Consider the following 115343-nt stretch of genomic DNA (forward strand, 5'->3'; position numbering starts at 1 on the left):
CGAGCCCCGTGGGCAAGGCGCCCGACACCACGTTGGCGATCCAGACCGTGGCAACCGCGCTGAGCCAGGCTGTGCTGCCCGGACTCTTCGGTGGTCCGCTGCGCTGGAGCCAGATCGGCGTCGGCGGCGTGGCGAACCCCACCGTTGCCATGTCCCTCTTCGCCTGCGTGGCGACCGCACTCATCGTGTGGACCTCTGTGGTCCGCCGCCGGCGCGCCGTGTTCGGCTGGGTCGTCGTGGCCGCCTACTGGCTCAGCAACGCCGTTCTCCTGGGGATCACGCGGGCGTCCTACGTCGGCCCGATCATCGGCGCCGAGTACCGGTACAGCACAGACGTGTGCATCGTGTTCGCGGTCTTCGGCGCGGCGGCCTTCCTGCCCATCGTGGGCACCTACGCCAAGGGCACTCCCCAGAGGCTGCTGCCTCGCGGCCCGGCCCGCCCGGCCTCCGCCGGCTCCCGGCCCCACCGGGCGGAACCCGCTGGGCTGAGCGTCGAGGGCACCGTCGCCGGCGCCCTCTGCTGCGCCGTCGTCATCACGTCACTGGTGTCGACCTTCCAGTACGACCGCTTCTGGCGGAGCAACGGGTCGGCGCCCTACTTCGCCAATGCCCGCGCCGACATCGCAGCCAGCAAGCGGCACATCACCCTGACCGAGATCAACCTCCCCGAACGGGTCCAGGCCGGCTTCCTCGGTGCCTTCGTCAAGACCTCCACCATGATGTCGGGCTTCGAGCCCAGGCCCCGGTTCCTCACACCGGGCGCCTCCGCGGCGGAGCTCTACATGCCTGATGACAGCGGGCACCTCCGCACCGTGGTCGTCGACGGCTTCTCCAACCGGAAAGGCCCCGAGAAGAACTGCGGCTGGAGGGTGGGGCCGGACACCGTCCGCATCCCGCTGGTCAAGGCAACGCTCCCCTGGGAGTGGACGGCCCGGATCGGGTACCTCGCCACCTCGGACGCCACGGCGACCGTGACCGTCGGGCAGACCACCTCCAAGGTGACCATCACCAAGGGTGCGGGCAGCCTGTACGTGCTGGGACAAGGCCAGGTGAGGGCGGTCACGATCCACGGCCTGTCTGCCGGCAGCCTGTGCACCAATGACGTGGCCGTGGGCTTCCCGCGGCCGCTGCCCGGCAGCCACCCCTGAGACCGGGCGGTCGTCCCGGGGTCTGCACCAAGCGGTGGGCGGTGAGCATCCTCCCCTGGAGTCCTGCTCGCGGAGGTGGCGCCGGCGGCTACGGCCGGTGAGCCCCCTGCTGCGGCGACCGGGCGAGGACCAGCCCGCCCACGGTGAGGATGAGCCCCAGGATGAGGGCGCCGAGCGGGAGGTAGAGCTCGATGGCCTTGATGGAGGAGAGCCCGTCGTTCGCGAGCTTCGCCTGGATCTTGTCCGCCCCCTCGGTGAAGGCGAGCGTGCCCTTGAGGGCCGTCTTGCCGGCCAGCGCGGGGTCGCGCATCTCTGCACCCGGCTCGGTGCTCGCGAGCCCCGTCAGGCGCTGGTCGATCTGCTCCTGGCCGTGGATGATGACGCCGGTGGTGGGCTCGACCCAGAGGGTGCGGACGTTGCTGTAGAGCGAGGGGAACACACCGGAGGTCATGGCCGGGGCGTCGGTGATGGTCTGCTCGAAGACGTAGACGTCGAGGCCCTGCTTCTTGGCGACCTGCTTGAACTTCATCGGCCACGCCTTCTTCGACACGGTGTCGAAGTAGAGGTAGTCCTTCTTCTGGGTGTGCATGGGGAACTTGTAGCCGAGGCCCTCGTGCGGGGTCGGCTCGCCGTCCACCGAGGCGTTGCACTCCTGGTTGCCCTCTGGGCCGCACTTCTTCCCCTGCACGGCGTAGCCGGTGACGCGGTCGAAGGCGATGCGGTCCTGGTAGTTCGCGATGATCCGCTTGTCGTTGCGCAAGCAGCCCGGGTGCTGGTTGTTGTCGTCGCGGGTGAGGCAGAGGGTCTCGTCGTAGACGGCGACGTCGCCGTTCCCGGCTGCCACGTCGCCGCGGATGTGGCGCGTGATGTCGACGGTGATCGGCACGACTCGCCCGGCTGCGGCGTCGAGGTACTGGAAGTTGTCGCCGGCCGCCTTGAGGGTCACGTTGATGTCCAGGGGCGCACGCACCAGCTTGGGGGCGGCCCAGAACTTCAGCACCGGCGCCATGACCAGAAGCAGGACGCCGAGACCAAACATCACCAAGCCGACCGAGCGCTTCACCACGCCGCCTTTCGAAAGGCCGCGGTCCCAGCATTCCGGGCTGCGGCGTCCACAGTTGGCGTCAACGTACCAGCAGGTAGCCTTGCCCGCCGTAACCTTGGCATTGATGTGTCACCAGCACGGGGCGACGACCCCGCGGCTGTCCCTGCGGCGATCCCGGAGCGAGGAGAATGATGGACCTGGAGCGCACGCGGGCGGACTGGACCGCGCTGGGCGCGCAGGACCCCTTGTGGGCGGTGCTCGTCACTCCTGAGGGCCGGCACGACGGGTGGGATCCCACGGCCTTCCTCGCCACGGGCCGGGACGAGGTCTCCGCGGTCCTCGGGCGGATCGCTGCGCTCGGGCTGCGGCCGGGCACGGGCTCCGCGTTGGACTTCGGTTGCGGCGCAGGGCGCCTCACCCAGGCGCTCCGAGACCATGTGGAACGCGCGGTGGGCATCGACTTCTCCGAGCCCATGCTGGAACGGGCCCGTTCCCTCGACGTGGACGGGCGCTGCGAGTTCGTCCACAGCGAGCGGCCGGACCTCTCGGTCTTCGGCGACGCCACGTTCGACATCGCCTACTCCTCGCTCGTGCTCCAGCACATACCGACCGCCGCGGCCCGCGGCTACCTCGCGGAGATGGTGCGGGTGGTGCGCCCGGGCGGAGTCGTGGCCGTCCAGGTGGCCACCCGCCCTGACCAGAGCCTCAAGGGCCGCGTGGCTGCGGTGCTGCCCCGGCGGGCGATGCGGTTCGCCCAGCGCCGCCTGCTCGGCTACCCGGCCCCGATGGACATGTACCCGCTCTCCCGAACCGATGTGGAGGCGGCGGTGAGCGCTCACGGGCGCATCGCGGCCGCCTGGGACGAACCGATGTACGGCGGGCACTGGGTCTACACCCGCTATGTCATCGAGCGCGCGTGACCACCCACGGCCGGGCGAGCGTCGGCACGCAGGACGCAGCCGTCTCGGCCGGCGCCTCCGGTGGCCGTCCCACAGAGGCACCGACGCCGGCTCCGCAGGGGCCCTCGGTGAACGGGCTCTCCTCGACGGGCGACCAACCACGGACCTCCGCCGTGGTCGCTGACAGCAGAGCACTGGGCATCTCCGCCGCCACGGTCCTCGCCATCGGACTCCTGCTGCGCGGATGGGTCGGCTGGCGCGGCTTCTTCTACCTCGACGACTTCGTCTTCACGGCACGGGCAGCGACCCACAGCGTCTTCGACGCGCACTACCTCCTCGAGCCCTACAACAGCCACTTCATGCCGGGCTCCTACGTCTGGGTGTGGGTGCTGACTCGGTTGCTGCCGTTCAACTACGGGGCGGTCGTCGTCACGTCGATGCTGCTCCAGGGTGTCCTGGGCGTCCTGTTCTACGTTCTCCTGCGCCGCCTCTTCGGCAGCCACCTGTTGATCCTCGTGCCCTTCACGATGTTCGTCCTCACCCCCATGACGCTGCCGGCCAACCTGTGGTGGGCGGCGGCGCTGAACCAGCTGCCCCAGCAGCTGGCCCTCGTCGGTGTCCTGCTCGCCCACGTCACCTATCTGCGAACCGGCCGCACGGCGCGCGGTCTGGTCGGTCCGTTCGTCCTCCTGGCCGGCCTCGCGTTCTCCGAGAAGACCCTGCTCGCCCTGCCGCTGCTGCTCGCCTTCACCGTGCTCTTCTTCGCGGCAGGTCGCCCCCTGCGCCGGACCCGCGACGCCCTCGTGCAGCACCGGATCATCTGGGCCGGCTACGCCGTGGTGACGGTGCCCTACATGCTGTTCTACGTCTCCACCGTCCCTTCACCGGCACGCCAGCCGGGCACCGGCGCCAGTGTGGTGCAGCTCGTGATGGAGTCGTTCGTGCGCGCCGTGGTCCCCGCGATACTGGGTGGCCCGTGGCACTGGGCCCAGATCGGGTATGCCGGTGCGCTGGCCGACCCCGGCCCGTTCGCCTGCGCGGTGGCACTGGTGGTTCTGGCGGGCGTCGTGGCGGGGAGCTGCCTGGCACGACGGGGTGCGTGGCGTGGCTGGGCGCTGGCGCTGGGCTACGCCGTGACCAACCTGGTGCTGCTCGTGGTCAGCCGAGCAGCGTTCATCGGCCCCGTGATCGCCGGCGAGTACCGCTACGTCACGGATGTCGCACTCGTGGCTGCCCTTGGCCTGGCCCTGGCCCTGGTCCCGCTGTCCGGCCAGTGGAGAGCCGGTCGCCCGGCGACGCTGGATGAACGGCCCGCGCTGCGGCGATGGTTGGACACCGACCCCGTTCGCGAGCTGCTGGACGAGCTGCCGCGGCCGCGTGCCGCGGCCTGGATCGCCGTCGCCGTGACGGCCCTGACGGTCAGCGCCGCCTGGAGCACCGTCTCCTACGACCAGTTCTGGCGCATCAACCCGGCCAGGCCGTGGGTCGAGACCGCGCGGTCAGAGCTGTCGGGCTACACCACGCCGCCGGTCCTGGCCGACGGCTACGTGCCGCAGGAGGTCGCCTGGGCGTTGCTCGGTGACTACGCCACCGTCAGCCACCTCCTCTCACCGCTGCCGACACCTCCTCGAACCTTGGCGGACGGGCCGACCAGTGACAGCCTGTACATGCTGGACGACCGGGGACGGGTGCGCAGGGCCGCGGTGAGTGGAGTGTCCGCCCTCCCGGGCCCCCGGAAGGGCTGCGGCTGGCGGATCGGCGCCCAGCCGGTGACGGTGCCCCTGCAGCGGAGCACCCTGCCGTTCAGCTGGACCGTGCGCATCGGGTACATCAGCAGTGGGACCACCAAGGGTGCGGTCACGATCGGTGGGACCCGCACACCCGTGGAGTTCCACGCCGGCCTGGGTGCCGTCTTCCTCCGCGCGAACGGTGCGTTCGACGAGGTGCGCCTGGAGACCGCTGGGGACGGCGCAGTGGTGTGCAGCGACGACATCACGGTAGGGGCCCCCGTTCCCGTTCAGGAGGCTCGATGACGGCGCCACACCCCCGCCCACCAGCGCTTGGGGCACCGCCGGTCGCGGCGCCCGTCAGCGTCGAACCCGTGACCGTGGCCCCACCACGCCACGGCCCCGACGCCGGAGCCGACCACTCCGCCTTCCCTGCCCTGGACGGGCTGCGGGCCGTGGCGGTCGCCGCGGTCCTGCTCACGCACGCCGCCTTCTGGACCGGCCGCTACGAGCGCGGCTTCGGTGCCACCTTCCTCGCGCGCATGGACAGCGGCGTGGCCGTGTTCTTCGTGATCTCCGGCTTCCTGCTCTTCCGCCCGTGGCTCCTCGCTGCACTCCCTGGTGCGAGGTCGCGGCAGTCGGTCCGCCGGTACGCGGTCCGGCGGGCCCTGCGGATCCTGCCCGCCTACTGGCTCGCCGTGGTGCTGGCCCTGACGGTGCTTCCCCAGAACCGTGACGCCTCGGGGGCCGACTGGCTTCGCCAAGGACTCCTGGTCCAGATCTACCGTTACGGGTGGTTCCGCGAAGGGCTGACCCAGACCTGGTCGCTGGCGACGGAGGTCAGCTTCTACGCGGTCCTGCCCGTGATCGGACTTGGTGCGGCCTGGTGGCTGCGCCGCCGTCCGTGGTCGGCCCGGACGGCCATGGCGGTCTGCGGCGCCCTCGCCCTCGTTCCGGTGGCCTGGCAGGTCTGGCTGCACTCGGGGCAGCGCCCGGTGATGGGTGGCTTCTGGCTTCCGGCGTACCTCGGCTGGTTCGCGGCCGGCATGGCGCTGGCGGTCGTCAAGGTCCACCTCGACACCCAGCAGCCACCGGCAAGGAGTGCGTGGTGGCACGCAGAGGAGCTGGGGCGGCACCCCTTCACCTGCTGGGCGGTCGGGGCTGCTGCCCTGCTGGCGGCCATGACGCCTCTCGCCGGGCCGCGGTCCCTCACCGCCGACACCGCAGGCCAGGCGATCTCGAAGAGCATCCTCTACGCGATCCTGGCGGTCAGCCTCGCGTGGCCGGCGGTCTTCGGACAGGGCAGGACCGTGCGGGTCCTCCTGGCCAATGCACCGATGCGCTACCTCGGCGACGTCTCGTACGGCGTGTTCCTCTACCACCTCGTCGTCCTCGACCTCGTGATGCGCCTGCTGGGAAACGCCGTGTTCCACGGCCAGGTCGTCCAGGTCTTCCCGCTGACGGTGCTCGGCTCCGTCGCCGTGGCAGCCGTCAGCTTCCGGTTCCTGGAACGACCGCTCATCCGCCTCGGGCACCGCAGGACACGCGGCTGATCCTGCGGGATTGCGGGATCAGGCCGGTCGCTGTGGCTCTCGACGGGAAGCGGCCCTGGACCGCGCCGCCGGCACCGCGAACGCGGCTGCCACCGCGAGCAGGCACAGCCACTGCGTGAGCCGAGACCCTGCGGCATACCCGGCATACCCCCACGGGTCCCACGAGAGGCGCACCACGGCTGCGAGGTAGAGCGCTCCTGCCAGCCATGGCAGGGCTCGGCGAAGTGGCGCCGCGGCACGGGCCCCGACCCAGAGCGCTGCACCGGCAGCCGCGGCGGCCGCACCCGCCCAGCCGCCGACCAGGAGGAGGACAGCGAGGCCGACCACGGGGAGGACACCGGCAGTGCTCGGACTGGTTCCGCACGGGGCGCCTGCCCTCGGCAGCTCAGCCGTTCGGCGCCGGCGCGACGGCTTCGTCAGGGCTCCGGCCACGAGCGCCAGGGCGGCCAGCATCCCGACCCCCAGTCCCGCCCGCATCCACCGGTCAGGGGTGTAGACGAGGTCCACCCGGGCTCGCGGGCCGGCGGGAACGACGTAGCCCTGCTGCCAACCGTCCACGGTGACCTTCCGCAGGACGCGACCACCGGAGGTCGCGCGCCAGCCCGGGTTGGCGTTCTCGTGGACCGTGACCACGGTGTCCTCGCTCCGTTCCCCCACCACCAGCGACCGGTGTGTCGCCTCCCAGCGACCGACATCCACGGCGACGGGCGCCGAGGTGACCGTCGTCGTGCCCGGAGCCGTGAAGGTGACCGCCGTGGCGGACCAGAGGCTGTTGGGCGCCACGCGAGCACGGTGGGTCCCCGAACCGAGGACGAGGTCGTCCACTCCCCCGCAGACTCGAAGGCGGATCGGGACCATGCGCCGGAGGTCGTCGACGGTGGCGGAGAAGGCGGTTCGCACCTGGCGGCCGTCGAGGTCCACCGTCGGCCCCGTGCCGCAGGACCCGTGCACCCGCCGGGCCCGCGCGGCAGCGAGGTCCGCAGCCTTCGCGACGTGGTGCACCCCCGGGATGAGCACCTCGCTGACACCCATACCGAGGTGGTCGAGCCGGGCCGCGGCCGGGTCGAAGCTCGACGCCAGCGAGGGCGCCCGCAGGTGCAGGGTCACCCTGTCCGTCTTCAAACGAGCGAACTCGACCCGTCCGTCCGGGGCCACCGACACGAGTCGGTTCCCGTGCGGCGTGACGATGGCGACCTCGGTCGGCGGGGTGGCCGCCGCAGCGCCGTCCAGCCGCAGGGTCAGTGAGGTGAGCGTGCGCCGACCCGACCACCGGACCGTGAGCGACGGGTCGGAGTCCAGCGGGTCGGCGATCCACGTCGTGCCGAGATCACCGTCGACGGCCGACGCCGCACTGCCGGCAGGATCCGGTACCGCTGTCGAGGAGGCGGTCGCCGTCGTGGGGTTGCCGACTCTCTCGGCGATGGCGCGGTCGAGGGCCGGGCCGGGCACGGCCGCTGCAGTGACACCAAGGGTGTACGCCTGACGATGCGCCAGCGAGAACGTGCGGTCCAGGCCCGCGGCGTCCTCGCCCGGCGTGGACTGCCCGGTGACGCACCGGGAGGGACCGCCGTCGAAGGCGCACGCGTCACGTCGCCCCGACGTCGTGAAGGCGATGGCGCTCGGCGCGCTGTCGGACGCAGAGGGTGGCACCACGAGGGTTCGGGTGACCCGCACCCCCGGCACCGTCAGCTCGGCGATCCCGACGGGCCTGCTCTCCGGAGCCCCCGAGACCCGTGCGCCGAGCTCGACCCGCAGCTTCGTCGCCGCGGCCACCGGGGAGCGCAACGCGGTCTCGTCGAGCCCCTTCAGCTGAGTGGTGGCCCGCCTGCCTCCTGCGATGACGGTGACCTGGCGCAGGCCCGAGCCGGGCGTCAGCGTGATCCGCAAGCCGTCCACCGGGACCCGTCGACCGAAGTCGATGTCCAGCCACTGCCCACGGGGGCCACGACCCGGCGCAGGACGCCATGCAGTGCCGACGGTCCCATCGACCGCGGAGAAGGGCATCGCCGCCTGGTCGACGCCCGAGGTGTTGTCGGCGTCGGCCGCGGAGGATGACGCCGTCACGGATCGGATGCCGCGCAGCTCGGCCACGACCTCCCTGCTGCCCGCCCCTGCGTCGTAGTCGCGCTGGGGCTTCGACAGACGTAGGGGGTCGGCTGCGGTGAGCGTCGCCGAGGAGGGAGTTGGCCCGCCCGCGAAGTTGGTCTCCCGGCGGCGCGGCGAGTCGGTGAGGATCCCACCGTCAGCGTCTCCGCCGGTGATGCTGGCCGCGTCCGGGGCCAAGCCCACCGTGCCGAGAGCCAGAAGTGACTCGGCACCGCCCTGGATGGTCATGACGCTCGACTGCGGCGTCGCGGAGACCACGTCGCCCGCGTCGTGGACCTCGAAGATCTCGACCGCCGGGTAGCCGACCTTCAGGAACTGGTCGTAGGCGAGTGTCACGCTGCCGCGCGAGCCCACGGTGGGGCCGAAGGTGGCGACTCTCGAGACCTCGGCTGTCGACGCGAGGCTCTGGTGCACCCGCACCGGGTTGGTCGCGCCGACCGACCCGTAGTCGAGGTCGTTGCGGACCACGAGGTAACGGACACCGCCACGCCGCAGCGCCTCAGCGAGGCCCGGGCCACCGCGACCAGCCGCCACCTCCCGCTCGATGCTGTCGAGCCAGCGGGTGTGCCCGGTGCCGGTCAGCGGAATGGCGTTGCGGACGTCCCACGGGGTGCGCGCCAGGGCTTGGAGCGGCTCGTCGTTGGTCGTGCCCCAGTCGTAGACCCCGAACCGGGACCCGGGCAGGAGGAGCGCCCGCCCCGTGCCGTTCGCCCGGGCCAGCCACTGCGCGGTCTGCTCCCAGTAGCCGGGCAGCGCGGTGAAGGACCGCGGAGGGGCGACGTTCATCGTCACCATCGGGGCAGCCGAGCCGATCACGGCGAAGGCGGCGGCCGCCACGACCAGGACCCGGTTGGCCCGTGCCTCGACCCGGTTGCGTCCCGTGCCCAGCTGCTCGGTGAGGAACGCCAGCCCGAGCACCAGGGGCAGGCGCACGACCACGTCGAACTTGTGGACGTTGCGCAGGGGCGCGAGCGGGCCGTCGAGCGCCGCGCGCAGGGCCTCGGACCCGAAACCGTCCACGGCCGCCACGTGACCCAGCGTGAGCATCACGGTCCCGACACCGAGGGTGACCAGGAGCCAGGTCCGCTCCGGCATGCCGCGACGCGCCAGGCCGACCAGCCCCAGGGCCGCCAACAGCCCGGTCAGCACGACCAGCACGCCGGACGTCAGCAGCAGGAGCCCCGCGGTGGAACCCGACGCCGACAGGTAGGCGATCCAGTCATGGGTCCCGCGCAGCACCTCGACCAGGCTCGTGGTGCTGGTGGTGATGGAGGCCGACTCGATGTAGTCGAGGAAGGGAGGGCTGTACCTCCCCAGCAGGAACAGCGGCACCAGCCACCAGAGACAGGCCAGCACGAGCCCCAACCCCCACCAGGCGGCGAGGCGCAGGAGACCACGGTCCCAGCGCCGCGTCAGGAACCACACCACCGCCGGCAGGAGGGCAGCGGCGTCCAGCGCCGCGTTGACACCGCCCATCGCCAGCACGGCCAGGGCGGACCGCAGTGCCGCGTGGCGCGGCGAGTACCCGGGGTCACCCGTCCGCACGAGGGGCACCAGCACCCACGCCGACAAGGCCATCGGCCAGGCCTCGGCCGACACCGGCCCCAGCACCGTCAGGACGTGCGGTGAGAGCGCGAACGCGAGACCGGCCAAGAGCTGTGAGGGACCTGAGCCCACCCCGAGACGTCGAGCCAGTGCCACGACGCCGGTGTAGGCGGTGCACAGCACCAGAGCCCACCACAACCTCTGGACCACCCACTCGGGGACGTCCAGGGCGCGGCCGGCGACGAAGAAGGGCCCCATCGGGAACAGGTATCCGTAGGCCTGGTTCTGCAGCTGGCCGGAGGCGCCGAGCGGGTCCCAGAGATGCAGCCCGCGCGCCAGGAAACGCAGTGGGTCGACGACCAGGTCGAGCTTGGTGTCGGAGACGACCGAGCCGGCGGACTGGCTGAGGGCGAACGCCGTGAGCAGTGCGCACACCACGGCATGGCGCACCCGCCACACGAAGGACATCGGCTCGAGTCCGGGGGCAGCGTCGTCTCGGGGCCCGGTGCCCCGGGAGTCGGGTGCGCCGACCGGCGCCGCGGCCGTCCGCTCGTCCACGGAGATCACGTCAACGGACCCGCAGCACGAGGACCATGTTCCACACCGCGCACTCGCGCAGCCCGGGGACCCGGGCGACCCAGTGGGCCCACCGCGGGTGGTAGCGCGGGAACGCGGCGACCAGGTCCACCCGGGGCGTCGCGCGGACCCAGCCGAGCATGGGTCCGGCGTGGGTGGCGAACAGTGACCGGCCGAAGTCGTTCTTGGGCCGGCGCCCGGTGCGCCGCGTGTAGCGCTCGGCGGCCCAGGTGCCTCCGAGGAAGTGCCAGGGCGACGTCTCGTGGCCACCCCAGGGCGAGAACCAGGTCGTCCACGACAGGAACACGATGCCGCCGCTGCGGGTGATCCGGACCATCTCCTCCGCCATGGCGACGGGGTCGGGAACGTGCTCGAGGACGTTGCTGGAGTAGGCGATGTCCACCGCGTCGTCGACAAAGGGGAGCTGCAGACCACTCCCCATCACGGTGTTGGATCCCGGGCTCCCCGCTGCGCTGAGCTCACCGGCATCGGCGTCCAGTGCGGCATACCGGGCCCCCGCCGCGGCAAAGGCGTCGGCGAAGTAGCCCGGTCCCCCGCCCACGTCCAGGACCGAGGCGCCGCCGAGGTCCGTGAACCGGGCGAGCTCGCGCACCGAGTCACGTGCCAGCAGGCCGTAGAAGACGTCCGGCCGGGTCTGCTCGAGGCGGAAGGCCCGGAAGAGCTGGACCGAGCGTCGCAGTGAGCCCGAGGGAGCCAGGCGGGCCGATGCCGCCAGGGATGCGTTCACTGCGTGGTCTTCTTCTCCGTTGACGAGCGTCGTGCTACCGGCAGGTACGATAACCGACGCCGCCATGACGAAGGGGTCACTACAGGGTGAGACACCGCACCACACCGGCACGTCCGCACGTGCTGCTCCTGAACTGGCGCGACACCGGCCACCCCGATGGGGGTGGGTCGGAGGTCTACCTCGAACACGTCGCCGACGGCTTGGCCGCGCTCGGTCGCGACGTCACCCTCCTGACGGCCCGGTATGCCGGGTCGGCGGCCCACGAGGTGCGGCCCAGTGGCGTGCGCGTGGTCCGGGTGGGTGGACGCCTCGGCGTCTACCCGCTGGCTGCCCTGACGGTGCTGCTGCGACGGATCCCCCGGCCCGACGTCGTCATCGAGACCCAGAACGGGATGCCCTACCTCGCCGCCCTCTGGGCCCGCAGGACGCCGCACGCCGTGCTGGTCCACCACGTGCACCGGGAGCAGTGGCCCGTCGTCTTCCCTCCCCGCGTGGCCAGGGCGGGCTGGTGGATCGAGTCGCGGTTGGCGCCCAGCGTGAACCGTCACCGGCCCTACGTCACCGTCTCCGAGCTCAGCAGGGCGGAGCTGGTCGACCTCGGGGTCCGGGCCGACCAGATCAGAGTGGTCCACAACGGGGTGCTTCCCCCGCCGGCACAGGACGTCGGGCGCACGCTCCATCCCCAGCTGCTGGTCCTCGGCCGGCTGGTCCCGCACAAGCGGGTCGAGATCGCCCTGTCCGTGGTCGAGCGGCTGCGACCGGAGTTCCCCGGCCTGCGCCTGGTCGTCGCCGGCCGCGGCTGGTGGGAGGACGAGCTGCGACGCGAGGTCGACGAGCGCGGGCTGGCCGAGGCCGTCGACCTGCGGGGCTTCGTCTCGGACGAGGAGCGCCACCGCCTGTACGCCAGCAGCTGGGTGTCGCTCGTGCCCTCCCTCAAGGAGGGCTGGGGACTGGTCGTCGTCGAGGCCGGGCTCCACGAGACGCCCAGCGTGGCGTTCGACGGTGCGGGCGGGGTCACCGAGTCGATCATCGACGGCACCACCGGGCTGCTGGCTCGCCGTGACGACGTCGACCACTTCGTGGCGCTGACGCGAGAGCTTCTCCTCGACGAGGGCAGGCGCACGGACATGGGGCTCAAGGCGGCAGCCTTCGCCAGCCAGTTCACCTGGCCCGAAACGGTGGCGGGCTTCGACGCCCTCGTGACCGAGCTGCTGGCACAACCCCGTGCAGGACGCGGACGGAGCCGCTGACACAGCGACGAGGAAACGGGTTCCGCGACCGGTGCCCGGGCCGTCAGCACTCGCCGCGGCCCTCACCCCGGGTGGGTCAGGGGTTGCTGCCGTAGTCGTACAGCGGAGCCTGGCTCTGGCGAACGGGGGGCTGGGCAGCCTGGTACACGCCATAGCTGGCGCCGAGACCGAGCAGCGCCGAGACGATGGCCGTGACAGCGATGCGCATGCTGCTCGTGTACCTCCATGGACGCGGGTGACCGGGCCCCGCCTGGGGCCCCATCCGATGCTACTGCACGGTATCAGCGTTGCATCGGCTGTCGGGACGCTTTGGCGCGCCCCCGGTCGCCCGCCCCCAGTCCCCCGCCACGAGGACCACGACCACGACCACGGCGAGCAGGTCGCCCCACAGCACCACGAGCCATGGTGGCTGCCAGCGTCGGGCGGGGTCGGCGGCAGCGACGGGATCGACCACGGGCACCTCGTACAGGCGAAGCCGGGACCCGGCATACCGTTCGACGGTGCCGGCGGGCGGCGCCGCCCCGTCGACGTCCACGACGACCCAGCGCACGCCGAGCTGCCCGAGGCGGGACGTCGGCGAACCACTCCGGAGCGCGGCGGCGACCTCCGTCGCCAAGCGGTCCTCGCCGGGGACCCGCACGACCGCCCCGCTCGGCTGGCGCACCACGAGGTCGGAGGACGACACGGTCACGGCACTGAGGAAGCGGGGCAGCGGCTGCAGGCTCGACCGATGGCCGTTCCACGGAAAGCGCCGGTACGCCTCGAACGGCAGCACCGCCACGGCGCCGTCAGCAGCATCCACCATGCGAGCCACGGCGGCATAGTCGGCGGGGTACTGCGTGGGGACGAGCCGCCCTGACACCCCCCAGCCGGCGGCCGGAAGGGCAGCCACCGGCAGGAGGCCCACCAGCACCACCAGGACGCGCCCGGGGCGGGCGACGGTCGACGCCAGGGCCTCGATCGCCAGACCGAGCCCGACACTCGTCGCCAGCACCCACGGCGCCACCTGCCGGGAACCGTCGCGAAGCAGGCCTCCGCCGGGCAGACCGGCCATGGCGTCGGCCACCAGCGGCACAGCCGTGGCGGTCGCCACGAGCAGGCCGAGTCCCCCCACGACGGTGACGGCGGCGGCACCCGGTGTCCTTCGCCGCAGGCCCAGCACCAGCCCTGCCAGTGAGATCAGCAACAGCGCAGCGGCCATCAGCGAACCCACGACCGTGAGTCGACCGGGGGGCACGACCTGCCCGTTCCAGACGCCTCCGCCGGTCAGGAGGCTGAACAGCACGCCGAAGGCCGTGTCCGCGTGGGGGGTGAAGACGGTCGCCCCCAGGGGATCCCCCACCGTGCCGCCCGGTCGAGCCACGGCGGGGACGGCCCACGGCAGCGCCGTCGCCACCAGGAGCAGGGCGAGCAGGACGGCGCGACGGCCGAGGGCGCGCGCCCGCCCGCCGGAACCCGCTTCTTCTGCCGCACCGGTCCGGGACACCGCACCGGTCACGTACGCCGGCACCGCTCCGAGCACCACCAGCAGCCATGCGGGCGCTCCACCGAGCGACCCGAGCACGATGGCTGCGCTCGCGGCGCGACCGCTCGACGTGGGCTGGAGGCCGAGCCGCCAGCACCCCCGGACGACCCACGGGAGCGCGGCGTAGCCGGCCAGCACCGCCCACTGCCCGATGGCCAGTCGCTCGGCCACGAATGGGTTCCAGACGTAGGCCAGCGCCACGGCGGCGGCTGCGAGCGGCCGCAGGGGCACCACCCGCGCGGCGCCGGCACCGGCCGCCACGAGCAGGGCCAGCAGGACCAGCTTCTGGACGAGCTGGCCGGGGAGCACACTGCCGGCCAGGGCCACCACGAGGTCGCTGGGCACCGCGCGGGGCGCAGCCGCCCCGATGCCGAGCAGCGACGCGTTCAGGGGCAGCTTGGGGACGAACACCATGTCGCCGACCAGCACGAACCCCGGCAGCAGTGCTGGACCGAGGACGACCACAGCGGCGACGAGCGACGTGCCCCACGTCGGCAGCGCTCGCACCAGCGCGCTCCGGCTCCGGCGCGCCGGTTGTCCATTCATCGATCGGACCCTAGACCAGACCGCTAGTCTGACGCCGTGATTCGGGGCGTGCTCTCTCTGCTGCGCCCAAAACAGTGGGTGAAGAACGTCCTCGTCGCGGCGGCCCCGCTCGCGGCGGGAACGCTGTTGCATGCCGATGTCGCCCTCGACACCCTCCGCGCCTTCGTCGTCTTCTGCCTCGCCAGCAGCGCGACGTACTGCTTCAACGACGTGCTCGACGCCGAGGCCGACGCGCGGCACCCCACCAAGTGCCGCCGCCCGGTGGCGTCCGGGGTGGTGAGCCGCCCCGTGGCCCTGGGGCTGTCGGTGGTGCTCGCAGGTGGTGCCCTCGCGCTCGCGGGACCGCTGTCGTTCGCCCTCGTGGTGGCGGGCTACCTGGTCGTCAACATCGCCTACAGCGCCTGGCTCAAGCACCGGCCCGTCATCGAGCTGGGCCTCGTCTCGAGCGGGTTCCTGTTGCGCGCCGTGGGCGGCGGCCTCGCCACGAACCTGCCGCTCTCGCAGTGGTTCCTCATCGTCACCGCGTTCGGCTCGCTGTTCATGGTCACGGGCAAGCGGCTGTCCGAGCTGACCGCCGCCGAGCACGCCGGGTCGGTCGTCCGGCGCAGCCTCACGTACTACCCGCTCTCGTACCTCCGGATGATCCTGGGCATCACCGCGGGCGTCGCCATCACCGCCTACTGCCTGTGGGCCTTCGAGGTGGGTGCGGCCCATCCGCGGGGCGTCTGGACGGCGATCAGCATCGCGCCCTTCGTGCTGGCCATCATGCGCTACGCCCTCGACACCGACCTCGGTCGTGTCGAGGAGCCCGAGCAGGTCCTCCTGCGCGACCCCACGCTCCAGGTCCTCGGTGTGCTGTGGCTCGTGACCTTCGCTGTGGGCGTGACGCCGTGACCGGGGTGGAGTCGACGCTGCTGACCGGTTGGGGACGCGCCACCGCGTCGTTGGCGGAGGTCAGCCACGAGGCATCCGTCGAGGAGATCGCCGAGACCGTTCGCTCCGCCCGCGGCACGCCTCGGGGCCGAGGGGTCCTGTCGCGCGGGCTCGGGCGCAGCTACGGGGACGCCGCGCAGAACGGTGGCGGGCGGGTCATCCGCACCGACGCCCTGACGGGCATCGGTGTCATCGACGCCTCGGGGCAGGTCGACGTCGGAGCCGGCGCCAGCATCGGCGACGTGTTGGCGTATGCCGTGCCTCGAGGCTGGTTCGTGCCGGTCACCCCGGGCACCCGGCACGTCACCCTCGGCGGGGCCGTGGCGGCCGACGTCCACGGGAAGAACCACCACCGCGACGGGAGCATCGGCTCCCACGTCGTGGAACTCGACCTGGTCGACGGCAGGGGGCAGCTGCAGACGCTGCGCCCGACGTCCCCGGGCTTCGGCGCCGTGGTCGGTGGCATGGGCCTGTCCGGTGTCGTCACCCGGGTCCGCCTGCGTCTGCGGCCGATCGAGACCGCGAGCCTGACCGTGCACACCCGCCGCACCGCGGACCTCGACGAGACCATGGCCGCCCTGGTCGCTGCCGACCAGGAGCACCGGTACACCGTGGCGTGGCTGGACACCCTCTCCTCCGGGGCCTCGTTCGGTCGCGGGGTGCTCACCAGCGGCGACCACAGCACCGTCGGCTCCAGCCCGGGGGGCGAGCCCACTCCCCTGCACGACTTCACCACGGGGCGGGTGCTGCCCGGACCGCCGTGGGCGCCTCCGGCGCTGCTCACCCGGCGCAGGATGCGGATGTTCAACGAGGCCTACTACCGGGCGGCTCCCTCGCGCGCCACGCTCTCCCAGGAGTCCGTCGCCGCGTTCTTCCACCCCCTCGACGTCATCTCGGGGTGGAACCGGATCTACGGCAGGACGGGGTTCCTGCAGTACCAGTTCGCGGTCGCCGACGACTCGTGCGTGCGCCACGTCATCGAGATGTTCCAGCGAGCGGGGGTGCCCGGCTTCCTCGCCGTCCTGAAGCGGTTCGGCCCCGGCACCGAGGGCGCTCCGCTGTCGTTCCCCCGCCCGGGCTGGACGCTCGCCCTGGACATGCCCGCCCTGCCGGGCGTGCGCGACGTCCTCGACGCAGCCGATGACTACCTCGTCGCGCGCGGCGGCCGCCTCTACCTCGCCAAGGACTCTCGGGTGAAGCCGGAGCTCATCCCCGCGATGTACCCCGACCTCGACCGCTGGCGCGAGCTGCGCGACCAGCTCGACCCCGACCACGTGTTCGCATCCGACCTCGCCAGGAGACTGACCCTTTGCTAGACGCCCTCGGTTCCCCGCAGTCCCTCCTCGTCCTCGGGGCGAGCTCCGACATAGCCCAGGCAACGGTCGCCGCAGTGGCGGCGCGAGGGCGGCTCAACAGGGTGGTGCTCGCAGGGCGCCCGGGTGAGCGCAGGGACGCAGCCGAAGCGTCCGCTCGCGCGCTCCCCGGCATGTCGGGTGCCGCCATCACCGCCGTCGACTTCGAGGCGAGCGACAGCACCTCCCACAGCTCCTTCGTCGACGCCGTCTTCGACGCCGGCGAGGTCGACGTCGCCCTGGTGGCGTTCGGAGTCCTGCCCGACGCCGCCACCGTTGCCGATCCCTCCGCTGCGGCGAACGTCGTCACCGCCAACTTCACGGGGGCCGTGTCTGCGCTGACCGCCATCAGCGCCCGCATGCGGGGACAGGGACACGGCGTGATCGTGGTGCTCTCGTCGGTGGCCGGCGAGCGTCCGCGACGGTCCAACTACCTCTACGGTGCCACCAAGGCCGGCCTCGACGCCTTCGCGACCGGTCTGGGGGACAGCCTCCACGGCTCGGGTGTGAGCGTCGTGGTCGTCCGCCCGGGGTTCGTGCGCACGAAGATGACGCACGGCATGGACGCGGCCCCGCTGGCCGTCGGCCCCGACGAGGTGGCGCAGGCCATCGTCACCAGCCTGCGCGGGCCCAGCCGCACGGTGTGGGTGCCGCGCCCGATGCGGCCCGTGATGTCGCTGCTGCGCCACCTTCCCCGAACCGTCTTCCGGCGGCTGCCGATCTGATCGCGCCTCTCCCCTGCGGGGAGGAGGGCTGACGGGTTCGGGGAGACGAGAGCCGAACCCGTCAGCGCACGACCTTGGCACTCAGGACACGAGAGCCGGACCCGTCAGCGCACGACCTTGGCACTGGGGTTCGGCCATGCCGGGGCCAGCAGGCTCGGTGAGTACCCGGTCGTGGCGGTGCCGTCCGCGATCGACTTGGGGGTGTTCATGTTGGGCAGCGTCGAGTCGGTGCTGAAGTTGAGCTCCGACGCGATGGCTCCGGCAGCCGGGTAAGCGCCGGTGCGCACCCACTGGTCGAGCAGGTCGACGGCCGCGAGCGCCTCTTCCTCCGTGAAGTTGCAGTGCCCTGCGCCGTACGGCGCCTGGGAGTACTTCACCGGGGGCTCGGTCAGGAAGCCCTGCAGCTCGCCGCTGGAGTGCGAGGCGTCGACGCGTCGGGCGTAGACGTTCTCGTTGGCTGCCAGCACGAGGGGGTCGTCGATCGTGTGGACCGTGAGTGTGGGGGCCTTGATCCTGCCGCTCGGGTTCGCCAGCGCGTCGGCCTTGCTGCGGGCCGCCGCGTCGGCACTCACCCGCTCGCCGGCGGCCAGCTTGGCGAGCACCTTGTCGAGCTGCCCGGGTGCAGCGGCCTCGATGAGCGCCCGGTCGGCGTCGGTGATCCGCTGTGAGTAGTCCGCGCTCGTGTTGTCCGAGGGGTTGCCCCCCACACGCTGCTCCAGCTCGTAGCGGCCGAAGGTGGCGTAGCCCAAGGCGTTGAGCGCGCTCTCCACGATGGCGGCACCGGTGGAGGTGGTGGTGCTGCCGTCCTGGGTCTTCGTCTTGTCGGGGGCGCCGGCAATCGCCTTGATGGTCAGCAGACCGGCAATGGCTTGGGGCTTGCCACCCTTCGCCGCAGCCACCAGCGCCGCCGCCGCGTGCTCCCAGTTCTTGACCGCCTCCTCGTGCGACGAGAACCCGCTCAGCTTCAGGCTCGGGTCGAAGAGCGTCTTGATGCTGTACGCCACGTCGAGCGCGAGGTCGAGGTTGAGGTTCGTGCCCGCCAACGGCGCGCACAGGGGCGCAGAACCGGACAACCAGGAGGGGTCCTTCTCAGCCAGGACCTGCGTGGAGAGCCCTCCCAGGGAAGCCCCCCACAGGTAGACGCGGTTGGGCGTCCCGAAGGTGCTCTTGAAGTAGTTGTACAGGTCCTCGTTGGCGGCGACCGAGTCCTGCACGGCCCAGCCGTTGCTCTTGTTCGCCGACCCTGCGAGGGCATATCCCTTCTCGAGCAGCTGGGTGGCGACCTGCTCGGCGGGGGCCACCTCGGCCTGGCGGTTCGGCTGCTCCATGCCACTCTTCGGCGTCGTCGGGTCCGCGGGGATGGCGTCAGCCGCCCGGTAGCCGTGGGACCAGACGAGCAGGGTGCCGTTCCACTTCGACGGCAGGCGGATCTCGAAGGGCGCCCCGCCCCGCTCTCCCTTGCAGCTCGAGGCATCGCACTGCTTCTTCAGGGTTGCGGGAGCGGCGTCGCGCTCGCTGCTGGCCTTGGCACTGACGCCGGTGTCGGCGGAACAGGCGGCAACACCGGAGAGGACGGCGCACAGGCCAGCGGTCACAAGGGCACGCTGGCGCGCGCTGGAGGTCAGCATGCCCGCACTATGGCACACCGGTTGCGAGCCGGGTGCCCGGATCAGGGGAAAGCCCACCGGTGTGGCGCAACACAACTCGCGCCGCCCGCCCAGCCCTCGGGGCAGAGGACCCTCCGGGGTCCTCTGCCCCGAGGGCTGGGCGGGTCAGTGGGCGGCGTCGTGCCAGGAGTGGCCCACGCCCACGCTCACCTCGAGCGGCACGTCCAGGGCGATCGCCTCCCCCATCTCCTTGCGCACCAGTGCCTCGACGTCGTCGCGCTCCCCCGGGGCCACCTCGATCACGAGCTCGTCGTGCACCTGGAGCAGCTGGCGCGACTTCGCACCCGCCTTGGTCAGGCCGTCCTCGACGCGGAGCATGGCGAGCTTGATGATGTCGGCGGCCGAGCCCTGGATGGGGGCGTTGAGGGCCATCCGCTCCGCCCCCTCGCGGCGCTGGCGGTTGTCACTGGTCAGGTCGGGCAGGTAGCGGCGCCGGCCGAGCATCGTCGCGGTGTAGCCCGTGGCTCGGGCCTCGGCGACCACGTCGCGCAGGTAGTCCCGCACCCCACCGAACCGGGCGAAGTACTCGTCCATGAGGCCTTGGGCCTCGCCGGTCGAGATGGTCAGCTGCTTGGACAGGCCGAAGGCCGACAGCCCGTAGGCCAGGCCGTACGACATCGCCTTGACCTTGCTGCGCATGGCCGGTGTGACGTCCTCCGGCTCGACGCCGAACACCCGCGAGCCGACGAACCGGTGCAGGTCCTCCCCGGTGCGGAACGCCTCGATGAGCCCCTCGTCACCGGAGAGGTGCGCCATGATGCGCATCTCGATCTGGCTGTAGTCGGCCGACATCAGCGACTCGTAGCCCTCGCCGACCACGAAGGCTGCTCGGATGCGGCGGCCCTCCTCGGTGCGGATCGGGATGTTCTGCAGGTTGGGGTCGGTCGAGCTCAGCCGGCCGGTCGCCGCGACGGTCTGCTGGTACGTCGTGTGGATCCGTCCGTCGTCGGCCACCGACTTCAGCAGCCCCTCGACGGTCACCCTCAGCCGGGTGGCGTCGCGGTGGCGCAGCAGGGCCTCGAGGAACGGGTGCTCGGTCTTGGTGTAGAGGTCGTTCAGCGCGTCGGCGTCGGTGGTCCAGCCGGTCTTGGTCTTCTTCGTCTTCGGCATGCCGAGCGTGTCGAAGAGCACGACCTGCAGCTGCTTGGGCGAACCGAGGTTGATCTGCTCGCCGCCGATGGCGTCGTAGCAGTCCTCCTGCGCCTCGCGGACCTTCGTGGCGAAGTCCGACTCGAGCCGCTGCATCTGGTCGCAGTCGACCGCGATGCCGGTGCGCTCCATCCGGGCGAGCACATAGGCGAGCGGGAGCTCGACGTCGCGCTGCAGCTCGGTGCCACCGGTGGCCTCCAGCTGCTCGCCGAGCGCGCCGGCGAGGTCGAGCACCGCACGCGCCCGCACCATGGCGTCCTGCGCCTCGGTGTCGCCGTCGGCGCTGAAGTCGAGCAGGCCCTGTCCGCCCGCCTCGGTCTCGGCCCGCAGCTCGCGGCCGAGGTTGCGCAGCACGAGGTCGGCGAGGTCGTAGGAGCGCTGGTCGGGGCGCACGAGGTAGGCCGCCAGGGCGGTGTCGGTGGCGATGCCCTGCAGGTCCCAGCCCCGGGCGACGACGGCCTGCATCGGCCCCTTGGCGTCGTGCAGCACCTTCGGCCTGCCGGCGTCGGCGAGCCACGCCGCCACGGCCTTCTCGGCGTCCTCGTCGAGCGAGGCGACGTCGATGTAGGCCGCCGGGCCGGCTGCCGTGGCCACCGCCAGGGCCTGCACGTCGCCGGTGCCCCGCGCCCAGGTGCCGGCCACGTGCAGTCCCACAGCCGCGCCGGGGCCGGCGTGGTCGTCGAGCCAGCCGGGCACGTCGGCCGGGGCCAGGGTGACGCCCTCGACCTCGAACCCGGACTCGGCCTCCAGCTCCGGCGCCTCGATGGTGGAGAAGAGCCGATCGCGCAGGACGCGGAACTCGAGGCCGTCGAAGACGGTGTGGACCTTCTCGCGGTCCCAGTTGTGGCGCTCGAGCTCCTTGACGCCGACCGGCAGCGGCATGTCGCGGATGAGGGCGTTGAGCCGGCGGTTGCGCAGCACCCCGTCGAGGTGCTCGCGCAGCGAGTCGCCGGCCTTGCCCTTGACCTGGTCGACGTGCGCCACGACGCCGGCCAGGTCGCCGTACTGCGCCAGCCACTTCGCTGCGGTCTTCGGGCCGACCCCGGGCACGCCGGGCAGGTTGTCGGACGACTCGCCGACGAGTGCGGCGAGGTCGGAGTACCGGTCGGGTCCCACGCCGTACTTGGTCTCGACAGCCTCCGGGGTCATCCGGGCGAGGTCGGAGACGCCCTTGACCGGGTAGAGCACGGTGACCTTGTCGGAGACCAGCTGAAGGGTGTCGCGGTCACCCGAGCAGATCAGCACCTCCATGCCCTCGCCGACCGCCTCGGTGGTCAGCGTGGCGATGACGTCGTCGGCCTCGTAGCCCTCGACCTCGACGTGCCGGATGCTGAGCGCGTCGAGCACCTCGTGCAGCAGGGAGACCTGGCCGTTGAACTCGTTCGGGGTCGCCGAGCGGCCCGCCTTGTACTCGGCGTACTCCTCCGTGCGGAAGGTCTGGCGGGAGACGTCGAACGCCACGCCCACGTGGGTCGGCTGCTCGTCGCGCAGCACGTTGATGAGCATGGACGTGAACCCGTAGACGGCGTTGGTGTGCTGGCCGGTGCTGGTCGAGAAGTTCTCGACCGGCAGCGCGAAGAAGGCGCGGTAGGCGAGCGAATGGCCGTCAAGCAGGAGAAGTCGACTCACGCATGGCAGCCTAGGGCCCGGCACCCACAGCCACACCCACCCACCCCGGGCCACTCCCACCCACCACCCACAGCAGGAGCACGACCACCCCATGAGTGACGCCGCCGACACCTCCCCCGCCGCCTCCGACGACCAGACCGGGCACGACCAGACCGGGCACGACCACGAGGCCTTCATGGAGGCCGTGATGTCGATGAACCCGAACTCGCTGGTGCACCGCATGCAGATCGAGGTGGTCGAGAGCAGCCCGCAGCGCCTGGTGGCCCGGATGCCCGTGGAGGGCAACACCCAGCCCTACGGCCTGCTGCACGGCGGTGCGTCCGTCGTGCTCGCCGAGACGCTCGGCTCGCTCGGCTCCGCCCTGCACGCCGGGCCCGACCGGGTCGCGGTGGGCCTCGACATCAACGCCACCCACCACCGGGCCGTGCGCTCCGGCTGGGTCACCGGCATCGCCACCGCCCTGAGCCTGGGCAACACGCTCGCGAGCTACGAGGTGGTCATCACCGACGAGGACGACCGCCGCGTGTGCACCTGCCGCATCACCTGCCTGCTGCGCGACAAGGCACCCGCCGGCTCTTGACCGGCCCGGTGACGTTCGTCAGGGTCGGTGGGAGGCGGACCTGACCCCGGTCCGCCCCACCGGCAGGGACCAGGGAGGGACCCATGGCTCACGGCGACATCACGCACATCGACATCCCGGTCAGCGACATGGACCGGGCCAAGGACTTCTACAGCGCGCTCTTCGGCTGGCAGATCGCCGAGCTGCCCGGCTTCGAGGGCTACCCGATGTGGCAGGCCCCCAACAAGATCTCCGGAGGCGGCCTCGCCCCGCGCTCCGACGGCTTCACCCAGCCCCGCTCGTACGTCGAGGTCGACTCCATCGACGACACGCTCGCCAAGGCGACCGAGCGCGGCGCCACGGTGGTGATGGAGAAGCAGCCGATCAGCGAGACCAGCTGGTGGGCGGTCCTCCAGGACCCCGACGGCAACACCGTGGGCCTCTACGAGGGCACCACCGCCACCTGAGACGCGTCACCGGGGCCACCGGGTCCGGGACACGAGCGAGGGGTATGCCGCGTGGTGACCACCCGGCATACCCCTCGGTTGTCGTCGGTGCGGCTGCTCAGCCGGCGAGGCGGCTGGCGCCCGCGCTGGCCCGGGCCCGCAGCGAGCGGCGCTTGTGCAGGATCTGGTCGAGGCTGATGCGCGGCTCGTCGGCGCCGAGGCGGCGCCGCAGCGCGCTGGTGCTGGTGACCCGGCGCACGACCTGGGAGCTGAAGCCGAGGCGGGCGAAGAACCGGTTCGCGTCCCGCTGCTGGCTCGGCACGTTGCAGCCGATCTGCTCGCAGCCCTGCTTCTCGGCATACGCCGTGACCGCCGCGAGCAGGTGGCGGGCCACCCCGTGGCGGCGGGCCTTGGGCGCGACGTAGAGCTGGTCGATGGCGACGGCAGGGCACTCGGTGAGCCCCGAGAACGGGCTGTGGGTGGCGACCACGAAGCCGACCGGCTGGTCACCGTCGGTGACCGCGAGGAAGGCCCGCACCTCCTCGCGCTGCAGGGCCGCGCGAACCTTGCCCTCGGACGCGGCGCGGGCGGCCACCTCCGGGCTCGTCCCGCCCTCCACACGTGAGGACATCCACAGCTCGGTGAACGACCGCTCCAGGTCGGCAGACACCCGTTTGACGCTGACTCCCGGTCGGGTCACAGGTACTCCTCCATCGTCGTGGCACACACTGCAGTGGTTGCATGCGGCGTCCCCCGGCGTCGCCGGAGCCTCCCGCAGGAGGCGTCCGAGGGCAGACTCTATTCCTACTGCGCCGTAAGGGTGAAGGGGTTCCCCCAGATATGGGGTGAACGGCTGCATAAGGTGTGCCCGTGAGCCTCGACTTCCCCGGCCTCGGCACGGTCATCAACGTCATCACCGTGGTCGTCGGGGCCCTGCTCGGCATGGCGGTGGGCCACCGCCTGCCGAACCACACCCGCTCCGTCGTCACCGACGCCCTCGGCCTCACCACCCTGCTCATGGCCGGGCTGTCGGCCGTCAGCGTGGTCGACCCCGCCCTGAAGGCGGCCACCGGCACCGGCGCCCCGGTGCTCATCGTGCTCGGGTCACTGCTCCTCGGCGGCATCGGTGGGTCGCTGCTGCGCATCGAGGAGCGGCTGGAGAGCCTGGCAGGGGTGGTCCAGTACCGGCTCGCCCGCCGTCCCGCCCTCGTCGGCGCCGGCGAGTCCGGCGTCGACCACGCCGCCCGCGAACGGTTCATCGAGGGCTGGATGAGCGCCTCGCTGCTGTTCTGCGTGGGGCCACTGACCATCCTCGGGTCCCTGTCCGACGGGCTGGGGCGCGGCATCGAGCAGCTGACGCTGAAGTCGGTGCTCGACGGCTTCGCGGCCATGGCGTTCGCCTCGTCGTTCGGCGTCGGCGTGCTCTTCTCGGCCGTGTCGGTGGCCGTCGTGCAGGGCCTGCTCACCCTGCTCGGGGTGCTGCTCGGCTCACTGCTGCCCGACGCACACATCGCCGCGCTCACCGCGACCGGTGGCCTGATGCTCGTCGGCATCAGCTTCCGGCTGCTCGGCATCAAGCAGGTGCCGGTGGGAGACATCCTCCCGGCGCTCATCGTGGCGCCGCTGCTGACCCAGCTCGTCGTCGCCCTGCGCTGACGGCCCGCGCGCGAGTCCGCGCCGACAGGTCCGTCGACGACGCCTCACCCGGGGGAGCGGCTCAGCTGTGGCGCCCGAACGTTCTCTGCCACTCCCGGCGCCAGTCCTCGTCCCACTCCGCGTTCCCCCACCAGGGGTGTGCGTTCGGGTTGCGGGGCACCGCGCGCGGGATGTTGGCCGAGTCACGGGCGCTCCACGCCAGCAGGGTCACCCACATCAGCAGGAACCCCACCAGGATCGCCCCGATCACCAGAGGACTCATCTGTGTTGCCATCGCCAGCCTCCGGTCACAAGGATAGTCCTCCGGCGGCCCCGTGCAGCCCCTCATCTGGGTGACGTCGCGACAGGCCTACTTCATCCCCGAGATGACGGCGTCGGCGACCTCACGCATGCCGAGGCGGCGGTCCATGGCGGTCTTCTGGATCCACCGGAACGCCTCCTGCTCGGTGATCTTGAGCTTCTTCATGAGGATGCCCTTGGCGCGGTCGACCTGCTTGCGCGTCTCGAGCCGCTCGCCGAGGTCGGCGATCTCGCTCTCGAGCGCCTTCATCTCGGTCCAGCGCGAGCGGGCGATGTCGATGGCGGGTGCGAGGTCGGCCGCCGTGAACGGCTTGACGATGTAGGCCATCACCCCGGCGTCGCGGGCCCGCTCGACGAGCTCGGTCTGGCTGAAGGCCGTCAGCATCACCACCGGGCAGATCTTCGCGGCGCCGATCTCCTCGGCCGCGGTGATGCCGTCCATCACGGGCATCTTGACGTCCATGATCACCAGGTCGGGGGTGAGCTCGCGGGCCATCTCGACGGCCTGCTCGCCGTTGCTGGCCTGGCCGACCACCTCGTAGCCGGCCTCGCCGAGCATCTCGGCGAGGTCGATGCGGATCAGCGCCTCGTCCTCCGCGACGAGGATCCGGGTGGGCCTCGGACCGGACGGGGCCGGCTCGACCGGCGCGGCGTCCGGCGCGGTGTCCGGGGCGCCGGTGGCAGCGTCCGCGGTGGGGTCCGTGGCAGGGTCCGTGGCAGGGGCGGCGTCGGGCTGGGTGTCGCTCACCGGGGCAGCCTATTGGATGGGACCTGCGCGGCCACCCGCCGCCCGCAGTGCGGTCCCCCCACAGGCGCACTAGCGTCGGACGCACCCCGACGGAAGGAGATCCGCATGCAGGTCAGCCGCGAGACGATCCTCGACATGATCCGTGCCCGTGCCGACGAGCAGGGCGCGCTCGAGCGGGCCGAGCAGGTGCTGCCCGAGTCGTTCGACACCAAGGACTACCTCGGGGAGCTCGAGAAGCTCGGCATCAGACGTGAGGACGTCGAGGTGCCCGGCCTGGTGGACCCGCCAGCGCCGACGACCTGATCCAGACGCTGACCGCCTGATCCAGACGCTGGCCCCCTGAGTCAGGTGAGGTCGGCCGTCAGTGCCCGGTGGTCGGAGATGGGCAGCGCCATGGCCTCCCCGCCCGAGGCGACCAGGCCTCCCCCGACCAGGATGTGGTCGAGCTGCTCGGTCGGCTCGTGCACGGGGAACGTCAGGGCCGATGCCGCCGGCTGCAGGCCGGTCAGCCGCACGGCCTGCTCCGGACCCATGTTCAGGTCGCCCATGAGCACCACCGGCCCGGAGCGCTCCACCAGGCTGGCGACCACCCGGCGCAGCTGGCGCCCGTTCCACCAGCGGAGGAACGACAGGTGCGTGTTGACCACCGTGACCACGCCGCATGGCGTCTCGATGGTGGCGACCACCGCCACGCGGGGCTCGTCGCGCACCAGGTAGGGCCGCAGGCGGCCGCCGAAGCGCATCGGCACCGGCAGCGGCACCGGCGGCAGGCGCACGACCTGCCAGCCGTGCACCGGCCAGCGCGACAGCAGGGCGATGCCGTAGGCCGCGGCATCCGGGTGCTCCTCCCCCGTGGCGGCCACCCACGTGGCGCCGGTGGCCCCGTGGCTGCCCGACAGCGCGGCCACGAAGCGGTGCTCCACCGCCCCCATCGCCTCGGCGGCGATCGCCGTGAGGTCGGCGTTCTCCGACCGGTGCTGGTTGTGGTCCACCTCCTGCAGCGCCAGCACGTCGGCGTCGAGCCGCTTGACCGACTCGGTGAGCCCGTCGAGCGTGACGTGCTGGTCGGTGGGCACCCGGCCGTTGAGGATGTTGAAGGTGGCGAACCGCATGCTCCCGTCCTACCGGGCGGCCTCCCGCCTCGCGACCCGGAACCGGGGCCCGCGCGCTTGGGCAGTGGTTGGGCTCCGCGGACCGGGGGTAGGTCAGTGACATGACGGACGAGGACCAGCAGAACCTGCGCGAGGCGCTCAAGGCGGTGGCCGTCGCGCTCAAGGAGTCTCGGGTCCCCTTCGCCCTCATCGGCGGGTATGCCGCGTGGGCGCGCGGCGGGCCGGAGCCCGACCACGATGTCGACTTCCTCATCGCCGAGGAGGACGCCGACGAGGTGGAGAGCGTGCTGGCCGGCAAGGGCTTCGAGATCGTCCACCCGCCGGAGGACTGGCTCTTCAAGGTCTTCGTCGACGACTCGATGATCGACATCATCCACCGGGCCTGCGGCAGCCCTGCGCAGCGCTCCGACGCCGAACGGGCCAGCCTGCTGGAGGTGCTGTCGGTGCAGATGCCGGTGCTCGAGGCCACCGACCTGGTGGTGCAGAAGCTGTGCGCCCTCGACGAGCACTACTGCGACTTCGCCGCCCTCCTCCCCGTCGCCCGGGCCCTGCGGGAGCAGGTGGACTGGGACGAGGTCCGGCGGGCCACGGCGGAGAACGACTTCGCCGCGGCGATGCTCTTCCTGCTGCAGCGGCTCGGCGTCATCGACGGGAGCGACTGCACGGACCATTGACCCTGTCCCGGCCGCGGGAGGGCACCGACCCTGATGGATGCGGGGCGGGGAACGCACACGAGCGGGAAACGGGCGGGGGGGAACGGAGGCGGGATGAGGACGCTGGTGGAGGGCATCGACCACGTCTTCATCCCGATGGTCGGGGCGGCGGAGGCGTTCGGGGTGCTGGTCGACGACCTCGGCCTGCCGGTCCTGTGGCCGTTCCGGAGCTTCGGGGGCTTCGCCAGCGGGGGCGTGAGCGTCGGTTCCATCAAGCTGGAGCTCCTGGAGGCGACGTCAACGGCGCCGTTCTCGACGGCCCACGACCCGCCGGAGATCCAGGGCATTGCCTTCCGTCCCTCCGCCAGCCTCGACCGGGCCTACCTCGCCGAGCTCGACGCGCGGTCGATCTCCCGCTCGGAGCCCGCCCCGTTCGTGGTCGACGGGGAGCTCCGCTGGACCAACGTCTACCTACCCGGGCTCATCAGCGAGAGCACCGGGCCGTTCCTCTGCCACTACCACGTCCCGGGCCCACGCGACCTGGCACTGCGGCGGCGCGTGCTCGAGGAGTGTGGGGGCGGTCGTCTCGGTGTGGTGGACGCCCTGGAGCTCGTCGTCGTCAGCCGTGACGCCGGCCTCGCCCAGGAGCGGTGGGAACGGCTGCTCGGCCCGCCCACCAGCGACCTCACGTGGCGCCCTGCGGTCGGTCCAGCCATCCGGCTGGTCGAGGGCCCTGTGGAGCGCGTCGACCACCTGACCCTCGGCGTGCGCCGACTCGAAGCTGCCCAGCAGGTGTGGAGCGAGTCGAGTCGCGGTCCGTTGCGAGGGTTACCGCTCGAGCTCGCAGAGCTTCCGGCCGGGGACGACAGAGGTGCCGAGGACCAGAGGGGTACCGGGGACGGGAGGGGTGCCGAAGGCGGGACTTGAACCCGCACGCCCTTGCGGGCAGAGCATTTTGAGTGCCCCGTGTCTGCCATTCCACCACTTCGGCCAGCAGCCCCGGGGATTCCACGGACGTCATGGCGACCACCGGCGCGACTGCGGCGGCCAGCATACCCGGCACCGCGGCATACCCACGGATGCCCCGGCGTGCCCCGGCCTGCGAGCCGGACCGCCCACGTGCCGGCTCAGGACGCGGCGGTGATCTCCTCGTCGTCGATGTCCTCGTAGGCCGGCGCCACGCGGTTGGCGGCGTCGCCCATGCGGTGCACCCGAAGGGCGTTCGTCGAGCCGGGGATCCCGGGGGGCGAGCCGGCCACGATGACCACGAGATCGCCCTCCTGGAGGCGCCCCTCCTTGAGGAGGACGTTGTCGACCTCCATGGCGTAGTGGTCGGTGTGGCGCGGCTTGGGGCCGAGGTAGGTCTCGATGCCCCACGACAGCGCCAGCTGCGACCGCACCGCCGGCTCGGGGGTGAAGGCGAGCGTCGGGATCTGGGTGCGCATGCGCGACAGGCGTTTGGCGGTGTCGCCGGACTGCGTGAAGGTGATGAGGTACTTCGCGCCGACCACGGTGCCGATCTCGACGGCGGCCGCGGCCACCGCGCCGCCGATGGTGCTCGGGCGGGTGCCGAGCGGGCGGATCCGGTCGAGGCCGTGCTCCTCGGTGCTGGCGATGATGCGCGCCATGGTCTCCACCGCCTCGACGGGGTAGGAGCCGACGCTGGTCTCCCCCGACAGCATCAGCGCGTCGGCTCCGTCGAGCACCGCGTTGGCGGCGTCGCTGGCCTCGGCGCGCGTGGGACGCGGGCTGTCGATCATCGACTCGAGCACCTGGGTCGCCACGATGACCGGCTTGGCGTTGCGGCGGGAGAGCTCGACCGCCCGCTTCTGCACCAGCGGCACCTCCTCGAGCGGCAGCTCGACGCCGAGGTCACCGCGCGCCACCATGACGCCGTCGAAGGCGCGGATGATCTCGACGAGGTTCTCGACCGCCTGCGGCTTCTCGATCTTCGCGATCACGGGGAGGCGCACACCGACCTCGTCCATGATCCGGTGGACGTCCTTGATGTCGTCGGCGGAGCGCACGAACGACAGCGCGATCATGTCGGCCCGCAGGCCGAGCGCCCAGCGCAGGTCCTCCTTGTCCTTCTCGGACATGGCCGGCACGCTCACGGCCACGCCGGGGAGGTTGATGCCCTTGTTGTTGGAGCAGGTGCCGCCGACCACGACCGTGGTGCGCACGTCGGTGTCGGTGACCTCGACCGCCTCGAGGACGACCTTGCCGTCGTCGATCAGCAGCCGGTCACCGGGCTTCACGTCGCCCGGCAGCCCCTTGTAGGTGGTGCCGACCTCGGTCTCGGAGCCCTCGACGTCGCGCGTGGTGATGGTGAACTCGGCGCCCACCGGGAGGTCGACCGGACCGCCCGCGAACCGGCCGGTGCGGATCTTCGGGCCCTGCAGGTCGACGAGCACGCCGACCGCGCGGCCGCTCTCGTCACTGGCCCTGCGGACCTCCTGGTAGACCTGCTCGTGGTCGGCGTAGGAGCCGTGCGAGAGGTTCAGCCGGGCGACGTCCATGCCGGCGTCGACGAGTGCGCGGAGCTTCTCCGGGGAGGAGCAGGCAGGACCGAGAGTGCAGACGATCTTGGCGCGGCGCATGGCCGAAACCCTATCGCTCCGGACCCTTCGGACGTGATGGAGGTCACCTGTCGGGACGGTGTCCGGACGTGGTATGCCGCGTGGCCGGCAGGGCCCGAACCCCACCCGACTTCTGGCCACCGGCTCGGCATCCGCGCCCCGCGGAGGGGGCGGCATACCGGCTCTGTGGCCAGAAGTCGGGGTGAGGCGGAGGTCAGACGGTGAGTGGCCGGTCGGTCGGGTTGATCGGCCTCGGCAGGGCGGTCGTGCCGGTCAGGAACCGGTCGACGCCGGCGGCCGCGGCACGACCTTCGGCGATCGCCCACACGATGAGCGACTGGCCGCGGCCGGCATCACCGGCGACGAACACGCCGGGCACCGACGTCATGTAGTCGTGGTCGCGCCTGATGTTGGAGCGCTCGTCGAGCTCCACCTCGAGCTGCTCGACCACGCCGGGGCCCTCCGGCCCGAGGAAGCCCATGGCCAGCAGCACCAGCTGCGCCGGCAGCTCGCGCTCGCTGCCCTCGACCTCCTGGAAGCGACCATCGACCATCTCGACCTGCACGAGCCGGATGCCGCGCACGCGGCCCTGCTCGTCGCCGAGGATCTCCTTGGTGCTCATGGAGTAGAGCCGCTCGCCGCCCTCCTCGTGGGCGGAGGCGACGCGGAAGATCATCGGGTAGGTGGGCCAGGGCTGTCCCGCGGCGCGGTCCTCCCCCGGCTGCGGCATGATCTCGAGGCTGGTGACCGACTTCGCGCCCTGGCGGATCGACGTGCCGAGGCAGTCGGCACCGGTGTCGCCGCCGCCGATGATGATGACGTCCTTGCCCTCGGCGGTCACCTGGCCCTCGACGGTCTCCCCCAGCGCCACCCGGTTGGCGGGCGGCAGGAAGTCCATGGCCTGCATGACGCCGTCGAGCTCGCGGCCGGGCACCGGCAGGTCGCGGGGCACCGTCGAGCCGATCGCGAGCACCACCGCGTCGTAGCGGGAGCGCAGCTGCTGTCCGGTGATGTCCTCGCCGACCCTGACGCTGTTGCGGAAGCGGGTGCCCTCGGCCTCCATCTGGGCCAGCCGACGGTCGAGGACCGACTTCTCCATCTTGAACTCGGGGATGCCGTAGCGGAGCAGCCCGCCGGGGCGGTCGGCGCGCTCGAAGACGGCGACGGTGTGGCCCGCGCGGGTCAGCTGCTGGGCGGCGGCGAGGCCGGCCGGGCCCGAGCCGACGACGGCGACCGTCTTGCCCGAGAGTCGCTCGGGCGCCTGCGGGCGGACGTAGCCCGCGTCGAAGGCCTCCTCGATCACGGTGACCTCGACCTGCTTGATGGTCACCGCAGGCTGGTTGATGCCGAGCACGCACGCGGTCTCACACGGCGCCGGGCACAGCCGGCCGGTGAACTCCGGGAAGTTGTTCGTGGCGTGGAGGCGCTCGATGGCCTGGCGCCAGTCGCCCTTCCACGACAGGTCGTTCCACTCCGGGATGAGGTTGCCCAGCGGACAACCGCTGTGGCAGAACGGGATCCCGCAGTCCATGCAGCGGCCGGCCTGGCGCTGGAGGGTGCCGAGCTTCTGCTCCTCGTAGACCTCCTTCCAGTCGCGGATGCGCACCGGCACGGGTCGCCGCGTCGGCAGCTCCCGCTCACGGGTCTTGAGAAAGCCCTGGGGGTCAGCCACGAGATGCCTCCATGATCCGCTCCCACACCTCGGAGCCGTTGACGTCGAGGCCCTCGGCCTCGGCTGCCGCACGCACGTCGAGCACGCGCTGGTAGTCGCGCGGCAGGACCAGGGTGAAGCGCTGGCGCGCCGACTCCCAGTCCTCGAGCAGCCGCGCCGCAACGGACGACTCCGTCCACTGCTGGTGCCGGCCGAGCAGCTCGCGCACGACGGTCTCGTCGTCGGGCCGCAGCGGTGATAGGTCCACGAGCTCGGCGTTGACCCGCAGTGGGTCGAGGTCGAGGACGTAGGCCACGCCGCCGGACATGCCCGCGGCGAAGTTGCGGCCGGTCGGCCCGAGCACGAGCACGGTGCCGCCGGTCATGTACTCGCACCCGTGGTCGCCGACACCCTCGACGACTGCCGTGGCGCCGGAGTTGCGGACGCAGAACCGCTCGCCGACCTGGCCGCGCAGGAAGAGCTCACCGGAGGTGGCGCCGTAGCCGATGACGTTGCCGGCGATGACGTTCTGCTCCGCCTGCAGCGGCGCCGCACGGTCGGGGCGCACGACGACCCGGCCGCCGGAGAGGCCCTTGCCGACGTAGTCGTTGGCGTCGCCGACCAGGCGCAGGGTCACCCCCTGGGGCAGGAACGCGCCGAGCGACTGGCCGGCCGACCCCACGAGCGTGAGGTCGATGGTGTTGTCGGGCAGGCCCTCCGGGTGGGCCTTGGTCACCTCGTGGCCGAGCAGGGTGCCGACGGTGCGGTTGACGTTGCGCACGGCCACCTCTCCGGTGACCGGCGTGCCGTCGGTGATCGCCTCGCGGGCGAGGTCGATCAGGCTGTGGTCCAGCGCCTTCTCGAGGCCGTGGTCCTGGCCCGTGGTGTTGCGCCGCGGCGCGCCGTCCGGGCTCTGCACGTCGGCGAAGATCGGCGACAGGTCGAGGCCGGACGCCTTCCAGTGCTGGATGGCCCGCGTGGCGTCGAGAGCCGACACCTGGCCGATGGCCTCCTCGATCGAGCGGAAGCCCAGCGCTGCGAGGTGCTCGCGCACCTCCTCGGCGATGTACTCGAAGAAGGTCTCCACGAACTCGGGCTTGCCGGAGAAGCGGGCCCGCAGCTCGGGGTTCTGGGTCGCGATGCCGACCGGACAGGTGTCGAGGTGGCAGACGCGCATCATGACGCAGCCACTGACGACCAGCGGCGCGGTGGCGAAGCCGAACTCCTCGGCGCCGAGCAGCGCCGCCACGACGACGTCGCGGCCGGTCTTGATCTGCCCGTCGACCTGCACCACGATCCGGTCGCGGAGGTTGTTGAGCACCAGGGTCTGCTGGGTCTCGGCCAGGCCGATCTCCCACGGTCCGCCCGCGTGCTTCAGCGAGGTCAGCGGCGAGGCACCGGTGCCGCCGTCGTGGCCCGAGATGAGGACGACGTCGGCGTGCGCCTTGGAGACGCCCGCGGCGACCGTGCCGACACCGACCTCGGACACCAGCTTGACGTGGATCCGCGCCTCGGGGTTGGCGTTCTTGAGGTCGTGGATCAGCTGCGCCAGGTCCTCGATCGAGTAGATGTCGTGGTGCGGCGGCGGGCTGATCAGGCCGACGCCCGGCGTGGAGTGCCGCGTCTTGGCCACCCACGGGTAGACCTTGTGGCCGGGCAGCTGGCCGCCCTCGCCGGGCTTGGCGCCCTGGGCCATCTTGATCTGGATGTCGCCGGCCTTGGTCAGGTACAGCGAGGTCACGCCGAACCGGCCGGAGGCCACCTGCTTGATGGTCGAGCGGCGCTCGTCGTCCATGAGCCGCTCGACGTCCTCGCCGCCCTCGCCCGTGTTGGAGCGGCCGCCGAGGCGGTTCATGGCGATGGCGAGGGTCTCGTGGGCCTCCTGGCTGATCGAGCCGTAGCTCATCGCGCCGGTGTTGAACCGCTTGACGATCTCGCTGACCGGCTCGACCTCCTCGATCGGCACCGGGGTCCGCGGGGTGGCGCCGCCGAGCTCGAAGAGGCCGCGCAGCGTCATCAGCCGCTCCGACTGCTCGTCGACGCGCTGGGTGTACTGCTTGAAGACGTCGTAGCGGCGCGCACGCGTGGAGTGCTGGAGCCGGAAGACCGTGTCGGGGTCGAACAGGTGCGGCTCACCCTCGCGGCGCCACTGGTACTCGCCGCCGACGGCGAGCTTGCGGTGCGGCAGCCGGACGCCGTCCGGCGGGTATGCCGCGGCGTGCCGGGCCGCGGTCTCCGCCGCGATCACGTCGAGGCCCACACCGTCGAGCTGCGAGACGGTGCCGGTGAAGTAGCGGTCGACGAGCTCCTGCGACAGGCCGTGGGCCTCGAAGACCTGGGCGCCGCGGTAGGAGGCGACGGTGGAGATGCCCATCTTCGACATCACCTTGAGCACGCCCTTGCCGAGCGCCTTGATGAGGTTGCGGACGGCCTGCTCGGCGGTCACACCGGTGATGGCGCCGGAGCGCACGAGGTCCTCGACGGACTCCATCGCCAGGTAGGGGTTGACGGCGGCGGCACCGTAGCCGACGAGCAGCGCCACGTGGTGCACCTCGCGGACGTCACCGGCCTCGACCAGCAGGCCGACCTGGGTGCGGGTCTTCTCGCGGATCAGGTGGTGGTGCACCGCGGAGGTCAGCAGCAGCGACGGGATCGGCGCGAGGTCGCGGCCGGAGTCGCGGTCCGAGAGCACGATGAAGCGGGTGCCCTGGCTGATGGCCTCCGAGACCTCGGCGAAGATCTCCTCGAGCCGAGCCTGCATGGCGGCGGCCCCACCGGTGACGTCGTAGAGGCCGCGCACGACGTGGGTGGCGTAGCCGGGCAGGTCGCCGTCGGCGTTGATGTGCACGATCTTGGCGAGGTCGTCGTTGTCAATGACCGGGAACGGCAGGACCACCTGGCGCGCGTGCGCCGGGGTGGCGCTCAGCGCGTTGCCCTCGGGCCCGATCGTCGTGCCGAGGGAGGTCACCAGCTCCTCGCGGATCGCGTCGAGCGGCGGGTTGGTCACCTGCGCGAAGAGCTGCGTGAAGTAGTCGAAGATGAGCCGGGGGCGCGACGACAGCACCGCGATGGGGGTGTCGGTGCCCATCGAGCCGAGGGCCTCGCCACCGGTCCTCGCCATCGGCGAGAGCAGGATGCGCAGCTCCTCCTCGGTATAGCCGAACGTCTGCTGGCGACGCGCGACCGAGGCCGCGGTGTGCACGATGTGCTCGCGCTCCGGGAGCTCGGCGAGGTGCATGAGCCCGGCGTGCAGCCACTCCTCGTAGGGGTGCTGGGCGGCGAGGCCGGCCTTGACCTCGTCGTCGGGGACGATGCGGCCGTGCTCGGTGTCGACGAGGAACATCCGGCCCGGCTGCAGGCGGCCCTTCTTGACCACGCGCGAGGGGTCGAGCTCGAGCACACCGGCCTCGGAGGCCAGCACCACCAGGCCGTCGTCGGTGACCGAGTATCGCGCGGGCCGCAGGCCGTTGCGGTCGAGCACGGCGCCGATGAGCGAGCCGTCGGTGAAGGTGACGCACGCGGGGCCGTCCCAGGGCTCCATGAAGGTGGAGTGGAACTCGTAGAACGCCCGGCGGGCGGGGTCCATCTCCTCGTGGTTCTCCCACGCCTCGGGGATCATCATGAGCACCGAGTGCGGCAGCGACCGGCCACCGAGGTGCAGCAGCTCGAGCACCTCGTCGAAGGACGCGGAGTCCGAGGCGTCCGGGGTGCAGATCGGGAACAGGCGCTCGAGGTCACCGGGGATCAGCTCCGAGGCCAGCTGGCTCTCCCGCGCCCGCATCCAGTTGCGGTTGCCCTTGACGGTGTTGATCTCACCGTTGTGGGCGATCATCCGGTACGGGTGCGCCAGCGGCCACGACGGGAAGGTGTTGGTCGAGAAGCGCGAGTGCACCAGGGCGAGCTGGGTGGCGAACCGGCGGTCGGACAGGTCCGGGAAGAACGGCTCGAGCTGGCCGGTGGTGAGCATGCCCTTGTAGACCAGGGTCCGCGAGGACAGCGAGGGGAAGTACACCTCGGCCTCGCGCTCGGCGCGCTTGCGCAGGCAGAAGGCGAGCCGGTCGAGGCCCATGCCGACGATCCGGCCCCCCGAGGCGGAGACGATCAGCTGGCGGAAGACCGGCATGCAGTCGCGGGCGACCTGGCCGACGAGCTCGGGGTCCGTGGGCACGTCGCGCCAGCCGAGGACGCGCAGCCCCTCCTCCGCGGCGATGGCCTCGACCGTCTCGGTGGCGTGGGCCCGCTCGGCCTCGTCGGCGGGCAGGAAGGCGATGCCCACGGCATACGCGCCGGCGACCGGCAGGTCGAAGTCGACGACCGCGCGCAGGAACGCGTCCGGGATCTGGGTGAGGATGCCGGCGCCGTCACCCACGAGCGGGTCGGCGCCGGTGGCGCCGCGGTGCTCGAGGTTGCGCAGAGCGGTCAGGGCGTGGTCGACGATGTCGTGTCCAGCGCTGCCCCGCATGGTGGCGACCATGGCCACGCCGCAGGCGTCGTGCTCGAACTCGCTGCGGTACAGCCCCGTGTTGGCGGGCTGGGCGGAGAAGCGCGCAGAGGACACTCAGGTCACCGTCCTAGGGGTACAGATGCGGGGTGTGCCCACCAGGGGCACCCCGAGGTGGACCCGGGATGGACACCGGAACTGCGCGTGGACGGCGTTGGCCACGGCTTGCGAGGACGATAGCCCAGCCGTCCGGATCCGTCCTAGTATGTGAGCGGCCTTATCCCGGATGATGAGACGTTTCGAGCGTGGCCTCCGCCACTCTCGCGCGCTTGGCGAAGAGGGCGAAAAGACCCACGCCGAGCAGGAAGACGAGGATCGAGGTCCACACGTTGACGCGCACGTTGAAGATCTTGTTCGCGGTGTCGCTGCGCATCAGCTCGAAGACGATCCGCCCCACCGGGTAGCCCGCGATGTAGAGCGCGAAGACCTGCCCGCGGCGGAGGGAGAACCGGCGGTCGGCCAGCACCAGCAGCAGGGCGAGCACGAGGCACCACAGCGACTCGTACAGGAAGGTCGGGTGGAAGGTGCCCAGCACGATCGGGTTCCCGGCGGCGTCGCGCACCGCCTGGCCCTTGGACTGGTCCCACTCGTGGATGGTCAGCGCCCACGGCACGTCGGTGTGGCGGCCGTAGAGCTCGTTGTTGAACCAGTTGCCCCAGCGGCCCAGCGCCTGGGCCACCGCGACACCGGGCGCCGCGCTGTCGGCGAAGTCGAGGAACCGGACGCCGTTGCGTCGGCAGCCGATCCAGGCCCCCAGCGCACCGAGCGCGACGGCTCCCCAGATGCCGAGGCCGCCCTGCCAGATGAACAGCGCCCTGACCGGCTGCCCGCCCTCGCCGAAGTACGGCTGGGGCGTGGTGATCACGTGGTAGAGCCGGCCGCCGACGATGCCGAAGGGCACCGCCCACGCCGCGACGTCGAGGGCCTGCTCCGCGGTGCCGCCCCGGTCCACCAGCCGGCGCCCGGTGATCCAGACCGCCACGACGATGCCGGCGAGGATGCACAGGGCGTAGGCGCGCAGGGTCAGCGGACCGAGGTGCCAGGCGGCGACGACCGGGCTCGGGATCGCGGTCGTCAACTGGGTCGTCAGGTGAGTCGACAGGTGGGTCTCGATCGTCACTGGGTGGCGGCCTTGACCTGCGCGGCGAAGGTCTGCGGCGTCAGGCCCTGGAGCTGCAGCGGCTTGCCGTTGAGCTTGATCGTGGGCGTGCTGTTGACCCCGTCCTTGGCCGACTGGGTCTGCACCGACTCGACGTACTGGTTGTGGTCACGCGCGTCGTAGCACTTCTGCCACCGGTCCACGCCGGCGCCGTTGATGCCGGAGGCCTCGGCGACCTGCCGCAGCTGGGCGTCGGTGTAGCCCTTCCCTTCCTGCGCGGGCTGGATGGCGTAGAGGCCGCGGAAGTACGGCAGGAAGGCGTCCTGGTCGGCCGCACAGAAGGCGGCGTTGGCGGAGCGGTTCGACGAGTCGTTGTTGAGGTTCTTGTCGAGGAACGACAGCATGTGCACGCGCAGCCTGAGCTGGTTGTTCTGCGCCATCTCGTTGACCTGGTTGCCGAAGGCGTCCTCGAACTGCTTGCAGGCCGGGCACTGGAAGTCGGCCCAGATGTCCAGCGTCGGCACGTTCGCGGGGGCCGAGGGGTTGGCCACCAGCCCGACGCCCATCGCGGACGCCCCCACCGGCAGCGAGCTGCCGCCCTTGGAGAGGTCGGACTTCTTGTTCTGGTCGGCGATGATGACGCCGGCCACGATGGCGGCGATGGCCAGGACGGCGACGACGGTCGCCACCACGATCCGGTTGGCGCCGCCCCGGCTCTTCGGGGTGGCCGCCTCGATCTTGGCCCGGCGGTCCGAGGTCTTGCTGGCCATGGTGCTGGTTACCTTCCGTTACGCGAACAGGGTGCGTTCGAGGCTGTATGCCGTGCGCGGCCGGGTCACGAGCCACGCAGCGCAGAGGACAAGCCCGACATCACGGAGTATTTCCTCCAGGTAGCGGGTCTGGGAGGGGTCGATGGTCCCGCCCTGTCCGAAGCAGCCGCAGTCGATGCTGATCCCGCGGGCCCAAGCCGAGGCGATGCCGATGATGAAGGCCACCAGCAGCACACCGGCGATGGCGGCCGCGGTGCGGGTGAACAGCCCCAGCACCAGCAGAGCGCCCAGCAGCACCTCGAGGATGGGCAGGCCGTAGCCGACGTAGGTGGCCAGGTCGAACGGGAGGATCTGGTAGGCCTGCACCGCCCGGGCCGAGACCTCGGGCTTGGCGACCTTGAGCAGGCCGGCGACCAGCATGACCCCGCCGAGCAGCAGTCGCGCGACCAGCCCCACGAGGTCGAGGGTGCGCGGGCGGCGCAGCAGGCCGGGCTCCCCCGCCTGCGACCGCTCCGAGACCAGGTTCATGCCGCGCTCATGCCCGGGTGCCCTCACGCACCCCGGCGGCGAGCTCGGCGACGACGTCGCGCAGCCGGGCGATCCCGGAGTCCAGGTCGTCGGCCTCGGTGAGGCAGCGGACCAGGGCCGAACCCACGATGACGCCGTCGGCGAAGCTCGCCACCTCGGCGGCCTGCGCACGGGTGGAGACGCCCAGTCCCACGCAGACGGGCTTGTCGGTGACCGCCTTGGTGCGGCCCACGATGACCGAGGCGGCGTCGCCGAGGTCGGCCCGGGCGCCGGTGACGCCCATGTGGGAGGCGGCGTAGACGAAGCCGCGGCAGGCGCTGGTGACCGACACCAGCCGCTGCTCGGTCGAGCTCGGCGCCACGAGGAAGACCCGGTCGAGCCCGGTCTCGTCGGTGGCCTCGATCCACGCCGCCGCCTCGTCGGGCACGAGGTCCGGGGTGATCATCCCGGCCCCACCGGCGGCAGCGAGGTCACGGGCGAAGGCCATCGGCCCGTAGTGCAGCATCAGGTTCCAGTAGGTCATGCCCAGGGGCGGGGCGCCCGCGTCGCGGATGGCCCGCGTGGCGGTGAAGAGGTCGTGCACCCGTGCCCCGCGCTTGAGGGCCTGGTCCGCGGCATACGCGATGACCGGCCCGTCCATCAGGGGGTCGCTGTAGGGCACGCCGACCTCGACGATGTCGACGCCGGCCTCGACCATGGCCACCATGGCGCGGACCGACCCGGGCACGTCGGGGAAGCCGACGGGCAGGTAGCCGACCAGGGCGGCGCGACCCTCCTCGCGACAGCGCTGGAGGACCCCGCCGACGCCGAGGCCGGCCTCGGGGCCGGCCGCGGCGGCAGTGCCGGTGGGCGCGGCCGCCTGCGTGGAGCCGGCCGTGCTGGTGGGGCTGGCTGCACTCACTGGGCGTTGCCCTCCTCGTCGATGAGCCCGAACCAGTGGGCTGCGGTGTGGACGTCCTTGTCGCCACGTCCGGACAGGTTCACCAGCAGCAACGCGTCAGGACCCAGCTCGGTGCCCACCTCCATCGCGCCGGCCAGTGCGTGGGCCGACTCGATGGCCGGGATGATGCCCTCGGTCTTGCACAGGAGCTCGAAGGCGCGCATGGCCTGCTCGTCGGTGGCGTAGCGGTACTCCGCCCGGCCGGAGTCGCGCAGGAAGGCGTGCTCGGGCCCCACGCTGGGGTAGTCGAGCCCGGCGGAGATCGAGTGGGACTCGATGGTCTGGCCGTCCTCGTTCTGCATGAGGTAGCTGAACGTGCCGTGCAGCACCCCGGGCTCGCTCGCGGCGAAACGGGCCGCGTGCCGGCCGCTCTCGATGCCCTCTCCCCCGGCCTCGACGCCGACGAGCCGCACGTCGGCGTCATCGATGAAGCGGTGGAAGATGCCCATCGCGTTGGAGCCGCCACCGACGCAGGCGATGACGGCGTCGGGCAGCCGGCCGGCGAGGTCGAGCACCTGGGCCCGGGCCTCCACGCCGATGATCCGGTGGAAGTCGCGCACCATCTCGGGGAACGGCGCGGGGCCGGTCACGGTGCCGAGCAGGTAGTGGGTGTTGTGGACGTTGGTCACCCAGTCGCGCAGCGCCTCGTTGATGGCGTCCTTGAGGGTGGCCGACCCGGTGGGCACCGCGACGACCTCGGCGCCGAGCATGCGCATCCGGGCGACGTTGAGCGCCTGGCGCTCGGTGTCGACCTTGCCCATGTAGATGCGGCACTCCAGCCCCATGAGCGCGGCCGCGGTCGCCGTGGCGACACCGTGCTGGCCCGCGCCGGTCTCGGCGATGACGCGGGTCTTGCCCATCCGCTTGGTCAGCAGGGCCTGGGCCAGCACGTTGTTGATCTTGTGCGAACCCGTGTGGTTGAGGTCCTCGCGCTTGAGGATGACCCGGGCACCACCGCAGTGCTGCGCGAACCGCGGCACCTCCGTGACGAGGCTGGGTCGGCCGGTGTAGGTGCGGTGGAGGTGCTCGAGCTCACCGAGGAAGCCGGGGTCGAGCATCGCCTTGCGGCGTGCCTCGTCGAGCTCCTCGAGCGCGGGGATGAGGGCCTCGGGGACGTACCGGCCGCCGAACTGGCCGAACCGGCCGGGGCGCGGGACGTCGACGGGGGCGTGCTCGTGCTGCTGGGTCATGAGGGTGCTCCCGCGGTGATGAGGTCGTGTGCGGCGGTCTGCGGGTCGCCCCCGATGACGAGGGCCTCCCCGACCAGGACGGCGTCGGCACCCTGGGCCGCGTAGGCCGCGGCATCCTGGGGCCCACGGACACCGGACTCGGCGACGCGGACACAGGTGTCGGGGACGAGCGGCGCCAGCCGGGCGAAGGTGTCGGGGTCGACGTCGAGGGTCTTGAGGTTGCGCGCGTTGACGCCGATCACGCTGGCGCCTGCGTCGAGGGCCCGGCGGGTCTCCTCCTCGTCGTGCACCTCCACGAGGGCGGTCATCCCGAGGGAGCGCACGAGGTCCTGGAGCGCGACGAGCTGGTCCTGCTCGAGGGCAGCAACGATGAGCAGCACGATGTCGGCGCCGTGGGCCCGGGCCTCCCACACCTGGTAGTCGGTCACCACGAAGTCCTTGCGCAGCACGGGGATGCGCACGGACGCCCGCACCGCGTCGAGGTCGGCCAGGCTGCCGCGGAACCGGCGCTCCTCCGTGAGCACGCTGACCGCGGTCGCTCCCCCGGCCTCGTAGGCGGCCGCGAGCGAGGCGGGGTCGGCGATCGAGGCCAGGTCACCCTTGCTGGGGCTGGCCCGCTTCACCTCGGCGATGAGCGACAGGCCCGGGCGGCGCAGCGCGCCCTCGGCGTCGAGGGCGCGAGGGGCCTGCTCGGCGAGGCGGCGCACCTCCTCGAGCGGGACGGCGGCTTCGCGCGTGGCGAGGTCCTCGCGCACGCCGGCGATGATCTCGTCGAGGACAGTGGGCATGCCGCAAGGCTAACTGGCACGTCCCCCGTGCCCGGGTCAGGGTCGGAGTGCGGACAAGCCGGGCAGCAGCCGCACCAGGCCGAAGACCACCAGACCCACGAACCAGGCGACCAGCAGCGTCGTCGAGTGGCGACGCAGCGGCACCGGCCGGGCGGAGGCCGCGGCCACGGTCCACACCGCGAAGGCGAGCACGGCCAGCCCCGCCGTGCCCACGGCATACAGGTTGGAGTGCACCGCGCCGGCGAGCTGGCCGTGGAGCAGGTCGTTCGTGGCCCGCAGGCCTCCGCACGCCGGGCACGGCACACCGGTGAGCAGGAGGAAGGGGCAGCGCCCCCAGGACCCTCCGACATGCGGGTCGCGCACCACGAGGGCTGCTGCCAGCGCGGCGCCGGCCAGCGCGACCACCGCGGGTGCGCGCAGGCGGGAGGTGAGCCCGGTGGTCACCGCTCGCCCGTCACGCGTCGGGCCCCCGGGTCAGCGGATGCCGGAGTGCTGCTCGGTCTGGCGCGGCTCGGGCACGTCCTTGGCGCCGTAGCCGGCCATGCCGAGGACCTTGCCGGCGACGGCACCGAGCAGGGCGATCACGATGCCCACCCAGAAGAGGATGGGGGTGGCGACGAGGACACCCCAGGAGGCGACCACGCAGCCGGCGAGGATGATCGCCACGGCCGTCCAGGCGGCGACGCTGTGGCCGTGGTCTTCGTGCTGCTCGTGCTCAGCCATGGTGGCGACAACTCCTGTGGTGCGAGTGTGGTGCGAGTGCGGTCAGTCTGCCCGCCATTGTGTCAGGTGCCGGGACGCTCGTCGCGTGTGGCCGGGTCCCCTGGCCCCGCTGAGCCATCCGCGCCGGTCGAGGTGGGGTCCTCGCCGGCGTCGAGGCGGTCCCAGTCGCTGGCCACCCGCTGGCCACGGGCGCCCGCCCGGTCGGTGGGCGTCTCGTAGCGGGCACCAAGGCCCTGCCAGCGGCGCGAGCCGACCCACCCGCCGACGGCGCACGCCACGAGCAGCACCACGCCGACGAGCGCGAGCCAAAGCCATGCCGTCACTGCGGCCCGGGTCTCGATGGTGCCGGTGCGGCCGGTGCTCGCCGCCGCGACGGAGCCGAGCACGCCTGACGGGTCGAGGAGCACCCGACCGACGAAGAACGCCTCGGCGACGGCCACCAGGAGCAGCAGCACCAGCGTCACCCGGCGCACCCCGCGGCCCGAGGTCGTGCTCGCGATGGCCGCGGCGAGGGCGGCCAGGGCCAGGGCCACCACGCCGGAGGCCACCTGCGTGCCGGTGCCGGTGATGCGGCTGGCGCCGAGCACGGCGTCGTCCACGGTGCCGGTGACCCAGGTGCGCGAGCCGCTGACCAGCAGCAGCCCCGCTCCGACGAGGGCCAGCAGCACCACGCCGCTCTTGGTCGTGGGGTCGAGCCGCCTCATCGCACGGCCGCCCGGGTGTTCTCGGCGGCCGCGGCGGCCGTGGCCGCGGGCGGGGTCGCGGCCACGGTCCGCAGGGCGCCCGCCGCGGCGACGGCTCGCAGCGCGGCCGCCGCCTTGTTGACGGTCTCCTGGTACTCCGACTGCGGCACGGAGTCGGCCACGATGCCCGCGCCGGCCTGCACGTGGGCGACGCCGTCCTTGACGACGGCCGTGCGGATCGCGATGGCCATGTCGAGGTCGCCGTGGAAGTCGAGGTAGCCGACGACGCCCCCGTAGACGCCGCGCCGGCTGGGCTCCCACTGCTCGATCAGCTGGAGCGCGCGCGGCTTCGGGGCGCCGCTGAGGGTGCCGGCCGGGAACGTCGCGGCCAGCACGTCGTAGGCCGTGCGGTCGTCGCTGATCTCGCCGACGACCGTCGACTCGAGGTGGGTGACGTGGCTGTAGCGGCGCACGGTCATGAACTCGACCACGTCGACGGTGCCGGGCTTGCAGACGCGTTGCAGGTCGTTGCGCCCGAGGTCGACGAGCATGACGTGCTCGGAGCGCTCCTTGGGGTCGGCCAGCAGGTCCTCGGCGAGCACCCGGTCCTCCTCCGGCGTCGCGCCACGTGGTCGCGAGCCGGCGATGGGGTGGGTGATGGCCCGCCGGCCAGTCACCTTCACCAGGGCCTCCGGGGACGAGCCCACGACGTCGTATGCCGTGCCGTCGGGCGCAGGCAGGCGCAGCAGGTACATGTATGGGCTGGGGTTCGAGGCGCGCAGCACGCGGTAGACGTCGAGCGCGTCGGTGGGGCAGGGGGTCGAGAACCGCTGCGAGACGACGACCTGGAAGACCTCACCGGCGCGGATCGCCTCCTTGGCGTCCTCGACCATCTGCTCGAAGGCGGCCTCGGTGAAGTTGCTCCCCACCTCGTCCAGGGCGTGGTTCAGCGCGTCGGAGTCGACGACCGCGACGGTGCTCTCGGCCGGCTCGGCGAGGTCGGCGGTCATCCGGTCGAGCCGGTCGACCGCGTCGGCCCACGCCGCCTCCACCCGCTCGTCGGTGGCGTCGTAGTTGACGGCGTTGGCGACGAGGAGCAGCGACCCGTCGGCGTGGTCGAGCACGGCGAGGTCGGTCGCCAGCATCATGGCGAGCTCGGGGATGCCGAGGACGTCCGGGGCCGTCGACGGGATGCGCTCCCACCGGCGCACCGCGTCATAGCCCACCATGCCGACCATCCCGCCGGTCAGGGGCGGCAGGCCCTCGACCGGTTCCGTGGCCAGTGCCGCGACGGTGTCGCGCAGGGCCTCGAGGGGGTTGCCGGAGGTGGGCACGCCCACCGGGGGCTCGCCGACCCAGCAGGCCTGGCCGTCCTTCTCGGTGAGCGTCGCGCGGCTGGCGGCGCCGACGATGGAGTAGCGCGACCACACGCCGCCGTGCTCGGCGGACTCGAGCAGGAACGTGCCCGGCTGGTCCTTGGCCAGCTTGCGGTAGACGCCGACCGGGGTCTCGGCGTCAGCCATCAGGCGGCGCACGACGGGGATGACGCGGCGGTCACGGGCGAGTTCCTGGAACTCCTCGAGCGCGGGCCACGTGGTGCCGAACGACAGCTGCGGGCGGGGTGCGGAGCCGTCAGCCACGCGCGTCACCCTCCAGTGCGGCCGGGTCGCCGTCTGTGGTGACCGACTGGTCCGTGACGATCGGCAGGTCGCGACCGTCGAAGCAGGTGCGCGAGCCGGTGTGGCAGGCCGCGCCCACCTGGTCTACCTGCACCAGAAGGGCGTCGCCGTCGCAGTCCAGGGCCACGCCCTTGACGTGCTGGACGTTCCCGGAGGTGTCGCCCTTGCGCCAGTACTCGCCCCGCGAGCGGGACCAGAAGGTGACCCGCCCCTCGGTCAGGGTGCGGCGCAGGGCCTCGTCGTCCATCCAGCCGAGCATGAGCACCTCGCGGGTGTCGTGCTGCTGGATGATCGCGGCGACCAGGCCGTTGCCGTCGCGCTTGAGGCGGTCGGCGACGGCCGGGTCGAGGGCCGGTGTGGCGTCAGAGGTCACCCCGCCATTGTGCCGGGTCCACTCCGCAGCACCCGAGGCGCACCGGTCAGGTGGACGGTGGGCAGGGGCGGCCAGGACGGCCTGGGCGGTCAGGTGGACGGTGGGCAGGGGCGGCCAGGACGGCCTGGGCGGTCAGGACGGTCAGGGGCGACGACCTGGGTGGTCTGGGCGGTCAGGGGGCGAGGACGCAGAGCTCGTTGCCGTCGGGGTCGGCAAGGACCACGCTGCCCCGACGGTGCGGGGCGGCGCCGAGCGGCGCGTCGAGGCGGGTCGCACCGAGCGACAGCAGCCAGTCCACCGCAGCCTGCTGGTCGCCGCCGTCGGGGACGACGTCGAGGTGCTGGCGGTTCCGGCCCACCTTGGGCGACACCGGCGGGCCGCCCCACGAGATGTTGGTGCTGCCCCCGGACGCACGGATCGAGGTCTCCTCGTCCTGGTCCCAGACGAGCGGCCAGCCCAGCGCCTCGCTCCAGAACCGCCCGACCGCACGGGAGCCGTCGCAGGTGACCTCGGCGAGGAAGCCGCACTCGGCGAGGAACCGGTTGCCGGGCCCGAGGACGCAGAACTCGTTGTCCCCGGGGTCCGCGAGCACGACGTGGCCCTCCTCGGGCTGCTGCCCGACGTCGATGTGCCGCGCCTCCAGCTCCAGGGCCCGCGCCACCGTCGCCCGCTGGTCCTCTGGAGACTGGCTGGTGAGGTGGAGGTGCAGCCGGTTCGGCGCGACCCTGGGTGTCGTCACCGGAAGGAACCGCAACCGGAAGCCCACGTCCTGACCCGGCAGCAGCTCGACCTCGCCAGCGGCGCCGTCACTGCTCTCCCGGCCGAGGATGGCTGCCCAGAACCGCGCGACGGCGGCGGGGTCGTCGGCGTCGAAGCACAGGGCGTCGAGGTGGCAGGTCATGGTCGAGCTCCGTTCCGTCGGCTGCTCGGGACGCTACGAACCGGGACCTCGCCACCGCAACGCAAATACCAGCGCGCTGGAGGTATGCCGCGGGGCCGGGTCAGCTTCGCTGCTGCGCCGCCCAGGAGGCGTGCAGCGCGGCATACACGCCGTCGCCGCGCACCAGCTCGTGGTGCGGGCCGCGCTCGACGATGCGCCCGGCGTCGACCACCACGACCTCGTCGGCCGCCTCCGCCGTGGACAGCCGGTGCGCGATGGCGATGGAGGTCCGCCCGCGGGTGAGCCCCTCCAGCGCCCGCTGGAGGCGCACCTCGGTCGACGGGTCCACGGCAGAGGTCGCCTCGTCCAGCACGAGGAGGTCGGGGTCGGCGAGGTAGGCCCGGGCCAGCGCCACGAGCTGCCGCTCCCCCGCCGACAGCGACTCGCCCCGCTGCCCCACGTCGGTCGCCAGGCCACGAGGGAGGCCTTCGAGCCAGCCGTCGAGGCCGAGCTCGGTGAGGGCCAGGCGCACGTCCTCGTCGGTGGCGTCGGGGCGGCCGAAGCGGATGTTGTCGAGCAGCGAGGCGTCGAAGAGGAAGCCCTCCTGCGGCACCAGCACCACCCGCTCGCGCAGCGACGAGAACCGCACCTGCCGCACGTCGACCCCGTCGAGGCGCACCTGACCCTCCGTCGGGTCCATGAGCCGGGTCAGCAGCTTCGCGAGGGTCGACTTGCCGGAGCCCGTCTCGCCCACGATCGCGACCCGCGACCGCGGTGCGATGTGCAGGTTGACGTCGTGCAGCACGGCCCCGCTGCCGGGGTAGGCGAAGGAGACGCCGTCGAAGTCGACCGTGATCGGGCCGCGGGGCAGCACCTGGCCCTCGTCACCGGGGTCGGAGACGTCGGCGGGGGTGTCGACGACGCCGATGACCCGCCGCCACCCGGCGACGGCGTTCTGCAGCTCGTTGAGCACCTCGGTGGCCTGCATCACCGGCTGGGTGAACAGGTTGACCAGGAACAGGAACGCCAGCAGCTCACCGAGGGTCATGGCGTCGTTGGTGGCGAGCACCGTGCCGACGACCAGCACCACGGCCAGGGTGAGGCCGGCGACGAGCTGCCCCGACGAGAAGGCGACGACCGACCGCACCTGCGCACCGACGGCCGCCTTGCGGTGGGCCTCGACGGCCTCGTCGATGCGGGCGGCGGTTCGCTCCTCGACGCCGTAGGCACGGATGGTCGCCGCGCCCACCACCGACTCGGAGATGGCGGCCAGCATGTCGCCGACCCGCTCGCGCACGGCGGTGTAGGCCCGCCCGACGGCGGCCTGGAAGCGCCGGATCACCAGCAGCAGCGGCAGGAAGCACAGCCACACCACCGCGGTCAGCGGCGGGCTGTAGACCAGCATCAACACGGTGGCGATGAGGATCTGGCCGAGGCTGAGGATCAGCATGATGCCGCCGAACTGCACGAACATCGAGATGGTGTCGACGTCCGTCGTGACGCGCGCGGTCATCGAGCCGCGCCGCTCGGTGTTCTGGGTCAGCATCGACAGGTCGTGCATGTGGCGGAAAGCCCTGAGCCGCAACGTCGCCAGCCCCGACTCCGACGCGCGGAAGAGGCGGACGTTCACGGCATACGCGCAGAAGGCGGTGACCACCACGGCGATGGCGGAGAGGCCGACGTAGCGCCACACGAGCGCGGTGTCCGGGCCGCCCTCGGCGAGCAGCCCGTGGTCGGTCACCTGCTGCACCGCCAGCGGCACCACCACGCGACCGGCGGTGGTGAGGGCGGCCAGCAGGAGGGTGACGGCCAGCCCGCGGCGCAGCTCGGGCGAGAGCTCCAGCCCGCGGCGCAGGGTGTCTCGGGTGCCGAGGTGCGACGTCGAGCTGATCGTGGTGCTCACTGGGCCGCCTCCTCGTCGGCCGCGACGGCGGCGCGTTCCGCAGCCTCACGGGCGTATGCCGTGACGAGGCGCTCGTAGCCCTCGCACCGGTCGAGCAGCTCGGCGTGGGTGCCGTGGTCGATGACGTGTCCCCGCTCGAGGTAGATCACGTCGTCGGCCAGGACGATGGTCGACATGCGGTAGGCCACGACGAGCACCGTGGTGCCGGCGCTGGTGGAGCGCAGCGCGGAGAGGATGGACAGCTCCACGGAGGGATCCACGGCGCTGGTGGCGTCGTCGAGCACCAGCAGCTGCGGCCGACGAATGACCGCGCGGGCCAGGGCGACTCGCTGGCGCTGGCCGCCTGACAGGCTCGCGCCCCGCTCGCCGACCCGGGTGTCCAGGCCGTGCTCGAGGTGCTGGACGAAGCCGGTGGCCTGCGCGACCTCGAGTGCCTCCCAGACCTGCTCGTCGGTGAAGTCGCCGCCGAGGGTGACGTTGCCGCGCACCGTGTCGTCGAACATGAAGGTCTGCTGCGGCACGAGCACCCCGACCGACGGGACGCCGCCGCGGGTGACCTCCCGGACGTCGACGTCGTCGATGGTGACCGACCCGCGGTGGGGGTCGACCAGGCGGAGGGTGAGGTTCGTCAGCGTCGACTTGCCGGAGCCGGTCGGGCCGACCAGCGCGGTGGTGGAGCCGGCCGGCACCTCGATCGTCACCCCGTGGATGGCCTGGTGCTGCGAGAGGCCACCCTCCTCGTCGACCACGTCGTAGAGGTAGTCGACGCCGCTGAGGTGGGCGCCGGACGCGCCCTGCTCCGGGATGTCTCGCTCGCCGTAGGTCATCTCGCCGGTCGCGCGCAGCACAGCGTCGACCCGCTCCCAGCCGACCACGGTGCGCGGCAGCTCGCCGAGCACCCAGCCGAGCGCGCGCACCGGGAAGGCGAGGATCGAGATGAGGTAGGCCATCTGGACCACCTCGGAGGGGGTGATCGCCCCGGAGGCGACGCGGCCGGTGCCGACCGCCAGCACGAGCAGCGTGCCGATGGTGGGGATCGCCTCGATGACCGGGTCGAAGGTGCCGCGGGTGCGCCCGACGGCGATGTTGGCGTCCTTGAGCTTGTTCGCGACGACGGCGAAGCGCTCGGTCTCCTCCGCCTCGCGGCCCATCGCCTTGACGACCAGCCCCGCCTCGAAGCTCTCGTGGGCCACCTCCGACACGTCGGCGCGCAGCTGCTGGGCGCGGGTGACCCGGGGCGACATGTGGCGCTGGAAGACCATGTTGGCGACGAACAGGGCCGGGAAGACGGTGAGCCCGATGAGCGCCATCACCTGGTCGACGGCGAGCATCTGCACCACGCCGGCGACGAGCATGATGACCACGCCGAGGGCCATCGGCAGCGGCGCGAAGACGTTCCAGGTGGCCTCGACGTCGGCGTTGGCGTTGGAGAGCAGCTGGCCCGAGGGGTGCCTGTGGTGCCACGACAGGGGCAGGCGGAGGTACTGCCGGGTGACCTGCCTGCGGAAGTCCGCGCCGACGTTGTACATCGTGACTCCCGCCGCGACACGGCGGATGACGACGCCGATGACGTTGAGCAGCACCACGCCCACCATCCAGCCCGCGATCGCGAGGAGCTGGCTCGTGGTGACCTCGCCGGCCTCGACGGCGGGCGTGACGTACTCGCGCGTGACGCGGCCGATGACCCAGGCGGTGCCCACGGTCATCACGCCGTAGAGGGCGCTCCCGGCGACGGCGAGGGCGAACCACCAGGGCTGTCGGCGCACGCCGATGCGGATGATGCCGAAGCTCCGACGCAGCGTCGGCACAGCGGCAGTGGACACACGCAGCTCCTGGGAAGGAAGAAGGAGGGGGCGATCTGCAAGCCTCTCACGCGGCAGGCATGATGGCGCGCATGACCCACCACGCCCAGGCCGAGCGCGCAGCCCTCTGCGACACCTTCGAAGCGGTCGGGCCCCACGCGCCGACCCTCTGCGACCCCTGGGACACCGCCGAGCTCGCGGCGCACCTGGTGATCCGGGAGCGGCGGCCGGACCTCGCCGTGGGCATCGTGGTGCCGAACCTGCGCGCCCGCACCGAGCGGGCGCAGCGGTCGTATGCCGCGAAGCCATGGCCCGAGCTCGTCGACCTCGTGCGCACCGGTCCCCCGGTGTGGTCGCCGACCCGGCTCGGCCCGGTGGACGAAGCGGTCAACATGCTGGAGTTCTTCGTCCACCACGAGGACGTCCTGCGGGCCCGGGCCTCCGGCCCCCAGCGCGAGGTGGGCGAGGACCTGCAGGCCGCGCTGTGGTCGTCCCTCGGCCGCCTTGGCAAGCTGCTCTTCCGGCGCGCCCGCACCGGCGTGGTGCTCCTCGCGCCCGGCCACGGCCGCCTGGTCGCGCACGGCCCGACCGGACTGGGCACCGTGATCCTGCAGGGTGAGCCGACCGAGCTGGTGCTCACCGGGTTCGGGCGCCCGCAGGCGGCCGCGATCGAGCCGCAGGGCTCCGCCGACGCGGTCCAGGCGCTGCTCGCCAGCCCGCTCGGGCTCGGCTGACGGGCCAGCCCGCTCGGGCTCAGCTGACGGGCCGGTCAGCGCCGGCTCGGCCGATCGCGCAGCCGGTGGGTGGACCGAGCGCTCCGAACCGGCTCAGCGGACGCAGATGCCCTCGGCGCGCAGGGCGGCCTTGACGTCACCGACGGTGAGCTCGCCGAAGTGGAAGACGCTGGCGGCCAGCACCGCGTCGGCGCCCGCCTTGACGGCCGGGGCGAAGTGCTCGACCGCGCCGGCGCCGCCGCTGGCGATGATCGGGATGTGGACCTGGCTGCGCACCTCACGGATCAGCTCGAGGTCGTAGCCGTCCTTGGTGCCGTCGGCGTCCATGGAGTTGAGGAGGATCTCGCCGGCCCCGAGCTCCGCGGTCCGAACGCACCACTCGACGGCGTCGATGCCGGTGCCGGTGCGGCCGCCGTGGGTGGTCACCTCGAACCCGCCGAGCAGGCTGCCGTCATCACCCCGGCGGCGACGGACGTCGGCTGAGAGCACCAGCACCTGGGAGCCGAACCGGGCCGCGATCTCGCTGATGAGCTCCGGGCGCGCGATGGCAGCCGTGTTGACCCCGACCTTGTCGGCTCCGGCTCGCAGCAGCCGGTCGACGTCGTCGACGGTGCGCACTCCCCCGCCGACGGTCAGCGGTATGAAGACCTGCTCGGCAGTGCGCCGCACCACGTCGTAGGTCGTCTCCCGGTTGCCGCTGCTGGCGGTGACGTCGAGGAAGGTGAGCTCGTCCGCACCCTGCCGGTCGTAGGCCTTGGCCAGCTCCACCGGGTCGCCCGCGTCGCGCAGGTTCTGGAACCGCACGCCCTTGACGACACGGCCGGCGTCGACGTCGAGACAGGGGATGACACGGGTGGCGACGCTCACCGGCACAGGGTATCCGTCTACGCTGGCGGCCATGTCCGGTGACCTCATGGCGGAACGCGTGGCCGTCGTGGTCGCCCACGTCGACTCCAGCGAACCCCGTTGCGGCACAACGCGGCTGGTGGTGGTCGACGGCCCCAGCGGCGCGGGCAAGACCACGCTCGCGCGCCGGGTCGCCGACGAGCTGTCCGCCCCCACCGTGCACATGGACGACCTCTACCCCGGCTGGGACGGGCTGCACGACGGTGTCCTGAGGGCTCACGAGTGGGTCGCCGAGCCGCTCAGCCGCGGACTCCCCGCCCGCTACCGGCGGTGGGACTGGGCCCTGGACCGGTACGCCGAGTGGGTGCAGGTGCCGGCGTCCGACGTCGTGGTGCTCGAGGGCTGCGGGTCGGCCGTGCGGCCGGTCGGCGACGCTGCCTCGACGGTCGTGTGGGTGGAGGCCGACGAGCCGGTCCGGCACGCGCGCGGAATGGCGCGCGACGCGGCATACGAACCGTTCTGGGACCGGTGGGCCGCCCAGGAGAAGGACCTGTATGCCGTCGACGGCACCCGGGCGCGCGCCGACCTCCTCTTCGACACCACCGGCGACGGTTACGTGCCGCTGCGGTGACCTGCCGCTGGTCCGTTCTCGGGACCATGGACCCGCCGACCTCGTCCTTCTGCACCTGTTGGCGCAGCCGGTGGCGACCTAGCCTGCGAACGTGGGCCAGCTCGGCCAGCGGGAGCGAGTCACCCTGTCGACGGGAGTGACCGTCCCGGTCACGCAGCAGGGGGACCCATCGGGTCCTGCCCTGGTGCTGATCCACGCCTGGGCAGAGGCCACCGGCAGCTTCGACCGGCTGGTGCCCCGGTTCCCGCGGTGGCTGCGGATCGTCGCCTTCGACCTGCGCGGCCACGGCGGTGCGTCCCGGCCGCCCGACGGGTACCGCCTCATGGACTTCGCGGCCGACGTGGTGGCGGTCCTCGACCACCTCAGGATCGACAGGGCCACGCTGGTCGGCTCGTCGAGCGGGGGCTACATCGCCCAGCAGGTCGCGCGTGTGCACCCCACGCGCGTCGCGGGCCTGGTGCTCGTCGGGTCCCCGCACAGCATGCGCGTCCGGCCGCCCTTCGCCGACGAGGTGGAGCGGCTGCGCGACCCGGTGGACGCCGACTGGGTGCGGGCGTCGCTGAGCTGGTTCCCCCTCTACGCGCGGGTGCCCGAGTGGTACCTGCGGGACCGTGTGCAGGACGGCCTGAACACCCCGGCGCTCGTGTGGCGCAAGACGCTGCAGGGGTTCCTGGAGGCCGAGCCACCGACCTTGCGCCAGCGCCTGCCCGGGCCCGCGCTGGTGGTCTGGGGCGCGCACGACCGGGTGCTGTCGCGGGCGAGCCAGGAGGCGCTCGTGCGCTCGATCGAGGACTCGAGCCTGCTCGTCTACGAGGACACCGGCCACCTCGTGCTGTGGGAGCAGCCCGTCCGGGTTGCCAACGACGCGACCCGGTTCGTGGAGACCATGGTCGCCACCAGTTGATCGCCTCCACGGACCAGAGCGGCGCCGGGGACAAGAGCTGAGCTGGCTACAAGAGCTGGGCGAGCCGCTTCTTCTTCCGGTTCTCCCGCACGACCCACGCGACGTCGGCGTCGCCTTCGGCCTCCTCGGTCAGCGCGGTGAACAGGGGCAGGCCTCGCTCGGGGTCGGCGGCGACGGCCACGCTCCAGCAGTAGCCCAGCCCCTGGCGCAGCACCCGCAGGTGCGGGTCGCGCCGCTGGTCCGGTGGCGTGGCGGCCAGGCGCTCGGTCGACACTCGGCACGCCTCCAGTGCTGCTGCGACCGCCTCCTCGCTCCTGAGCAGGCGCGGTTCACAGATGCCCGCCACCGCTGCGCGCTGGACGAGCGGGTCGGGGTCACGCGCCCAGGCATGAACGACGAGGAGCAGTCTCGGCAGGTCGGCGTCCCCCACCCGCTGGATTGCCATGGCCACCGCCTCACGCACCCGCCACCGCTCGTCGGAGGCGTAGACCCAGAGCCGCGCCTCCAGGTCCGGGGACGGGTTCTCGGCCAGCTTTTGGCCGAGAGCGACGACCCCCGCGAAGGTCAGGTACTCGTCGCCGGTCGCGAGAAGGTCCTCGACGACCTCCGGGTTCGCCTGGTCAGCGAAGGCCTGCGCCAGCTCAATGTTGCCGCGCGGCCCCGGGAGGTTGGAGTGGTCGGTGAGGTAGCTCCGCCACTCGCTGCTCGGGAGCTCGCGCAGAGCCGTCCGGTACTCCTCGACCCGGGTCACGTCTCCAGCGTAGGACCGTTGGTCCACAGGCTGCTGTATGCCGCCACACCATCCACAGGTGACGCCTTGTCGCTTGCGCGAGGCGACTCGGTATGCCGCCAAAGTGCCTGTGCCACAGACCTTTCCGTTCGCTCACGGTCAAAGTGGGTTGTCGGCGGTCGCCCCTAGTGTTGTGGTCATGGAGGGGACACCAGCGACGCAGCTGAGCCTGGCCGAGTGCCGGGAGCTGATCGCTGCCACCACGGAGGCGCTCCGAATGGTGGGCGACATGACGTGGCAGGCCCCGTCCGGTGGTGGTCCCGACGGTCTGTCCGGGCTGATGGGCGAGGTCGACGCCCTGGTGATGGCCGGCGAGGCCGGCAGGGTGGCGGTGCTGCGGGAGGCGATGAACCGCGGCGAGTCCGACGGCGGGTCGGCGGCGCTGACCACCGCGCAGTGGGTCCGTCGCCACGCCCCGTCGACCATCGCCGGTGGGGCGGCGGCCATCGTGTCGGTGGCCACCGCGTTCGGCAAGCGCGCCAACGGCCCGGTGAAGGAGGCGGTCGAGTCCGGCCGGCTGCCGGTGCGGTCCGCGGCGGTGGTGGTGTCCGAGGCCGACAAGCTGCGACCGCTGCTGGCGGACGGTGCCGAGCCGCACGTGCTCGAGGGGCTGATCGGGATGGCCGAGCAGCACGGCCCGTCCGGGTGCCGGCTGCTGCGCGACGGGCTGATCGCCAAGTACGGGCGCCAGGACGTGCTCCAGGACCAGCAGAACATGGGCAAGTCCTTCATCCGGCTCTCCCAGCCCCAGGACACCGGCGCAGAGACCTTCGAGTACCGGCTCACCCTCGACGTGGAGGGCAAGGCCGTCCTCGAGGCCGCGCTCGGGCCGTTGTCGGCGCCGAGACCGGTCGACGGGGAGCGCGACCTGCGCAGCAGCGACCGGCGCCGTGGTGACGCCCTCATCTCCCTGGTGCGCCGGGCGGTCGGAGCCGGGGACGAGGTCGGCAAGACCAACAAGACCACCCTGCTGCTGACGATGAGCTACGACGACCTCAAGGACCGGCTCGGGGCGGCCACCACCCTCGGGGGCCTGGACGCGGGCACCCACCTGGCCCCCGAGACGGTGCGGCGGCTGTGCTGCGACGGGTCCGTCATCCCCATCGTCCTGGGAAGCGGCGGCGAGGTCATGGACTGGGGTCTGGAGAAGCGGTTCTTCACCGACGCCCAGACCAAACGGCTCTGGCTGCGCGACGGCGGCTGCACCTACCCCGGGTGCGGGGCGCCCCCGCAGTGGACCGACGCCCACCACCTCGTGCACTGGGCCGACCTCGGACCCTCCGACCTGGCCAACGGGGCGCTGCTCTGCGAGCGGCACCACACCATCGTCCACACCCGCCGCCTGGCTGGTCGCGTCGTGCAGGGGTCGTTCGGGGAACGGGTCGAGTGGGACCTCACCCGCGGCTCATACGACGACCTCCTCGCCCGCCGCGCCGCGCAGGAACCAGCGTGACCCCGCCCCACACCCCGCCAGCCGCCGGCGGGGCCATCGGCATGTCCGGGTCGACGTCGGTGACGCACTGAGCACGCACAGCGCGGCGGGGGGACGTCACCGCCATAATCGCCGCATGGAACCGGCAGACATGATGGCCGCCGTCACCGCCTCACTGAAGGAGCGGACCGGTCGCACCCTCGAGGACTGGGTGGAGGAGGTGCACAAGGCAGGTCTCGACCCGCTGGACCAGAAGTCGGTGCGCAGGTGGCTCAAGGACGAGCACGGGGTGCCCCAGAACTCGCAGTGGGCCATCGCCGACGCCGCCGCCCGCAATGCCGGCTGGGTCCGCCCGGATACTGACAGCTACACCGACACCCTCTACTCCGGCGCCAAGGCCCACCTGCGACCGGTGCACGACGCCGTCATCGCGCTCGCTGAGGGGCTGGGCGACGACACCCACCGCGAGGGCCGCAGCACCTACATCCCCGTGGTGCGCGCGACCCAGTTCGTGGCCGTGGGCCCCGGACCCCGCGACACGGTGCGGGTCGGCTTCCGGTACCGCGAGGACGTACCCGACGACGAGCGCCTCTCGCCTGCCAAGGGGTTCGCCCAGGCGACGCACTGGCTGCACCTGTCGGCTGACGCCGACGAGGACGACCTGCGCTCACTCGAGCCCCTGCTCGAGGCTGCCTACGAGCAGAACGCCTGAGCGTGACCGCTTCTGACCGTTTCTTCCCCCGCCCCGCCGAGCTGGCGCCGCGGGCTGCCCGACGGTCACGGTCCGAGGTGCGGGCCCGCCTCCTGCGCCTGCGCCAGCGCTCGCTCTTCATCCTCCAGTGCGGGGTCGGCGCGAGCATCGCCTGGTGGGTCGCCAAGGACCTGCTGCACCACCCCCAGCCCTTCTTCGCCCCGGTGACAGCCGTCGTCTCGCTGGGCCTGTCCTACGGCCAGCGCGTGCGCCGCGTCGCCGACGTCATGATCGGCGTGGCCATCGGCGTCTTCATCGGCGACCTGTTCGTGCACTACTTCGGCTCCGGGGTCTGGCAGATCGCCCTGGTCGCCATCGTGGCGATGAGCCTCGCCACGCTCATGGGCGCGCGGCAGCTCCTCATGACCCAGGCGGGCCTCCAGGCCGTCATCGTCACCACCCTCATCGCGCAACCCGGCCAGGCGTTGTCCCGGTGGGTCGACGCCGTCGTCGGAGGCGTCGTCGCCCTGGCCATCACGCTGGTGGCACCGACCGCACCGGTGCGCCGGCCCCGCCAGCGGGCCGCCGCCGTCGTGCGCGAGCTCTCGGCGATGCTGCGCGACACCGCGACGTCCCTGCGCGAGGGCGACTACGACCTGGCGTCGCGGACCCTGGCCCGCGCCCGGGCGTCCGAGTCGATGCTCACCGACCTCCGAGAGGCGTCGGCGGAGGGTCTGGCCGTCGTGCGCCTCTCCCCCATCCGGCGGCGGGACCTGCCCTCGGTGCAGGTGATCGCCAGCCTCCTCGAGCCGCTCGACCGGGCCATCCGCAACCTGCGGGTCCTGGTGCGGCGCGCCTCCATCGCCACGTGGCGCCGGGAGCCGGTGCCCACGGCATACCTGTCGCTGCTCACCAGCCTCGCGGAGGTGACCGACGAGATCGCCGGCGAGCTCGCGGAGCGACGCCTCCCGGAGGCGTCCCGGCGCGGTCTCGCCGCCATCGCCGAGCTCAGCGCCGTCATCGACCCCAGTGCCGGTCTGTCGAGCGAGGTCATGCGGGCGCAGATCCGCTCCATGGTCGTCGACCTGCTGATGCTCACGGGGCTGCCCTACGAGGAGGCGCGCGAGTACGTGCCCGAGTCGATGGGCGGCGAAGGCCCCGACGACCCCGATGAGGAGCTGAGCAGCCACTGAGGCAGACTGCGCCAGTGAGCTCGCAGGAGAACGTCGGACGTCGCCACCTGCCACCGCTGTGGGTCATGGCCCTCGGCCTGGTGGCCGTGGCCGCCAACCTGCGCACCGTGATGGCCAGTGTCCCGCCGCTGGTGCAGACGATCTCCAGTGACCTCGGGCTGTCGAACGCCGCCATGGGCGCCCTGACCACGCTGCCCGTGCTCTGCATGGGTGTCTTCGCGCCCACCGCACAGCGGCTGGCCGGCCGCATCGGCGCCGCCGCTGCGGTGGAGGCGGCCGCCGCCTGCCTGGCCGTCGGCACCGCGCTGCGCTTCTTCGGGGGTCAGGTGTGGCCCCTGTATGCCGGCACGTTCGTCGCCGGCGTCGGCATCGCCATCGGTGGCACGCTCCTCCCCGGCCTGGTGAAGGAGCTCTTCCCCCCGCAGCGGTCGGGGCTGGTCACCGGTCTCTACATGTTCGCCATGATGGGCGGCGCCACCGCGTCGTCGGCCATGGCCGTGCCCCTGCGCGACTGGCTCGGCAGCTGGGAGGGCTCGCTGGCGTCGTGGTCACTGCTCGGGGTGGTCGGCCTGCTGGCGTGGCTCCCGGTCACGCGGGGCGCGAGCCGGCACCGCGCCGCCAACCCGCCCGTCGCGGTCGACCACCGCCTCCCCTGGCGGCACACCACGGCGTGGCTCGTCGCGGCCTACCTGTCGGTGCAGTCGTGGCAGTTCTACTCGTCCCTCGCCTGGCTCGCGCCGACGTACGTCGCCGAGGGATGGGACCCGACGCACGCGGGGTACCTGCTGTCGTCCTTCTCCTTCGCGCAGCTCGTCTCCGGGCTCGTCGGCCCGACCCTGAGCGACCGGGTGCACGAGCACCGGCTGCTGCTCTTCGGCGCCGGTGCCTTCGGCCTCGTCGGGCTGCTGGGCCTGTGGCTCGCGCCCGAGGCCGCCCCGTGGGTCTGGGCCGTCGTGCTCGGCCTCGGCCAGGGTGCGGCGTTCTCCCTGGCCCTGGTGCTGATCGTCGACTACGGCGCCACGCCGGCCGGCAGCGGCCGGCTCGCCGGCATGGCCTTCCTCATCAGCTACACGATCGCCTCGCTGGGACCGACCACCATGGGAGCGGTCCGCGACGCCACCGGTGGCTTCGACGCGGTCTGGCTCTCGCTGATGCTCGTGATGGTCGTGCAGCTCGCGCTGGTGCGACAGCTGCGGCCCGGCCTCCGGCAGGTCCCCTGACCCGTGCCAGTCGCGGGCGCCGCGTCACTCCGCGGTGACGTCCGGGCTCGCCGCGCTCGGGCCGAGAGCCTGCACGAGCGCGGCCAGCCGGCTCGCCTCGGCGCGGGCGTAGTCGCCGTCGGCCTTCTGCACCGCCATCACCGCGATGGTCTCGGTGTCGTCGAGCTCGAGCGTCACCCACGGGTCGCCGCCTGCGAACCGCAGGTCGACCACGCTCTGCCACGGCACCGTCCGGGTCGTGAGCAGGTTGCGCACGGTCAGCGCCTCACGGGTCGGGGTCGCCCGGATCGTCGCGTAGCGCCCCAGCAGGGCCGCGATGGCGAGGCCGACCGCCGCCAGGAAGACGCGGTCACCGAGCCGCCACTGGCCGCCCTGATCGGGACCCGGGAGCAGCACGGCGATGAGCCCGAACACGATCACCGACAGGGCGGCGAACCCTGACGACACCACGCGACCGCGGCGGGGCCGGAACGTCGCGAAGGCGCCCGTCTCCTGCTCAGACACGCCGGCCCTCAGAGCCGGCAGGCGGCGATGTCGGTGACGAGGATGGCACGGGCCCCGAGGTCGTAGAGCTCGTCCATGATCGCGTTGGTGCGGTTGCGCGGCACCATCGCCCGCACGGCCGCCCACTCCTTGTTCTGCAGCGGGGAGACCGTCGGCGACTCGAGACCCGGGGTGATCGCGCAGGCCTGCTCGACGAGCCCGGCCGGCACGTCGTAGTCGAGCATCACGTAGTGGCGAGCGGTGATGACACCGGTGAGCCGGCGGCGCAGCACCTCGACGGCCGCCGTCTCGTGACTGCCCTCGCGCCGGATGAGGACCGCCTCGCTGCGCAGGATCGGGTCGCCGAAGACCTCGAGCCCCTGGCTGCGCAGGGTCGCACCGGTCTCGACGACGTCGGCGATCACGTCGGCGACGCCCAGGGTGATGGCCGTCTCGACCGCGCCGTCGAGCCGCACCACCTGGGCGCTCACGCCGTGGTCGGCCAGGTGCTTCTCGACCAGCCCGGCGTAGCTCGTGGCGACGCGGCGCCCGGCGATGTCGGCGACCTCGGCGCACTCCCCCGGCCGGCCGGCATACCGGAACGTCGAGGCACCGAAGCCGAGCGCCATGACCTCGATCGCGGCGCTGCCGGAGTCGAGGAGCAGGTCACGGCCGGTGATGCCGCAGTCGACCGTGCCGGAGCCGACGTAGACGGCGATGTCGCGCGGGCGCAGGTAGAAGAACTCGACCTCGTTGTCGGGGTCGACGAGCACGAGCTCCTTGGAGTCGCGGCGGACGCGGTAGCCCGCCTCGCGCAGCATCCCGGCGGAGGCCTCGGCCAGAGAGCCCTTGTTGGGCACGGCAATTCGCAGCATGGGTGGTGGTTCCTAGAGGTGCGTGTAGACGTCGTCGAGGGTGATGTCGCAGGCCTGCATCAGCACCTGCAGGTGGTAGAGCAGCTGGCTGATCTCCTCGGCCGTGCGCTCCTTGCCCTCGTGCTCGGCGGCCATCCAGACCTCAGCGGCCTCCTCGACGATCTTCTTGCCGATGGCATGGACGCCGGCGTCCACGGCTGCGACGGTGCCCGAGCCCTCCGGCCGGGTCGCCACCTTGTCCGTCAGCTCGGCGTACAGGTCGTCGAAGGTCTTCACGCGTCAAGGGTACGGGGCGCCAACGAGGCCAGGGTCACCGCCGTCGCCACCGCGGCCATGGCGGCCTCGTGCCCCTTGTCCTCCGACGAGCCCGGCAGGCCCGCGCGGTCGAGTGCCTGGGCCTCGTCGTCACAGGTGAGCACGCCGAAGCCGACCGGCACGCCGGTGCGGGTGCTGACGTCGGTGAGGCCGTGCGTCACGCCGGAGCACACGTAGTCGAAGTGCGGTGTGCCACCACGGATCACGACACCGAGCGCCACGAGTGCGTCGTGGGTCGGAGCGAGGCGTGCGCACGCCACGCTCAGCTCCACCGTGCCCGGCACCCGCACGAGGGGCGCATCGGCGACGCCGGCCTCCTTCAGCGCACGCTGGGCGCCGGCGACCAGGCCGTCCATGACCTCGGTGTGCCACGACGCGGCGACGATCGCGACCTTCAGCCCCTGGCCGTCCGCTGTGACGACCGGGGCTCCCTTGCCGCTCACGCGGTCGCCCCGGAGTCGTGCGCGCCGAGGATGAGGTCGTGCCCCATCCGGTCGCGCTTGGTGCGCAGGTAGGCCGCATTGGCGGCGACCGGGGCGATGCTGATGCGCTCGACCGCGGTCACCTCGATCCCGTGCTCGCGCATGGCGTTGACCTTCATCGGGTTGTTGGTGAGGAGGCGCACCGCGTGCACGCCAAGCTCGGTGAGGATGGCGGCGCCGGCGGCATACTCGCGGGCGTCGATCGGCAGGCCGAGCTCGACCTGGGCGTCGACGGTGTCGAGGCCCTGGTCCTGGAGCGCGTAGGCCTGCAGCTTGGCGAGCAGGCCCACGCCGCGGCCCTCGTGGCCGCGCAGGTAGACCACGACGCCGCCCTCGGCGGCCACCCGCTGCAGCGACCGCTGCAGCTGCGGTCCACAGTCGCAGCGCTGCGAGCCGAGCACGTCACCGGTGAGGCACTCGGAGTGCAGCCGCACCAGCGGGGTCGGGCCGCCCAACCCCCGAGGGCTCACCAGCGCGAGGTGCTCGTCGCCCGTGATGACGTCACGGAAGCCGGCGACCCGGAAGGTGCCGTGCTCGGTCGGCAGCACCGTCTCCGCGAGCCGCTCCACCCGGTCGTACCGCTGGCGCCAGGCGGCCAGCGCGGCGATGGTGATGACGGGCAGGTCGTGCTCGGCCCCGAGGGCGAGCACCTCGGGCAGCCGCATCATCGTGCCGTCGTCGTTGACCAGCTCGCCGATGGCGCCCACCGGGGCGAGCCCGGCCAGGCGGCACAGGTCGACGGTGGCCTCGGTGTGGCCGGGGCGCTGCAGCACGCCGCCCGCCTTGGCGCGCAGCGGCACGACGTGGCCGGGACGGATCAGGCTGTCGGCCGTGGCATCCGGGTCGGCGAGGGTGCGCACGGTGTGGGCGCGGTCGGCCGCGGAGATGCCGGTGGTGATGCCCTCGGCGGCGTCGACGGTGACCGTGTAGGCCGTGCGCAGCGGGTCGCGGTTGTCCGGCACCATCAGCGGCAGGCTCAGCCGGTCGGCCACCTCGTCGGGCATCGGGGCGCAGATGTAGCCGGAGCTGTGCCGGATCGTCCACGCCATCCACTCCGGGGTCAGCGTCTCGGCGGCGAGCACGACGTCGCCCTCGTTCTCGCGGTCCTCGTCGTCGGTGACCAGCACCGGCCGCCCGGCGCGCAGTGCGGCCAGGGCCTCCTCGACCGTCGCCAGCCTGCTCATGCGCGTGCCTCCTCGAGCTCTGGAGCGGGGACGGCCTCCTCGCGGGAGGCCCGCAGCCACACCACGAACCCGTAGACCACGAGGGCGCCGTAGACGATGAAGAGGATCGCCGTCGGGTAGTACCCGGAGTGCCACAGGAGCGGCACACCGACGAGGTCGACCGCGATCCAGGCGAGCCAGAACTCGTTCCAGCCGCGGGCCATCGCGAAGGTCGCCAGCATCGAGCCGACGAAGATCCACGCGTCGCACCAGTAGTACCAGCGGGGCGCCGGCCAGCCGGCCCCGATCACCGCGAAGACCCACTGCATCACGAGCACGCCCGCGACAGTTGCCAAGAGGTATGCCGTGCGCTCCCGGGCCGTGGCCCAGCGCGGCGTGATCGCGTGCTCGCTGCCGTCATGGCGCGACTTGCGGTGCTCGTTCCAGCGCCACCAGCCGTAGACGCTGGTGATGATGAAGAACACCTGCCGCCCGGCCTGCCCGAACAGCGGCTGCTGGGCCTGGGCGTCGAACGTCGCGGCGATGAAGACGCTGAACAGCAGCACGTTGCCGACGATGCCGACCGGCCACGCCCAGACGCGGCGCCGCAGCCCACCGATGGCGGAGGCGAACCCGAAGCCGTTGCCGATGATCTCGCGCCAGGTGATGGCGTGGCCGGCGATGGTGACGTGGGCGTCGTAGAGCCAGGTGAGGAGGTTCATGCGCGGTCCTTCGTGGTGGGGGACACGGTGGCGGGCACTGCGGTGGGGGGCACGGCTGTGGCGGGCACGGCGGCGGGCGCGGCCATCAGGCGCTCGACGTACTTCGCCAGCACGTCGACCTCGAGGTTGACCAAGTGGCCAACCGCCTTGTGGCCCAGCGTGGTCAGGCCGAGCGTGGTGGGGATGAGCGAGACGGTGAAGCTGTCGTCGTCGACCGAGGCGACCGTGAGGCTCACGCCGTCGACGGTGATCGAGCCCTTCTCGACGACGTAGCGGGCGAGGTCGGCCGGCAGGCTGAACCGCACGACCTCCCAGCGGTCGCCCGGCACCCGCTCGAGGATCGTGGCGGTGCCGTCGACATGCCCCTGCACGACGTGCCCGCCGAACCGGCCGCCCGCCGCCATGGCCCGCTCGAGGTTGACGCGGTCGCCGGGTCGGAGGGCGCTGAGGCTGGAGCGGTTCAGCGTCTCGGCCATGACGTCGACGGTGAACGCGCCGTCGGCGTGCTCGACGACCGTCAGGCAGACGCCGTTGACCGCGATGGACGCACCGTGCACGGCGTCACTCGTCACGAGCGGTCCGTGCAGGGTGAGCCGGGCCGAGTCGGCGCCCTGCTCCAGGGCGACCACGTCGCCCAGCTCCTCGACGATGCCGGTGAACATCAGTGCTCCTCAGGGGTGTTCGTGGGGTCGGTGGTGGGCGTTCTCATGGGGGCGCCGGCAGCCTCGAGCGCCTCGAGCGCCTCGAGCGCCTCGTGCCCCTCGTGCAGGTCGGCGGTGATGCGCACGTCGTCGCCGATCAGCGTGATGTCGGTCGGCCGCAGGCGCAGGGCCGCGTCGATCGTGGTGATGCCGAGGTCGGTGACGGCCTGGCGGCCCCGGCCGAGCAGTACCGGCGCGACGTAGGCGACGACCTCGTCGACGAGCCCGGCGCTGAGGAAGGCGGCGGCCACGGTCGGCCCTCCCTCGAGCCACAGGCGGTGCACCTCGGCGTCGGCGAGTGCCTGCAGCACGGCCTTGGGGTCGCGGGTGCGCAGGTGCCAGGTTGGTGCCGCGTCGTCGAGGACCTTGGCGGTCGCCGGCAGGTCACGCTCACCCATGACGACGCGGATCGGCTGGCGCGGGTAGAGGGTGCCGTCGGGCCGGCGGGCGGTCAGCTGCGGGTCGTCGACGAGGGCCGTACCCGTGCCGACGAGGATGGCCCCGCACTCCGCCCGCAGGCGGTGCACGTCGGCGCGCGCCGCCTCGCCGGTGATCCACTGGCTGGTGCCGTCGGCTGCGGCGCTGCGGCCGTCGAGGGTCGCGGCCAGCTTCCAGGTGACCCAGGGGCGCCCCGTGGTGACGAGGTGGGTCCAGCTGCGGTTGAGGGCCTGCGCCTCGTCGGCCAGCAGTCCCCCGGTGACCTCGACACCCTTGCCCCTCAGCACCTCGGCGCCTCCGGCTGCACGGGGGTTGGGGTCGGACTGGGCGTGGACCACGCGAGCCAGCCCCGCGGCATACAGGGCGTCACTGCACGGCTGGGTGCGCCCGGTGTGGTTGCACGGCTCGAGGGTGACGTAGGCGGTGCCCCCACGGGCACGGTCCCCGGCCTGGCGCAGCGCGTCGACCTCGGCGTGCGCGGTTCCGGCACCGCGGTGCCAGCCCTCCCCCACCACCTCGCCGGCGGCGTCGGTGACGATGCTGCCGACCCTGGGGTTGGGGTCAGCGACCGGGCCCTGCGCGGCCAGCTCGAGGGCACGCCGCAGGTGGGCGACGTCGGTCGCCTGCTGGTCGGTGGTCCGCTGCTGCACTGTCCTGCCCTTGTCGCTCCAGACGATGTGGTCGTCGAGCTCCGGGGGAACGTGCAGGAGTGCTGCCCTGTGACAGAAGGGTGGTGTGTCACGCCCGACGGACGTCGAGCCGCGGACCCACCGGTCCCGCTGTCAGCGCGTGCTGCCTCCCATCCGGACTTTCACCGTCGGTCCTGGAGTTCCACCAGGTCAACCGGCCGCTGGCTGCGGCCGGGTCGCGGACTGTCACCGCCGGTTCGGAATTGCACCGACCCCGGAGCACGTGAGGACAGTATGGCACCGGACACAGGGGACGTCGCCTCAGTGTCCGGGTGATGGTCCTCACGCGGGTGGGAGCGCACAGCCGCGGGTGTCGCGCACACCCGAGGCGGGCCGCAGCGGGTGGCGGCTCAGTGGTGGTGCTTCTCCGCCAGCCGGCGCAGCTCGTCGACCGCCGCTGCCGCGTCGTCGGCGCCGTAGACCGCAGAGCCGGCGACGAAGACGTCGGCCCCCGCCTCGGCACACTGCTCGATCGTCGATGCCGAGACCCCGCCGTCGACCTGCACCCAGATCTCGCCACCGTGCCGGCGCACCGCCTCACGGACCTGCGCCACCTTCGGCATCTGGTCGGCCATGAACGACTGCCCGCCGAATCCGGGCTCGACCGTCATGACGAGCACCATGTCGAGGTCGGGCAGCAGGTCCTCGTAGGGCGCGAACGGGGTCCTCGGCTTGACCGCCATGCCCGCGCGGGCACCCGCGGCGCGCAGGTCCCGGGCGATGGCGCGGGGGTCGGCCGCGGCCTCCACGTGGAAGGTGACCGACGAGCCGCCCGCCTCGGCGTACTGCGGTGCCCAGCGGTCGGGGTCCTCGATCATGAGGTGGCAGTCGAGCGGGATGGGGCTCACCTTGGCGAGCGCCTCCACGACCGGAAGCCCGAGGGTCAGGTTCGGCACGAAGTGGCCGTCCATCACGTCGACGTGAGCCCAGTCGGCGTTGCTGATCCGCCGCAGCTCCGACTCGAGGTTGGCGAAGTCGGCGGACAGGATGCTCGGGGAGATCTGCACGTGCTCACCCTAACGGCTGGTTTTGCGCCGATTCACCCTCGCCAGAGTGGTTGTGTCATGCACCATTTCGCCGTGCTGTGGGTCATGTGGACGGTGGTGGCGGTCGGCCTCGTCGGGCACGCCGTCGTCTCCACCACACGGGACCGTCGCATCCTCCGCTCGGTCGTGGACCTGGCGGTGGAGGGCAGGAACGCCGAGGCCCTCGACCACCCCCTGCCGTCGCGGCGGACCCGTCCCCTCGTGCGCCTGGTCCAGGCGGGGTGCGCTGTGCGCACCGGCCGGTATGCCGTGGCCCTGGCCCTGCTGCGCCCGTACGGCTCGCACGTGCGCGGCATCGACCCGGGCGATCCCGATGTCGTGCGGGGCTCCGCCCTGGTGGCACTCGGTCGCTACCCCGAGGTCGCGAGCCTGATCGGCGACCAGCCCACCATGCCCGCGCTGCGTCGCGTCCGGGCCGCCGCGGCGACGGAGGTCGGCGACGACGCCCTGGCCGAAGAGCTCCTCGCGGCGCCGGACGACGATGAGCTCGACGAGGCGGGCCGGCTGCGCCTGCTGGCCGACCTGCGGCTGCGACGTGGCCGACTGGGCGAAGCGCGGGAGCTCGCCGAGCGGGCACGTGCCCTGTACGCCCGGGTGCAGCACCCCGGAGTGGACGTCGACGAGGCCTGGTGCTCCGTGCTGCTCAGCAAGGTGGCGCTGGCCGAGGACCGTGCCCAGGAGGCCCTGGCTCTCGCCGAACAGGGCCTGTCCGGCCTGCGGCGCCGGCCGGACAACGCTCCGGGCCTCGCCGAGGCGCACGGCGTCGCCGCCGAGGTGGCTGCCGCGGTGGGGCGGCCGGCCGCGGCGCAGGACCACCTGCGGCAGGCCCACGCCCAGGCGGTGCGCTGCGCCTCCCCGGCCCTGGACGCCGAGCTGGCCCGAGCCGCCGCACAGGTCTCGCTGCGCCTGGGCCACCCGGCAGAGGCGCGCCGGTGGCTGCTGGACGCCGCCCGCCGCCACGAAGACCTCGGCGCGCGACCCGCCGCTGAGTCGCTGCGTCGGCAGCTGGCGTCGCTCGACGCGTGACAAGGCTCGACGGGTGGCTCAGCCGAGCGCCTGCGCGAGGTCGGCCTGCAGGTCGGCGACGTCCTCGAGGCCGATCGAGAGGCGAAGGATGTTGGTCGCGGGCCGAGCCTCCGGCGGAACGGGCCGATGGGTCAGCGCGGCCGGGTGCTGGATGAGCGAGTCGACTCCGCCCAGGGAGACCGCGTGGGTGAACAGGCGCACCCGCTCGGCGACCTGGGCCGCCTGCGCGTAGCCGCCGGCCAGCTCGATGGCCAGCATCGCGCCCGGCCCCCGCATCTGGCGGCCCACGAGGCCCGTCGGGTCGCCCTCCGGAGTGCCCGGGTAGTGGACCCGCCGCACCCCGGGATGGGCCGAGAGCCAGGCCGACATCTTCTCGGCCGAGGCCTGCTGAGCACGCACCCGCACGCCGAGCGTGGGCAGCCCGCGGTGCAGCAGGTAGGCCGCCATCGGGTGCAGGAGGCCGCCGGTGACGGCGCGCACCCGGCGAAGCGCCCCGGCCCAGGACGCGTCGGCGGCGACGACCCCGCCCACCGCGTCGCCGTGGCCGCCGAGGTACTTGGTCGCGCTGTGCAGCACCAGGGCGGCGCCGATGTCGGCCGGGTTCTGCAGCACCGGTGTGGCGAAGGTGTTGTCCACCAGCACCGGCCGGCCCTGGGCGGCCTCGACGACGGCGGCGATGTCGACCAGCTCGAGCGTCGGGTTCGCGGGCGTCTCCACCACCACCAGGCAGGTCTCGGGGCGCACGGCGGCGGCGACCCCGAAGGGTCCGCAGAACGTCGCGTCCACACCCAGCAGGCCGGAGACGAGCAGGTGGTCGGTGCCGCCGTAGAGCGGACGCACCGCGACGACGTGCCCCACTCCCCCTCCGCGCTCCTCCCGGTGGCGCAGCTGGGCAGCGAGCACCGCTGCCGTGACCGCCGCCATCCCGGAGGCGAAGGCGACCGCCTCCTCGGTGTGTTCCACCGCAGCCAGGGCCGACTCGAACCGGGCGACGGTGGGGTTCCACAGGCGGGCATACACGTTGCCGCCTGCCGTGGGGTGGCCTCCGGTGGCCATGGCCTCGTAGGACTCGCCCCCCGCCTCGACCCCGGGCAGCGGGTTGGTCGACGACAGGTCCAGCGGCGGGGCGTGGACCCCGAGGGCCGTGAGGTCCTCACGCCCGGCGTGCACCGCGAGGGAGTCGGAGCCGGAGTAGCAGGGGGCGCCGTTGCCCTGGTTGCTGGTCATGGCGGCAGGTTCGCGGCTTCCACGTCGGAGCTCAAGGTGCACCGAAGAACCCGCGGACTCGATCCGCGAACTCATCGTTTCCTGCACAATCAGTAGGTGGCCCCACCGTCGTCGCCGAAGAAACCGCGCCCCGCGCTCGACCGCACCGACCTGCAGATCCTCGCGGAGCTGGAGGAGAACGGCCGGCTCACCAACGCCGCGCTCGCCGCCAGGGTGGGGGTGGCCGAGTCGACGTGCATCCAGCGCGTCCGGGGCCTGCGCGACGCCGGGGTCATCACCCGGTTCCGGGCCGACATCGACCCGGCCAGCCTCGGCCTGGGCATCCAGGCCGTCATCAAGGTGCGCCTCGGCAGCCACAACCGCGACCACGTGATGAGCTTCCACGCCACGCTCGCCGACATCCCCGGCGCCCTGACGATCTTCCACGTCGCCGGTGAGGACGACTACCTCGTGCACGTGGCCGTGGAGTCGGCTGCTGCCCTGCGCGACCTGGTCCTCGAGCACATCACCGTGCACCCGGCTGTCCGGCATACCGAGACCCAGCTCGTCTTCGAGGTCGTCCCGGGAGCGGGGGTGCTCCCCCGGCCGTCGTGACCGGCCGCCTACAGGCAACCCCGTCCGGTCATCCGGAAGACGCTCGGGTCGCCCACGGGCAGGAAGTTCAGCACCGTGCCGGTGTCGTCGGTGTAGCGCGCGCGCTCGGCGGACAGCCGCACCATGACCCCCGTTCCCTCCCAGCGCAGCGGCACACCGCCACCGGTGCCGAACTGGTCGGCGTCGGTGAGGCCCCACGTCTGCCCGTCGAAGACGACGTCCTCGACCCAGCAGTGGCCGACCTCGATCCTCACGCGTGCCGTCACCGGCTTCGGTGGCTGGGTGGCGGTGCTCGAGGCAGCCGGCCCCGACGACGTGGTGGAGCCCGCGGAGGCGGGGCGCAGTGCCTTCGGGCCAAGGTCGCCCACGGTGGCGGCGCCGACCGCCAGGACCCCGATCGCGGCGGCGAGCGCGGTCGTGGCAAGGGCCGCCCGGCGCCGGTGGCGTCGCCGCCCTCCGTCGAGCACGGCGTGCGGATCCACACGCATGGACGGCGCCTCGGCGCGCTCCAGCAGGGTCCTCAGGTCGTCAGGCACGGCAGCTCTCCTCCTCGGCATCTCCTGGTGCGTCCGCGACGGCGTGGGCCTCGCGCAGCCGGGCCAGCCCGCGGGAGCCGCAGCTCTTGACGGTGCCCACGCTGACACCCAGCACCTCGGCCACCTCGGCCTCGGACAGGTCGGCGTAGTGGCGCATCACCACCACCTGCCGTTCCCGGGTCGGCAGGGTCCGCAGGAGCGCCACGACCTCGTCCACCGACAACGGGTCGACTCCTGGGGCGGCCCGGTCCGGCAGCTCGTCGGTCAGCACCTCGCGGCGCGTCCTCCGGCCCTCGTCGACCTGCTGGGTGAACAGGCACCGTCGCGCGTAGGCGAGCGGCTCGTCATCGCGCAGCCGGTTCCAGCGCAGGTAGACCTTCTCCAGCGCCACCTGCACGAGGTCCTCGGCCCGGTGCGGGTCGCCGCAGAGAAACCAGGCCGCCTTCAGGAGCCGGGGTGAGGCGGCCTCGACGAACCTGACGAAGTCCTCCTCGTCACGACTGCGCATCCCCTGCCCCGTCTCGATCGACCCCCGATGTCACCCCTCAAACGCAGCCGGGGCCCAAAAGGTTGAGTCGCCGCGAGAACGAGGCCCGCCGTGAAGGGTCAGCCTCGCTTGCGGAGCAGAGCGAGGAACATCCCGTCGGTGCCGTGCAGGTGCGGCCACAGCTGCACGGTCGGCCCGTCGCCGAGGTCGCCGACCGGCTCCCCGGAGGTGTCGCGCAGGAACGGCCTCGCGTCCAGCACCTCGACGTCGTCACGCCGCTTCGTGGTGTCGGACACGACGAACTGCGTCTCGGCCAGGTGCGGGCTGCAGGTCGCGTAGGCCACGACGCCACCCGGAGCGGTGGCGTCGATGGCGGCCGCGAGCAGCTCGCGCTGCAGGCGTCCGAGGTCGGCGAGGTCCCCCGGCTGGCGGCGCCACCTCGCCTCGGGACGGCGGCGCAACGCACCCAGTCCGGTGCACGGGGCGTCGACCAGCACCCGCTGGTAGCGGCCCGGCTCGTCCTCCCCCACGGTCCGCCCGTCGCCGGTGCGCACCTCGAGCGATCGTCCCTGCTCGGCCGCTCGTTCGGCGGCGGGCCGCAAGGTCTGGCGCACCAGGTCGGCCCGGTGCCGGCTCACCTCGTTGGCGGTCAGGTCGGCTCCCGCCTGCAGGGCCAGGGCCGCGAGCAGGCCCGCCTTGCCACCGGGTCCGGCGCACAGGTCGAGCCACTGCTCCGCACCGGCCCGGTCGTCCGACTCCACCGGCACGGCCGCGAGGGCCAGGGCTACCAGCTGCGAGCCCTCGTCCTGCACCGCGGCACGTCCTTCGCGCACCGCCGGTATGCCGCCCGGGTCGCCTCCTGCGAGCACCGCGCCGACGGGTGACAACGGCGACCGCTCGGCGCCGGCCTCCACCAGCTCCTCGACGTCGGCGAGGCCGGGCCGCGCGACGAGCGACACCTTGGGGGCGGCGTTGTCGGCCTCGAGGAGCCGCTCGAGGTCGGTGTCGACCGAGTCCGGCGTGGAGGCCCGGTGACCGAGCAGGGCGGCTCGCATCGCCTTGACCACCCACTCGGGGTGCGACTGCTCCACGGCCAGCCTGGCGGACGTGGCGGTCCCCTCAGGGACCACGATCCGCAGCCACTCGTCGAGCGGGCGCTCGCTGACCCGCCGCATCACGGCGTTGACGAAGCCCGCCGCCCCGGCGCCGTTGACACGCCGGGCCAGTCCGACCGTCTCGTCGGCGGCGGCGTGTGCGGGCACGCGCATGCCGAGCAGCTGGTGCGCGCCCAGGCGCAGGGTGTCGAGCACGTTCGCGTCGATCTTCGACAGCGGCCGCCCCGCGGCAGACGCGATGATCGGGTCGTAGAGGCCCTGCAGCCGGATCGCGCCGTAGACCAGCTCGGTGGTGAAGGCCGCGTCGCGGCCGTGGATCCGCTTCTCCCGCAGCACCTTCGGCAGCTCGAGGTTGGCGTACGCACCCTCCGCCACTGCCCGCATCACGGTGTAGGCCGCCAGCCGCTGCGGGTCGCTCGTGCGTGACCGCTCGCTGGGCCGCTGGGCGGAGTACTCCTGGCGCCGACCGCCCTGCTGGCGTCGGCCGCCCCGCTGGCCGTCTCGGCCTCCGCGCTGTCCGCCGCCGCGCTGTCCACCGCTGCGGCCGCCACGCTCCGGCCCCGACTGCTCACTCATCCTCGAACCTCTCGTCGGCCTCGATGCGCACCCCGCGGGCCCAGTCCGCAGCCGGCATGGCCTTCTTGCCGTGCGGACGCACCTCTCCCAGCACGACGGCGCCCGAGGCCGTGCCGACGGCGACCGCACGCTTCGTGACGTGCAGCTGACCCGGGCCCAGGTAGGGCACGGTGGCGAGTGCTCCGGCGGTGTCGGCCGGGGCCTCACCGGAGACCTCCGTGGTCAGGGGGGTCACCGGGCCCAGCTTGACCCGCTCGCCGCGGAAGACCGTCCAGGCCCCGGGAGCCGGGGTGCAGCCACGGACCTGCCGGTCGACCGCGAGGGCCGGCCGCGCCCAGCGGACCCGGGCGTCCTCGACCTCGATCTTCGGGGCGAGGGAGACGCCATCGGAGGGCTGCGGTTGCGGTTGCAGGCTGCCGTCCTCGATGCCGTCGAGGGTGGCCACGAGCAGTCCGGCCCCGGCCTGCGCCAGGCGGCCCAGCAGCTCTCCGGCGGTGTCCCGCGGGCGGATCCTCTCGGTCATCACGCCGAAGACCGGACCGGTGTCGAGGCCCTTCTCGAGGCGGAAGGTCGTGGCACCGGTGACCTCGTCACCGGCCATCACCGCGTGCTGCACCGGGGCGGCCCCCCGCCATGCGGGCAGCAGCGAGAAGTGCAGGTTCACCCAGCCGTGCCGCGGGATCTCGAGGGCCGACGGCGGCACCAGCGCGCCGTAGGCCACGACGGGGCAGGCCTCGGGCGCCAGCTCGCCCAACCGCTCCTGGAACGCCGGGTCGGAGGGCTTGACGGGCGTCAGCACCTCCAGGCCGGCCTCCTCGGCCCGCTGCCGCACCGGCGAGGGCACCAGCGTGCGGCCCCGGCCCGCGCGGGCGTCGGGACGGGTGACGACGGCGACGACCTCGTGGCGGGAGGCGAGCAGGGCGTCGAGGGAGGGCAGGGCCACCTCGGGGGTGCCGGCGAAGACCAGCCGCATGTCACATGCCCCGGCCGAAGGTGCTGTGCGGGCTGACCTTGACCGTGGGGGCCGGCTGCCCAGCCCACTCGGCCTCGCGCACCGCCTTCATGGCGAGCTTGCGCTGCTCGCGGTCGAGGCGGTCGATGAAGAGGATGCCGTCGAGGTGGTCGGTCTCGTGCTGGATGGCGCGCGCGAGCAGCTCGGAGCCCTCGATGAGGACCGGCTCACCGAACTGGTTGAAGCCCTTGGCCACGACCCGCAGCGCGCGCGGGGTGTCGAACTGCAGTCCCGGGAACGAGAGGCAACCTTCGGGGCCATCCTGCAGCTCGCTGGAGAGGTCGAGGTCGGGGTTGACCAGGTGGCCCAGCTCGCCGTCCACCCAGTACGTGAAGACCCGCAGCCCCACGCCGATCTGCGGGGCCGCGAGCCCGGCGCCGGGGGCGTCGACCATGGTGTCGGTCAGGTCGCGGACGAGCTGGCGCAGCTCCTTGTCGAAGTCGACGACCGGCTCGGCGGGGGTTCGCAGCACAGGGTCGCCGAAGAGGCGGATGTTCTGGATCGACACGCGGGCCAGTCTAGGTGCGCCGAGGGTCTGCTCCTGCCCGGCCGGCAGGTGCCCAAGGCGAGCGCGAGCACCCGGGCTGTCACGACCTAGGCCACGTGGGGGAAGTTCCGCACCGGCGACCGGTCCACGATGGGAGTTGGGGAGCTGGGCGACTACACCGGACCACACCGAGGAGTGACCATGTCCGTGGACACGACCAGGAAAACCATCAACGCCTACATCGACAGCCTGCTGCACGGTGGGGACTTCGCGTCGTTCTTCAGCGACGACGTGCTGTGGACCACGATGGAGACCGGTGAGCAGGTGCGCGGCCGTGACGCCGTGCGCGACTACATCGTGGCCCTGCACACCCAGGCGTTCACCGCGTCGCCGGAGGTGAAGCGGTTCGTCGCCGCGGACGACGTCGCGGTCCTCGAGGCGGTGTTCGTGGGCACCCACGTTGCCGAGTTCGCGGGCGTCCCCGCGACGGGCAAGCAGGTGCGACTGCCGTATGCCGTGGTCTACGACCTCAGCGGCGACACCATCACGGCGCTGAACGCCTACTTCCCGGTCAACGCCCTGGCGAACCAGCTGCGGTCGGCCGCACCGACCGGCTGACCACTGCCCCCGCTGTCAGGTCCCGACGTCGGAGGGGTCGACGCGGATGGTCACGGTCGCCGACTCCTTGTGGGCGCTGCGCACCCCGCGCAGCGCCGCCAGCGCGGAGGCCATGGCCGGCCCGTCGTCGAGCGGCACGCGCACCAGGTGGCGCAGCGCCTCCTCACCCGCGGGCAGGGGGCCGAGCACCTCTGCGGTGTCCGGCAGTCCCTGCGACTGCAGCGTCTGGAGCGCCTCCTCCAGGGGACGGCGTGGTGCGGTCAGGGCGGCCATCCGCACCGTCGGGGGCAGCCGCAGCTCGCGCCGCTCGTCGAGCTCACGCTCGGCGAACCAGGCCGGGTCCCAGCGGACCAGGGCCTCCACCGGGGGCAGCGTCGTGTGCGTGGGCGCCCCGCAGAGCACCGCCACTCCCCCGTCGGCAGCGCCACGACCGAGCGCCGCTGCGCCGAGCCAGCGGCGCACCGCCTCCTCGCCGGCTGTCAGGGCGGGGCGGTCGAGCGAGGCCCAGGCATCCAGGAGCAGCACCGCGGCGTAGCCACCGTCAGCGACCGGCTCGGCACCGGGTGTGGCGATGACCAGGCTGGGCGTGGCCGCAACCTTCTCGAGCACCTCACCCGAACCAGAGGTGTGGACGGGCACGCCCGGGAAGGCACGCCCGAGCTCCTCGGCCGTGCGTCGTGCCCCGACCACCGACGAGCGCAGCGTGTGCCCGCCGCACCGGGAGCACTCGAAACCGGCGACTCCACGGCCACACCACCGGCACGCCGGCGGCGCCCCGAAAGCAGGCAGGGCGATCGGCCCGTGGCACTGCTGGCAGCGGGCCGGTGCCCGGCAGGTCTGGCACGACATCGACGGCAGGTACCCGCGTCGGGGCACCTGCACGAGCACCGGGCCGCGGGCCAGGGCCTCCTTGGCGGTGCGCCAGGCCAAGGACGGCAGGTGCGCGCTGGCAGCGGCCGGGTCGCGCTCCAGCTCGACGCCCTCACCGGCCACCCGCACCCGCGGGACGGCTTGGCGCACGGTCGCGGTCGGTGCCTCGATGGGCTTGACCACCCCGGTCTGGAGCCACGCCTGGACCGCGGTCGTGCGGGAGAAGCCGGCCGACAGCAACGCGGCACCCGCGAGGCGGGCCCGCTCCGCCAGCACCGCGCGCACGTGCGGGTAGGGCGCGCGCGGCTCCTCGTGCAGGTCGTCTCCGTCGTCCCACCAGGCCACCAGGCCGAGGTCGCGCACCGGCGCGAAGGCCGCCGCCCGTGTGCCGACGACCACCTGCACGTGTCCGCGCAGCACCTTCAGCCACGCGGTGTAGCGCGCCTGCGGCCCCTGGTCGGCGGTCAGCCGCACGTGCCGCCCGGGGCCGAGCGCCGCGGTCAGCGCCGCGTCGACCCGGCGCACGTCCCGGTGGTCGGGCACCACGACGACCGTGCCACGGCCGCCGGCCAGCGTCGCCCGTGCCGCCTCGGCGAGCGCGGCCGGCCAGTCGGACGCAGGGTCGCCTCCGCTCGGGAGCGCGAGCCACGAGGCGGCAGGGGCCCCACCGCTCTCCAGGTGCGTGAGGTAGTGGCGCCCCGCCGGGTAGCGGGACCACGCCGAGCGCTCGGCGGCGTCCGGGAGGGCACCCACCTCCGGGGCCTCGGTGGCCAGCGCGCGCTCCGCCGCGGCGTGCCGCGGCGGGATGGCGAGACGCAGCACGTCACCCAGCGTGCCGGCATACCGCTCGGCGGTGGCGCGGGCGGCGGACAGGACCTCGGGGACGAGGACGGGCTCGGGTGAGACGACCTTGCGCAGGGGCGTGAGGCGGCCCTCGTGCTCGGCGGCGTCCTTGCGCTCGAGCACGAACCCGTCGAGGTCCTGCCCGGCGAAGCGCACCTTGACGCGCACGCCGGGCTGGGCCGCCTCATCGAGGGACTCGGGGACGGTGTACTCGAACGGCCGGTCGAGGTGCGCCAGCCCGGTGTCGACGAGCACCGCCGCCACCGGCAGGTGCGCTGCGGTCGCCTCGGTGGAGGCGGCGCGGCGAGGCTTGCGGGGCAGCGCTGAGCGGATCAGCTCGAGCTGGCCGCTCGCCTCCTGCCCACCGACGTCACCCATGCCGCGAACCTAGCGGGGCACCCTGACGAGACCCCCGACGGGCGCTGACGGGCACTGCCGGTGGTCAGTCCTTGACCGCGCGCTGCAGCTGCTCCACGCGGTTGGTGCGCTCCCAGGTGAAGGCGTTGTTGATGCCGTCGGCGTGGGTGCGGCCGAAGTGGCCGTAGGCGGCGGTCGGCTTGTAGATCGGGCGGAGCAGGTCCAGGTCCTCCACGATCGCCAGCGGCCTCAGGTCGAAGACGGTCGAGATCGCCTTCTGGATCTTGTCGACCGGGGCGCTCTCGGTGCCGAAGGTCTCGACGTAGAGGCCGACCGGCTGGGCCTTGCCGATGGCGTAGGCCACCTGGACCTCGCAGCGACGCGCCAGGCCGGCGGCGACGACGTTCTTGGCCACCCAGCGCATCGCGTAGGCGGCGGAGCGGTCCACCTTCGACGGGTCCTTGCCGGAGAACGCGCCACCACCGTGGCGGGACATGCCGCCGTAGGTGTCGACGATGATCTTGCGGCCGGTGAGGCCGGCGTCGCCCATCGGGCCGCCGATCTCGAAGCGGCCCGTGGGGTTGATCAGCGAGCGGTAGCGCGAGACGTCGAGGTCGGTGCCGTGGTCGGCGAGCTCCTCGAGCACCGGGCGGATGACGTGGTGCTCGATGTCCGGGGTGAGCAGGTCGTCGAGCGAGACGTCGGAGGCGTGCTGGGTCGAGAGCACCACGGTGTCGAGGCGCACCGCGCGCTCACCGTCGTACTCGATGGTGACCTGGGTCTTGCCGTCCGGGCGGAGGTAGGGAACCTCGCCGGCCTTGCGGACCGCGGAGAGGCGCTCGGAGAGCCGGTGCGCGAGGAAGATCGGCAGCGGCATCAGCTCGGGGGTGTCCTCGCAGGCGAAGCCGAACATCAGGCCCTGGTCGCCGGCACCCTGCTTGTCGAGCGGGTCGTAGCCGCCGGTGCGGTTCTCGTAGGCGGTGTCGACGCCCTGGGCGATGTCGGGGCTCTGCTGGCCGATGGAGACCTCCACGCCGCAGGACTCGCCGTCGAAGCCCTTGGTCGAGGAGTCGTAGCCGATCGCGAGCACGGTGTCGCGGACGATGCGCGGGATCTCGACGTACGCCTCCGTCGTCACCTCGCCGGCCACGTGCACCAGGCCCGTGGTGACCATGGTCTCGACGGCGACACGGCTGCCCGGGTCCTGTTCGAGCATGGCGTCGAGGATCGAGTCCGAGATCTGGTCACAGATCTTGTCGGGGTGTCCCTCGGTGACGGACTCGGACGTGAACAGGCGTGCGGACACCCGGCATCTCCTTCGTGGCAGCGGCTGCTGGCTTCACCGGCGCAGGCGTGGCCCACGCAGGCTGCGGGCGAGTCTAGCCGTGCCTACAGGATCTGCTGAACGGCGTCCCACACCGCGGCGGCGACGTCCTCCTTGGAGGCGGGCCCGGCGTCGACGACGTGCGAGGACCCCTGGCGCAGGATGTGCACCGTGTTCTCGTCCTGGCCGAAGGTCTTGGTCTCGCCGACCTCGTTCACCACGAGGAGGTCGCAGCCCTTGCGGGCCAGCTTGGTGCGACCGTGGTCGAGCACGGACCCGGTCTCGTCGCCGGTCTCGGCGGCGAACCCCACGATCACCGGGGAGGCCTCGTCGCCACGGGCGGCGACCAGCTCGGCGAGGATGTCGGGGTTGCGGACCAGCTCGATGGTCGGCGCCTCGTCGGGCGCGGTCACGTCGTGCGTCTTCTTGATCTTGCTGGCGGCGTAGGCCTTGGGCCGGAAGTCGGCGACGGCCGCAGCCATGACGACGACGTCGGCGTCCGCTGCGGCCTTCTCGACCGCCAGCTGGAGCTCCAGCGCCGTCTGCACCCGCACCACGGTTACTCCCTCCGGGGCCGTCAGCGCCGTGTTGGCCGCGACCAGCGTCACGTCCGCGCCCCGCCGGGCGGCCACCGTGGCCAGGGCGTAGCCCTGCTTGCCGGACGACCGGTTGCCGAGGAACCGCACCGGGTCCAGCGGCTCGCGCGTGCCGCCGGCCGAGACGACGACGCGGCGGCCGGCGAGCGGCTGCGCCGCTGCCGCCCCAGCCTGGTCGGCTATGCCGCCGGGCTCGGTGCCCCGCCCACCGGGCGGGAAGTGGCGGTGCGCCAGCATGCGCTCGCACACGGCATACAGTTCCTCCGGCTCCGGGAGGCGGCCAGAGCCGGTGTCGGCGCCGGTGAGGCGCCCGGAGGCCGGCGGGATCACGTGCACCCCGCGCTCGGTGAGGGTGGCGACGTTGGCCTGCGTGGCGGCGTGCTCCCACATCTCGGTGTGCATCGCAGGTGCCAGCACCACCGGGCAGCGGGCGGTCAGCAGCGTGGTGGTGAGCAGGTCGTCGGCCATGCCGGCCGCGGCCTTCGCCAGCAGGTCGGCCGTCGCAGGCGCCACGACGACGAGGTCAGCACCCTGGCCGAGGCGGACGTGCGGCACCTCGTGCACCGACGTCCAGACGTCGGTCTGCACCGGCTTGCCCGACAGCGCCGCCCAGGTGGGCGCGCCGACGAACTTCAGGGCCGACGCGGTCGGCACGACGGTGACGTCGTGCCCGGACTCGGTGAACAGGCGCAGCAGGGAGCAGGCCTTGTAGGCGGCGATGCCCCCACTGACCCCCAGGATGACGCGCACGTCGCTGTGCTCTCAGCCCCCGCAGTCCTGCCGGGTCAGCTCTCGATGGGCTCGGAGGTGAGCAGGCCCTCGTTGATCTCGCGCAGCGCGATGGACATCGGCTTCTCGTGCACCTGGGCGTCGACGAGCGGGCCGACGTACTCGAGCAGGCCCTCCTGGAGCTGGGAGTAGTACGCGTTGATCTGGCGGGCGCGCTTGGCCGAGTAGATGACGAGGGCGTACTTGGAGTCGGCCTTCTCCAGCAGGTCGTCGATCGGCGGGTTGGTGATGCCGATGGGGTTCGCGACGGTTCCAGACACGTGGATGCTCTCGATCTGTTAGGGGTGGGGGCTGGTGTGCCCGCGGTCGTGGTCGGTGGGGTCGCCTAGTGCGACCGCATCAATGATACGAGCTGTTCGGCCGCATGCCGAACCTCGTCGTTGACGATGGTGACGTCGAACTCCGCGGCGGCCTCCAGCTCGCGCCGCGCGGTGGCCAGCCGGGCCTCGCGCTCCTCCTCGTCCTCGGTGCCCCTGCCGACCAGGCGCCGGACCAGCTCGTCCCAGCTCGGCGGGGCGAGGAAGACGAACAGAGCCTCGGGCATGGCCTCGCGCACCTGGCGGGCGCCCTGCAGGTCGATCTCCAGCAGCGCCATGCGTCCCTGGGACAGTGCCTCCTCGACCGGCCTCCGCGGGGTGCCGTAGCTGGCGCGACCGTGCACGACCGCCCACTCGAGGAGCTCGCCGGCCTCGCGCATCCGCTCGAACTCGGCCTCGTCGACGAAGTGGTAGTGCACCCCGTCGCACTCCCCCGGCCGCGGCCGGCGGGTGGTCGCCGACACCGAGAGCCACACCTCGGGAAAGTGCTCGCGGATGTAGGCAGCGATGGTGCCCTTGCCGACGGCGGTCGGCCCGGCGAGGACGACCAGGCGGTGCGGGTGGCTCACGCCTGGTCGAAGCGGGACAGCAGGGCGGAGATCTGGTTCTGGCCCAGACCCCGCACGCGCCGGCTCTCGGAGATGCCGACCTCTTCCATGATCTGGCGGGCCCGCACCCGGCCGACGCCGGGCATCGACTCGAGCAGCGCCGAGACCTTCATCTTGCCCACGACGTCGTTGTCCTTGCCGTCGGCGATGACGTCCTTGAGGGAGCCCTGGGCGTACTTCAGCCGGTTCTTGACCGCTGCGCGCTCACGGCGGGCGACGGCGGCCTTTTCCAGGGCTGCGGCCCTCTGCTCCGGGGTCAGCGGGGGAAGGGCCACGGTGAGAACTCCTCGGTCGGGGCGGCGACAGCCGCGGGTCTTGGGCTGGCTTGCGACTCTAGCAATGCCGGGCGCCCTCGCGCCTCCCGGGGATCCGCCCCCGAGGCGGTCGACGGCCCCGCTCCGCCCCTGGGCCAACGTCGTCGGCCCGGCTCCGCCCTACGCCAGCAGCTCCCGCAGCCCCTCAGCGGACTCGAGCGCCTTGGAGCGCAGGGCGGCGACGTCGGGCCCGGCGGCCAGCACCTCGCGGCTCGAGGTCGCCAGCACGTGCGGCAGGGCCGAGCCGAAGACCCGCCGCAGGTCGTCGGCGGTGCCGCCCTGCGCGCCGATCCCGGGCGCCAGGAGGGGCGCGTTCGCGGAGGCGAGGTCGAGCTCCAGGTGCTCGACCGCGGAGCCCGTCGTGGCACCCACGACCATGCCGACGCTCCCGAGCTGGCCCTTGCGAGCCGCCTTCCGGTTGTCCTCGCGGACCGCGTTGACGATGCCGCCGGCCACCGAGGCTCCCGGGCCCCCGGCGTGCTGCACCGAGGCGCCCTCGGGGTTCGAGGTCAGGGCCAGGACGAAGACACCGCGACCGGTGCCGAGCGCCGTGTCGATGGCGGGTCGCAGCGAGCCGTAGCCGAGGTAGGGGCTGAGCGTGACCGCGTCGGCGCGCAGGGGCGCGTGGTCGGAGAGGTACGCCACGGCATACGCCGCCATGGTCGAACCGATGTCACCCCGCTTGGCGTCGAGGACCGTCAGGGTCCCGGCCTCCCGCAGGGCGCCAAGGGCCTTCTCCAGCACTGCGATGCCTGCGGATCCGAACTGCTCGTAGAACGCCGACTGCGGCTTCACCGCGGCCACGGTGCCGGCGAAGGCCTCGACGCAGCTCATGGTGAAGCGCTCCAGGCCCTCCGGCGTGTGCGGCAGGTCCCACTGGTCGAACAGGCCCGGGTGCGGGTCGATGCCCACGCACAGCGGCCCGTGCGCCTCCATGGCCGCCTGGAGCCGGGCCCCGAAACCGGGCCGCTCGATGGTCACCTCGTCGTCTGCCATGTCATCCCACCCTCTCGTGTGCGATGCCCACCACGTCGGTGAAGCGGGCAAACCCCTTGTCCTGCAACAGGTCTCGCAACTCTCGACCGACGCGCACGGGCGCGGTCGGGTCGTTGAACGTCGCGGTGCCGACCTGAACGGCGCTGGCCCCGGCGGCGACGAGCTCGAGGGCGTCGCGACCGGTGCGCACTCCCCCGACGCCGACGATCGGCACGAAGGGCAGCCGGCCCTGCAGCATCGCGGCACGCACCTGCCAGATGGCCCGCACGGCGACCGGCCGCACGGCGGGGCCGGACAGCCCACCGGTGACGCCGCCGAGCTGCGGGCGGAGCAGGTCGGTGTCGATGACCATGCCGAGCAGGGTGTTGATCATGGTGAGCCCGTCGGCGCCGGCCTTCACGGCTGCCTGCGCGATGGTCACGATGTCGGTGACGTCGGGCGTGAGCTTGGCGAAGATGGGGATGTCGCGCGGCAGCTGCTCGCGGACCAGGGCGACGACCTTGGCAGAGGCGTGCGGGTCGCAGGCGAACACGAGGCCACGGTTGGCGACGTTGGGGCAGGAGATGTTGACCTCGACGCCGACCACGGCGTCGAACGCCTCGCTGGCCCGCAGGATGGCCGCCACGTCGGCGAACTCGCCGCTGGTGGAGCCCGCGATGGACACCATCGCCCGCGCGCCGGCCTGCTTCAGCCACGGCAGGTCGTTCTCGACGAAGGCGCGGATGCCGGGCCCCTGCAGGCCGATCGAGTTGAGCATCCCCGACGGCGTCTCGGCCATGCGGGGCGTTCCGCGCCCGGAGCGCGGCTCGGCCATCACCGACTTGGTGACGAAGGCCCCGAGCTCGGTCACGTCGAAGAAGCGGTGCAGCTCCTTGCCGTTCGCGGCACACCCCGACGCGGTCATCATCGGGCTGGGCAGCACCGCCCCGGCGAGGTCGACCGACATGTCGACCGCAGGCGCCGGCTCGGCGCCCCGCACCGCCGCGTCGTCGGCAGCGTCGGCCACCGAGTGCCCGTGCCGCACCGTCTCCGTCTGCGACCGGCTGCCGAGGGCCGTCAGCCGGGTGCTCCCGAAGACACCCATCAGTGACCACCCTCCTTCGGCGCGCCGAGCGCGTCGGCCGGCACCGTGCAGTACCCGTTCTCGAAGGACTCCCACCGGACCCGGTCACCGCGGAAGATCGGGCCCTCGACGCACGAGCGAACCATGCGCGTCACTCCGTCGTTGCCGCGCACCGGCATCACGCAGGTCATGCACACCCCCACGCCGCAGGCCATCGACTCCTCGACCGCCACCTGGGCGACGGCCCCCTCTGCGGTGGCCACCTCGGTGACGGAGCGCAGCATCCCCATGGGGCCGCAGGCGTAGACGACGCCGGCGCCGGTGCTGCGGATGAGCTCGGGCAGCACGTCGGAGACCCAGCCGCGGTGCCCGAGGGAACCGTCGTCGGTGGTGACGGTGACGCCGTCGGCGCAGCGCCGGGCCTCGACGACCCCGAAGAGCCGCGACTCGGTGGCGGCGCCGAGCACCATCTCGACCCGGCAGCCGCGCTCGCGCAGCGTCTCGGCGAGCCAGAACAGCGGTGCGCTGCCGTAGCCGCCGCCGACGAGGATCGTGGGCACCGGCTCCTTGGGCAGCGGGAACGGTCGGCCGAGCGGGCCGACGATGTCGACCTCGTCGTGCGCCCGCAGGTCGGTCAGCCACTGCGTGCCCGGGCCGTGCGCGGCCACCACGACGTCGACCGTGCCGCCGTAGGTGCCCGAGGGGCTGACCCGGTGGATGGAGAAGCAGCGGCGCAGCAGGTTGGCCGAGGTGGGGCCGCCGACGGCCACGGCGACGAACTGTCCGGGGCGGGCGTGCTCGGCCAGGCCCGGTGCCACGAACGTGAGGTGGTGGTAGGCACCCACCCGACGCGTGGCGATGAGCTCGCCGGTGACCTGGACGACCCCTGCGCCGGGCCGTGCCGCCGTCGTGCTCACGCCGGCACCCCCTGGCCGTAGAGGTCGAGGTCACGCGCGTGCTCCTGCAGCGGCTTGACCCGCAGCTCACCCTTCATCTGGGCCTCGATGCCCTGCACCGCCGCAGCGAGCTCCTGCACGGTGGTGATGATCGGCTTGTCCATCGACGTCGTGGCCGCCCGGATGGCGTAGCCGTCGGCCCGCGCGTTCGGGCCCGACGGCGTGTTGACCACCATGGCCACGTCACCGCCGAGGATGAGGTCGACGATGGTGGGCTCGTGCCCGCCGTCGGCGGGGGCCGCCTGGGGCACGCCGCGCTGGCTGACCTTGCGCACCACCTCGGCCGTGATCCCGTTGCGGCGCAGCACCTCTGCGGTGCCCGCCGTCGCCATGAGGTGGAAACCGAGGTCGGCGAGCCGCTTCACCGGGAAGATCATCGCCCGCTTGTCGCGGTTGGCGACCGAGACGAAGACCGTGCCCCGCGTCGGCAGGCCGCCGAACGAGGCGAGCTGGCTCTTGGCGAAGGCCGACCCGAAGTCCTCGTCGATGCCCATGACCTCGCCGGTCGAGCGCATCTCGGGGCCGAGCAGGCTGTCGACGACGAGGCCCTCCTTGGTGCGGAACCGCTTGAACGGCAGGACCGCCTCCTTGATGGCCACCGGGGCGTGGCTCGGGATGCGCCCGCCGTCGGCGTGCGGGGGCAGCAGGCCCTCCTCGCGCAGCTCGCGCACCGTCGCGCCGAGCATGACCCGGGCGGCGGCCTTGGCGATCGGCACGCCGGTGGCCTTCGCCACGAACGGCACGGTCCGCGACGCACGCGGGTTGGCCTCCAGCACGTAGAGGACGTCCTGGGCCAGGGCGAACTGGACGTTCATGAGGCCGCGGACGCCGATGCCCTGCGCCAGCTTCAGCGTGGCCTCCCGGACCCGCTCGAGCTCCTCGTCGCCGAGGGTGACCGGCGGCAGGGTGCAGGCCGAGTCGCCGGAGTGGATGCCGGCCTCCTCGATGTGCTCCATGATCCCGCCGAGGTACATCTCCTCGCCGTCGTAGAGGGCGTCGACGTCGATCTCGATGGCGTCGTCGAGGAACCGGTCGACCAGCACCGGGTGCTCCGGCGAGGCGACCGTGGCCCGCGTGACGTACGCCGACAGCGTCTCGTCGTCGTAGACGATCTCCATGCCGCGGCCGCCGAGCACGTAGGAGGGGCGCACCAGGACGGGGTAGCCGATCTCGCGGGCGACCTCGACGGCCTCCTCCGCGCTGTAGGCGGTGCCGTGCTTGGGCGCCGGCAGCTTCGCCTCGTGGAGCACCCGGCCGAACGCGCCACGGTCCTCGGCGAGGTCGATCGCCTCGGGCGAGGTGCCCACGATCGGCACGCCCTCGTCCTTGAGCGCCTGCGCGAGGCCGAGCGGCGTCTGGCCCCCGAGCTGGACGACCACTCCGGCGATCGGGCCGGCCTGCTTCTCGGCGTGGTAGACCTCGAGCACGTCCTCGAGGGTGAGCGGCTCGAAGTAGAGGCGCGAGCTGGTGTCGTAGTCGGTGGAGACCGTCTCCGGGTTGCAGTTCACCATCACGGTGTCGTAGCCGGCCTCGCGCAGCGCGAACGAGGCGTGCACGCAGGAGTAGTCGAACTCGACGCCCTGACCGATCCGGTTGGGGCCGGAGCCGAGGATGAGCACGGCGGGTCGCTCCCGCGGCTCGACCTCGGTCTCCTCGTCGTAGGACGAGTAGTGGTAGGGCGTCTGGGCGGCGAACTCGGCCGCGCAGGTGTCGACCGTCTTGAAGACCGGCCGCACCCCGAGGGCGTGACGCACCCCACGGACCACGCTCTCCGGCATACCGCGCAGGGAGGCGAGCTGGGTGTCGCTGAAGCCGTGCCGCTTGGCCAGCCGCAGGAGCTCGGGCGTGAGCTGCGGCGCGGCGGCGATCTCCTGCGCCAGCTCGTTGACGAGCGCCATCTGGTCGAGGAACCACGGGTCGATGCCGGTGGCGTCGTGCACCTCCTCGACCGTCAGCCCGCCGCGCAGCGCCTGCTGCACGGTGACGATGCGGCCGTCGGTGGGGGTGCGCGCCAGGTCGAGCAGCGCGCGGGCCTCCTCCTCGGTCGGCGTGGGGCCGTCCCAGTGGAAGCTGGCGCCCTTGCGCTCGACCGAGCGCAGCGCCTTCTGCAGCGCCTCGGTGAAGTTGCGGCCGATGGCCATCGCCTCGCCGACCGACTTCATCGTCGTGGTCAGCGTCGGGTCGGCCGCCGGGAACTTCTCGAACGCGAACCGCGGCACTTTGACCACGATGTAGTCGAGGGTCGGCTCGAACGAGGCCGGGGTCTCGCGGGTGATGTCGTTGGGTACCTCGTCGAGGGTGTAGCCGATCGCCATCTTCGCGGCGATCTTGGCGATCGGGAACCCGGTCGCCTTCGACGCGAGCGCCGAGGACCGGGAGACGCGCGGGTTCATCTCGATGACGATGATCCGGCCGTCCTCGGGGTTCACCGCGAACTGGATGTTGCAGCCACCGGTGTCGACGCCGACCTCACGGATGATGGCGATGCCGATGTCGCGGAGCCGCTGGTACTCGCGGTCGGTCAGCGTCAGCGCCGGGGCGACGGTGATCGAGTCGCCGGTGTGCACGCCCATCGGGTCGAGGTTCTCGATGGAGCAGACCACCACGACGTTGTCGGCGTGGTCGCGCATGACCTCGAGCTCGTACTCCTTCCAGCCCAGGATCGACTCCTCGAGGAGCACCTCGGTCACCGGCGAGTACTGCAGGCCCGCGCCGGCGATGCGCCGCAGGTCCTCCTCGTCGTAGGCGAAGCCGGAGCCCAGGCCACCCATGGTGAACGACGGGCGCACGACGACGGGGTAGCTGAGCTCCTCGGCCGCGGCCACGCACTCGTCCATGGTGTGGCAGATGAGCGACCGCGCCGACTCGGCGCCGCAGCGCTCGACGACGCCCTTGAACTTCTCGCGGTCCTCACCGAGCTGGATCGCCTCGACGTTGGCGCCGATGAGGTGGCAGTTGTACTTCTCCAGAACACCGTTCTCGTGCAACGCGATCGCGGTGTTGAGCGCGGTCTGTCCACCGAGGGTGGCGAGGACGGCATCGGGACGCTCGCGGGCGATGATCGCCTCCACCACGTCGGGGGTGATCGGCTCGACGTAGGTGGCGTCGGCGAACTCGGGGTCGGTCATGATCGTCGCCGGGTTGGAGTTCACCAGCACGACGCGGATGCCCTCCTCCTTGAGCACCCGGCACGCCTGGGTGCCGGAGTAGTCGAACTCGCAGGCCTGACCGATGACGATCGGGCCGGAGCCGATGACGAGGACGGACTCGATGTCGGGGCGGCGGGGCATCAGGCGCGTCCTTCCGTGTCGGCGCCGGCGGCGCGCGTCGTCATGAGGTCGATGAAGCGGTCGAAGAGGTAGGCGGCGTCGTGCGGGCCGGCCGCGGCCTCGGGGTGGTACTGGACCGAGTAGGCAGGCAGGTCAAGGCATTCCAGCCCCTCGACGACGTCGTCGTTGAGGCACACGTGGGAGACCCGCACCCGCCCGTATGCCGTGCCGCTGGCGGCGTCGCTCGGCGCCGGCACCGGTCCGTCGAGGGGTGCGTCCACGGCGAAGCCGTGGTTGTGGGCGGTGACCTCCACCTTGCCCGTGGCCTTGTCCATCACCGGCTGGTTGATGCCGCGGTGGCCGTACTTGAGCTTGTACGTGCCGAACCCGAGCGCCCGGCCGAGCAGCTGGTTGCCGAAGCAGATCCCGAAGAACGGCAGGCGGGCGGCCAGCACCTCGCGCAGGACGCCGATCTCGTGCTCCGTGGCCGCCGGGTCTCCGGGGCCGTTGGAGAAGAACACCCCGTCGGGGTGCACGGCCTGGATGTCGGCGAAGGTGGCGGTGCAGGGCAGCACGTGCACCTCGATGCCCCGCTCGGCCATCAGGTGCGGCGTCATCGCCTTGATGCCGAGGTCGAGCGCGGCGACGGTGAACCGCTTCTCCCCCACCGCCGGCACGACGTACGGCTCGGCGGTGGTCACCTCGGCGGCCAGGGCGGCGCCGCTCATCGCGGGCGCCTGCTGCACGGTGGCCAGCAGCTCGGCGTCCGAGTGGGCGGCCTGCTCACCGGAGAAGATGCCGACGCGCATGGCGCCGCGCTCGCGCAGGTGCCGGGTCAGGGCCCGGGTGTCGATCCCGCAGATGCCCACGACGCCCTGCTCGCGCAGCTCGTCCTCCAGGGTGCGGCGCGACCGCCAGTTCGACGGTCGCAGGGCGGGGTCGCGCACGACGTAGCCGGCCACCCAGATGCGCCTCGACTCGCCGTCCTCGTCGTTGACGCCGGTGTTGCCGACGTGCGGCGCGGTCATGACCACGACCTGCCGGTGGTAGCTCGGGTCGGTGAGGGTCTCCTGGTAACCGGTCATGCCGGTCGAGAAGACCGCCTCGCCGACCGTCTCCCCCACGGCGCCGTAGGCCTCACCGCGGAACGTGCGGCCGTCCTCGAGGACGAGGACGGCCGGCTCGCGGACCTGGCCGGTGATGCGGCTCGGGGTGGTGCTGGTGGCGGTGCTGGCTGCCGTGACGGTCACGTGCGGGGGTCCCCTTCCGGGTTCTGGACGTCGGTGGACTGCGCCGACTCGTCGGCGGTGATGCTGCTGCCGGCCTGGTGCCACCACAGCGCCGACTCGAGCCGTTCGAGGTCGGCGCGGTGACGCGGGAGGAAGCCGGTCTCGTAGATGGCCTCGTCGTCCGCCTTCCAGCGCACGACGAGCAGCCGGTTGGCGCCGACGAACTTGCCGGCCATGCCGCGGTCGCGTCGCACGTCGACCAGACGGCTGCGCGGGATGACGACGTCGGACTCGCCCTGCCGCTCGAAGCGGATGAGCTCGTCGGGTGAGCCGCGGCGGATGGCCACGGTCGCCCTGGCCCGGTTCCCCAGGCCCTCGACCGCGACCCGTTCGAGCCGTGAGGCGGCGGTGGTGGTGCTGACGTAGGTGCCCTCTGCGCGGACGACGCTGCCGGGCACCTCGTCGGCCCCGTCGGTGCCCGTGCGGGGTGCGGCGACCGCCACCGCGGCGGAGGTGTTGCGGCGGCGCTTGCGCAGCCACGCGGCATACAGCAGGGCGTAGATGAGGCCGAGCGCGATGAGCATCACGCCGACGGCCTGGGGTCGGCTCATGCCAGTGCTCCCTTCCGGGCGGTGACCGTGCCGCGCAGCACGGTGGCCTCCACCGCACCCTGCAGGGAGCGGCCGTGCCACGGGTTGTTGCGGGAGAGGGACAGCGAGGCCGACCGGTCGACGGTCACGCGGGCGTCCGGGTCGACCAGCGTCAGGTTGGCCGGTGAGCCGACCGTGAGCGGTCGGCCGTGCCCCTCGAGGCCCGCGATCCGCGCGGGGTTGGAGGACATCACGCGGGCCACGCCCGCCCAGTCGAGCAGGCCGGTGCGCACCATGGTGTCGCTGACAACGGAGAGGGCCGTCTCGAGGCCGAGCATGCCGAAGGCTGCGTCGACGAAGGCGTGCTCCTTGTCGTGCCGGGCATGCGGTGCGTGGTCCGTGGCCACGGCGTCGATGGTGCCGTCCGCGAGCGCGGCGCGCAGCGCGTCGACGTCCTCCTGCGGGCGCAGCGGCGGGTTGACCTTGAAGGTGGGGTCGTAGCCGGCCAGCAGGTCGGTGGTGAGGACCAGGTGGTGCGGGGTCACCTCGGCGGTCACGTCGATGCCCTGCGCCTTGGCCCAGCGGACCACCTCCACCGAGCCGGCGGTGGAGACGTGGGCGACGTGCACGCGGCTGCCGGTGTGGCGGGCGAGCATGACGTCGCGGGCGACGATGGTCTCCTCGGCGATGCCGGGCCATCCCGGCAGGCCCAGCCGGCCGGACAGCTCACCCTCGTGGCAGCAGGCGCTCGAGCCCGCGAGGTGCGGGTCCTGGGCGTGCTGCGAGACGACGCCGCGGAACGCGCGGACGTACTCCAGCGCGCGGCGCATCACCCGCGCGTCGTGGACGCACTTCCCATCGTCGGAGAAGACCTTCACCCGGGCGCGGCTGCGGTGCATGAGGCCCAGCTCGGCGAGCTCCTCGCCCGCCAGGCCCTTGGTGACCGCGCCGACCGGCTGCACGTCGACCAGCCCGGCAGCGCGTCCGAGGTCGAGCACACGCTCGGCCGCCTCGGCCGTGTCGGTGACCGGGTTGGTGTTGGCCATCGCCAGCACGGCGGTGAAGCCGCCCACGGCCGCTGCGGCCGACCCCGAGGCGATGGTCTCGGCGTCCTCGCGACCCGGCTCGCGCAGGTGGGTGTGCAGGTCGACCAGGCCGGGCAGGGCGACCAGCCCGTCGGCCTCGAGGACCTCGGCGCCGCCGGCCGAGCCGATGGACCCGACCCGGGTGATGACACCGTCCTCGACCAGCAGGTCCTGGGCGCCCGAGCCGGCGAGGTCGGCCCCCGTGATCAGAAGCGTGCTCACTGCTGGCCTTCCTCTCCGGCAAGGAGGTGGTAGAGGACCGACATCCGCACCGCCACTCCCGCCGACACCTGGTCGAGGATGAGCGACTGCGCCCCGTCGGCCGCGTCGGCGGCGATCTCCAGCCCGCGGTTCATCGGCCCCGGGTGGCAGATCACGGCGTCGGGGTTGGCCGCCATGAGGGCGTTCAGCCGGTCGCGCGTGAGGCCGTAGCCGACGGTGTACTCGCGCGCGGTCGGGAAGAAGCCGCCGCTCATCCGTTCGCGCTGCACGCGCAGCATCATCACCGCGTCGGCGGTGGGCAGCACGGCGTCGAGGTCGTTCGACAGCTCGAAGCCGTCGGCGGCCGCCCAGCTGCCGATGCCGGCCGGCATCAGGGTGGGCGGGGCGACGAGCGTGACCCGCGCGCCGAGGGTGCGCAGGCAGAGCAGGTTGGAGCGCACCACCCTCGAGTGGGTCAGGTCGCCGACGATCGCGACGTGCCGGCCCTCCAGGCTGCCGAGCCGGCGCTCCATCGTGTAGGCGTCGAGCAGGGCCTGGGTGGGGTGCTCGTGCGTGCCGTCACCGGCGTTGATGACGTGGGCGTCGACCCACTGGCTGACCTGGTGCGCGGCCCCGGAGGCGCTGTGCCGGATGACGAGCGCGTCCACGCCCATCGCCGCCACCGTCAGCACCGTGTCGCGCAGCGACTCGCCCTTGGAGGTCGAGGAGCCCTTGCCCGAGATGTTGATGACGTCGGCCGAGAGCCACTTGCCGGCCAGCTCGAAGGAGCTGCGGGTGCGGGTCGAGTCCTCGAAGAACAGGTTGACGACGGTCCGGCCGCGCAGCGTCGGCAGCTTCTTGACCTCGCGCTGCTGCACGCCGTGCATCTCCGCGGCGGTGTCGAGGATGGTGCGGATCTGCGCGTGGTCGAGGTCGGCGACCGACAGCAGGTGGCGTCGCCCACTCCTGGTGGACGCGGCGGCTGCGGTGTCGAGCGTGGTGGTCATCGGGGCTCCCCTCCGGCGATGCGCACCTCGTCGGCGACGCCGTCGTGCTCCTCGAGGCGCACCTGCACGCGCTCGGAGCTCGAGGTGGGCAGGTTCTTGCCGACGTGGTCGGCGCGGATGGGCAGGTCGCGGTGGCCGCGGTCGACCAGCACGGCCAGCCGCACGGCACGCGGCCGCCCGAGGTCGGACAGGGCATCGAGGGCGGCGCGCACCGTGCGACCCGAGTACAGGACGTCGTCGACGAGCACGACGACCCGCTCGTCGATCCCGGTGGCCGGGATGTCGGTGTGCATGGGCGAGCGGGTCGGCTGCCGGCGCAGGTCGTCGCGGTGCATGGTGACGTCGAGGGCGCCGACCGGCACCGGCCGTCCCTCGACCTCCTCCATGACGGCGACCAGGCGCTTGGCGAGGGCCACGCCTCGTGTCGGGATGCCGAGCACGACGAGGTCGTCGGCGCCCTTGTTGCGCTCGAGGATCTCGTGCGCGATACGGCGCAGGGCCCGGGAGACATCGGCGGAGCTCATCACCGCGCGGGCGGGAGCGCCGGCAGGGACCGTGCTGGCAGAGGCCGGGCCGTCGGTGGAGGTGGGGGCGCCGGTGGGGCTGGTCGGAAGAGGACCGCCGCCGGACGAGGCGCCGTCGGGCACACCAGAGTCAGGACGCATCAGCGTCAGGACCTCCTTCCCTGCCTCACGGGACAGGTCGTTAAAGGATGTCGAACGGCGCCCACTCTAGCCCCTGCCCGGCACCACCGGCACACTGCCCCACCTCCTGAGACGCCCGCCGTGTGGTGTCGCTCAGCGTGGTGTCACTCAGCGTGGTGTCACTCAGCGTGGTGTCACTCAGCGTGGTGTCACTCAGCGTGGCGACGCGCAGCGTTGGCTCGCTCCACGCTGCGCGTCGCGGCCTGCTGGAGTAGGAAGGAGGGGCCGACGTCGGACCATCCCCCAGCCCGCCTCGAGGAGGCAGCATGACCAGCAGCACCGGGAGCCCCACCAGCACGGGCGGCGCCGCCGCGTGGCGCGACCAGCCGCCGTTCCGCGCCGACCACGTCGGCAGCCTGCTGCGGCCGAAGGAGCTGCTGCGGGCACGCGCCGAGCACGCCGAGGGACGCCTGGACGACGATGCGCTGAGGGCCGCCGAGGACACCGCGGTCGACCACGCCGTCGCCCTCCAGCAGGAGGTGGGGCTGCAGACGGCCAGCGACGGGGAGTACCGCCGGACCTCGTGGCACATGGACTTCATCTACCAGCTCGGCGGGGTCGCCCCCACCGACGAGAAGCTGCAGGTGCACTTCCACAACCCCCAGGGCGACCTCGACTTCGAGTCGGCCGCCCTCGCGGTGCACGAGCGGGTCAGGCTCGGGCACACCATCTTCGGCGACGCCTTCACGTACCTGCGCGACCGGGTCCGCGACAGCGCACCCGGGCTGACGCCCAAGCTGACCATCCCCTCCCCCAACATGGTCCACTACCGCGGCGGCCGGGCCGCCATCGACCAACGGGTCTACCCCGACCTCGAGGAGTTCTGGGCCGACCTGACGGCCGCGTATGCCGAGCAGGTGCGCCGGGTGGCCGACCTCGGCTGCACGTACCTGCAGCTCGACGACACCAGCCTCGCTTACCTCAACGACCCCGCCCAGCGTGAGCTGGTGGCTGCCCAGGGCGGCGACCCGGAGCACCAGCACGAGCAGTACATCCGCAACATCAACGCCGCCATCGCCGACCGGCCCGCGGGCCTGCGCGTGACCACCCACCTGTGCCGCGGCAACTTCCGCTCGTCGTGGGCCGCGGAGGGCGGTTACGACTTCGTCGCCGAGCGGCTGTTCTCCGACCTCGCGGTCGACGGCTTCTTCCTCGAGTTCGACGACGAGCGGTCCGGCACCTTCGAGCCCCTGCGGTTCGTGCCGCCGGGCAAGCAGGTCGTGCTCGGCCTCGTGACCACCAAGCGTCCGCAGCTCGAGGACAAGGACACCATCAAGCGACGCATCGACGAGGCGAGCCGCTACGTGCCCCTCGACCAGCTGTGCCTGTCACCGCAGTGCGGGTTCTCCTCCACCGTCGAGGGCAACGAGCTGACCGAGGAGGACGAGGTCGCCAAGCTGCGCCTCGTCGCCGAGGTCGCCAGGGAGGTGTGGGGCTGATGGGTCACACCTCGACCGTGGCGCTGCTCGGCACCGGGATCATGGGCACCGGCATGGCGCGGAGCCTGCGCCGGGCCGGGCTCGACGTGCGGGCCTGGAACCGCAACCCGGACCGGGCCCGGCCGCTGGCGGAGGACGGCGTCGTGGTGTGTGAGTCCGCCGCCGAGGCCTGCGCCGGCGCCGACGTCGTGGTCACGATGCTCTTCGATGCGGAGTCCGTCGAGCAGGTCATGACCGAGCTGCTCGAGCAGGAGCCGGACCTCGGCAGCCGCGCCGTCTGGCTGCAGACCGCCACCGTGGGTCCCGAGGGCATGGCGCGCCTGGCAGAGCTCGCCGGCCGGCACGGCATACCGGTCCTCGACGCACCGGTGCTCGGCACCAAGGCACCGGCCGAGAGCGGGTCCCTCGTGGTGGTCGTCTCCGGCGACCCGGACCTGCGCGACCGGGTCGAGCCGGTGCTCGACGCGATCAGCTCGCGCACCCTGTGGGCCGGTGAGGAGGTCGGGGTCGCCAGCCGGCTCAAGCTCGTCGTCAACGCGTGGGTGGCCTCGCTGAACGCCGCCGTGGCCCAGTCGGTCACCATGGCGCGAGCCCTCGACGTCGACCCGCGGCTCTTCCTCGACGCGATCGGCGGAGGGCCGACCGACACGCCGTACGCCCAGCTCAAGGGCGGGATGATGATCGGCGGTGAGTACCCGCCGTCCTTCCCGGTCGACAGCGTGCGCAAGGACCTCGACCTGATGGCCCTGGCCACGCAGGGCCGTGGGTACGACGCGACCCTGCTGGAGGCGCTGCGCGCGGTGTACGCGCAGGCGTCCGAGCAGGGTCACGGTGGCGACGACATGGCGGCCGTCGTGGAGGCCTTCAGGCCAGGGTCGGCTTGACCTCGGCGAGACGGGCCAGCAGGCCGTTGACGAACTTCGGCGACTCGTCGGTGCTGAGGGAGCGGGCGAGCTCGACGGCCTCGGCGATCGCCACGCCCTCAGGCACGTCCTGCGCGTAGAGCACCTCGAAGGCCCCCAGGCGCAGGATGGCCCGGTCGACGCTCGGCATCCGCTCGACCGTCCAGCCCTGGCTGTACGTCGCGAGCAGCTCGTTGATGTCGGTCCAGTGCGCCACGACGCCCTCGACCAGGTCCGCGGTGTACTGGTTCAGCGGCGCCTCGGTGACCGGCTTGGCCAGCCGCTCCGCGAGCAGGTCGCGCGCGTTGATGCCCCGCTGCTCCGCCTCGAAGAGCAGGTCGACGGCCCGCTTGCGGGCCTTCGTGCGAGCCGCCAAGTCAGTTCACGCGACCGAGGTAGGAACCGTCGCGGGTGTCGACCTTGACCTTGGTGCCGGTCTCGAGGAACAGCGGGACCTGGATCTGGGCGCCGGTCTCGAGGGTGGCCGGCTTGGTGCCGCCGGTGGAGCGGTCGCCCTGCAGGCCGGGCTCGGTGTAGGTGATCTCGAGGACGACCGAGGCGGGGAGCTCGACGTAGAGCACCGAACCCTCGTGGGTCGCGACCTGGGCGGTCTGGTTCTCGAGCAGGTAGTTGGCGGCGTCGCCGACGGTCGCCTCCGGCACGTGGATCTGGTCGTAGGTCGAACCGTCCATGAACACGAAGTCGGTGCCGTCCTTGTACAGGTACTGCATGTCGCGGCGGTCGACGGTGGCGGTGTCGACCTTGACGCCGGCGTTGAACGTCTTGTCCACGACCTTGCCCGAGAGGACGTTCTTCAGCTTGGTGCGCACGAAGGCCGGACCCTTGCCGGGCTTGACGTGCTGGAACTCCACGACAGACCACAGCTGGCCCTCGAGGTTGAGCACCATGCCGTTCTTCAGGTCGTTGGTCGATGCCACGTGTCGTCTGCTCTCTTCTCGGGTCTCCGCGCAGCGGCGGCTCGCGGGCGCGCCGAAGACACGGACAGGACGGGAAATGGGGATCGGACCGAGTCTAGCCGCCACCGCGCAGCACTCCCCAATCGCCGACGGCCGGCACCGAGCGGCAGGTGGTGCGTCGGCTGCGGAGCGCCCCGCCGCTGCCCCGCCGCTGCCCCGGCGCACCCGAATGCCATCCCTACGGAAACACGGGCATCCGAAAAGGTGCGGTTCAGGGGTGGCGCAAGCGTCCCTATGATACGTTTTGCGGCGAACGGGTCCCGTTCACCAGAGACTTTTGCAGGGGAGAACACACATGCGCGCTTTCAAGGTGGCTGCCGCCACCGTTGGCCTGTCCGCCGCTCTGACCGGCACGGCCGTCGGCCTGGCCGGCCCCGTGAACGCCGCCCCGGGTAGCGGCGGTTGCACGAACGGCAGCTACCCGCCCGCCAACTCGACCGTGGCCATGAGCCGCAGCCGGGCGTCCGTGGGCATGACGATCTCGTACCAGGCGCGCTGCTTCAAGCCGGGTGAGAAGGTCACCGCCACGGTGTTCTCGACCCCGCGGGTCGTCGGTACGCCCACCGCTGACAAGCAGGGCACCGTCTCCGGGTCCTTCACCGTCACGAGCGACCTCAAGCCGGGTCGCCACACGCTGGAGCTCGCCGCCGCGACCGGCACGCAGAGCGCCAGCTTCATCGTCGTGCCGAGCGCCGCTGCGGCCGGCACGAGCGCCAGCACGGACAACGGCTCGCTGGCCTTCACCGGCTCCGACGCCGCCAAGACCGCGGGCGCCGGGTTCGTGCTCCTGCTCGGTGGTGGCGCCCTCATCGTCGCCGCCAAGCGTCGCAAGCACGCCAACGCCGCAGCCTGACGCAGCTCCTTGCAGGGCCGTCGGCGGCGCATCCGCCTCAGTGCGTATGCCGCCGTCGCGGCCCTGCTGCTGTTTGCCCTGGCACTCGCTGTCACGGGATTCCTGACCCACCGCCACCTGCGCGACGCACAGGTGGCGGTGGGTCAGCTGCGTTCGGCCATGGTGCGCCAGGACACGCCCGCGGCCGAGGTGGACCGCCACCTGCGAACCCTGCAGCGTGAGGCCGACGCGGCCCGGTCGCTGACCGACGGCCCCCTGTGGGGTGTCCCCGCCGCAGTGCCGTGGGTCGGACGCCCGTTCGAGACGGTCCGGGGTGCGTCGGCGGCGGTGAGCCGGGTGGCCCACGACGTCCTGCCACCCGTCCAGCAGGCCAGGTCTGGCCTGGTCGGCGTCAGCCTGGCGAACCCCAAGGGCGGCGTGGACCTGCGGCCCGTCGTCGCGGCGCAGCAGCCGTTGGGCCGGGCGCACGACGCCACCGAGGCGGTGCTCGCCGACGTGCGGAGGCTTCCCACCACCGGCCTCGGCCCGGTCGACGGCGCCCGCCGTGACCTGATCACCCAGCTCGACGCGCTCGGGGGGCAGCTGTCCTCGGCCCATGACCTCGTCACGCTGCTGCCCCCGATGCTCGGCGCGCAGGAACCGCGTCGCTACCTGGTGGCCTTCCAGAACGACGCCGAGGCGCGCGGCTCCGGTGGCCTGCCGGGCGTGTACGCCGTGCTGCGCGCCGACCACGGCAGGCTCGACTTCGAGCGCTACGGCGTGAGCGGTGACTTCGCCGGCGTCGACGTTCCCCTCACCGGCCTCGGCAACGACTTCGCCCAGCTCTACCGGGGCGCCGGTCCCGGGCGGTTCTTCGGCAACGCGACCGTCAGCCCCCACTTCCCCTCCAGCGCCACGCTGCTCCTGCGCTTCTACCAGGCGAAGTACCACTCCAAGCTCGACGGGGCGCTCGCCCTGGACCCGACGGCGTTGTCGCTGATGCTCGCCGTGACCGGCCCGGCCACCATGGAGGACGGCACGCGGGTCGGTGCCGACAACGTCGTGGCGCTCACCGAGCGCGACGCCTACGAGCGGTTCCCCGACCCGGTGGTCCGCAAGCTCTACCTCATCGAGGTGGCCAGGGCGGTGGCCGACGTCATCCTCGAGCGGGGGCCGCAGAAGGGCACCGCGTTCGCCTCCGCGCTCGGCAAGGCGGTCGACGCCCGCCGGCTCCTGCTCTTCAGCACCCGCGCGGACGAGCAGTCCGTGCTGGCCGGGCGCAAGGTCGGCGGCACCCTCAGCGACACCGAGGGGCTGTTCTCCGGGGTGGTCATCAACAACGGTGGTGGCAACAAGCTCGACTACTACCTTCGGCGCCAGGTCACCTACGAACCGTCCTGCACGTCAGCCGCGGGACACGAGGCCACCGTCACGATCCGGCTCACCAACACGGCACCGAGGTCCGGGCTCAGCGACTACGTCGCCGGCCGGGCCGACCAGCCCGTCGTGCCGGTGAAGAAGGGCACCAACCGCCTCCTCGTCTCCTACTACGCGACCAAGGGCGCCGGCTTCACCGGCGCCACCCTCGACGGGAAGCCGACCCTGCTGGCCGTCGACAGCGAGCGCGGTCGCCCGGTCTTCACCTCCACGCTCGAGATCGGCCCCGGCCAGACCAGGGTCCTGAAGCTGGTGGTCGACGAGCCGGCCGGGGCGAAGGGGCCGGTGACCACCCTCGTGCAGCCCCTCGTGCTCCCCCAGCAGACCGTGGTCCGCTCCGCTTGTGCGGCCGCCGGCGCCCCCTGACCGACCGGGCTCCGGCGCCTCCGGCCGGCACCACCTGAACGGACAGGCCGGCTCAGCCGTTCGTCTGCCGGGGATCGTTTGACCCGACCGCACTCCCGGCGGTCTGGAAGCGTTGGGGCAGATGTCAGCTCCCACCCCCGAGGGATCGCATGAACCTGTCCTGCAGCCCCCGCTGCCTGCACACCGCCCGTGTCCTCGCCGCGGCGCTGATCGGCGCCGTGGGCCTCGCCCTGGCCACCTTTGGCGGCGTCGACACCGACCACGGCACGCCGTCCCTGCTCTGGCCGGTGCCCGCGAGCCACGGCACGGCCCACGTCCCCGACGGCGGTGACGTGCTGGGTGGTGCGGAGCTGCGCTAGAGCGAGACGGCGCGTCCGGTCACGTCGGCGCTGACCTCCGCGTAGGCAGCCTGGAGCAGCGCAGGGTCCGGTCCCTCGAGCCGAGCGGGCCGGGCCAGGCCCTGGAGCACCACGAACCGCAGCATGGACCCCCGGGACTTCTTGTCGCGCTTCATGGCGTCGAGGAGCTGCGGCCACCGGTCACCGCGGTAGGTCGTCGGCAGGCCGAGCCCGCCGAGAACCGAGCGGTGCCGCTCCACCAGCTCGTCGTCGAGCTTGCCCGCGAGGCGGGCCAGCTCGGCGACGTAGACCATGCCGATGCTCACCGCCGCGCCGTGGCGGAAGGCGTAGCGCTCCACCTGCTCGACGGCGTGGCCGAACGTGTGGCCGTAGTTGAGCACCTCGCGCAGCGACGACTCGCGCAGGTCCGCGGCGACGACGTCGGCCTTGACCCGCACGGCGCGTTCGATCAGCTCACGCACATGGGGCCCCTGCGCGGAGCGGGCTCCCTCGAGGTCGGACTCGACGAGGTTCAGGATCACCGGGTCGGCGATGAAGCCGCACTTGACCACCTCCGCCATGCCCGCGACGAAGTCGTGCTGCGGCAGCGTCTCCAGGGTGGTCAGGTCGCACAGCACGCCCGCCGGCGGGTGGAAGGCACCGACGAGGTTCTTGCCCTCCGGGGTGTTGATGCCGGTCTTGCCGCCGACGGCCGCGTCGACCATGCCCAGCAGCGTGGTCGGCACGTGCACGACCCGGATGCCGCGCAGCCAGGTCGCGGCGACGAAGCCGGCGAGGTCGGTGGTCGCTCCCCCGCCGACCGACACGATGGCGTCGGACCGCGTGAAGCCGGCCTGTCCGAGCACGCCCCAGAGGAAAGCGGCCACCTGCGCGGTCTTGGCCTCCTCGGCGTCCGGCACCTCCGCGGCATACGCCTCGAAGCCCTGGGCGACGAGGTCCTCGCGGACCGCCTCGCCGGTGGCGGCGAGTGCCCGCGGGTGGACGATGAGCACGCGCTGCACGCCCTCGCCGACGAGGCCGGGAAGCTCCTGGAGCAGGCCGTTGCCGATGACGACGTCGTAGTCGCCGCCGACGCTGATGCGGGTCGTGGTCATGACTGATCCTCCTGCTGCTCCAGCTCCTGAAGGCGGGCGACGATCTCGTCGACGACGGCGGCCGGCTTGCGGCCCGCGGTGTCGACCCGCAGCGTGGCGAGCCGTTCGTAGGTCGGGCGGCGCTCGTTCATCATCGCGGTCCACTGGGCCCGCGGGTTCACCATGAGCAACGGACGGGTGCGGTCGAACCCGACGCGGCGCGCCGCGTCGGCGATGGTCACGGCGAGGAAGACGACGGTGTGGCCCTTCAGCAGCGCCTGCGTCTGGGGGTCCATGGGCGCCCCTCCCCCGAGCGACAGCACGCCGTCGAAGGCCTCGAGGGCGCGGGCCACCTCCGTGCGCTCGATCGCCCGGAAGTAGGGCTCGCCCTCGTCGATGAAGATCTCGGAGATCGTGCGGTCCTGGGCCTGCTCGATCGCCTCGTCGGTGTCGTGCCACTCGACGTCGAGGCGGGCGGCCAGCCGCTTGGCGACGGTGCTCTTGCCGGCGCCGGGAGGGCCGATCACGACCACGAGCGGTCCGGTCGAGCTGTTGCTCACCACGTGCGCATCGCCTCCGGGATGCTCGCGAGGTATGCCGCGTGGTTGCGGGCCGTCTCGGCGACCGAGTCGCCGCCGAACTTCTCCAGGCACGCCTGCGCGAGAACGAGGGCCACCATGGCCTCGGCGACGACGCCTGCGGCAGGCACGGCGCACACGTCGGAGCGCTGGTGGATCGCCTTGGCGGCCTCGGCGCCGGTGGTGTCGACGGTGTCGAGCGCCCGCGGCACGGTGCTGATCGGCTTCATGGCGGCGCGGACCCGCAGCACGTCACCGGTCGACATGCCGCCCTCGGTGCCGCCGGCCCGGCCGGTGCGGCGGTGGATGGTGCCGGAGTCGTCTCGCTCCATCTCGTCGTGGGCCGCCGAGCCGCGTCGGGCGGCCGTCCGGAAGCCGTCCCCGAGCTCGACCCCCTTGATGGCCTGGATGCCCATCAGGGCGGCCGCGAGCTGGGCGTCGAGGCGGCGGTCCCAGTGCACGTGCGATCCCAGCCCCGGCGGCAGGCCGTAGGCGAGCACCTCGACGACACCCCCGAGGGTGTCGCCGTCCTTCCGGGCGGCCTCGACCTCGGCCACCATCGCGGCCGAGCCGTCGGCGTCGAGGGTGCGCACCGGGTCGGCGTCGAGGCGGTCGACGTCGTCGGGGGTCGGCAGCACCGCGTCGTCGGCGACCCCGGCCGTGCCGATGGCCACCGTGTGAGAGACGAGCCGGATGCCGTAGGCCTGGCGTAGGAACCGGGCGGCGACCTCGCCGAGGGCCACCCGGGCCGCGGTCTCCCGGGCGGAGGCGCGCTCGAGCACCGGTCGTGCGTCGTCGAACCCGTACTTCTGCATGCCGACGAGGTCGGCGTGGCCGGGGCGCGGGCGGGTGAGCGGACGGTTGCGGGCGACCTCCTTCTCGGCGTTCACGTCGTTGGCCGCGGCGAGCGCGTCGGCGCTGACCGGGTCGGCCGACATCACGGTCTGCCACTTGGGCCACTCGGTGTTGCCGATCCGCACCGCCACCGGCGAGCCCATGGTTACGCCATGGCGCACGCCGCCGAGGAACTCGACCTCGTCCTGCTCGAACTTCATGCGCGCGCCGCGGCCGAAGCCGAGGCGGCGGCGGGCCAGCGCGGCGGCGACGTCGGCGGTGGTGACCTCGACACCCGCCGGCAGCCCCTCGATGGTCGCGAGCAGGGCGGGGCCGTGGGACTCACCGGCAGTCAGCCAACGCAGCATGGCCAGAATCCTGCCACGCGGCCTCCGACCGGCTTCGGCCGCGCCCGTCATCTGGGAGGAGCCCGCGGCCCGCGCAAAGCCCAGTCGTGGCCGGTCCTGTCCCTCGCGACCGAAGGTTCGGCCCCCAGGGACAGGACCGGCCACCGTCCGGTGGCGGCGGTCAGCCGGCGCTGGCCCGACCGGCCTCCAGTCGGGCGACCGGCACCCGGAACGGCGAGCACGAGACGTAGTCGAGCCCGACCTCGTCGAAGAAGTGGATGGACTCGGGGTCTCCCCCGTGTTCGCCACACACGCCCAGGTGCAGGTCGGGACGGACGGCACGACCCTTCTCCACGGCATACCGCACCAGGGCACCGACCCCGTCGCGGTCGAGGGTCTCGAACGGCGACACCGGGAAGATCCCCTTGTCGAGGTAGGCACTGAAGAACGAGGACTCGACGTCGTCGCGCGAGAAGCCCCAGGTCATCTGCGTCAGGTCGTTGGTGCCGAACGAGAAGAACTGCGCCGTCTTCGCGATGCTGTCGGCAGCGAGCACCGCGCGGGGCAGCTCGATCATGGTGCCGACCGCGTAGGGCACCTCGAAGCCGGCCTCTTCGTTGACCTCGGCCGCCACCTTCTCGATCTCGGCCCGCACCAGCTCGAACTCCTCGGCTGTGGCCACCAGTGGCACCATGATCTCCGGCCGCGGGTCTCCGCCCGCGGTCATCCGCTCGGCGGCCGCCTCGAGGATGGCACGCGTCTGCATCGCGAACAGGCCGGGCATCGCGATGCCGAGCCGCACGCCGCGCAGGCCGAGCATGGGGTTCTGCTCGTGCATCCGCTTGACCGCCTCGAGCATCTTGTGGTGCTTGCTGTCGGCCTGCCCGGCGTCGTCCTCGTGGGCGACCAGCACGGCGAGGTCGGTCATGTCGGGGAGGAACTCGTGCAGCGGTGGGTCAATGAGCCGCACCGTCACCGGCAGCCCGTCCATGGCCTCGAAGATGCCGAGGAAGTCCTTGCGCTGCAGCGGCAGCAGGGCGTCGAGCGCGGCGTCGTGCTCCTCCTTGGTCTCGGCGATGATGAAGTGCTCGACCAGCTCGCGGCGGTCGCCGAGGAACATGTGCTCGGTGCGGCACAGCCCGATTCCCTGGGCACCGAAGCGGCGGGCCCGCGCGGCGTCGTCGGGGGTGTCCGCGTTGGCGTGCACGCCGAGGCGGCGACGCTTGTCCGCGTGGTCCATGACCCGTGCGACGGCGCGCACCGTGGCTTCGTCGGTGGAGGTGTCGCCCTCGAAGTGCCGCACCACGTGGGAGGCCATGACGGGCACCTCGCCCTGCCACACCTCGCCGGTGGTGCCGTTGATGGAGATGACGTCCCCCTCACTGACCACGGTGCCGTCGGAGGTGGTGAACCGGCGCGCCTTCACGTCGACGTCGAGCGACTCGGCACCGCAGACGCAGGTGCGGCCCATGCCGCGGGCCACGACCGCGGCGTGCGAGGTCTTGCCGCCCCGGCTGGTGAGGATGCCCGTGGCGGCGACCATGCCCTTGAGGTCGTCGGGGTTGGTCTCGCGGCGCACGAGGATCACGTCCTCGCCGCGGGCGGCCCACTCGGCGGCCGTCGTCGAGTCGAAGACCGCCTTGCCCACGGCCGCGCCCGGCGAGGCGTTCATGCCGCGGCCCAGCAGGTGCCGCTCGTGCTCGCTGTTGAACTGCGGGAACATCAGCGTCGCCAGCTGCGCCCCGGTGACGCGCTGCAGGGCCTCGTCCATGTCGATGAGCCCCTCGTCGACCAGCTCGACCGCGATCCGGAAGGCGGCCTGGGCGGTGCGCTTGCCCACCCGGGTCTGCAGCATCCACAGCTTGCCGTGCTCGATCGTGAACTCGATGTCGCACAGGTCGCGGTAGTGGTGCTCGAGGGTCGCCATGATGTCCATCAGCTGGTCGAAGCACGCCTTGTCGATGGTCTCGAGGTCGTGCAGCGGCACGGTGTTGCGGATGCCGGCGACGACGTCCTCGCCCTGGGCGTTCTGCAGGTAGTCGCCGTAGACGCCCTGCGCGCCGGTCGCCGGGTCACGGGTGAAGGCGACGCCGGTGCCCGAGTCCATGCCGCCGTTGCCGAACACCATGGTGCCGACGTTGACGGCGGTGCCGAGGTCGGTCGGGATCCGCTCACGCCGGCGGTAGATCGTCGCGCGCTCGGTGTTCCAGGAGTCGAAGACGGCCCGCACCGCCAGGGCCAGCTGCTCGCGCGGGTCCTGCGGGAAGTCGCGACCGGTGTGCTCGCGGATGGTCCTCTCGTAGGCCCGGGTCAGCTCCCTGAGGTCGTCGGCGGTGAGGTCGAGGTCGCTGCCCGCTCCGCGCTCGGCCTTGAGCCGGTCGATCTCGTCCTCGAACGCGTCCTTGTGCACCCCGAGCACGGTCTCGCCGAACATCGACAGCAGCCGCCGGTAGGAGTCCCAGGCGAAGCGCTCGTTGCCGCCGCTCTGGCGCACGAGGCCCTCGACGGAGCGGTCGTTCAGGCCGATGTTGAGGACCGTGTCCATCATCCCCGGCATGGAGAACTTCGCCCCCGAGCGCACCGAGACCAGCAGCGGGTCGTCGGGGTCGCCGAGCGTGCGGCCCATGGTCTGCTCGAGCAGGGCGAGGTGCCGGTCGATCTCCTCCCCGAGGCTGTCGGGCTCCCGCCCGTCGGCGAGGTAGGCGCGGCACGCCTCGGTGGTGATGGTGAAGCCCGGCGGCACCGGCAGCCCCAGCCGGGTCATCTCGGCGAGGTTCGCGCCCTTGCCCCCGAGCAGGTCCTTCTGGTCCTTGTTGCCCTCAGCGAAGTCGTAGACGTAGCGGCCCATGTCCCGATCATGGCCAGTTCAGGGCGGCCGGGGGAACAGGCCTTTGGCCCCCCGGACTGGTCCCTTCGGCGTAGTCGGAGGAGGCCGGACCGAACTCCACCCAACAGCGGGTGAGGGCTGGTCGGCGGCCGGCTCAGGCGGGGAACAGCTGGTACTCGAACGCCAGCGCCAGCAGCGCGCCGATGATCATGGCCGGCCCGAAGGCGATGTGGGAGCGCAGCCCGGCCCGCTGCGCGACCAGCATGACGATGGCGATCAGGCCGCCGGCGACGAAGCCGGCGAGGAGGCCCAGCAGGGCGGTGCCGAGCCCCAGCCAGCCGAGCACCAGCCCGATGAGGCCCGACAGCTTGACGTCGCCGAAGCCCAGCGAGGCCGGGGACGCCAGCGCCATGAGGAAGTACAGGACGTAGAGCCCGGCCATCGCCAGGAGCGCGTCGCGCATGGGGCGCCAGTCCCCCGCTCCCACCGACGCGCAGGCCAGCAGCACCAGGAGCGCCGGGTAGGCGGGGAGCACCAGGCCGTCGGGCAGGCGGTGCACGTCGACGTCGATCCAGACCAGCGACACCGCGAGCCAGGCGAAGAAGAGGTATGCCGGAAGGGCGGCCCATGCCGCCAGGTCACCGATGCGCCAGGCCAGGAAGCCCCAGAGCAGGGCGAGTGCCGGGGCGGGCCACCAGGGTGCCCGCGGCAGGATGCTGGCCGGCTCGTCGGCCTCGACCCGGTAGCCGCCGGTGCCGAGGGCCCGGCCGGTGACCACCCCCAGCACGCCACCGAGGACGGCGAGGGCCGCGACCACCCACGCTGGGGCGCCGGCCCCGGCAGAGAACGTGAGCACCTAGGCCACCGCCTCGTGGGCAGCGGCGAACATGGCCTCCAGCGGGGCGTCGCGACCGGTCATGAGCCGCACCTGCTCACCGGCCTGGTGCACGAGCATGTCGAGGCCGGAGACGACGTCGAGCCCTGCCGCGGCGGCGGCCCGGGCGAGCGGGGTGGGCCAGTCGGCGTAGACGACGTCGAGCAGCGTGCCGTGCAGGCGGCGGCCGGCCAGCACCTCGGCCGCGGCGCTGCCCGCCCCGGTGGGCAGGGTGCTGACCACCAGTGCCGGGGTGTCGCCGGCGCCGGTCGCCTCGGCCCAGTGGGCCAGCGGCACCTGCTCGACCTCGACGCCGAGGTCGGCGGCCGTGCGGAGCGTGGCGGGACGCGCCTCGGCGCGCACCGCGAGCCGGACCTGGCGGACCCCCAGCCGGGCCAGGGCGGCGACGGCGGAGCGCGCCGTCGCCCCGGAGCCGAGCACGGTCGCCGAGGTGGGGACCGAGGCGGCCGCGGCGGGGCCGGCGAGGGCGGCCACGATGCCGTGCACGTCGGTGTTGTGGGCGTCCCACTCCCCCGTCGCCCGGCGCACCAGCGTGTTCACCGCTCCGGTGGCCAGTGCCATGGGCGAAACGTCCGCCGCCACCTCGAAGGCCACCTCCTTCAGCGGCATGGTGAGGCTCAGGCCGCGCCACGTCTCGTCCAACCCGGCCACGAACGGGAGGAAGGCCTCCTCGTCGACCTCGTGGGCGGCATACCGCCACTGCGTGAGGCCGAGGGCGTCGTAGGCGGCGCGGTGCAGCACCGGCGAGAGGGAGTGCCCGATCGGCGAACCGAGCACGGCCGCGTTCAGCACCCCCTCGTCTGCCACCGGCTCGGTCAGCACTTGCCCGCGTGGTCGCGGCACCACTTGTTGAAGAGGTTGACGTTGGCCTGGTGCTCCGCCGTGGTCGTCGCGAAGCGGGTCTCACCGGTGGCCGGGTTGACCGTCACGAAGAACAACCACGGTCCCGGGGCGGGGTGCGCGGCCGCCGCGATGGACGCGGCACCCGGGCTGTTGATTGGTCCCGGGGGCAGACCCTGGTGCCGGTAGGTGTTGTAGGGGCTGGTGCTCGCCCGGTCGGCGTTGGTGGTACCTGCCTTGCCGCGCTTCTTCACGGCGTAGTGGACGGTGGAGTCCATCTGCAGGAAGCCCCGGGTGGGGCCGGACTTCTGCGTGAGGCGGTTCTCGATGACGCGGGCCACCTTCGGGCGGTCGGCCTTGCCGTTGACCTCGCCCTCGACGATGGAGGCCACGATCATGGTGCGCTCCATGTCCTGTTCGGACACCCCCGCCTGGGAGAGCTCGGCCACGGTCTTGTCGACCATGGTGGTCAGCTGCTCGCGGGCGGTCGACTTGGCCGGGAACTCGTACGTCGCCGGGAAGAGGTAGCCCTCGAGGTTGCCCTTGGCGGACGCCGGCAGCCCGAGCGAGGCGGTGTCCTTGGCGGCGAGCTGGTACTCCTTGATCGGGATGCCGGTCGACTTCGACAGGCGCGCGAGGATCTCCGAGAGCCACAGCCCCTCGGGGATGGTCACCTTGGGCACGGTGCGGTTCTTCGGGTTCACCAGGATGGCCAGCGCGTCCTTGGCCGCCATCTGCTTCTTGAGCGTGTACGTGCCCGGCTGGATCGAGGCCGACCGGGTGTCGGCGGACGCGGCGTCGAGGAACGCCTTGGACGACTTGACCACGTCGGCCTTCTCCAGCGAGACGCCGATCGCCCGACCCGTGTCGCCGTCGTTGACGGTCACCTGCACCTGCCCCGACCCGGGGCCGGGGTAGTCGTTGCTCGCGGTCAGCTGCTGGACGACGGGCCACAGGGCGCGGTAGGCGCCGTAGACGGCGCCCCCGACGATGGCGATCGCCAGCAGCAGCACCAGGAAGCGGCGACGGCGGCGGGCGGGGCGACGGCGCGCGCGGTGCCGGCGCAGCTGCGGCTCGGGTGGCGGCACACTGCCCTGACGGCGCGGGTCGTGGGTCTCGTCGGCACCGAAGATCGAGTGCTCCAGATGGGGCTCGGTCATCGACGCCTGTCCTTCGTCCGGGGCTTGCGCCCGTCTGGCCTGACCAGCTCACCGGGCGGTCGCCCGGAGCCGCGCTCCGCGTCGAGGGCCGCCTGGAGGATCAGCACGGCGGCGGCCTGGTCGACCACCGCGCGCTGGCGCCGCCCGGCGACGCCGCTCTCGCGGAGCGAACGGTGGGCGTCGACCGTGGTCAGCCGCTCGTCGACGAGCCGGACCGGCACGGGGGCGACGCGCACCGCCAGCCGACGAGCATACTGGCGCGCCAGCACCGCGGCGGGACCCTCGTCGCCCGCGAGTGTCCGGGGCAGGCCCACGACGACCTCCAGCGCGGAGGCCTCCGCGACGAAGGCGGCCACCTCCTCGATGTCGGCAGGGACGCCGGCACCGCTGTCAGGGGCAGGGGTGTCGGCGTCACGGGCGACCGTGCGCACCGGTGTGGCGAGCAGCCCTGACGGGTCGCTGGCGGCCAGGCCGACGCGGACCGAGCCCACGTCGACGCCGACCCGCACACCGGTGCGCGTCACGGGCGGGTCACCCGGCGGCTGCCGCGACCTCGGCGTCGACGCGACCGAGTGCCTCCCCGGTCCTGGTCACGTCGGTGCCGCCCCCCTGGGCGAGGTCGTCCTTGCCGCCACCGCCGCCACCCAGCGTCTGGGCGGCGACGCGCACCAGCGCGCCGGCCTTGACGCCGCGCTCGCGGGCCGGGGCGTTGGTCGCCACGACGACCACGGGCCGGCCCTTGGCGACGCCGGTGAGGGCGACCACCGTCGGGGCACTGTCGCCCATGCGGTGGCGCAGGTCGAGCGCCATGGTGCGCAGGTCGTCGGCGCCGGCGCCCTCGCCCGCGTCGTGGGTCAGCACGCGGATGCCGCGCACGTCACGGGTGTAGTCGAGCAGCTTGCCGACCTGCGCCATGACCTGCTCCTGGCGCATCTTCTCCAGCTCGCGCTCGGCGTCCTTGACCCGCACCAGCAGCGCGGCGACGCGGTCCTTGAGCTCACCCGGCTGCACCTTGACCAGGTCGGTCAGCTCGGCCACGAGCGCCCGTTCCTTGGCCAGGAACCGCAGGGCGTCCATCCCGACGAACGCCTCGAGGCGACGCACGCCCGAGCCGACGGACGACTCGCCCGTCACGGTGAGCGCGTTGATCTGGGAGGAGTGCTGCACGTGCGTGCCACCGCAGAGCTCGCGCGACCACGGGCCGCCGATCTCGACGACCCGGACCTGCTCGTCGTAGGTCTCGCCGAACAGCGCCAGCGCGCCCCACTCCCGGGCCTGCGGCAGCGACATCCAGTGCGCGGAGACCGGCAGGTCCTTGCGCACCGCGAGGTTGGCGACCTCCTCGATCTCGCTGCGGGTCTCCGGCGACAGGGCCTGGCCCCACGCGAAGTCGAGGCGCAGGTAGCCCGGCTTGTTGTAGGAACCGGACTGCAGGGCCGACGGGCCGAGCACCTGGCGCAGGGCAGCGTGCACCACGTGGGTGCCCGAGTGCGCCTGGCAGGCCGAGATGCGCCACTCGGGGTCGACCTCGGCGATGACCTCGGCGCCGGGGCGCACCGCCCCGTCGAGCACCTCGACGGTGTGGGCGATCAGGCCCTTGACCGGACGCTGGACGTCGAGCACCTTCAGGCGGGCGCCGTCGGCGGTGATGATGCCCGCGTCGGCGATCTGGCCACCGGACTCGGCGTAGAACGGCGTGCGGTCGAGGACCACCTGGCCGCGCTGGCCGGGCTCGAGCTCCTCGACGAGGTCGCCGTCGCGCACGAGGCCGACGACGTTGGCCTCGCTGGTCAGCTCGACGTAGGCGCGGAAGTCCGTCGCGCCGCTCTCGCGCAGCTTCTTCCAGACCTCGGTGTTGGCGTGGCCGGCCTTCTTCGCCTTCGCGTCGGCCTTGGCCCGGTCGCGCTGCTCCTGCATCAGCGTGCGGAAGCCCTCGCGGTCGACCTCGAGGCCCTGCTCGGCCGCCATCTCCAGCGTCAGGTCGATGGGGAAGCCGTAGGTGTCGTGCAGCGAGAACGCCTCGCTGCCCTCGAGCCGGGTCCCACCGGCGGCCTTGGTCTTCGCGACGGCGGTGTCGAGGATGGTGGTCCCCGCGGCGAGGGTGCGCCGGAAGGCCTCCTCCTCGGCATACGCGATCTGGGAGATCCGGCCGAACCCGCTCTTCAGCTCCGGGTAGGAGTTGCTCATCCGCTCCATGGAGACCGGCAGCAGGTGCGGCAGGCTCGGCTCGTCGAAGCCGAGCAGGCGCATCGAGCGCACCGCGCGGCGCAGCATGCGGCGCAGCACGTAGCCGCGGCCCTCGTTGCCGGGCGTGACGCCGTCGCCGATGAGCATGAGCGAGGAGCGGATGTGGTCGGCGACGACGCGCAGCCGCACGTCGTCGGGGTGGCTGTGGGCGGCGTCGTGGCCGGACTGCGCGCCGTAGCGCTTGCCGGTCATCTCCGCGGCCTTCTCCAGCACCGGGTAGACCTCGTCGATCTCGTACATGTTGTCGACGCCCTGGAGGATCGACGCGATGCGCTCGAGGCCCATGCCGGTGTCGATGTTCTTCTTCGGCAGGTCGCCGGAGATGTCGAAGTCGACCTTCGTGCGCACGTCGCTGAGCGAGGACTGCATGAAGACGAGGTTCCAGACCTCCATGAACCGGTCCTCGTCGACGGCCGGGCCGCCGTCGAGGCCGTACTCGGGGCCGCGGTCGACGAAGATCTCCGAGCACGGGCCGCCCGGACCGGCCACACCCATGTGCCAGTAGTTGTCGGCCAGCCCGCGGCGCACGACGCGCTCCTTGGGGATGCCGGTGAGCTGCACCCACAGGTCGGCGGCCTCGTCGTCGTCCTCGTAGACGGTGGCCCACAGCTTGTCGGGCTCGATGCCGTAGCCCCCCTGCCCCTGTGGGATGGTCAGCAGCTCCCAGGCCATCTCGATGGCGCCGGCCTTGAAGTAGTCGCCGAAGGAGAAGTTGCCGTTCATCTGGAAGAACGTGCCGTGCCGGCTGGTCTTGCCGACCTCCTCGATGTCGCCCGTGCGGACACACTTCTGCACCGAGGTGGCGCGGTCCCACGGCGGCGTCTGCTGCCCCAGGAAGTACGGCTTGAACGGCACCATGCCTGCGTTGACGAACAGCAGGTTGGGGTCGTCGTAGATGAGTGGTGCGGACGGGACGACGGAGTGTCCCTTGCTCTCGAAGAAGGAGAGCCAACGGCGCCTGATCTCGGCGGTTTCCATGGGTGTCAGATCCTTGGGTGCATGCTCACGCGGGCATGACGATGGTACGTGCAGGGACAGTGGTCGGCGGCGGGGCGCAGCCTCGGCCCGTCAACGGGGGCGGCCGGCCCCTAGCGAGCTCGCGTGTCGAACCGGCCGGTGGGGTCCTCGATGAGGCGCCGAGCCGTCTCGGCGTCGAGGCGGGCGGCGTGCCCGCCCAGCGTCTCACTGCCGGTGCCGTCGGTGCCGGCGTCGATGCCGAGGGCGAGGCGCAGCTGCTCCTCGCGCTCGGACATGCCCTCGCGGACCGCGTCGGCGAGCTCGCGGAGCCCGTCGGCGAAGTCCGAGAGACCGTGCGCGACCCCGGTCGGGGTGTAGGCCTCGGCGGCCTTGGTGACCTTGCGGACGGCGTAGACCCCGGCGGCGGCGCCGAGGGCGACCCAGAACAGGCGTGCCATGGCGATCAGCCCCTGCGCCGACGGCCGCGGGTGCTCCGGCCCGTGCGGGCCGAGCCGGCGAGCGCCGAGCGCACGCCGTAGGTGAAGGCGGCGACCTTGACCACCGGCGAGCCGAGCGTGGCCGCGAAGAGGGAGGTCAGGGCGCTCGCGTTGGTGGTGATGGCGGAGACGTTGGTCGTGATGCCGTCGACGCGGCTGAGCTGCTCGTTGGTGAGCGTCACGGTGTCGGTGAGCTTGATGAGGGTGGGCTGGACGTTCTCGGTGGTGCTGCGCACGCTGATGCGCGTCTCGTCGAGGATCTTGCCCGCCTTCCCGATCACGCTGCCGAGGCGGAACACGAGGAACGCGAACGCCAGGGCCGCGATCATTCCGGCGATGTCGCCCAAACTCACATCCATGAGGGGCAACCCTACCCGTACGGCGGGCGCCCGCTCTCCGGAGATCTCGGCGTGTTCCTCAGCCGCGTCCGAGCCGCGTCTTCAGCCAGGCCCACCGGGAGGCGAGCCGCTCCTCGAAGCCCCGCCCGGTCGGCCGGTAGTAGTCGGTGGTGCCGTGCAGCCCGTCGGGCAGGTACTGCTGCTCCGCGACTCCGTCCGGGGCGTCGTGGGCGTACTGGTAGCCCTTGCCGTGCCCGAGCCGGGCCGCACCGGCATACCCGCTGCCGCGCAGGTGCGCGGGCACCGGCCCGCCGCGTCCGGCGCGGATGTCGGCGATGGCCTCGTTGATGCCGAGGTATGCCGCGTTGCTCTTGGGGGCGAGCGCGTTGTGGACCACCGCCTGGGCCAGGATGATCCGGGCCTCGGGCATCCCGATCTGGGCGACGGCGTGCATCGCGGCGACGGACGTCTGGAGGGCGGTGGGGTCGGCCATGCCGACGTCCTCGCTGGCGGCGATGACGATGCGGCGGGCGATGAAGCGCGGGTCCTCCCCCGCCTCCAGCATCCGGGCGAGGTAGTGCAGGGCGGCGTCGACGTCGGAGCCGCGCATCGACTTGATGAGCGCCGAGGCGACGTCGTAGTGCTGGTCGCCGGTGCGGTCGTAGCGCACCGACGCGAACGCCACCGCCTGCTCGACGTGGGCGAGCGTGATCGGCACGGGTCCCTCGTCCGGCGACCCGGGCGGTACGTCGTCGAGCGCGACGCCGGCGGCCGCCTCCAGCGAGGTGAGGGCCCGGCGGGCGTCACCACCGGCGATGCGCACCAGGTGCGCGACGGCGTCGTCGGCGAGGGCGAACCCGCCCTCCAGACCACGCTCGTCGGCCACCGCGGAGGTCAGCACGTCGGCGACCTCCTCGTCCGAGAGCGGCCCCAGCGTGACGAGCATGGAGCGAGAGAGCAGCGGGGCGATGACCGAGAAGGACGGGTTCTCCGTCGTCGCCGCCACGAGGATGACCTGGCGGTTCTCGACGCCGGGGAGCAGCCCGTCCTGCTGGGCCTTGGTGAACCGGTGGATCTCGTCGAGGAACAGCACGGTCTGCCGGTCGTAGAGGTCGCGGTCGCGGGCGGCCTGCTCCATGACGGCGCGCACGTCCTTGACCCCGGCCGTGACCGCGCTCAGCTCGACGAACCGGCGGTCGGCGGCGGTGGCCACGAGGTGGGCGAGCGTCGTCTTGCCCGTGCCCGGAGGGCCCCAGATGATCGCCGACAGCGGCCCGGCCGTGCCCCCGGAGCCCTCGATCAGCCGGCGCAGCGGGCTGCCCGGCCGCAGCACGTCGGACTGGCCGCGCACCTCCTCCAGCGACCGCGGGCGCATCCGCACCGCCAGCGGCGGCAGCGTCGCGTCGGAACCGCCGCCACCGTCGCGGCGCTGCGCCGTCGACGAGGCGAACAGGTCGTCACCAGCCTCGATACCCACGAGTGGCAGGCTATCCCCCGTGACCGACCTCCACCCCGACCGCCGGAGCTCGGCGCTCTCCCACCTCGGCGCGACGATGGCGCGCCACCCGAAGACGGTCCTGGTCGTGTGGCTGCTGGCGGTGGTGGCCTCGTTCGGCAGCGCGCTCGGCGTCTTCACGCAGGAGTCGCTCTTCGACCGGCTGCACTCGGGCGAGCCGAGCGTCAGCGGTGAGAACCAGCAGGGCCGCGACCTGCTGAGCAAGGCGGGACAGGCCGCCACCGACCAGTACATGGCCCAGGTCTCGGGCGTGGACGCGAGCTCCCCCGACGTGGCCCGGGCGGCCGGGGCGGCAGCCAAGCGGATCGCCGGCATCAAGGGCGTGCAGAGCGTGGGGATGCCGTACGTCGTGCCGCAGGGCGTGCAGAGCCCGCAGGCGAAGGTCTTCTTCAAGGACGAGAACCCGGCCTCCGACGGGTTCCTGACCGTGGTCACGCTCGACCCGAAGCTCAGCTCCGCCCAGGGGACGCAGGTGCGCGAGCAGGTCGACCGCGAGCTCGCCACGATGGCCAAGGCCCTGCCGGGGTCGACCGTCGAGACCGGTGGGCTCTCCGAGCTGATCAGCTCCATCACGGGGCAGGTCGAGAAGGACCTGCGCACCGGCGAGGGTGTGGCCCTGCCGGTCAGCTTCCTCATCATGGTGCTCGTCTTCGGTGGGTTCGTCGCCGCCGGCATGCCGGTCACCGGCGCCATCGCGGCCATCGGTGGGGCACTGGCCTCGCTGCTGGGCTTCTCCTACCTCATCGACCTCGACGCCACCGTGGTCAACGTCGTCACCGTGCTCGGGCTCGGCCTCTGCATCGACTACGGGCTGCTGACCGTCAGCCGGTTCCGGGAGGAGCTGCGGGCCCGCGCCCAGGGCATGCCGGCCAAGGACATCCCCCGCGAGATGATCATCGAGGCGACCGCCCGCACGGTCGACTCGGCGGGCCGCACGGTGATCTTCTCGGGGCTCACCGTCGCCATCTCACTCGGCGGCCTGCTCGTCTTCGAGGCCCAGATCATGCGCGCCATCGGCTCCGCGGCCCTCTCCGTCGTGCTCGTCGCGATCCTGGTGGCGGTCACGCTCATCCCCGCGCTGGCGGCCCTGGGCGCCCGGCGGTTGCTGAGGCGGGGCACCGAGCAGGCGCCCGAGCACGGCGTCTTCTCCCGGCTCGCCACCTGGGTGCACGGCCGCCCAGTGCCGATCATCGTGGGCGTCCTGGCCCTCCTCATCTTCCTCGCCCTGCCGGTGCTCGACCTGCGCCTGACCTCCTCCGGCAAGGAGCTGCTGCCGAAGGGGGCCACGCAGCGGGTCTTCTTCGAGGACCTCGCCAGCCACTACCCCACCCTCAACGGCCCGGACCTGCGGGTCGTCGCCCAGACCACTCCGGAGAAGGCAGCCGCCTACGCCGCGGACCTGCCGAAGCTGAACGGCCGGGTCGTGCGCGGCACCCCCGAGAAGGTCAACGAGAACCTGAGCACCATCGGGGTCGACGTGCCCGGCGGACCGCTCGGCGACGACGCCCGCGAGATGGTGCGCCTGCTGCAGGACCACCGCCCGGACTTCCCGACCTACGTGGTGGGCCAGGCCTCGGGGCTGCAGGACTTCACCGACTCGATGTTCGCGCGGGCCGGACCCGCGTTCGCCCTGGTGGCGCTCGCGACGCTGGTGCTGCTGTTCCTCATGACCGGCTCGGTGGTCATCCCGGTCAAGGCGCTGCTGATCAACGTCGTGTCGCTGGGCGCCAGCCTCGGTGTGCTGGTCTGGATCTTCCAGCGGGGCCACCTCGAAGGGCTGCTCCGCTTCGACTCGGTCGGGGCGCTGGAGTCGATGATCCCGTTGCTGATCCTCGCCTTCGGCTTCGGGCTGTCGATGGACTACGAGGTCTTCCTGCTCTCGCGCATCGTCGAGCTGCACGAGCGCGGCTACAGCAACGACGACGCCGTCGTCATGGGGCTGCAGCGCTCCGGACGCATCATCACGTCCGCGGCGCTGCTGGTCGTCATCGTCTTCTCCGGCTTCGTCGCCGGCCAGCTGCTCGTCATCAAGCAGACCGGCGTGGGCCTGGCCGTCGCGGTGCTCATCGACGCCACCCTCGTGCGCATGCTCCTCGTGCCCGCCACCATGGCCGTCCTCGGTGACTGGAACTGGTGGGCGCCCGCGCGGCTGCGGCGGCTGCACGCCCGGTTCGGGATCACCGAGTGAGCCCCCGCACGGGCCTGCGCGAGCTCGGGACCCACGCCGAGCTGCTGCAGGCGGCGGGAGACAGCGCCTTCATCCGCTACGACATCCCCCAGCCGCTGGAGCAGCCGGCGTACGCCCTCGGCGACGCGGTGGCGCTCCCCCGCCAGACCCACACGCGCCGGCTCGGCCTGCTCGTCCTCGGCCCACCCGACGACGCCGGTGCGCTCGTCGGAGCCATGGCCGACGCGGGCCTGCACCCCGCCGACCTCACGGGCGTCACCGTGCAGCGTGGCGCACTGCCCGCCGTGGCCGCCCACCTCCCGGTGGCCGACGGCAACGAGTGGGAGTGGATGTATGCCGTGGCCGCGCCCCCGCGCGTAGCCGCCGAGGACCGCCTCGTCCCCCTCTCCGAGGAGGACCTCCCCGACATCACCGCTCTCCTCGCCGAGGCCAACCCTCGCACCGACGCCGAGCCGTTCGAGCGCCCCGGGCAGCAGTGGGTCGGTGTGCGCGACGACGCCGGACGCCTCGTGGCCTGCGGGGCGCGCGAGCCCAACCTCGCCGGCTTCCCGCTGCTCCTGGGCATCACGGTGCACGCCGACGAGCGCGGCACTCGCCTCGGCCTGGCCGTCACTGCCCACCTGACCCGCGCGGCCGTGGCCGACGAGGGCGTGTGCACCCTGGGCATGTACTCCGACAACGAGGTCGCGCGGCGGGTCTACCACGGCCTCGGCTACACCGGCGACCACCTCTGGTCGAGCCGCCGGCTCGCTGCCGGCTGATCGTCCGGGCAGGCTCGCTGACGCCTGAGCGTCGTCCGGCGCGGATGGCCTGCGCCAGACGGCGGAGGCGGTCGGACGGGCCCGGGCGTAGCCTCCGCGACATGCGCGACCTCGACCCCGTGGTGACGAACGGCGACCTCTACCGGGTGGTCTTCGAGAACGAGCGGGTGCGGGTGCTGGAGTACCACGACCGACCCGGGGAACGGACCACGCCGCACGCCCACCCCGACAGCGTGATGTACACGCTGACGGACTTCCGGCGCAGGCTCGAAGGCGCCGGCGCCTCCCGCGACGTGCACATGGCCGCCGGCACCGTCGGCTGGCTGCCCGCGCAGGAGCACAGCGGCGAGAACATCGGCGACACCGAGACGCACGTGATCTTCGTGGAGCTGAAGGACGCCGCTCCGGCGCCGCCCGGCGGCATACCCGCCCTTGGTCCCGACCAGGGCGGCTGACCTGCCGGTTCCGGCGTCGAGCGGGGGGCACTGACGCGTGAGGGGCCCGAGAGGCACCGGACCCACATGGGTTCTGGTGCTTCTCGGGCCCCTCAGCGCGTCTCAGGCGCTCGGCGTCAGGCGCCCTGCCCGTCCGGGTTCGCGTCCGGCTTCTGCTCCGGCTTGGCGTCGACGCCGGCCTCCTTGCGCTGCTCCGGGGTGATCGGGGCCGGCGCGTCGGTCAGCGGGTCGTAGCCGCCACCGGACTTCGGGAAGGCGATGACGTCGCGGATGCTGTCGTAGCCGCCGAGCAGCATGACGATCCGGTCCCAGCCGAAGGCGATGCCGCCGTGCGGCGGGGCGCCGAACTTGAAGGCGTCGAGCAGGAAGCCGAACTTCTCCTGCGCCTCCGCCTCTCCCAGGCCCATGACCTCGAAGACCCGCTCCTGGATGTCGCGGCGGTGGATACGGATCGAGCCGCCGCCGATCTCGTTGCCGTTGCAGACCATGTCGTAGGCGTAGGCCAGCGCGGCACCGGGGTCGCTGTCGAAGGTGTCCTCGAACTCCTTCTTCGGCGAGGTGAACGCGTGGTGCACCGCCGTCCAGGCGCTGTAGCCGAGCGCCACGTCACCCGAGGCGGTGGCCTCGGCGGTGGGCTCGAACATGGGGGCGTCGAGCACCCACAGGAACGACCAGGCGTCCTCGTCGATGAGGTCGCAGCGCTTGCCTATCTCGAGGCGCGCGGCACCGAGCAGGGCCCGCGAGGCCTTGGTGGCGCCGGCGGCGAAGAAGACGCAGTCGCCCGGCTGGGCGCCGACGTGCGCGGCGAGGCCGTCGCGCTCGGTGTCGGTGAGGTTCTTGGCGACCGGGCCGCCGAGCGTGCCGTCCTCCTGCACCAGCACGTAGGCCAGTCCGCGGGCGCCGCGCTGCTTGGCCCACTCCTGCCAGGCGTCGAGCTGCTTGCGCGGCTGCGAGGCCCCGCCGGGCATGACGACGGCCCCGACGTACTCCTGCTGGAAGACGCGGAAGGTGGTGTCCTTGAAGAACTCGGTGCACTCGACCAGCTCCAGGCCGAAGCGCAGGTCGGGCTTGTCGGTGCCGAAGCGGCGCATCGCCTCGTGGTAGGTCATCCGCTCGAACGGCGTCTTGAGGTCGACGTCGATGAGCTTCCACAGGGCGGTGACGACCGCCTCGCCGAGCTCGAGCACGTCGTCCTGCTCGACGAAGGACATCTCGATGTCGAGCTGGGTGAACTCCGGCTGCCGGTCGGCGCGGAAGTCCTCGTCGCGGTAGCAGCGGGCGATCTGGTAGTACCGCTCCATCCCCGCGACCATGAGCAGCTGCTTGAACAGCTGCGGGCTCTGCGGCAGGGCGTACCAGCTGCCCGGTGCCAGGCGTGCCGGCACGAGGAAGTCGCGGGCACCCTCGGGCGTCGAGCGGGTCAGCGTCGGCGTCTCGATCTCGACGAAGTCGCGCTCGGCGAGCACGCCGCGGGCGGCTGCGTTGACCTTCGAGCGCAGCCGCAGGGCGTGGCCGGCCGAACCGCTGCCGGGGCGGCGCAGGTCGAGGTAGCGGTGCTTGAGCCGGGCCTCCTCGCCCACCGTGACCCGCTCGTCGATCTGGAAGGGCAGCGGGGCGCTCTCGTTGAGTACCTCGATGGTCGAGGCGATGACCTCGATCTCACCGGTCGGCAGGTCGGGGT

Annotated in this window: 107 protein-coding genes, 1 tRNA gene and 1 riboswitch (2 of these 109 running past the window's edge); of the genes, 32 read left to right on the forward strand and 76 right to left on the reverse strand. The window is 72.5% G+C overall.

The features are described from left to right. On the forward strand, positions 1-1148 hold the 3' portion of the coding sequence (locus BMW78_RS13260) for a hypothetical protein (RefSeq protein ID WP_091760562.1). 832 nt of this gene lie to the left of the window's left edge; only the last 1148 of its 1980 coding nucleotides appear in the window; its start codon lies off the left edge, out of view; its stop codon occupies positions 1146-1148. Between the two features lie 88 nt (positions 1149-1236). Here BMW78_RS13260 and pgfA read toward each other — a convergent pair whose 3' ends face one another. Then, positions 1237-2211 (reverse strand): cell envelope lipid trafficking protein PgfA, encoded by a 975-nt coding sequence (gene pgfA / locus BMW78_RS13265; RefSeq protein ID WP_218144351.1) that lies wholly within the window; start codon positions 2209-2211, stop codon positions 1237-1239. Positions 2212-2384: 173 nt separating this feature from the next. On the opposite strand from pgfA, the gene BMW78_RS13270 reads away from it, so the two are divergent. The 3 genes from BMW78_RS13270 to BMW78_RS13280 all read left to right on the forward strand — a co-directional run bounded on the left by BMW78_RS13270 (position 2385) and on the right by BMW78_RS13280 (position 6372). Beyond that, entirely contained in the window at positions 2385-3113 is a 729-nt protein-coding gene (locus tag BMW78_RS13270) for a class I SAM-dependent methyltransferase (RefSeq protein ID WP_218144352.1), read from the forward strand. After that, positions 3110-5125, forward strand: a complete 2016-nt coding sequence (locus BMW78_RS13275) for a hypothetical protein (protein WP_091760572.1) — start codon at positions 3110-3112, stop codon at positions 5123-5125. Before BMW78_RS13270 ends, BMW78_RS13275 begins: the two co-directional genes overlap by 4 nt. A 68-nt stretch (positions 5126-5193) precedes the next feature. Then, positions 5194-6372 carry an acyltransferase family protein gene (locus BMW78_RS13280; protein ID WP_177180387.1) on the forward strand — a complete coding sequence of 393 codons (1179 nt, stop codon included), beginning with the start codon at positions 5194-5196 and terminating at the stop codon, positions 6370-6372. Positions 6373-6390: 18 nt separating this feature from the next. On the opposite strand, the gene BMW78_RS13285 is transcribed toward BMW78_RS13280, so the two are convergent. Both BMW78_RS13285 and BMW78_RS13290 read right to left on the reverse strand, forming a co-directional pair. After that, positions 6391-10581 (reverse strand): alpha-(1->3)-arabinofuranosyltransferase domain-containing protein, encoded by a 4191-nt coding sequence (locus BMW78_RS13285; RefSeq protein ID WP_143056254.1) that lies wholly within the window; start codon positions 10579-10581, stop codon positions 6391-6393. 10 nt (positions 10582-10591) lie between these two features. Then, entirely contained in the window at positions 10592-11347 is a 756-nt protein-coding gene (locus tag BMW78_RS13290) for a class I SAM-dependent methyltransferase (RefSeq protein WP_245735843.1), read from the reverse strand. 86 nt (positions 11348-11433) lie between these two features. Here BMW78_RS13290 and BMW78_RS13295 point away from each other — a divergent pair, with 86 nt between their 5' ends. Continuing rightward, the gene (locus BMW78_RS13295; protein WP_091760585.1) at positions 11434-12597 is read left to right on the forward strand and encodes a glycosyltransferase family 4 protein; all 1164 of its coding nucleotides are present in this window, start codon (positions 11434-11436) and stop codon (positions 12595-12597) included. Between the two features lie 76 nt (positions 12598-12673). Here BMW78_RS13295 and BMW78_RS21320 read toward each other — a convergent pair whose 3' ends face one another. Next, positions 12674-12805: a hypothetical protein gene (locus BMW78_RS21320; protein ID WP_281247088.1), complete on the reverse strand. Its 132-nt coding sequence runs from the start codon at positions 12803-12805 to the stop codon at positions 12674-12676. Positions 12806-12865: 60 nt separating this feature from the next. After that, entirely contained in the window at positions 12866-14668 is a 1803-nt protein-coding gene (locus BMW78_RS13300; RefSeq protein ID WP_143056255.1) for an MmpA family trehalose lipid delivery protein, read from the reverse strand. A gap of 36 nt (positions 14669-14704) precedes the next feature. On the opposite strand from BMW78_RS13300, the gene BMW78_RS13305 reads away from it, so the two are divergent. Genes BMW78_RS13305 through dprE2 form a run of 3 tightly spaced genes read left to right on the forward strand, consistent with a single transcriptional unit; the run spans position 14705 to position 17678 of the window. Continuing rightward, positions 14705-15562 (forward strand): decaprenyl-phosphate phosphoribosyltransferase, encoded by an 858-nt coding sequence (locus BMW78_RS13305; RefSeq protein ID WP_091760591.1) that lies wholly within the window; start codon positions 14705-14707, stop codon positions 15560-15562. Continuing rightward, positions 15559-16917: an FAD-binding oxidoreductase gene (locus tag BMW78_RS13310; protein WP_218144353.1), complete on the forward strand. Its 1359-nt coding sequence runs from the start codon at positions 15559-15561 to the stop codon at positions 16915-16917. Before BMW78_RS13305 ends, BMW78_RS13310 begins: the two co-directional genes overlap by 4 nt. Beyond that, positions 16911-17678 carry a decaprenylphospho-beta-D-erythro-pentofuranosid-2-ulose 2-reductase gene (dprE2, locus tag BMW78_RS13315; RefSeq protein WP_091760594.1) on the forward strand — a complete coding sequence of 256 codons (768 nt, stop codon included), beginning with the start codon at positions 16911-16913 and terminating at the stop codon, positions 17676-17678. The genes BMW78_RS13310 and dprE2 overlap by 7 nt, the downstream gene beginning before the upstream one ends. 104 nt (positions 17679-17782) lie before the next feature. Here dprE2 and BMW78_RS13320 read toward each other — a convergent pair whose 3' ends face one another. Together BMW78_RS13320 and polA are read right to left on the reverse strand one after the other, a co-directional pair. After that, a complete protein-coding gene (locus BMW78_RS13320) occupies positions 17783-19306 on the reverse strand; it encodes a hypothetical protein (RefSeq protein WP_143056256.1) in 1524 nt (507 codons plus the stop codon). 144 nt (positions 19307-19450) lie between these two features. Beyond that, complete coding sequence (polA, locus tag BMW78_RS13325; protein WP_091760600.1) at positions 19451-22123, reverse strand: DNA polymerase I; 2673 nt, start codon at positions 22121-22123, stop codon at positions 19451-19453. A gap of 175 nt (positions 22124-22298) precedes the next feature. Between polA and BMW78_RS13330 the strand changes: the two genes are divergently transcribed. Continuing rightward, positions 22299-22703 (forward strand): PaaI family thioesterase, encoded by a 405-nt coding sequence (locus tag BMW78_RS13330; RefSeq protein ID WP_425439060.1) that lies wholly within the window; start codon positions 22299-22301, stop codon positions 22701-22703. Positions 22704-22786: 83 nt separating this feature from the next. Next, on the forward strand, positions 22787-23149 hold the full coding sequence (locus BMW78_RS13335; protein ID WP_091760606.1) for a VOC family protein: 363 nt from the start codon (positions 22787-22789) through the stop codon (positions 23147-23149). Between the two features lie 97 nt (positions 23150-23246). Here BMW78_RS13335 and BMW78_RS13340 read toward each other — a convergent pair whose 3' ends face one another. Further along, positions 23247-23798 (reverse strand): GNAT family N-acetyltransferase, encoded by a 552-nt coding sequence (locus BMW78_RS13340; RefSeq protein ID WP_245735844.1) that lies wholly within the window; start codon positions 23796-23798, stop codon positions 23247-23249. 200 nt (positions 23799-23998) lie between these two features. Between BMW78_RS13340 and BMW78_RS13345 the strand changes: the two genes are divergently transcribed. Further along, a complete protein-coding gene (locus tag BMW78_RS13345; protein WP_091760609.1) occupies positions 23999-24784 on the forward strand; it encodes a DUF554 domain-containing protein in 786 nt (261 codons plus the stop codon). Positions 24785-24845: 61 nt separating this feature from the next. Here the strand turns inward: BMW78_RS13345 and BMW78_RS13350 are convergent, their stop codons facing one another. Both BMW78_RS13350 and BMW78_RS13355 read right to left on the reverse strand, forming a co-directional pair. Continuing rightward, complete coding sequence (locus BMW78_RS13350; protein ID WP_143056257.1) at positions 24846-25046, reverse strand: hypothetical protein; 201 nt, start codon at positions 25044-25046, stop codon at positions 24846-24848. A gap of 87 nt (positions 25047-25133) precedes the next feature. Beyond that, positions 25134-25691: an ANTAR domain-containing response regulator gene (locus BMW78_RS13355; RefSeq protein WP_245735857.1), complete on the reverse strand. Its 558-nt coding sequence runs from the start codon at positions 25689-25691 to the stop codon at positions 25134-25136. Positions 25692-25937: 246 nt separating this feature from the next. Here BMW78_RS13355 and BMW78_RS13360 point away from each other — a divergent pair, with 246 nt between their 5' ends. Then, a complete protein-coding gene (locus BMW78_RS13360) occupies positions 25938-26135 on the forward strand; it encodes a hypothetical protein (RefSeq protein ID WP_091760618.1) in 198 nt (65 codons plus the stop codon). Positions 26136-26176: 41 nt separating this feature from the next. On the opposite strand, the gene BMW78_RS13365 is transcribed toward BMW78_RS13360, so the two are convergent. Then, positions 26177-26944 carry an endonuclease/exonuclease/phosphatase family protein gene (locus tag BMW78_RS13365; RefSeq protein ID WP_091760621.1) on the reverse strand — a complete coding sequence of 256 codons (768 nt, stop codon included), beginning with the start codon at positions 26942-26944 and terminating at the stop codon, positions 26177-26179. Positions 26945-27045: 101 nt separating this feature from the next. On the opposite strand from BMW78_RS13365, the gene BMW78_RS13370 reads away from it, so the two are divergent. Together BMW78_RS13370 and BMW78_RS13375 are read left to right on the forward strand one after the other, a co-directional pair. Beyond that, complete coding sequence (locus tag BMW78_RS13370) at positions 27046-27618, forward strand: nucleotidyltransferase family protein (protein ID WP_091760624.1); 573 nt, start codon at positions 27046-27048, stop codon at positions 27616-27618. A 93-nt stretch (positions 27619-27711) separates the two neighbouring features. Further along, positions 27712-28524: a hypothetical protein gene (locus tag BMW78_RS13375; RefSeq protein WP_091760627.1), complete on the forward strand. Its 813-nt coding sequence runs from the start codon at positions 27712-27714 to the stop codon at positions 28522-28524. On the opposite strand, the gene BMW78_RS13380 is transcribed toward BMW78_RS13375, so the two are convergent. From BMW78_RS13380 to BMW78_RS13465, 18 genes are all read right to left on the reverse strand, one after another. Then, positions 28506-28588, reverse strand: a tRNA-Leu gene (locus tag BMW78_RS13380). The two genes, BMW78_RS13375 and BMW78_RS13380, sit on opposite strands and share 19 nt — an antisense overlap. Before the next feature lie 136 nt (positions 28589-28724). After that, positions 28725-30197: a pyruvate kinase gene (pyk, locus tag BMW78_RS13385; protein WP_091760630.1), complete on the reverse strand. Its 1473-nt coding sequence runs from the start codon at positions 30195-30197 to the stop codon at positions 28725-28727. A gap of 193 nt (positions 30198-30390) precedes the next feature. After that, complete coding sequence (locus BMW78_RS13390) at positions 30391-31848, reverse strand: glutamate synthase subunit beta (protein WP_091760633.1); 1458 nt, start codon at positions 31846-31848, stop codon at positions 30391-30393. After that, positions 31841-36385 (reverse strand): glutamate synthase large subunit, encoded by a 4545-nt coding sequence (gene gltB / locus BMW78_RS13395; protein ID WP_091760636.1) that lies wholly within the window; start codon positions 36383-36385, stop codon positions 31841-31843. The genes BMW78_RS13390 and gltB overlap by 8 nt, the downstream gene beginning before the upstream one ends. 160 nt (positions 36386-36545) lie before the next feature. Continuing rightward, positions 36546-37448, reverse strand: coding sequence for a prolipoprotein diacylglyceryl transferase (lgt, locus tag BMW78_RS13400; RefSeq protein WP_245735845.1), 903 nt, complete (start codon positions 37446-37448; stop codon positions 36546-36548). Next, positions 37445-38197 carry a DsbA family protein gene (locus BMW78_RS13405; protein ID WP_091760639.1) on the reverse strand — a complete coding sequence of 251 codons (753 nt, stop codon included), beginning with the start codon at positions 38195-38197 and terminating at the stop codon, positions 37445-37447. Before BMW78_RS13405 ends, lgt begins: the two co-directional genes overlap by 4 nt. 18 nt (positions 38198-38215) lie before the next feature. Continuing rightward, positions 38216-38725: a MauE/DoxX family redox-associated membrane protein gene (locus tag BMW78_RS13410; protein ID WP_091760642.1), complete on the reverse strand. Its 510-nt coding sequence runs from the start codon at positions 38723-38725 to the stop codon at positions 38216-38218. Between the two features lie 7 nt (positions 38726-38732). Continuing rightward, entirely contained in the window at positions 38733-39626 is an 894-nt protein-coding gene (trpA, locus tag BMW78_RS13415) for a tryptophan synthase subunit alpha (protein WP_091760645.1), read from the reverse strand. After that, positions 39623-40855: a tryptophan synthase subunit beta gene (gene trpB, locus BMW78_RS13420; protein ID WP_091760648.1), complete on the reverse strand. Its 1233-nt coding sequence runs from the start codon at positions 40853-40855 to the stop codon at positions 39623-39625. Before trpB ends, trpA begins: the two co-directional genes overlap by 4 nt. After that, positions 40852-41643: an indole-3-glycerol phosphate synthase TrpC gene (gene trpC, locus BMW78_RS13425; RefSeq protein ID WP_091760651.1), complete on the reverse strand. Its 792-nt coding sequence runs from the start codon at positions 41641-41643 to the stop codon at positions 40852-40854. The genes trpB and trpC overlap by 4 nt, the downstream gene beginning before the upstream one ends. Before the next feature lie 36 nt (positions 41644-41679). Beyond that, positions 41680-42087, reverse strand: coding sequence for a DUF2752 domain-containing protein (locus BMW78_RS13430; RefSeq protein ID WP_091760654.1), 408 nt, complete (start codon positions 42085-42087; stop codon positions 41680-41682). 30 nt (positions 42088-42117) lie between these two features. Further along, a complete protein-coding gene (locus BMW78_RS13435) occupies positions 42118-42366 on the reverse strand; it encodes an HGxxPAAW family protein (protein ID WP_091760656.1) in 249 nt (82 codons plus the stop codon). 62 nt (positions 42367-42428) lie between these two features. Then, positions 42429-43070, reverse strand: a complete 642-nt coding sequence (locus BMW78_RS13440; protein ID WP_091760660.1) for a Trp biosynthesis-associated membrane protein — start codon at positions 43068-43070, stop codon at positions 42429-42431. Beyond that, a complete protein-coding gene (locus tag BMW78_RS13445; protein ID WP_091760663.1) occupies positions 43067-44689 on the reverse strand; it encodes an anthranilate synthase component I in 1623 nt (540 codons plus the stop codon). Before BMW78_RS13445 ends, BMW78_RS13440 begins: the two co-directional genes overlap by 4 nt. Beyond that, positions 44682-45101, reverse strand: coding sequence for a phosphoribosyl-AMP cyclohydrolase (gene hisI, locus BMW78_RS13450; protein WP_091760666.1), 420 nt, complete (start codon positions 45099-45101; stop codon positions 44682-44684). The genes BMW78_RS13445 and hisI overlap by 8 nt, the downstream gene beginning before the upstream one ends. Positions 45102-45273: 172 nt before the next feature. Then, the gene (locus BMW78_RS13455; protein ID WP_091760670.1) at positions 45274-46002 is read right to left on the reverse strand and encodes a VOC family protein; all 729 of its coding nucleotides are present in this window, start codon (positions 46000-46002) and stop codon (positions 45274-45276) included. Between the two features lie 100 nt (positions 46003-46102). Next, on the reverse strand, positions 46103-47884 hold the full coding sequence (locus tag BMW78_RS13460) for an ABC transporter ATP-binding protein (protein WP_091760673.1): 1782 nt from the start codon (positions 47882-47884) through the stop codon (positions 46103-46105). Beyond that, entirely contained in the window at positions 47881-49707 is a 1827-nt protein-coding gene (locus BMW78_RS13465) for an ABC transporter ATP-binding protein (protein ID WP_091760678.1), read from the reverse strand. The genes BMW78_RS13460 and BMW78_RS13465 overlap by 4 nt, the downstream gene beginning before the upstream one ends. 71 nt (positions 49708-49778) lie before the next feature. Between BMW78_RS13465 and BMW78_RS13470 the strand changes: the two genes are divergently transcribed. Next, positions 49779-50420: a TIGR03085 family metal-binding protein gene (locus BMW78_RS13470; protein ID WP_091760971.1), complete on the forward strand. Its 642-nt coding sequence runs from the start codon at positions 49779-49781 to the stop codon at positions 50418-50420. A 93-nt stretch (positions 50421-50513) separates the two neighbouring features. Here BMW78_RS13470 and hisF read toward each other — a convergent pair whose 3' ends face one another. Beyond that, positions 50514-51287 carry an imidazole glycerol phosphate synthase subunit HisF gene (hisF, locus tag BMW78_RS13475; RefSeq protein ID WP_091760974.1) on the reverse strand — a complete coding sequence of 258 codons (774 nt, stop codon included), beginning with the start codon at positions 51285-51287 and terminating at the stop codon, positions 50514-50516. Positions 51288-51318: 31 nt separating this feature from the next. Here hisF and BMW78_RS13480 point away from each other — a divergent pair, with 31 nt between their 5' ends. Together BMW78_RS13480 and BMW78_RS13485 are read left to right on the forward strand one after the other, a co-directional pair. Beyond that, on the forward strand, positions 51319-51897 hold the full coding sequence (locus tag BMW78_RS13480) for a nucleoside/nucleotide kinase family protein (RefSeq protein WP_091760681.1): 579 nt from the start codon (positions 51319-51321) through the stop codon (positions 51895-51897). A 91-nt stretch (positions 51898-51988) separates the two neighbouring features. Next, positions 51989-52801, forward strand: coding sequence for an alpha/beta fold hydrolase (locus BMW78_RS13485; RefSeq protein WP_091760684.1), 813 nt, complete (start codon positions 51989-51991; stop codon positions 52799-52801). Between the two features lie 46 nt (positions 52802-52847). Here BMW78_RS13485 and BMW78_RS13490 read toward each other — a convergent pair whose 3' ends face one another. Continuing rightward, entirely contained in the window at positions 52848-53552 is a 705-nt protein-coding gene (locus BMW78_RS13490) for a PBS lyase heat domain-containing protein repeat-containing protein (RefSeq protein WP_091760688.1), read from the reverse strand. A gap of 178 nt (positions 53553-53730) precedes the next feature. Between BMW78_RS13490 and BMW78_RS13495 the strand changes: the two genes are divergently transcribed. From BMW78_RS13495 to BMW78_RS13510, 4 genes are all read left to right on the forward strand, one after another. Further along, complete coding sequence (locus BMW78_RS13495; RefSeq protein WP_177180388.1) at positions 53731-55044, forward strand: HNH endonuclease signature motif containing protein; 1314 nt, start codon at positions 53731-53733, stop codon at positions 55042-55044. A gap of 115 nt (positions 55045-55159) precedes the next feature. Then, positions 55160-55735, forward strand: a complete 576-nt coding sequence (locus BMW78_RS13500) for a DUF5655 domain-containing protein (protein ID WP_091760694.1) — start codon at positions 55160-55162, stop codon at positions 55733-55735. Positions 55736-55737: 2 nt separating this feature from the next. Next, the gene (locus tag BMW78_RS13505) at positions 55738-56907 is read left to right on the forward strand and encodes an FUSC family protein (protein WP_218144354.1); all 1170 of its coding nucleotides are present in this window, start codon (positions 55738-55740) and stop codon (positions 56905-56907) included. A 14-nt stretch (positions 56908-56921) separates the two neighbouring features. Continuing rightward, positions 56922-58127 (forward strand): MFS transporter, encoded by a 1206-nt coding sequence (locus BMW78_RS13510; protein ID WP_245735846.1) that lies wholly within the window; start codon positions 56922-56924, stop codon positions 58125-58127. 24 nt (positions 58128-58151) lie between these two features. Here BMW78_RS13510 and BMW78_RS13515 read toward each other — a convergent pair whose 3' ends face one another. From BMW78_RS13515 to rpe, 9 genes are all read right to left on the reverse strand, one after another. Continuing rightward, positions 58152-58631: a PH domain-containing protein gene (locus tag BMW78_RS13515; RefSeq protein ID WP_245735847.1), complete on the reverse strand. Its 480-nt coding sequence runs from the start codon at positions 58629-58631 to the stop codon at positions 58152-58154. An 8-nt stretch (positions 58632-58639) separates the two neighbouring features. Continuing rightward, positions 58640-59485 carry an ATP phosphoribosyltransferase gene (gene hisG, locus BMW78_RS13520; RefSeq protein WP_091760702.1) on the reverse strand — a complete coding sequence of 282 codons (846 nt, stop codon included), beginning with the start codon at positions 59483-59485 and terminating at the stop codon, positions 58640-58642. Between the two features lie 12 nt (positions 59486-59497). Then, a complete protein-coding gene (locus BMW78_RS13525; RefSeq protein ID WP_091760705.1) occupies positions 59498-59761 on the reverse strand; it encodes a phosphoribosyl-ATP diphosphatase in 264 nt (87 codons plus the stop codon). Continuing rightward, positions 59758-60243, reverse strand: a complete 486-nt coding sequence (gene ribH / locus BMW78_RS13530) for a 6,7-dimethyl-8-ribityllumazine synthase (protein ID WP_091760709.1) — start codon at positions 60241-60243, stop codon at positions 59758-59760. Before ribH ends, BMW78_RS13525 begins: the two co-directional genes overlap by 4 nt. Continuing rightward, entirely contained in the window at positions 60240-61466 is a 1227-nt protein-coding gene (locus tag BMW78_RS13535; RefSeq protein WP_091760712.1) for a bifunctional 3,4-dihydroxy-2-butanone-4-phosphate synthase/GTP cyclohydrolase II, read from the reverse strand. Before BMW78_RS13535 ends, ribH begins: the two co-directional genes overlap by 4 nt. Beyond that, entirely contained in the window at positions 61463-62167 is a 705-nt protein-coding gene (locus tag BMW78_RS13540; RefSeq protein WP_091760715.1) for a nicotinamide mononucleotide transporter family protein, read from the reverse strand. Before BMW78_RS13540 ends, BMW78_RS13535 begins: the two co-directional genes overlap by 4 nt. Further along, on the reverse strand, positions 62164-62829 hold the full coding sequence (locus tag BMW78_RS13545; protein WP_091760718.1) for a riboflavin synthase: 666 nt from the start codon (positions 62827-62829) through the stop codon (positions 62164-62166). The genes BMW78_RS13540 and BMW78_RS13545 overlap by 4 nt, the downstream gene beginning before the upstream one ends. After that, positions 62829-63956, reverse strand: a complete 1128-nt coding sequence (gene ribD, locus BMW78_RS13550) for a bifunctional diaminohydroxyphosphoribosylaminopyrimidine deaminase/5-amino-6-(5-phosphoribosylamino)uracil reductase RibD (RefSeq protein ID WP_091760721.1) — start codon at positions 63954-63956, stop codon at positions 62829-62831. The genes BMW78_RS13545 and ribD overlap by 1 nt, the downstream gene beginning before the upstream one ends. Positions 63957-64092: 136 nt before the next feature. After that, positions 64093-64221, reverse strand: a riboswitch (FMN riboswitch). Between the two features lie 124 nt (positions 64222-64345). Next, complete coding sequence (gene rpe / locus BMW78_RS13555) at positions 64346-65002, reverse strand: ribulose-phosphate 3-epimerase (RefSeq protein ID WP_091760727.1); 657 nt, start codon at positions 65000-65002, stop codon at positions 64346-64348. A 57-nt stretch (positions 65003-65059) separates the two neighbouring features. Between rpe and BMW78_RS13560 the strand changes: the two genes are divergently transcribed. Further along, positions 65060-66067, forward strand: a complete 1008-nt coding sequence (locus BMW78_RS13560) for a hypothetical protein (RefSeq protein WP_091760730.1) — start codon at positions 65060-65062, stop codon at positions 66065-66067. Positions 66068-66085: 18 nt separating this feature from the next. Here BMW78_RS13560 and BMW78_RS13565 read toward each other — a convergent pair whose 3' ends face one another. Further along, entirely contained in the window at positions 66086-67294 is a 1209-nt protein-coding gene (locus BMW78_RS13565) for a trans-sulfuration enzyme family protein (RefSeq protein WP_091760733.1), read from the reverse strand. Positions 67295-67390: 96 nt separating this feature from the next. On the opposite strand from BMW78_RS13565, the gene BMW78_RS13570 reads away from it, so the two are divergent. Continuing rightward, positions 67391-67888: an Lrp/AsnC family transcriptional regulator gene (locus BMW78_RS13570; RefSeq protein ID WP_091760736.1), complete on the forward strand. Its 498-nt coding sequence runs from the start codon at positions 67391-67393 to the stop codon at positions 67886-67888. Between the two features lie 8 nt (positions 67889-67896). Here the strand turns inward: BMW78_RS13570 and BMW78_RS13575 are convergent, their stop codons facing one another. From BMW78_RS13575 to def, 5 genes are all read right to left on the reverse strand, one after another. Next, on the reverse strand, positions 67897-68424 hold the full coding sequence (locus BMW78_RS13575; protein WP_091760739.1) for a hypothetical protein: 528 nt from the start codon (positions 68422-68424) through the stop codon (positions 67897-67899). Further along, positions 68417-68932, reverse strand: a complete 516-nt coding sequence (locus tag BMW78_RS13580) for a SigE family RNA polymerase sigma factor (RefSeq protein ID WP_091760743.1) — start codon at positions 68930-68932, stop codon at positions 68417-68419. Before BMW78_RS13580 ends, BMW78_RS13575 begins: the two co-directional genes overlap by 8 nt. Before the next feature lie 98 nt (positions 68933-69030). Next, on the reverse strand, positions 69031-70602 hold the full coding sequence (locus BMW78_RS13585; protein ID WP_091760746.1) for an RsmB/NOP family class I SAM-dependent RNA methyltransferase: 1572 nt from the start codon (positions 70600-70602) through the stop codon (positions 69031-69033). Then, entirely contained in the window at positions 70595-71575 is a 981-nt protein-coding gene (gene fmt, locus BMW78_RS13590; protein WP_091760750.1) for a methionyl-tRNA formyltransferase, read from the reverse strand. The genes BMW78_RS13585 and fmt overlap by 8 nt, the downstream gene beginning before the upstream one ends. Position 71576: 1 nt before the next feature. Then, a complete protein-coding gene (gene def, locus BMW78_RS13595) occupies positions 71577-72122 on the reverse strand; it encodes a peptide deformylase (RefSeq protein ID WP_091760752.1) in 546 nt (181 codons plus the stop codon). Between the two features lie 180 nt (positions 72123-72302). Between def and BMW78_RS13600 the strand changes: the two genes are divergently transcribed. Beyond that, on the forward strand, positions 72303-72719 hold the full coding sequence (locus BMW78_RS13600; protein WP_177180389.1) for an ester cyclase: 417 nt from the start codon (positions 72303-72305) through the stop codon (positions 72717-72719). Positions 72720-72734: 15 nt separating this feature from the next. On the opposite strand, the gene BMW78_RS13605 is transcribed toward BMW78_RS13600, so the two are convergent. From BMW78_RS13605 to pyrR, 15 genes are all read right to left on the reverse strand, one after another. Then, a complete protein-coding gene (locus BMW78_RS13605) occupies positions 72735-74810 on the reverse strand; it encodes a primosomal protein N' (RefSeq protein ID WP_091760758.1) in 2076 nt (691 codons plus the stop codon). A 64-nt stretch (positions 74811-74874) separates the two neighbouring features. Further along, positions 74875-76095, reverse strand: coding sequence for a methionine adenosyltransferase (metK, locus tag BMW78_RS13610; protein ID WP_091760760.1), 1221 nt, complete (start codon positions 76093-76095; stop codon positions 74875-74877). A gap of 83 nt (positions 76096-76178) precedes the next feature. Beyond that, a complete protein-coding gene (locus tag BMW78_RS13615) occupies positions 76179-77459 on the reverse strand; it encodes a bifunctional phosphopantothenoylcysteine decarboxylase/phosphopantothenate synthase (protein WP_091760763.1) in 1281 nt (426 codons plus the stop codon). Between the two features lie 35 nt (positions 77460-77494). After that, positions 77495-77758, reverse strand: a complete 264-nt coding sequence (gene rpoZ, locus BMW78_RS13620) for a DNA-directed RNA polymerase subunit omega (RefSeq protein ID WP_091760766.1) — start codon at positions 77756-77758, stop codon at positions 77495-77497. Between the two features lie 65 nt (positions 77759-77823). Further along, on the reverse strand, positions 77824-78384 hold the full coding sequence (gene gmk, locus BMW78_RS13625) for a guanylate kinase (protein ID WP_091760771.1): 561 nt from the start codon (positions 78382-78384) through the stop codon (positions 77824-77826). Then, a complete protein-coding gene (gene mihF / locus BMW78_RS13630) occupies positions 78381-78698 on the reverse strand; it encodes an integration host factor, actinobacterial type (protein ID WP_091760775.1) in 318 nt (105 codons plus the stop codon). The genes gmk and mihF overlap by 4 nt, the downstream gene beginning before the upstream one ends. A gap of 159 nt (positions 78699-78857) precedes the next feature. Further along, on the reverse strand, positions 78858-79733 hold the full coding sequence (gene pyrF, locus BMW78_RS13635; protein ID WP_091760778.1) for an orotidine-5'-phosphate decarboxylase: 876 nt from the start codon (positions 79731-79733) through the stop codon (positions 78858-78860). A 1-nt stretch (position 79734) separates the two neighbouring features. Next, the gene (locus tag BMW78_RS13640) at positions 79735-80817 is read right to left on the reverse strand and encodes a dihydroorotate dehydrogenase (protein ID WP_425439057.1); all 1083 of its coding nucleotides are present in this window, start codon (positions 80815-80817) and stop codon (positions 79735-79737) included. Continuing rightward, positions 80817-81713 carry a dihydroorotate dehydrogenase electron transfer subunit gene (locus BMW78_RS13645; RefSeq protein ID WP_091760781.1) on the reverse strand — a complete coding sequence of 299 codons (897 nt, stop codon included), beginning with the start codon at positions 81711-81713 and terminating at the stop codon, positions 80817-80819. Before BMW78_RS13645 ends, BMW78_RS13640 begins: the two co-directional genes overlap by 1 nt. Next, positions 81710-85042 carry a carbamoyl-phosphate synthase large subunit gene (carB, locus tag BMW78_RS13650; RefSeq protein ID WP_091760785.1) on the reverse strand — a complete coding sequence of 1111 codons (3333 nt, stop codon included), beginning with the start codon at positions 85040-85042 and terminating at the stop codon, positions 81710-81712. The genes BMW78_RS13645 and carB overlap by 4 nt, the downstream gene beginning before the upstream one ends. Then, positions 85042-86223, reverse strand: coding sequence for a glutamine-hydrolyzing carbamoyl-phosphate synthase small subunit (carA, locus tag BMW78_RS13655; RefSeq protein WP_218144361.1), 1182 nt, complete (start codon positions 86221-86223; stop codon positions 85042-85044). The genes carB and carA overlap by 1 nt, the downstream gene beginning before the upstream one ends. Before the next feature lie 44 nt (positions 86224-86267). Beyond that, complete coding sequence (locus BMW78_RS13660) at positions 86268-86861, reverse strand: PH-like domain-containing protein (RefSeq protein ID WP_091760791.1); 594 nt, start codon at positions 86859-86861, stop codon at positions 86268-86270. Further along, positions 86858-88147, reverse strand: coding sequence for a dihydroorotase (locus tag BMW78_RS13665; protein ID WP_091760795.1), 1290 nt, complete (start codon positions 88145-88147; stop codon positions 86858-86860). The genes BMW78_RS13660 and BMW78_RS13665 overlap by 4 nt, the downstream gene beginning before the upstream one ends. Beyond that, positions 88144-89133: an aspartate carbamoyltransferase catalytic subunit gene (locus BMW78_RS13670; RefSeq protein ID WP_091760798.1), complete on the reverse strand. Its 990-nt coding sequence runs from the start codon at positions 89131-89133 to the stop codon at positions 88144-88146. Before BMW78_RS13670 ends, BMW78_RS13665 begins: the two co-directional genes overlap by 4 nt. Further along, on the reverse strand, positions 89130-89801 hold the full coding sequence (gene pyrR / locus BMW78_RS13675; RefSeq protein ID WP_425439061.1) for a bifunctional pyr operon transcriptional regulator/uracil phosphoribosyltransferase PyrR: 672 nt from the start codon (positions 89799-89801) through the stop codon (positions 89130-89132). The genes BMW78_RS13670 and pyrR overlap by 4 nt, the downstream gene beginning before the upstream one ends. A 302-nt stretch (positions 89802-90103) precedes the next feature. On the opposite strand from pyrR, the gene BMW78_RS13685 reads away from it, so the two are divergent. Both BMW78_RS13685 and BMW78_RS13690 read left to right on the forward strand, forming a co-directional pair. Then, a complete protein-coding gene (locus BMW78_RS13685; protein WP_091760807.1) occupies positions 90104-91276 on the forward strand; it encodes a 5-methyltetrahydropteroyltriglutamate--homocysteine S-methyltransferase in 1173 nt (390 codons plus the stop codon). Continuing rightward, positions 91276-92160 carry an NAD(P)-dependent oxidoreductase gene (locus BMW78_RS13690; protein ID WP_091760810.1) on the forward strand — a complete coding sequence of 295 codons (885 nt, stop codon included), beginning with the start codon at positions 91276-91278 and terminating at the stop codon, positions 92158-92160. Before BMW78_RS13685 ends, BMW78_RS13690 begins: the two co-directional genes overlap by 1 nt. On the opposite strand, the gene nusB is transcribed toward BMW78_RS13690, so the two are convergent. Further along, positions 92141-92554, reverse strand: coding sequence for a transcription antitermination factor NusB (nusB, locus tag BMW78_RS13695; protein WP_091760813.1), 414 nt, complete (start codon positions 92552-92554; stop codon positions 92141-92143). The genes BMW78_RS13690 and nusB overlap by 20 nt on opposite strands. A gap of 1 nt (position 92555) precedes the next feature. After that, entirely contained in the window at positions 92556-93116 is a 561-nt protein-coding gene (gene efp, locus BMW78_RS13700; RefSeq protein WP_091760823.1) for an elongation factor P, read from the reverse strand. 334 nt (positions 93117-93450) lie between these two features. On the opposite strand from efp, the gene BMW78_RS13705 reads away from it, so the two are divergent. From BMW78_RS13705 to BMW78_RS13715, 3 genes are all read left to right on the forward strand, one after another. After that, entirely contained in the window at positions 93451-94008 is a 558-nt protein-coding gene (locus BMW78_RS13705) for a hypothetical protein (RefSeq protein WP_091760825.1), read from the forward strand. Between the two features lie 9 nt (positions 94009-94017). After that, positions 94018-95790: a DUF4012 domain-containing protein gene (locus BMW78_RS13710; protein WP_091760828.1), complete on the forward strand. Its 1773-nt coding sequence runs from the start codon at positions 94018-94020 to the stop codon at positions 95788-95790. A gap of 149 nt (positions 95791-95939) precedes the next feature. Further along, complete coding sequence (locus BMW78_RS13715; protein WP_091760831.1) at positions 95940-96149, forward strand: hypothetical protein; 210 nt, start codon at positions 95940-95942, stop codon at positions 96147-96149. Here BMW78_RS13715 and aroB read toward each other — a convergent pair. The 12 genes from aroB to BMW78_RS13775 form a co-directional block, all read right to left on the reverse strand. Then, complete coding sequence (aroB, locus tag BMW78_RS13720; protein ID WP_091760834.1) at positions 96146-97243, reverse strand: 3-dehydroquinate synthase; 1098 nt, start codon at positions 97241-97243, stop codon at positions 96146-96148. The genes BMW78_RS13715 and aroB overlap by 4 nt on opposite strands. Continuing rightward, positions 97240-97782: a shikimate kinase gene (locus BMW78_RS13725; protein WP_425439059.1), complete on the reverse strand. Its 543-nt coding sequence runs from the start codon at positions 97780-97782 to the stop codon at positions 97240-97242. Before BMW78_RS13725 ends, aroB begins: the two co-directional genes overlap by 4 nt. Next, positions 97779-99002, reverse strand: coding sequence for a chorismate synthase (gene aroC / locus BMW78_RS13730; protein WP_091760842.1), 1224 nt, complete (start codon positions 99000-99002; stop codon positions 97779-97781). Before aroC ends, BMW78_RS13725 begins: the two co-directional genes overlap by 4 nt. 160 nt (positions 99003-99162) lie before the next feature. Further along, positions 99163-101829 (reverse strand): pyruvate, phosphate dikinase, encoded by a 2667-nt coding sequence (ppdK, locus tag BMW78_RS13735; RefSeq protein ID WP_091760845.1) that lies wholly within the window; start codon positions 101827-101829, stop codon positions 99163-99165. Between the two features lie 133 nt (positions 101830-101962). Next, positions 101963-102664, reverse strand: a complete 702-nt coding sequence (locus BMW78_RS13740; protein ID WP_091760848.1) for a prepilin peptidase — start codon at positions 102662-102664, stop codon at positions 101963-101965. Further along, complete coding sequence (locus tag BMW78_RS13745; protein ID WP_245735848.1) at positions 102665-103525, reverse strand: shikimate dehydrogenase; 861 nt, start codon at positions 103523-103525, stop codon at positions 102665-102667. Then, on the reverse strand, positions 103519-104703 hold the full coding sequence (mltG, locus tag BMW78_RS13750) for an endolytic transglycosylase MltG (protein WP_091760851.1): 1185 nt from the start codon (positions 104701-104703) through the stop codon (positions 103519-103521). The genes BMW78_RS13745 and mltG overlap by 7 nt, the downstream gene beginning before the upstream one ends. Next, positions 104700-105227, reverse strand: coding sequence for a Holliday junction resolvase RuvX (ruvX, locus tag BMW78_RS13755; RefSeq protein WP_245735849.1), 528 nt, complete (start codon positions 105225-105227; stop codon positions 104700-104702). The genes mltG and ruvX overlap by 4 nt, the downstream gene beginning before the upstream one ends. A gap of 7 nt (positions 105228-105234) precedes the next feature. After that, positions 105235-107928 carry an alanine--tRNA ligase gene (gene alaS / locus BMW78_RS13760; protein ID WP_091760855.1) on the reverse strand — a complete coding sequence of 898 codons (2694 nt, stop codon included), beginning with the start codon at positions 107926-107928 and terminating at the stop codon, positions 105235-105237. Positions 107929-108038: 110 nt separating this feature from the next. After that, on the reverse strand, positions 108039-108365 hold the full coding sequence (locus tag BMW78_RS13765; RefSeq protein ID WP_177180390.1) for a DUF6167 family protein: 327 nt from the start codon (positions 108363-108365) through the stop codon (positions 108039-108041). Positions 108366-108370: 5 nt separating this feature from the next. Then, positions 108371-108757: a DUF948 domain-containing protein gene (locus BMW78_RS13770; RefSeq protein ID WP_091760991.1), complete on the reverse strand. Its 387-nt coding sequence runs from the start codon at positions 108755-108757 to the stop codon at positions 108371-108373. A gap of 64 nt (positions 108758-108821) precedes the next feature. Continuing rightward, positions 108822-110213: a replication-associated recombination protein A gene (locus BMW78_RS13775; RefSeq protein ID WP_245735860.1), complete on the reverse strand. Its 1392-nt coding sequence runs from the start codon at positions 110211-110213 to the stop codon at positions 108822-108824. A gap of 25 nt (positions 110214-110238) precedes the next feature. Between BMW78_RS13775 and BMW78_RS13780 the strand changes: the two genes are divergently transcribed. From BMW78_RS13780 to BMW78_RS13790, 3 genes are all read left to right on the forward strand, one after another. Then, complete coding sequence (locus tag BMW78_RS13780; protein WP_245735850.1) at positions 110239-112446, forward strand: MMPL family transporter; 2208 nt, start codon at positions 110239-110241, stop codon at positions 112444-112446. Next, complete coding sequence (locus tag BMW78_RS13785) at positions 112443-113207, forward strand: GNAT family N-acetyltransferase (protein WP_091760858.1); 765 nt, start codon at positions 112443-112445, stop codon at positions 113205-113207. Before BMW78_RS13780 ends, BMW78_RS13785 begins: the two co-directional genes overlap by 4 nt. Before the next feature lie 101 nt (positions 113208-113308). Then, positions 113309-113662 (forward strand): cupin domain-containing protein, encoded by a 354-nt coding sequence (locus BMW78_RS13790; protein ID WP_091760861.1) that lies wholly within the window; start codon positions 113309-113311, stop codon positions 113660-113662. A 116-nt stretch (positions 113663-113778) separates the two neighbouring features. Here the strand turns inward: BMW78_RS13790 and aspS are convergent, their stop codons facing one another. Beyond that, on the reverse strand, positions 113779-115343 hold the 3' portion of the coding sequence (gene aspS, locus BMW78_RS13795; protein WP_091760871.1) for an aspartate--tRNA ligase. 250 nt of this gene lie beyond the right edge of the window; 1565 of the gene's 1815 nt are visible here — the last part of the coding sequence; its start codon lies off the right edge, out of view; its stop codon occupies positions 113779-113781.

This window comes from Pedococcus cremeus (assembly GCF_900111375.1).
GTDB classification, from domain to species: Bacteria; Actinomycetota; Actinomycetes; order Actinomycetales; family Dermatophilaceae; genus Pedococcus_A; species Pedococcus_A cremeus.

What these genes read in the sequence shown, in the direction of transcription:
- BMW78_RS13560 (WP_091760730.1), top strand. Translation starts at nt 65,060, where the DNA reads ATGCACCATTTCGCCGTGCTGTGGGTCATGTGGACGGTGGTGGCGGTC.
- BMW78_RS13605 (WP_091760758.1), bottom strand. Translation starts at nt 74,810, where the DNA reads ATGGGTGACGTCGGTGGGCAGGAGGCGAGCGGCCAGCTCGAGCTGATC.
- BMW78_RS13790 (WP_091760861.1), top strand. Translation starts at nt 113,309, where the DNA reads ATGCGCGACCTCGACCCCGTGGTGACGAACGGCGACCTCTACCGGGTG.
- carB (WP_091760785.1), bottom strand. Translation starts at nt 85,042, where the DNA reads ATGCCCCGCCGCCCCGACATCGAGTCCGTCCTCGTCATCGGCTCCGGC.
- BMW78_RS13270 (WP_218144352.1), top strand. Translation starts at nt 2,385, where the DNA reads ATGGACCTGGAGCGCACGCGGGCGGACTGGACCGCGCTGGGCGCGCAG.
- BMW78_RS13540 (WP_091760715.1), bottom strand. Translation starts at nt 62,167, where the DNA reads ATGAACCTCCTCACCTGGCTCTACGACGCCCACGTCACCATCGCCGGC.
- ppdK (WP_091760845.1), bottom strand. Translation starts at nt 101,829, where the DNA reads ATGGGCCGCTACGTCTACGACTTCGCTGAGGGCAACAAGGACCAGAAG.
- BMW78_RS13360 (WP_091760618.1), top strand. Translation starts at nt 25,938, where the DNA reads ATGCAGGTCAGCCGCGAGACGATCCTCGACATGATCCGTGCCCGTGCC.
- BMW78_RS13600 (WP_177180389.1), top strand. Translation starts at nt 72,303, where the DNA reads ATGTCCGTGGACACGACCAGGAAAACCATCAACGCCTACATCGACAGC.
- BMW78_RS13690 (WP_091760810.1), top strand. Translation starts at nt 91,276, where the DNA reads ATGGGTCACACCTCGACCGTGGCGCTGCTCGGCACCGGGATCATGGGC.
- BMW78_RS13370 (WP_091760624.1), top strand. Translation starts at nt 27,046, where the DNA reads ATGACGGACGAGGACCAGCAGAACCTGCGCGAGGCGCTCAAGGCGGTG.
- BMW78_RS13405 (WP_091760639.1), bottom strand. Translation starts at nt 38,197, where the DNA reads ATGGCCAGCAAGACCTCGGACCGCCGGGCCAAGATCGAGGCGGCCACC.
- BMW78_RS13455 (WP_091760670.1), bottom strand. Translation starts at nt 46,002, where the DNA reads ATGACCTGCCACCTCGACGCCCTGTGCTTCGACGCCGACGACCCCGCC.
- BMW78_RS13375 (WP_091760627.1), top strand. Translation starts at nt 27,712, where the DNA reads ATGAGGACGCTGGTGGAGGGCATCGACCACGTCTTCATCCCGATGGTC.
- BMW78_RS13410 (WP_091760642.1), bottom strand. Translation starts at nt 38,725, where the DNA reads ATGAACCTGGTCTCGGAGCGGTCGCAGGCGGGGGAGCCCGGCCTGCTG.
- BMW78_RS13320 (WP_143056256.1), bottom strand. Translation starts at nt 19,306, where the DNA reads ATGCTGACCTCCAGCGCGCGCCAGCGTGCCCTTGTGACCGCTGGCCTG.
- BMW78_RS13765 (WP_177180390.1), bottom strand. Translation starts at nt 108,365, where the DNA reads ATGGCACGCCTGTTCTGGGTCGCCCTCGGCGCCGCCGCCGGGGTCTAC.
- BMW78_RS13685 (WP_091760807.1), top strand. Translation starts at nt 90,104, where the DNA reads ATGACCAGCAGCACCGGGAGCCCCACCAGCACGGGCGGCGCCGCCGCG.
- BMW78_RS13350 (WP_143056257.1), bottom strand. Translation starts at nt 25,046, where the DNA reads ATGAGTCCTCTGGTGATCGGGGCGATCCTGGTGGGGTTCCTGCTGATG.
- alaS (WP_091760855.1), bottom strand. Translation starts at nt 107,928, where the DNA reads ATGGAAACCGCCGAGATCAGGCGCCGTTGGCTCTCCTTCTTCGAGAGC.
- BMW78_RS13335 (WP_091760606.1), top strand. Translation starts at nt 22,787, where the DNA reads ATGGCTCACGGCGACATCACGCACATCGACATCCCGGTCAGCGACATG.
- trpC (WP_091760651.1), bottom strand. Translation starts at nt 41,643, where the DNA reads ATGCCCACTGTCCTCGACGAGATCATCGCCGGCGTGCGCGAGGACCTC.
- BMW78_RS13585 (WP_091760746.1), bottom strand. Translation starts at nt 70,602, where the DNA reads ATGAGTGAGCAGTCGGGGCCGGAGCGTGGCGGCCGCAGCGGTGGACAG.
- BMW78_RS13495 (WP_177180388.1), top strand. Translation starts at nt 53,731, where the DNA reads ATGGAGGGGACACCAGCGACGCAGCTGAGCCTGGCCGAGTGCCGGGAG.
- BMW78_RS13480 (WP_091760681.1), top strand. Translation starts at nt 51,319, where the DNA reads ATGTCCGGTGACCTCATGGCGGAACGCGTGGCCGTCGTGGTCGCCCAC.
- BMW78_RS13440 (WP_091760660.1), bottom strand. Translation starts at nt 43,070, where the DNA reads ATGAGGCGGCTCGACCCCACGACCAAGAGCGGCGTGGTGCTGCTGGCC.
- BMW78_RS13435 (WP_091760656.1), bottom strand. Translation starts at nt 42,366, where the DNA reads ATGGCTGAGCACGAGCAGCACGAAGACCACGGCCACAGCGTCGCCGCC.
- BMW78_RS13565 (WP_091760733.1), bottom strand. Translation starts at nt 67,294, where the DNA reads ATGACCAGCAACCAGGGCAACGGCGCCCCCTGCTACTCCGGCTCCGAC.
- BMW78_RS13640 (WP_425439057.1), bottom strand. Translation starts at nt 80,817, where the DNA reads ATGGGTGTCTTCGGGAGCACCCGGCTGACGGCCCTCGGCAGCCGGTCG.
- BMW78_RS13500 (WP_091760694.1), top strand. Translation starts at nt 55,160, where the DNA reads ATGGAACCGGCAGACATGATGGCCGCCGTCACCGCCTCACTGAAGGAG.
- BMW78_RS13330 (WP_425439060.1), top strand. Translation starts at nt 22,299, where the DNA reads ATGGAGGCCGTGATGTCGATGAACCCGAACTCGCTGGTGCACCGCATG.
- BMW78_RS13535 (WP_091760712.1), bottom strand. Translation starts at nt 61,466, where the DNA reads ATGAGCAGGCTGGCGACGGTCGAGGAGGCCCTGGCCGCACTGCGCGCC.
- BMW78_RS13670 (WP_091760798.1), bottom strand. Translation starts at nt 89,133, where the DNA reads ATGACCACCACGCTCGACACCGCAGCCGCCGCGTCCACCAGGAGTGGG.
- pyk (WP_091760630.1), bottom strand. Translation starts at nt 30,197, where the DNA reads ATGCGCCGCGCCAAGATCGTCTGCACTCTCGGTCCTGCCTGCTCCTCC.
- BMW78_RS13300 (WP_143056255.1), bottom strand. Translation starts at nt 14,668, where the DNA reads ATGAATGGACAACCGGCGCGCCGGAGCCGGAGCGCGCTGGTGCGAGCG.
- BMW78_RS13580 (WP_091760743.1), bottom strand. Translation starts at nt 68,932, where the DNA reads ATGCGCAGTCGTGACGAGGAGGACTTCGTCAGGTTCGTCGAGGCCGCC.
- trpB (WP_091760648.1), bottom strand. Translation starts at nt 40,855, where the DNA reads ATGACCCAGCAGCACGAGCACGCCCCCGTCGACGTCCCGCGCCCCGGC.
- fmt (WP_091760750.1), bottom strand. Translation starts at nt 71,575, where the DNA reads ATGCGGCTGGTCTTCGCCGGCACCCCCGAGGTGGCCCTGCCCTCCCTC.
- BMW78_RS13545 (WP_091760718.1), bottom strand. Translation starts at nt 62,829, where the DNA reads ATGTTCACCGGCATCGTCGAGGAGCTGGGCGACGTGGTCGCCCTGGAG.
- BMW78_RS13705 (WP_091760825.1), top strand. Translation starts at nt 93,451, where the DNA reads ATGCGCGCTTTCAAGGTGGCTGCCGCCACCGTTGGCCTGTCCGCCGCT.
- hisG (WP_091760702.1), bottom strand. Translation starts at nt 59,485, where the DNA reads ATGCTGCGAATTGCCGTGCCCAACAAGGGCTCTCTGGCCGAGGCCTCC.
- BMW78_RS13365 (WP_091760621.1), bottom strand. Translation starts at nt 26,944, where the DNA reads ATGCGGTTCGCCACCTTCAACATCCTCAACGGCCGGGTGCCCACCGAC.
- BMW78_RS13470 (WP_091760971.1), top strand. Translation starts at nt 49,779, where the DNA reads ATGACCCACCACGCCCAGGCCGAGCGCGCAGCCCTCTGCGACACCTTC.
- pyrF (WP_091760778.1), bottom strand. Translation starts at nt 79,733, where the DNA reads ATGGCAGACGACGAGGTGACCATCGAGCGGCCCGGTTTCGGGGCCCGG.
- aroC (WP_091760842.1), bottom strand. Translation starts at nt 99,002, where the DNA reads ATGCTGCGTTGGCTGACTGCCGGTGAGTCCCACGGCCCCGCCCTGCTC.
- aroB (WP_091760834.1), bottom strand. Translation starts at nt 97,243, where the DNA reads ATGACCACGACCCGCATCAGCGTCGGCGGCGACTACGACGTCGTCATC.
- BMW78_RS21320 (WP_281247088.1), bottom strand. Translation starts at nt 12,805, where the DNA reads ATGCGCATCGCTGTCACGGCCATCGTCTCGGCGCTGCTCGGTCTCGGC.
- BMW78_RS13660 (WP_091760791.1), bottom strand. Translation starts at nt 86,861, where the DNA reads ATGAGCCGACCCCAGGCCGTCGGCGTGATGCTCATCGCGCTCGGCCTC.
- BMW78_RS13715 (WP_091760831.1), top strand. Translation starts at nt 95,940, where the DNA reads ATGAACCTGTCCTGCAGCCCCCGCTGCCTGCACACCGCCCGTGTCCTC.
- mltG (WP_091760851.1), bottom strand. Translation starts at nt 104,703, where the DNA reads ATGACCGAGCCCCATCTGGAGCACTCGATCTTCGGTGCCGACGAGACC.